Genomic DNA, 115,343 nt, shown 5'->3' on the forward strand with positions numbered 1-115,343 from the left:
CCGGCGCGCATGAGCGTTGTCCCTATTCCAATGCCACGCGCGGCAATGTCGACGTGATCCTGACGGTGGCCGGATGACGGCGTCACGCGCCCGCAAATCCTATGACGGCGTGGTTCTGGCGGTGCCGGTGACGGTACCCTATGAACGTTATTCGATCGAGAGCGCGCATTGGTGGCTGGGTCGGGCACTCAGGGCGCTGGCCGAAGGCGCGGGCATCAGCCATCGCGAGTTCGACGGCTTCGCTGTCGCAAGCTTCACCATGGGGCCGGATACGGCGATCGCGCTGACACAGCATTTCGGCCTGACGCCGCGCTGGCTCGATCACGTGCCGATGGGGGGTGCCGCCGGCATCGTCTCGATCCGGCGCGCGGCGCGGGCGGTGCAGGCGGGCGATGCCGACATCGTCGCCTGTGTTGCGGCCGATACCAATCAAGTCGATACTTTCCGAAAGACGCTCGCCAATTTCTCCCGCTTCGCCCAGGATGCCTCATATCCTTACGGTGCCGGCGGTCCCAATGCCAGTTTCGCGCTGATCGCTCGGGCCTACATGGATCGTTTTGGCGCCAAGCGCGAGGATTTCGGCAAGCTCTGCGTCGCGCAACGCGAGAATGCCCTCAACTATCCGCACGCGCTGATGAAGAAGCCGCTGACACTGGATCAATATCTGTCGGCGCGACCGATCGCCGAACCCTTCCACCTCTTCGACTGTGTTATGCCCTGCGCCGGTGCGGAGGCCTTCCTCGTCATGCGCGAGGAAACGGCATCATCGCTCGGCCTGCCTTTCGTGCGCGTCCTGTCTGCGATTGAACGGCACAATGCTTTCCCGGAAGACGCGGTGCAGTCCCGCGGCGGCTGGGCGATGGATCGCGGCGAGCTCTATGACATGGCCGGTATTGCACCCGACCATATTGATTTCATGCAAACCTATGACGACTATCCCGTTATCTCCATGATGCAGTTTGAGGATCTCGGCTTCTGCCAAAAGGGAGAGGGGCCGGATTTCGTACGCCAGCACACCTTCACGATCGATGGCTCCTTTCCGCACAATACATCGGGGGGGCAATTGTCAGTCGGACAGGCGGGAGCCGCCGGTGGGCACCTCGGCATCGTCGAGGCCATGCGCCAGCTTCTGGGCCTGGCCGGCGGCACACAGGTTGCCGATGCGAAGATCGGCCTGGTTTCCGGTTTCGGCATGATCAACTACGACCGCGGCCTGGCGTCAGCGGCGACGATCCTGGCGAGGCAATCGACATGATCGGGCCATTGTCGCCGCCATCCATACGCAGCCGCAAGGCGCAGGGGCTGACGCTCGCCGCGGCCATCGGTCGCTTTGCCCTGCAGTGCTGCGCCCAATGTGGGCGATATGCCTACCCGCCGCGCGATGCCTGCCCGCACTGCCTGTCTGCCGATCTGCCCTTTATCGATGCGCCGACCGGCGGCCTGTTGCTCTCGCAGACCTGTATCCGGGTCACGAGCGATCCCTATTATCGCGAGCATATGCCTTGGCGCGTCGGACTGGTGCAGCTCGATTGCGGACCCAGCGTCGTGACCCACCTGCATGGTGATTGTGCCGGCGCCGGCAGCCAAGTACGCCTGTCGCTACAGCTTGACAAAAGCGGCCAAGCCGTTTTTTTCGCCGGACCTACTTCCGCGATGCCGCCTATGGAAGACGATCGTCAGTGGCGTGAAATCGTCGCCCACCCCAAGCATCGGCGTGTGCTGATCACCGATGGTCGCAATCCGGTGGCTCTGGAATTGGCCGTAGCGCTGAGAAAAGCGGGGGTATCGACGATACATATCGGCGTCGCGGACGACCGGAAGCCCTTCGACGAGCAGCAGCAGTTTGAAGCGATCGACGGCGTCCAGATTGTTGATTTCGATCCTGCCGGCGAGGGATCGCTGAGGGAATTGGCGGCTGATCTCGGCGCCAAGATCGATATACTCATCAATTCCGCCGATCACGCCCAGCTTAAGCAACTGTTCGATGCGGCCGCTGGCGACACGACGCATGAGGTGAAGGATCTCACAGTCAAAGCGTTGATGGACTTTGCGCAGTCCTTCGGACCTGCAATGCGCGGGCGTGCGTCAAAGGGCGCTCCGGCCTGGATCAATTTGCTCTCGGTGGATGAGCGGCTTCTCGGCGTTCCGAAGGCGGTCGAACGCAAGGCTCGTCCATGAGTGCTGGCGTAGAATGCCTTATCGGCGGATCGGGCAGTCCTTTGCGCGTGCTGGCACTGGTTCAGGGACGCTCGACTGGATGAGGGCCGATCGCCACGCGCCGGGCCGCGGTGTCGTAAAAACTCGTCAAAAGCTCCAGCATTTCCGTGGCGTCGCCGAGCCCTTTTTCCGCATGATCCATCTTCTGGATCAGGGAAATCAGCAAATGCCGTCGCAGCGCGCGGTAGTCCTGGGTCAGCTTGTTGCCTTTGCGCGTCGGTACATACAGCGTATCCTTGCGCGACCGGCCCTTGACGCGCTCGATCAACTGCAAGGCCTGCAGTTTCTTGATCGCGTATTGGATATTGGCAGTGTCGTCACGGCCGAGCAGACGGGAAATTTCAGCAAGGCCCTTCGGCTTGTTGCGGTAGCGGATCGTATGAAGGACAGCCGTATCAAGGCCACTGAGGCTCGATCCGGCCAATTCGCTGCTACATTCGGACTGCCAGCGCACGAAGGCGGCTGAAATCCGCCACAGCGACCACTCGAATTCCGTCAGCGCGGCTTCCGACATCTCTGTCGTCGTCTCTCCGAGTGGATTTTCGAGTGCTGCAGGCGAATTCATTTGGCTCCCCAGATTGGATATGGCTACGATTAAAGCCTTAAATTCTCGTTTTGACGAGAGCAAAACGACGCATGACAACGAACATAACGAGGGAACAATGCGTATATTCTGGCAAAGCTTTATCGATGCCACGGCCAGCGCCGCCTATATGAAGCAGCTTTCGGACTATCTGAACGGGATCGCAGAACCCGGCACGACGGTCGACGTTTTCGGCATCAGCCCGCCGGACCGGCACTTCGGGCGATTGGCGGAATTCCGCTGCGCGGCAATCGCGATAGACAACGGGCTGGAGGCGGCAAGCCGGGGCTATGACGCTGTCGTTGTCGGCCATTTTCAAGACCCGGGACTTTACGAGCTCAAATCAGCGCTCACCATTCCGGTGATCGGCGCGGGCGAGGTCTCCATGCACTATGCCGCACGGCTCGGCCGGCGGATTGCACTCGTCACGCTCGACGATGTTTTCCTGGTCTGGCACTACGAACAGGCAGACCTTTATGGACTTGGCAGCCGTGTGAGGCATGTGGTCGGAATGAATTGCACGCCGGCCGATTTCAGTGCGGCTTTCGACGGCGATGACGAGGCGCGGCGGCGTATGCTCGCGGCCTTCAGCGCCTGCGCCGAACCCCTGGTTCGGGATGGCGCTGATATCGTGGTGCCAGCCGGCATCCTGCCCGGCCTGCTGGTCGGCGGAGAATATGGCTTCAAGGTGCTGCACGCGCCGGTGATCAACACCGCGGCGGTCACCCTAAAAAGCGCTGAAATGGACGTGCGCCTGCATAATATCGATGGCATCGAAGTGAGCCGCGGACCATTCTGCTCGCTCGCCACGCCTCAAGCAGTTGAGGATTTCCGCAACTTCGTAGCCAAAGGTAGGCAGGCGCCGCTGTTTCCGAGCGACGTTTGACTGGATCTCATGGTGCTGTCGCCACCCGGCATCTCGTGGACCACCACGATGTCATGCCCGAGGGCTGGCGTGTGCAATGCTCGACGCACCAACGTCCTGCGGCAGCCCGTTCGACTCGGTATTCATCTCTCGAAGTTGCGTGATGAACTGCTGCGGCCTCAGCCAGATGGCGGGTGTTTTGTAGCCCATGTGGCGGGCGATGTCGCCCACAAAGGCATTGCAATTGTAGAGCGATGCATCCCAGAGATGGGAAGTCGCTTGCTGCTTACGGATGAAGGCGACGACGTTGTCATATTCGACGTCCGTCAACAGCACGCGCCAGCTGGCCGACCTGTACTGTTCTTCCAGGTCGCCGTCGGTCGGTCCGGTCGTGGCCGGCACCGGCACGAAATGGCCGATCACATAGGGCGCCGCATCAGGTGAGGCCGGAGCGAGACCCGCGACTTCGGGGTTGATCATCCTTCCGTCCTTGTCCTCGGTTCCGAATACCACATAGGTATGGCCGTAGGTGAGCGCATAGCGCGAGCGGAATTCGATGAAGTGCTGGTTGGACGTGTTTTGAACGGGGGTAGTTGCCAAGCCACGACTATTGGAAGTGAAACGCGGCTGGGGACTTTTATCTTCCGTCTGGCACGAGGATAACGCAAATACCAAGAGAATAATAAGCGACAGACCGCCTCTTCCAAGCGTCATCACTGCGCTCCGTTTGCGAGCCCGACGAATACGGGACAGAAATATGATGATATGCCACTCTTGCGCCGCGAGTTAAAAACGGGAGAAGCTTGGCGAGGTTATGGTGGGGAAGAGCCAATCTGGCTCTTCCCCAATTTGTAGGCCAGTGTCTATTTGTAGACGGCTGCAGCCGGAGGCGGGGCCTTACCCTTACCTTTGCCGATCGACCCGCAAGCGCTCAGATTGGCAACGGCAACCATTGCAACGATCACGACTAGAATTCTGGTCATTAAGAAGTCCTCTCTCCTTAGACTGGCACACTTTATAGTAGGCGAATCAGATAGTAGCGGCGACTTATATAATAGACTAGTGCAGAAAGAACACAGATCGAACGGATTGTAGACGCCTCACTTTTCCCCAAAAAAACGAGATCAAATGACCAATACCCTCGTTCCTACGGGCGCGCGGCTATAAAGATCCATGATATTCGTATTCGTCAGACGGATGCAGCCGTTCGAGACCGCATGGCCAATCGACCACGGCGCATTCGTGCCATGCACCCGGAACATGGTGTCGCGCCCGTCCTGGTAAAGGTAGAGCGCGGCCGCCCCAAGGGGATTGAGCGGCCCGCCCGGAACGCCGTCGGCATACTGCATCAGCCGGGGTTTGCGCATCATCATGTCTTCGGTGGGCTTCCACGATGGCCACTCCGCCTTGTGGCCGATGGTGGCCTCGCCCTTGAAGCTCAAGCCTTCCTCCCCGACGGCCACGCCGTAGCGTGTCGCCCGGCCGTCGCCCTCGACGTAGTAGAGGTAGCGTTGCCCTGTGTCGACAACAATGGTTCCGGGTGGCTCACCTCCGTCATAGGCCACCTCCTGACGCTTGTACCGCGGATTGACGTCCGGATCCGACCCGAACGTGTACCACCCCACCGGCGGCCCATCCGAGTTTGTCGTACACCCCGATGCCACCAGCCCCAGACCACCCAGCACGAATCCCCGTCGTGTAATGCGGTATTTATTCATTTCCACCTGCCAAGCAATGGATTAGCCCTAGTTTCGTCTTTAACATCGCCGAGTATTCTAGCCAAGGCTCACATTCGCCGTATCTGATATAACCCCCAAAATGCCGGGAACACGCGCGCTGATCCTCTCGTTGTAGTAACCGATGAGCAACGCTTTGCATTGTGGGCTGGCAGCTGCAGAAGTCTGTGAGGTGAGGGTTTTGCCTATGACGAAACCTCTTGCATCGACCGTCCCGCTCTGCTCGATTAGAAATATATGAAATATAGGGGGGACAAAAATGGAGCTTGGCTTCAACGGAAAAGTCGCAATCGTGACGGGTGGTGGTTCAGGGATAGGCGCAGCTGTCTGCCGGCAGCTTGCCCAAGAGGGAGCATGTGTCGTCGTCGCCGATCTCGATGCCGATTCTGCGCACAGCGTTGCTGCCGATATCCGTTCGCAGGGGGGCAAAGCCCGTGGTTTTGCCGTCGATGTCAGTTGTGCGGAAGCCGTCGAGCAACTGGTCAACTTCGCTGTCCGGGAGTGTGGCGGCCTGAATCTGGCGGTCAACAATGCGGGGCTCGACGGCGTGCGGAAGGCGACGGCGGATTATCCGCTCGACGAGTGGCGCAAACTGATGAGCGTCAATCTCGACGGCGCCTTCTACTGCATGAAATACGAGATCGCAGCCATGTTGCCACAGGGCGGCGGCGCCATCGTCAACATGTCTTCCGTTCTCGGTTGCGTCGGATTGCCCTTTACGTCTGCCTATGCGGCAGCCAAGCACGGCGTCATCGGACTGACGAAGGTCACCGCGATCGAGTACGCGAAATTCGGTATCCGTATCAACGCCGTCGGCCCGGGCTGGATCGAAACACCGCTTCTGTCGGAACATCTGGAGGCAACGAGCAGTCGGCGCATGCAAGCACTCCAGCCAATGGGCAGGCGTGGAAAGCCGGAAGAAGTGGCCGCGCTCGTATGCTTTCTCTTGTCCGAACAGGCAAGCTTCATCACCGGAAGCTGCCATGCGGTAGACGGAGCCTACACCGCTCACTAGCGAACGCGTCTCGGGGTGCCTTGGACCATCACCTCCGCAGTGCAAAGTGGTGCAATCTGCAAACAACGATTTCGGTGGCCGCCGACGGGTAATGTCGGCGAGCCACCTCAGATCAGTGGCCCGCAAACACCAGGGTCTGCACTGGAAGCAGCAGCGCTTGTATGCGCAGAATCATGGCATGTACGAGGGCGACAGTGTCCACCACATGCAAGAATAGCCATCGCATCATCCCAATATTCTTATCGGCCAGCGCATCGTGATTGTTTGTGTAGGCATTGGCGATGCAACTGCTACCAGGCGGGATGTCGTCGAGTTCTCCCTCGAACAGCGGCTGCAGGAAGACCGTCAGCGTTCCCGGCTGCGCCATCTGCTGTACATCGACAAGCTGATCGGTCGGTCTTAGCTGTCCGGCAGCGATCACATCCTGAACCTCGGTTACGACCAGTGGAATGATTGTGAACGGTTTTCCGACGCACGTCGCTTCGGCAATCATTCCCCGTTTCATAACCTGCGCTTCGATTTGCCCGAATCCCGCAATCAGAGTGCCCTTGCCTGCCCCCGTGGGCACGAGAATCCCTGCGGGACGAATCATCGTATTCACGACATCGCCCGGACGCAGCGTAAACTGCTGGACCGTACCGGCGACGCCGGCGCGAACGATTGTCTTGTTCAATTCTACCTGCGCCTGTGCCAGCGCGGCTTCTGCGCTTGCTGTTTGCGCCGGCAACAGGTCATTGATCTTGGCTTCAAGCGTCTGCTTCTGAGCGAGTGCGGCATTCACAGAACCCTTGCGGCTATCGATGGTATTCGCCAGACGCTGGACTTCGCGGCGGGCAACGGCATCGTTTTTCAGGAGCTCTGACTTCATCTCGTATTCGTCGATTGCCACTTGAAGGGCACCCTGGGCCTGCTGGATTTGACCGTCTGCTGATGCCAATTCGGTCTGGGCCACCCTGGTCTGGGCTTCGAGCTCAGCAATCTGCCGACGTGCCGTCTCCAGGGCTGCTTTTTGCTGCGAGTCATCCAGCCGGAAAAGCGGTGCGCCGGCCGCGACCTTCTCATTGACCCCGACATAGACCTCGTCGACCCGTCCGATTGTTTCCGGCAGGATCGTCACCGTGCGGAACACTGCCGTCACACTCTTCGTCGAGGGATGGAAATAGAAGATCATCGTGATCAGCGAAACGGTGAGGATCAGACAGGCCGAGATCCCCCAGCGCAGTTCATACCACACGGTGTAAAGGTCGATTTCGTGACCGATCCGCTTTCCCTGCACATAACGTCGGTAAAGATAGTCTGGAAAGATGGTGAGGAGCGAGCAAAGCATCAACTCGAGCATGGTCAGGCTCCTTCACGATGAGTGTCGCTCTTCGAGTTCCCTTCGATGGGCTTTGGGGCGGCGTCGGCCATCAACGCCGGATCGCCACTCGTTTCAGGATCGCGGCCGGCAAGCTTGCCCAGCGATTGCGCGATCGAATAGAGCGGCGTCGAAAAGTCGGGAATATGGACGAAGGCGAGCAGCAGGGCCGCGATCCAGAAGAGATGGTTGTGGGTGAACAGCGAGATCAGCGCCAGCACGGCCACGATTTCCATCTGCACCTTGCTGGCGCGATGCGCCATGCGTTCCGGAAAGGCATGAAGCTGAAAGTAGAGATTGCCGACGGCGAGAATCATGGCGATCAGAAAAATGACCACGCCAATGGAAAGGTAGTCGGTGTGGCCCGGCGCGACGATGAAGACTGGCAGGTGGTCGACAGCGGCAGAATGTATATCTTGGGCCATCGAAGTCTCCTTTCTTTTGAGACCAAAACTTACGACGTGATGCATCCGCTTCGCGGCATACGAGGTCGACGATGGAGCGCAGGCTGGGCTTGAGATGGTCGACCGCGCAGCTCAAACTGCCCATAACTTCATTGCCCGACGCGTGGGGCCCCGACCATGAGGACCACGACGACACAGAGGCCGCGCAACCTCGACTTCGACAATCCGAACCGCAACCTCCTCTGCGGGTACGCTGGCCGTTGCGCTAAAGTCTTTCACTTCTTGGGCGCGCTTTTCGACGCTTCGAATGCATCCCTGTAGCCGCGTGCAATCGTCCGCACACCGCGCCCGATGTCCTCGTAGGCTTCGTCGGGCAGGTTCGCCAGGGACACACGCAACGACCAGTTAGGCGCTTCGAAGCCGCCGCCGTTCAAGAGCACGATGCCGTGAGCCTCGGCCAGCCGGAAAGCGAGATCCAGCGGGTGGATATTCTTCTTCAGATATTCAACCGCCTCGTCGCCGATATTTTTGCGAGCCCAGAACTCAAAATCGATCAGCCCGTAATAGGCATCGAAGTTGGCGTTCGGGTCGAGCTTAAGACCCATGCCGTCTATCAAGGTCAGGACGCGCCGATTGACGATCTCCTTGCAGGCAGCCTGATAACGCTTTTCCTCATCCATCATCTCGCAGAGGGAAAAGAGACTCATCATCACCTGCTGTGGGAGCGATAGTCCCGCCGTATGGTTGAGCGCGACGTCGCGACTGTCCGCGACGATACGATCGATGAATTTCAGTTTGCGCGGCTCGAGAGTGAGCGCGCCGTAACGCTTGTCCAGCGCTTTCAGATCGGCGCCGGTCAGCTTGGCGATCATCGTGTCGAAGATGTTTTCCTCGTGGATGGCGATGACACCGAGGCGCCATCCGGTAGCGCCGAAGTATTTCGAATAGGAGTAAACGCCGATCGTGTTCTGAGGGAGTTCACCAAGCAAGGAGCGGAAATCATCGACGAATGTGCCATACACGTCGTCCGTCAGCAGCATCAGATCCGGACGCTTGTTCTTCACCAAGCTCGTCAGTTTGCCGATGGTCTCCGCGCTCAGTGCCATGCCGGTGGGATTGCCGGGATTGACGACGAAGAATGCCTTGATCTTCGGATCTTCCAGTTTCTTGATCTCGTCGTCGGTGAACTGGAACCGGTTTTCTTGCGGCGCTTTGATATGAACGACCTTGAGGTCATAGTCCTCCAGATGCGTCATTTCGAGATAAGGCGTGAAGATGGGCGTTCCGAGTGCGATGGTGTCGCCAGGATGCAGCAGGCGATTGGCCTTCAGGGATTTGAAGATGTAGCACATCGCGGCGGTGCCGCCCTCGACCGCGTAGAGATCGAACTTGCCGGCCGGCCGCGGCTTGCCGCACATCGCCCATAATAGATACTCGTGCACAATCCGCTCATTGTGGACCAGCATTCTGTCGGGCACCGGATAGTTGTCGCCGATAATGGAATCGACGAGTTCATGGACGAATGCATCGGGGTCAAACCCAAATGTCTTGGTTGCAAACTGCAACATCGAGGACAGGAAGCCGGCACCTGGCATGTCGGCATGCTTTGCCAGCCACCCCTCTAGTCGCGCCGCAATACCTGTTGCCTGCGGCATTCCTGCCAGTCCGGCCGGATGCTCCCTCACCCGTTTGCACTCGGTGACGGCGAACTGCCCAAGCAGAAAAAAGCCCTCGCGCGGTGTGGTGGCTACCCAATTGGGATTGCCGCGACCGGCATTCAGGAACGCTGATTGCGTCGTCCTCGAGGTCTTCTTCGCCAGTTGGATCAACTCATCCTTGATCTCGAAAGGGCTAAGAGCCTCGAATTTGCGCAATGTAAGGGCATCAGCCATGATCTGCTCCTGTTGCAAGAATTGCGTGAAAGGCCAACCTTTCGCGGTTACGTCATCAACATCACGAGGACCATGCCCCAGGTCGTCAGCAATATGTTTCCGACGGCGTAGGTAACGGTGTAGCCGAGCCCGGGAATTTGGCTCATGGCGCGGTCGTTGATCATGCCAAGTGCGGCGGTGGTGGTGCGTGCGCCGGCGCAGCATCCCAGCAGAAGCGCTTCATCGAAGCGAAACAGGTATTTCCCGACATACATCGCCAGTATCAGCGGCAACGTCGTTACAAAGACACCCCAGAGAAACAGGCTGAATCCAAGCTCGCGCAGGCCCGCGACAAAGCCCGGCCCCGACGAGATGCCTACCACGGCGATGAACACGTTGAGGCCGACGGAATTCATGAACCACACGGTCGATGACGGAATCCGCCCGAAGGTAGGGTGTACCGAGCGGAGCCAACCGAAGAAGAGGCCGGCAGCCAATGAACCGCCGGACGTAGACAGCGTGAGAGGCACGCTCCCAACTCTGTAAACCACTGCGCCGAGAAGGGCGCCGAGCGCTATCGCCGCGCCGATAAAAGCCACATCCGCCACATCGGTGGCCCGGTCCGGACGACCCAACTTCTTGGTCGCGGCGGCTATGTCCTGGGTGCGTCCGACGAGATTGACGATATCGCCCCGTTGCAACTTAGTGTCTGGGAAAATCGGAATATCCGTCGCGGTCGCGCCTCGCGTGATCTTTCGCAGGAACACGCCGCGCGCGCCCTCGGATTTGGCCAGCTCGGCCAGTGTCATTCCGTCAACTTCCTTGCTGGTGATATAGACATCGACGCCTTCTATCGGCACCGCCAGCAGCTCGCGATCGTCGACTTCATCCGCCGCCGCGCCGATCAGATTGACCAGCACCTCGCGGCGGCCGGCCACCGCCACAACGTCGCCCGTCTGGATGACCGTATCGGCCGTTGCATCGATGATCTGTTTACCACGTCGAACACCCTGGACGAACACGCGCTGATCCGGAAGCAGCGCCTCGGCTTCCTGTGCCGTCTTGCCTATGGCTGGCGCCCCTTCCCGAATCCGGAATGCCCGCATCTCAAACCGGTGCCAAGCCGTCCCGGGACCACCCAATTCCTTCTTGCCCCCGTGCTTTTCCTCGTAGCGCTTGCACGCGGCCTTCAGATCGATACCGAGGAGCGCTGGCCCGACCATGGAAAGAATGATCGCGGATCCCATCGTGCCGAAGATGTAGGTCACGGCATAGGCAACCGGCATCGCGTTCAGAAGCGCCTTGGTGTCCTCGGCAGGCAGATTGAGGCGGTTAATCGCATCGGTCGCGAGCCCCATCGATGCCGAGATCGTTGTCGAGCCGGCGTAGAGCCCGGCTGCGGAGCCTACGCTGTAACCGGCCAACCTGGCGCCGATATAGGCAGCACCCAGACAGAACAAGCAGACCACGACGGCGAAGAGTGCCTGTGGAATTCCGTCCTGCGAGATGCCGCGCACGAATTGCGGCCCAACGCCGTAGCCTATGGCGAACAGGAACATCAGGAAAAAGGTCGGCTTGAGCGGCCCCGAAATCGTGATGCCGAGCTGTCCGATAATGACGGCGGCAATGAGCGTCGCGGTCACCGCGCCAAGGCCGAGGCCCTTGTAGGTAAACGAGCCGAAGTAGTATCCGAGCGCCAGCGACAGGAAAATGGCGATTTCCGGATAGCTCTGAAGCGTATGGACAAACCAATCGAACATGATGTCACCCGTTCGTGTGATAGAGATGATGCCGAAAACTGTAAGCGGTTTTCGGACGACATCACGCTCTACTTTTTGGTGTAGAGAGGGATTTCAGGTCGATCCGACCTGAGACCATCCGGCTCTACGCTATGGCGTATAGCTCACGCGGCGCGCTGCGCCGGCTTGCCGGTGCGTTTTGCGAGTGCTTCGGCACGTACCAGCTTCAGGCCTTCGGCGGCATCGTACCCATGGATTTCCTTCACATCGAGCTTGCGCATGAAGTCGATCGTCTCCCGAGTGATCACCTGGCCTGGCACCATGATCGGGAAACCTGGAGGGTAAGGAATGACGAAATTTGCGGAGACGAGATCAGGGCCTTCCTTCAGCCGCCGGTCGATCTCCGCATCGGCAAGCCGGATATACTCGCATCCGTCGGCACTGTAGGCGGAGTAGAAACCGCCGCGAATATCGCCTTCATTCGTCCGCTGGCCGGCATCCCTGCGGAAAGCATCGTGGAAATGCGAAAAGTTCGGCAGGTCCGGCACGTCCGTCATCAGGCTCTTCACGCGCTCCTCGAATTCCTTTCGGACGTTGGGACCGCTCTTGGCCAGGCGCCCATCGATTTCGGCACTGATTTCGACCAGGACGCGGATCAAATGAGCGACGTCGCTGCGCGTATTGTTGATGTTCGATTGCAGCAGGACGGAATTGCGGGACGTTTTGTTGAGTTGGATGTTGTAGCGGTCAGCGAGGAGTTTCTTGAATTGCGTGCCGTCAAATCCCGCTGTGCCGCAAACAAGCGTCATGCGCGTCGGGTCAAGGCAGAATTCATCTTCCTGCAAGCTGCGCCGCGCGGCAGCCCAGTTTGATTTTGGGTCGAGGTAGTCGGTAAATCCACTCTCGCGGTAAGACGCCGGCACCATCTTGTCGGCACCGAGAACGTGGAAATACTTGGAGATCAGCGGATGCCGGCTGACGGCTTGGCGGATTGCCAAGGCGATCTCGATCGCATTGTGCACAAGGCCATAGCCTTCCAGCTCCATCTGCCGGCGCGCCACGTCCAGACTGGCAATCAATTGCTGGTTCGGGCTGGTCGAGGCGTGGGTAAACACCGCCTCGTGGAATTGCGCTTCCACGCTACGGAACTCGACATCCTTTACCAGCAGCATCGAGCCTTGGCGCAGGGCAGACATCGACTTATGAGTGGAATTCGTCTGATAGACGCGCAGCTTGACCTTGCGCGGGTCGGGGATCAAACGCGTCTTCAGCAACATGTCGTCCGACGGAGTCGTACCGAGCTCTGCCTGTTGTTTCTCATAGTCGGCAACCGATTGGGGATCGCGGAGCCAGGCCTCGATATCGTTGGCGGCACCCATCGCCGTGCGCGGGCGCAAGAATGGGGAGAAACGTGCAAATCCGAACCACGCTTCATCCCACAGGAAAATCAGATCCGGCTTGATCGCCAGGCACTCCTCCATCACGCGCCGCGTATTGTAGATATGGCCGTCGAAGGTACAGTTGGTCAGATCAATCATTTTGGCGCGATGCAGTCTGCCATCCGCTTTCAGGTTCAACAGCGCCTCTTTGATGCTGCGAAGCGGTACCGCTCCGTACATCGAGTATTCCGTCATCGGGAACGCCTCGACATAAAGCGGCTGCGCGCCCGCCAGCACCATTCCATAGTGGTGGGACTTGTGGCAGTTGCGATCGACGATCGCGATATCGCCCGGCGCCAGCAGCGCCTGAACCGCCATCTTGTTTGATGTCGACGTTCCGTTGGTCACGAAGAAGACGTGGTCGGCGCCGAACGCCCGAGCAGCGAGCTCCTGTGCCGCCTTGATGTTGCCCGTCGGCTCCAACAGGCTATCGAGGCCCCCGGTGGTCGCACTACTCTCGGCCAGAAACAGCGTCGGACCGTAGAACTCGCCCATATCGCGAATCCAGTCGGACTTGAAAATCGACTTGCCTCTAGCAATCGGCAGGGCATGAAATGTGCCGACGGGCCGCTGTGCATATTTCTTCAGATTGTCGAAGAACGGCGTCTCGTACCGCCCTTGCACGCCTTCAAGGATCGCCAGATGAAGTTCGAGCAGTTCCTCGACGGAATAGAAGATTCGCCTGGCGACACCTGCATCGGCCTGGCCAGCCATTTCCTCGACCCGGCGATTCATAACCAGGTAGAGATCGAGCTCCGGACGCACCCGCTTGAGGATCTTGGCCAAGCCGAGGGCCGACGCGGTGTTCGCTTCCTTGGCGTCGAGAGACGCTAACTGGGACCGCAGCACCGGCGCATCGTGGCGCGAGCGCAGGGCAAATCCCTCGTTGATGACGACGGCTGCTATGTTGGCGTTGAGAATCGTCGCACAGAATGCATCCTCAAGGCTGCCGACGAAAACGGGCTCGTAAATGAACGTATCGAGTGGGCGCCGAAGCTTGCGCCATTCGGCGCAAAGCGCCGGCCAGCTCGACGCGGGTGCGCCCGTGACAATCAACGTCTCGAAATAGGGTCGGCGATGCTCCCGCCCACTCAGCGTCGATGGCACGATTTCCGAAACGCTGTCGCGAATATCCTCGCCGGCGTCCCAGTCGCTTGCATCGTGCCGGAACGACCGCGTCATCATGGCGCGTACGATGCGGTCTACAAGATGCACTGTGGCATGCGCATCGTCCGCAGCCGCGCGCTCCCGCAGCGCGGCCAGCAGTTGCAAACCTGGAAAGGCAAAATAGGCTTCTGTAATTGTCAGGTCCGCGACGACTTTCTCGAATTCGGCACGATCGAGCGAACCTGCAAGCCATGCATCGGCGGCATCGGCGAGGTCGCGCCATCGATCGGCCCGAGCATTCGGTCCTGCAAAGAATTGGTCAATCCGGCTGGCCTTATGCTTCGGTCGCTCGACATTTCGTCGCATAAATTCCTCCACCACCGAAAGATATTTTCGGTTGGAAAAATAGGCGATTGGCCGAAACTGCGCATTGACTGAAGTCAATGATGTCAGATTAAAGGGGAATGGTATTATGTTTTGATTTCATAAAATAGATTCGAGTTCTATTCGCTAAAAACGAAAATCGCGAATGAACACGCTGCCGTCTAATCCAGGCGTGATGACAACCCCCGATAGAGCCTCCTAAAGCGCCATTTGGGTATCAAAATAACGTGGATACTCCAGCTTCGCTTCGGCCTCGATTGACTGCGCCGACCTCATCCCATCGTTAGCACGAGACGCCCCCGTGAGATGGCTCCGGCCTCCATCAGCCGGTGCGCTTCGGCTGCATCTTGCAACGGCATGGTTCGGGCGACCTGCGGCTTGAGCATGCCTGCTTCGGCAAGATCCATCATCGTCTGCAACACCTCTTTGTCATCGCTGATCAAAGCGCGTGTCACCGTCACACCGAATTCGGCGCTGCGATCGGTGATGGGATCTGCCACCAGCCACACCAGATGCCCGCCGGGCTTCAGGACTTTGTAGGACCTTTCATGGACGTCGCCGCCCATCAGATCGAAAACGACATCCTGATCGCGCAGAAAAGAGAAATCCTCCTGGTCGTAGGCGACGACACGGTTGGCACCGAGACCGAGCACATATTCGCGGTTCGCGGCACGGCAGGTGGCGGTGACCTCAGCTCCGATGTGGTGGCAGAGTTGCACCAGCAATCCGCCCACTGCTCCGGCGCCGGCATGAACCAAAACTTTGTCGCCGGACTTGACCTCGGCGGTCCGCACGCAAATCCAGGCACTGCGGCCAGGATTCGAAAATGCCACCGCTTCCGGGAAATCGAGATTGCCCGGGATGCGCACGGCATTCTTCGCATCGGAGGCTATTTTCTCAGCATAGCAGCCCTGGGAGAAAACCCCAGCCACAACGCTCACTCGGTCGCCAATCGAGAATTCGGTTACATCGTCGCCGACTGCGATGACTTTGCCGGCGCCATCGCGGCCGGGAATGCTCGGCATGGGCAGCGTAAAATGGTTCTTGAGATGGCCGGCTCGAAGTTTCCAGTCGAAAGGGGCGACGCTCGCCGCCGCAAGCTTTACCAGGATCTGGCCAGGTCCAGCAGCTGGATCAGGAAGGTCGAGATATTGCATGACGTCGGCCGGACCATGCTCGCTGTACTGGATCGCCTTCATGTCCTCTCCTTAACGCCGCCGGATTTCGTGGTGCGGCAAGCATAAAGTTTATGCTTAAAATTAAATTGGCCGCAAGCCTAGTTGCGCCGCATCTGCAAGGTCGACATCAATAATATGGCACAAATCCGTATACTGATTCTCGCGATTTATTACCATTTTCGTTCATTATCTCGATTTTCCCGTTGAAAACGGCAAAAAACTGAATACGTTTTCTCTAGAGGTATGGAATGGACAAACCTAGCCAAAATCTGGTGGAAACGATTTATTCCGATCTGCGGCTCAGGCTACAGCGGAGCGAGGTGTCGCCATCGGATCGTCTGGTGGATACGGAGATCGCAGATTCCTACGGCATATCGCGCATGCCGGCACGCGAAGCATTGTTGCGGCTGGTGTCTGAAGGTTATCTCATCGGCACGACGCGTGGATTTGCCGTGCGGGAACTCTCGCTTGCGGACATTTCCGGCCTGTTCGAAGTGCGCCGCCAGCTCGAACCGAGGGCGGCGGCGAGTGCTGCACGCGACATGACGCCCGATGTCGAGGCGGCGCTGACAGATGCGATCAGCAGGATCGAACAGACGCTGAGTGATGGCAACATTCCGGGGCTGCTAGCCGCCAACGTCGATTTTCGCAATACGTGGCTGAGGGCTGTGACGAACCCGCATATGGCCGTGACCATCTCGCGATTCATGGATTATTTTCAGTCCGTCCGGCTCGGGACATTTGCGGATCCCGCCGTCGCATCCCGTTATATCGACGGGCTTTCGGCCATTCACAGGGCCTTTCTGGCTCACGATCCGCTCGCCGTTCATGACCGCATGACGCTTTTTATGTTTGCCGCGGAGGAGGCCTATCTCTCCGTGCGCCGGCGCCAATTGGAAGAGGCGGAGGCCATCCACCCCATCCGCAGAAGACGAAAATGAAGAGGGAAACATGATCAAGACGCATCCGCTGAAAGGCCCGAACCGGCTGAAGCTCGGCGTATTTTCCGCCAATGCCGATGGCGGGCTGGCGATCACCGATGTGCCGGAACGCTGGGCTGCCGGCTGGCAGGACAATGTGACTGCCGCGCAGATCGCCGACCGCGCCGGGCTGGAATTCTTTCTGCCGATTGCGCGCTGGCGTGGCTTTGGTGGCAAGAACCGGGTGCGCGAATGGTCGTTCGAGACCTTCACCTGGGCGGCGGCGCTGGCGGCAGCGACCGAGAAGATCGGTCTGTTCATGACGGTGCACGTGCCGTTGGTGCATCCGCTTTATGCCGCCAAGTCGTTGGCGACCGTCGATCACATCAGCCAGGGGAGGGCGGGCCTCAACATTGTCTGCGGCTGGAACCCGAAGGAATTCGGCATGTTCGGCGTTCCCTTGGTCGAAAAAGGTTATGACCAAGCGGCCGAATGGCTGGAGATCGTTGAAAAGGTCTACGCCTCCGACGAACCCGTCGACTATATCGGCACCTACTATACGCTGACGGAGGCTGTCAGCCGTCCGGCGAGCCTGCAGATCCCGAGGCCGGTGACGATGAACGCCGCGTTCGGCGGTCCAGGCCGGGATTTTGCGGCGGCGAGCTGCGACTATCTCTTCACCACCTTTACCGAGATCGCCGGCGCTGGAAAGCATGTCGCCGACATCCGCGAGCGGGCGGAGAAGAAGGGCCGGGATGTCGGTGTCTACACCGTCTGCCATGTCGTTTGCCGTGAGACGCAGCAGGAGGCGGAGGATTATTATACCCGCTACGCTGTCACAATGGCCGACCACGCCGCCGTCGACCAGCATATGGCCGGCAAGAAGGAATTCTCGCAGTCGCATGATCGCGACGCCTATGACCGCTACCGCCAGCGCTTCGCCGGCGGCGCCGGCAGCTATCCGCTGATCGGTACGCCGGAAAAAATCGTCGAAGACATGCTCGCCATATCGGATCAAGGCTATGCCGGCATCGCCCTATCCTTCGTCAACTACACACAAGAACTGCCCTATTTCTGCGATCGGGTCATCCCGCTTCTGAAAAAGGCAGGGCTTCGCGTCGAATGAAAGGGTGCAGCATGGATAGGATGCCGCACGACGACCTGGAGACGGTCCGTCTGGCTTTTCGGGAAGGGATGGCAAAGCTTGCCGCCGCCGTCAGCATTGTCACGACGAACGGACCGGGCGGGCTTGCGGGTTTCACCGCGTCCGCCGTCTGTAGTGTCACTGACACGCCGCCAACGCTGATCGTCTGCCTGAACCGGTCGAGCTCGGTTGCGGCCATATTCGATCGCAACCGCTCGCTTTGCGTCAACACGCTCGCCTCCGGCCGAGAGGCGCTGTCACGGCTGTTCGGCGGCTCGACACCACAACAAGAGCGTTTCGCCGCCGGCGAATGGCTACCCGGCAAAACCGGAGCGCCGCGTCTTACGGATGCGATCGTCTCCTTCGATTGCGACGTCGAAAGTTCGGTCGAAAGCGGCACGCACCGTGTGCTTTTCTGCCGGGTCATCGATATCGCCCACGGACAGGAAGACGATGAGGCGCTCGTCTATTTCAGACGGCGCTATCATCGCATCCGCTAGGCGCCTAAGCGCGCTCCGCCCAGATTTTAGCGAGTTCGACGAGTGTCTTGACGCCTTTCTCCATGTCCTGCCGGCTGACCCATTCGAGCGGCGAGTGGAAAGCGTGGCCGCCGGCGAAGATGTTGGCGCAGGGCAGGCCCATGAACGACAGCCGCGAACCATCGGTGCCGCCGCGGATACTGCCGCGCACCGGCGCCATGCCAGCGCGTCGGACAGCCTCGATGGCGTTGTCGGCGATCTCCGGATGGCGGTCGAGGATGGCCTTCATGTTGCGATACTGCTGCTTGACCTTGAAGGTGTAAGAGGAGCCGGGATATCCCGCCATCACGTCCCTAACGATCGCCTCGAGCATGGCCTCCTTGGTGGCGAGACCATCGTCGTTGAAGTCGCGCACGATAAAGCTGAGGGCTGCCTTTTCCATCGATCCGGTCACGCCCGTCGGGTGAACGAAACCCTCCCTGCCGTCCGTCGTCTCGGGCGCCACATCCTTTGGCAGGCGGCTGATGATCGCGCCGGCGATCTTGATGGCGTTTTCCATTTTCCCTTTGGCAAAACCGGGGTGGATGGCGACGCCTTGAATGGTGATCTCGACGCCGTCGGCGGAGAAGGTCTCATCCTCGATATGGCCGGCCGTTTCGCCGTCGACGGTGTAGGCGAACTCTGCGCCGAGCTTCGTCAGATCGACCTTGTCGACGCCACGCCCGATTTCCTCATCGGTCGTGAACAGGAGTTTGACTGTCCCGTGTTTGATCTCTGGATTGTCGACGAGGAATTGCGCTGCCGTCACGATCTCGGCAAGGCCGGCCTTGTCGTCGGCGCCGAGCAACGTCGTGCCGTCGGAGGTGATGATGTCGTTGCCGATCTGGTCGCGCAGCACCGGATTATCGCTGACGCGAATGATCTGCTGTTGATCGCCTGGAAGCTGAATGTCGCCACCACTGTAGTTTCGCACGATTTGCGGCTTGACGTTGGTTCCGGTGAAATCGGGCGCGGTATCCATGTGCGAACAGAAGCAGATGACTGGGACCGGCCTGTCCACATTGGAAGGAATGGTTGCGTAGACGTAGCCGTAGTCATCGAGATGCACATCGGAAAGGCCGATCGCCAGCAATTCTTCGACCAGAATACGGCCGAGATTCTTTTGCTTTTCCGTTGAGGGCTGTGTCGATGATTTGGGATCCGATTGGGTGTCGATAACGACATAGCGAAGGAAGCGATCGGTAACAGTATCGGTCATGAGCGTGGGGTCCAATATATGCCTATCAGCGATAACTCAGCTATAGCCCTCGCCGGTGTGATCGTGAATGCATTTTCGGTTTGCCGAGGCGTTTTGTCGGTGCGGCAATCCGGTCGGCTCCACCAAAATGGGTAGAACAATTACTCCATTTGGCCGATTGAGATAACCTGCGCTGGCACTAAGCTTAATGACAATTAAGGGATGCTGAATCCGATGCCGCCGGGCCGCGGTCAAGTCGCAGCGGGAGGAGTGTAACGCTACGCGATCTACGGGCTACTGAAGTCGGAACGGCGAATTCTTACGTTCCAAGCACCCGAGCAGAGTTTTCCGCATTCTTGACGTGCGTAACTAGGTGAACTCTGAGACGAAGATCGCTGCCTTTTGGGGGCGGTCCGAGAGGGAGGGACTTATGCCTGGCTCAATCACCGTCTGGGAAAAAGATCCTGCCGTGGGCGGGCTCACGACCGCCCCGATACCTGACGTCGGTAAACTGCCGTTGGCTTTTAATTTCCCTGCCGCCCCTCCTTATAGCAGCAACCCGGCAACCGCGGAATTCCGTTACTGGAATGCTGCGGCAACTTTAAGGAGAGCTGCGGACTTCTGGGCTGCGAGCATGCAGCCGCCGGTCGAGTGGAATGGCAGTGCGATACTCGACGTCTACCTCGATCGAGGGGTGGCTCTGCAATCCAAATATGACGGGCAGGCGTTGAATTTCTATCACGGCTCGCCTAACGGAAACCTGGCCGTCGTCGTCTATTCCGGCGCAAGTCCTGATCTGCTTTGTCACGAACTCGGTCACGCCGTTCTGGATGCCATCCGTCCTGATTTGTTCAACAGAGGTCTTTTGGAGACTGACGCCTTCCATGAATCCTTCGGGGACATGAGCGCCATACTCTGCGCATTGCAGATCCCCACGTTTTGCTCTGCTGTTATCGGAGAAACCGGCCAGAACTTCTGGAGTAGCTCGAGCCTGTCGCGAATAGCCCCGCAGTTCGGTGCCGCCCTGCGCATGGAGAACCCGAATCTGGCCGATGCCGATTGCCTGCGCAATGCGTGGAATGACCATCCCTATAGCAACCCTGCCGGGCTGACCGCTGCAGGCCCGCCTGGCACGGTCGCGGCCAATCCGCACTCCTTTTCCAGGGTGTTCACCGGCGCTTTCTTCGAGGTGCTCGCCGGTATGCTTGCACTCAAGACAGGCAACAATCCGCCTACACCTCAGGATTTGCAGCAGGTCAGCTGTGATATGCGAGACATTCTGGTCGAAGCTTTAGGGCAAGCGCCCCTTGTGCCTGGTTTCTATGCAAGCATCGCTGGAGCTATGGTGACGGCAAGCCTCGGTCCCGGTCCCGGCCGCGGTCCGGCTGTCCAACAAGTCTTCCAAAACGTATTCGTCCGCCGGAAGATTCTTCCGCCGCCTGCGATTGTCTAAGGAACGGCTTCGACCACGGCTTTGATACAAGCATAAATTGCTTCTTCGCCTGACGCATATGTTTCTTCACTGGTGGGGGTAAAGCATGGCATCCGTGAGCAAAAAATACTCAGCGCGTTCGCAACTGGCAGGATTGGCGCTCGGCATAGGTGCCGGGCTTGCATTGATGGGCACAGCAGAAGCACAAACCCCACAGTGCAACTTCCTGCTTAGACCGGACTATCTTCGCGCTGTGGTAAATCCTCCACCAACCGATCGGCAAGAGATCATGGATCTCTTACATCGCTACAATTGGGCGCTGGACGACGCGAGCGATCAAGGCGTGGACGCCATGCTGCTTGACAGCGTGTCTTATGAGTTGTGCGACGCGGGGCGCGTCCAACTAGAAAAGACCACCGGCAAGGCACAGCTGATCGAACATCTCAGGCAGATAAACTCTCTGATGGGAGAGACCAGTCGGAGACGACATATCGAAAGCAACACCCTTCTCCACCTGGTGGATAACGACACGGTCGAGGGCAAGTCGACTATTGCGGTAACCATACAATTCACCGGGATCGAGACACCCGTGCTCGACTATACCGCGACGCTCGTAACCATGTTCAAGAGAGATGCCGGCCTTTGGAAATTCGCGATGATCGTGTTGATCCCGGATGGACCAAAGATCGCTCTGAGGGCCCGTTGAAAGTGATTACGGTCCGCGGCCCGGGAAGCTCGGAGTAACTGATGCGGTCTGTTGCTTCTGCATCGCTCGTTTTGCTTGTCGTAACCCTACTGCTATCCGGCGCCGCCTTGTCTGCGTGGGTCGTCGTCGATGCGGGCCAAGTCCGTCGCCTCCGCACCGTCGTTGCCGATACATCTGAATGCATGGACAATGATCGTTGCGACAGGCTGACGGGCTGCGTCGCGCCTGTTCGTCCGCCGGGACCACTCGCAGAAGCGCTTCCTGACGATGCAGCACATCGCCGTTATGTCGACGATCTGAAGGCCTTCCAACGCTGCCGGCATCTGGCCCAGCTCCGGGTGAACATCGACCAGACCGAGATCAAGGTCGTGAGCGTCACCGCACCGGCGGCCGAGGCGATGTCCTTCGCGGAGATCGCCAACCGATGGAACGGCGACTTTCTCTGGGAGCCGGCCTCTGCGAGCACCGACACCATCACCAGATTCGGCGACGAGGCACGATCCGTTTTGGGCCCCATCCCGGATATCGATTGCAGCGAGGGTGAAGCAAAGGTTATACCCTTGGAAATCGACGGAGATATCGTCGACCTGAAACCAAACCCGAGTATCGTCGGAAGTCCTCTGCAATTCGAACATCGGGACACCGCCGGCAATGTCGTCAGGTGGAGCACCGAGATCGCCAGCTGCGACAAGCCTTCGCTCGCTGGAAACGTTACCTATTGCGGCATGAATTCACGCGTAAGCCGTAAGGCGACAGGAAGCGTGGAATGGGTCTCACTCTGCCGGAAATCCAGCCCGCATCTTGAAATCGATCCGGAACCTTACTGGCAGAAGGAAAATCCGACATTCGCTCGGCTCGGGATCATCGGCTTTAATCGGCAGAGTGGAGAAATCGTCTTCTTTGACGGAGGCAAGGATCGGCACGACTTCAACTGGACGCAGACATTCACGCCTCCAGGTGGCCGTTCCTATGCCGACGTCAATGGCCGCGCGGCAGCCGCCAGGCTTTACGACCCGACATTCCAAATCCAGTGTTCCGCATGCCACGACAACAAGAGCCCCTATGTCATCGACCCCCATATCGGCCAGGCAAGGATCGGATATCATGGCGGAGCAAAGGGCGAAAGGGCCGCTGCCTTCAGCCTCGGTGACTATATCCCGAAGACGACGCACGACGAACGATTGCCATTTCGTGTCATCGGTTCGGCGTATACCGCAACCTATGCCGCTGATCTCGCCCGCGCGAAAACGGTCCTGGATCCCTCAGGGAACTGCACGGAATGTCATACGCTGACGACGCAGGTTACCGGGCAACGCCTTGCGGCAGATGCCGCAGGCCGAGATCCAGTGGTCACGAACCCGAGCTGGGCACAGGTCGTTGGCGTTCGGGCCGAGCGGCAAAAACTTAGCGAAATCAATGCGCACCGGACGGAGTGGGCTCGCCGGTCGGGGCCAGGCAAGATCCATCCGTGGATGGTACCTCGCGATGGCGGCAACATTGCTGCACCAGGGGGGGAGATCGGCGAAGACGATTGGCGGCAATTGAGCAACTGCATTTGGGAGGCAGGAGGAGGAGAGTGTGGCTATCGTCCACTCTTCACGGCCTGCCCTGCCCCTGGCAGACAATCAGGCGGAGACGGTTCTCAACCCACTGACATCTCGTCCGAGGTGCTGCCGATGCCCGCGCAGGAAGCCGGCGCAGATCGTGTCCTTCGTCTGAATTGGCGCTACCTCAACGATTACGGCCGCGTCCCGCAGCGGGATGACGTTCGGTTCAACATCGCGATTAAATCAACCCCTATCCCGCCGTCGGGGAAAGCTCCCTTGGCAAGCGACTATCCGACAGCAATGGAAGCCAGAGACGATAAGTTCGATCCCGTCGTCGGCTCCGTTGGTACCTCCGGAGCAGCGATGTTCGTTGGCAACATGTCCTACTTTGGCCACAAGCAATTTACCGACCCGACGCCTGCCGCGACCCCGCGTGAATTCAGGGCAGACCTGCCGGCCATGTGCAACAGACGCTATCTTGCACGCATCCTGCCAAAACGGTTCTGTTTCGATCAAAGCGACATCAAATATGCGGACGAGAGCTATCTGCTTTATGCCGATATTCGGTGTGACCAGCCGTGACGTTTTTATATTCTAAATACCTTATGAACCTATGATTAAAAATGCTAAGCTCTGTATGGGGATACGCAAAGGCAAAGTGGTAAAGACATGCACCGTTTCGGTGGGGGGCGCATGGACGATGTAAGGAAATGGCTGAGCGAACTGAGGCTCGATCATCTCGCCAGTATATTCGCCAAGAACCAGATAGATTTCGAGAGCCTCCGTCTCCTTTCCGAAGAGGACCTGCAAGAGATGCAGATTCCTCTCGGCCCACGCCGAAAGATCCTGGCTGGTATCAAACTGCTGAACAGTGAACATGGTCACGCGCTGTCGTCGCAGACCATCGAACGCCGGCAGTTGACGATATTGTTCTGCGATCTCGTCGGGTCGACCGAATACGCAAACCAGCTCGATCCGGAGGATTTCACGAAGCTCACCCAAACCTATCTGGCGGCCTGCACGCGGGCTGTGAAAAGTCATAACGGCATCACTGCAAACTATATCGGCGACGCGTTCCAGGCCCTGTTCGGATATCCGATCGCCGAAGAAGACGACGGCGAACGAGCGCTACGGCTTGCCTTCGATATTTTGCGGATCGTCCCGCAGATCGAAGTGCCGCGTGGGCCGCCCTTGCGGGTCCGGATCGGCATAGCGAGCGGATTGGTGGTGGTCGGAGATTTCGTGGGAGCGCCCGCGGGCGTCTCGACCGTCGCCCTCGGTTCGATCCCGAATCTGGCCCAGAGGCTGCAAACGCTGGCTGAACCGCAGACGATACTGACCGATCTAAAGACCTATGAGAGTGCGGCAGGCGCATTCGAGTTTGCGGATCTTGGGCTGCAAACTCTCAAGGGCTTTTTCTCGCCGCTGCATATCTGGCGCGCCGAGAAGGCCAAAAACCTGGAAAATCGTTTTGCAAAGAGAACACGGTTGACGGAGCTTGTTGATCGCCAGGAGGAAATGAGGCGCGTCCTCAGGCTGTGGCGCGAGGTGATTTCCGAGAATCGCGGCCAAGCGCTCTTGATCACGGGTGAACCCGGAATTGGCAAATCGCGGCTGGTTTTCGAGGTTCAGCGACAGATCCCGCAATGCACGGTGCTGACGATTCAGTGTTCCAGCGCCTATTCAAACAGCGCGCTCTTCCCATTCCTTAGCCTGCTCAAGCGTTACGCCGGTATTAATGCCGACGATTCGCCGGACGTATCCTTGGATAAACTCGAGGCCGTGCTCGCTCTCAGCGAGGTTCCGATTTCCCAATCTCTGCCTATTTTCGCCGATCTGCTATCCATGGACCAGACACGTTATCCGGCTACCGATTTGACTGCAGTGCGCCAGCGCGACATATCGCACAAGTTCCTGACCGACTGGCTTCATCATGTTTCTCGGATCAGCCCGGTTCTGCTGTTGATCGAAGACGAGCATTGGATCGACCCTTCGTCGCGCGAAGTTGTCGGAATGCTCATTGGAGAGGCCGTCTCGTTTCCGATGCTGATCCTGATCACCTCACGCGAGAGATCGCTCAGCAACGGCACGGAACCAGAGACTTTGTCCAAGATAGGCTTGGAGAGGCTCAATCGCGATGAAGCCGAAATGCTCGTTCGCTATATTGACCAGGACAAAAACCTGTCCAACGAGACGAGCCTGTCGCTTTTGGCCAAGGCGGAAGGCGTTCCACTTTTTGTCGAGGAACTTACCCGTGCGGTGCTGGCGATGGACCCCTCCGCCGACAGCGAACTGCCGGATCCGCGGACATCGACACTCGCGGTGCCTAGCTCCCTTCAATCGTCACTGCTTTCGCGCCTCGACAAGATCGGCCCGGCGAAGGCAGTCGCCCAGATTGCGGCCGTGGTGGGACGTGAATTTGACGCAAAACTCGTCGCTCACCTTTGCGGTGTCACGCCACTCGCCCTCGATCCAACACTTCGGAGGCTCGTCGAATCGGATATAGTTATCCGACAGCCAGCAGCGGGCGGCCAGAACTACGCATTTGCGCACTCACTTTTGCAGGAATCTGCGCGCGACACCTTGTTGCGCGAACGATGCCGCGAGCTTCATGGTCAAGTCGCAGAGGCAATCGAGCTGGTCCATCCGAAGCTTGCGGCAGAACATCCCGAAGTCCTGGCGCAGCATTTTGCTGAAGCGGGGTTGTTCGAGCGAGCCGCCGATTGCTGGCTGGCCGCAGGGCTTAATGTCGGCAAGACATGGGCCAAGGTGGAGGCTGCGAACATGTTGGCGAACGGCCTCGAGTGCCTAGCCAAACTGCCGCCTTCGGCCGAGCGCGATCGCAAAGAGCTTCGTCTCGAACTGGAGCGCGGCGACGTGCTTTACGCCACGTTCGGTTATGTGACCGCCGGAGGTGGCGCAGCCTACCGCAATGTCCTGCGGCTCAGCGAAAAACTGGGGGATACCCAAGCGCCGATACGCGCGCTCGACGGCATCTTCGGAACGGCCTTCAACTCCGCCCGCTTTGCAGATGCACTCTGGGCAAGCGACCAGCTTATCGATATCGGCAGAAACCGGGACAGCCTGAAGGCAGCGGTTCTCGGAATGCAATTCAAGGGTATGAGCCTCTTTGCACAGGGCCAGTTCACCCAGGCCCGCGAATACCTCGAGGCAGCACTTCTCCACGTCGAACATGCCGATGAGATCGGCAGCGATTTCCCAAGCATGGCGATGTCCTATCTTGCATGGACTTTGCAACTGATCGGCCTGGATCAGGCAGCCATCGAATTATATCGCGACGCCGAAGCCGATGCGCGGCGGCATTCCGCCTATAGGCTTGCGGCCTATCTTGGCAACGGCTGTATTCTGCATGCATTTCGGGAAGACATTAATCCGCTGCGCCGCATGGTCGAAGAGCTAGCCGTTCTCGCCGAAGAGAACGGCTTTCGCATGTGGCAGAACATGGCTTCCTTTTTCCAGGGATGGCTAATGGTGCGACTGGACAACAACCTGTCCGGCCTCGCAAAGATGCGACATACGTGCGATAACCTCGGAGAGCAGCAGACCGACAAGTCCTGCTATCTCGGCTTGCTTGCCGATTGCTATCTGCAATCGGGGGATCTTGATGCCTGCTTCGCGACCCTAAACCAAGCCCTGGAACTGGTCGCCAATACCGGCGAGAACTATTTCACAGCCGAGCTGTTGCGCTTGAAAGGCGAAGCGTTATCACGCGCAAATTCAGCGCAGGACGAGGCGGAGAGCTGTTTGTCCAAAGCCATTGAATTCGCCCGCCGACAGGAAGCACATGCTTGGGAAATGAAGGCGGCGAAAACCCTCCATCGTATCCAGGGATCGAAAACGCAAAAGCCAGGTGCTTGAGGTTTATTGATCGTCCCTAAACAAGTGGGGGAGCACGGACTGGGGGCGCTTTTCGAAACGTCCGCGGCCTAGCTACATCCGCCAACCCCCATGGGCGTGCCCTCTTTTGGAGCAATGCGCGCCCATGGCGGAAATGGCAATGGAGATATGCTCAGTCTATCGTGGTCAGCGTCACCGACGTGCCGGTAGCGGCGACATTGAGCCCGAGCTGGCCCGTCACGCTGACCAACTGGAGATGGACGGAGCCGGAGCTACCCCCGAGAAGAATGTTGGCACCAACGCCCGCACCAAGGGTCGCCTCGGCGGTAACGCCCGTATAAAGGCCACTCAACGCTCCATGATGATAGCCGGCTGTCGGAGCAAAGACGAGCCAGACAAGCCGGCTGCGGGTCGTAAAGCCCAGATCGACGCCCAATTTTCTGATCGCACCGCTATAATGGTCTATGCGCTCCTTTCCGACGCTCGAGCGGAACACACAATCGACTTCCTTGGCCGATCCGAGCAGATAGCCGACACCGCCACCGACGTCGCAAATAAGATAGCCGATTTTCACGCCGTTGCGCTGGTCCGGTTCAACGTAGGCTGGCTGCAAATCGGCCGCGCGCGCCACCGCCGCGCCGGTGACGAGCAATGACGCCGCTGAAAATGCCGTGGTGAGTAATTTTTTCATCTTTTCTCTCCTTGTCAGAGTGTCGGGGTGTAGGGCACCCACTCTTCAAGCCATTAAAGTCGGCTCTCACTAACGTCTGTCATCGCAGAACGATCCCACAGAATTGAGGCGGCTATCATCGCTATCCCGACTAATATAAGCTCTCTCGCAGGAGACAACAGCCCGTCAATGCTTCACTTTTTCGATCAGCTTCATTACACCCCAACGTCCGACATCCGATCGAGCGTGAACCCCGGCCGCGGGTATCAGGATCGGGCTTTGTGATGCGCCATGCCTTTGCCATTGGTTGCGAAGGCGAAGACGTCGACGGGTTCGCCGAGGCCCTTGAGAGGGAAGGCGCCCAAGCTTTCCATCTCGATTTCACAGCCTGCCATTTCAACGAAGGCCTTGGACAACAACACCGGCCGCTTAACCTCCTTGGTCAGCGTCTCCAGGCGCGACGCGACATTGACGGCCGGCCCGATGACCGTGAAGTCGAGGCGGGTTCGCGATCCGATATTGCCATACATCACGTCACCGACATGCACGCCGACGCCGTAGCGCAGCACCTCGTGGCCATTGCGGCTGTTCTCTTCGTTCAGCACGCTGACCGCGGCCTCCGCTTCGCTGATCGCTTGCAGAAGATTGGCGCAAGCCATGGGGTTGCTCAGCGGAAAAATCGCCAGCAGTCCGTCACCCATGAATTTGAGGATCTCGCCGCCATGTTTCTCGATCGGCTCCGACATCGCGTCGAAATAGCCGTTTAGAAGCTCGATAACGTCGTCGCGCGGCCACATATCCGAAATCGTCGTGAAGTCGCGCAGATCGCAGATGAGGATCGCTGCGCCGACGGTGGTGCCGCTGCCGCGGGTGGTTGCACCGGCAAGGATCTGCTCGCTGGCATGCGGTCCCACATAGGTGCGCAGAAGCGTCCGCGCCAGGACGTTCTTCAGTCTGATCTCGCTCACCAGCGTCAGCGCTGGCAGGAGATCCTTCAGGAAGATGACATGCTCTTCGGTGAAACCGCCCGGCGCGTCGGCGGCAAAGGTGACGATGTGGCGCTTGCCGAGCGTGTGGTAGATCGGCCATGCGATATAGTCGGTCAATCCTTCGGCATGCATATCCTCATAGAGCGGGTAGGCCGGCCGATCGGCGGCATTCAGATCTTCAAGGTTCTGGCGGACCTCGTCGGCACCATTGAAGATCTCGTTGATCGGGCTTGCCAGAAACTGCGGCGTCGTCTCGACGCCATAGCTGAAGGTGCTGATATTGGCCTCCTCAAGGCCGACGCGCCAGAGGATGCGTGCGCCAAGCCACTGCGGATGAAGCGTTCTGAAATGCAACGTCGCCCTTGCAACGGGCACACCGGCTGCTCGCAATCTCACGCACAAGTCCACGAGAATATTGTCAATGAAGCGTTCGTTGCGGGTGTCATGCACCAGCCAATCGAGGATCTTGCTCCGTTTTGTCGGCCATATCCCGTCGCTTTCGCCATGCGAGCCGGCCGTCGCCTCCGGTGAAAATTGCATTGCCCATACCCCACGAATACTTAATCTTTTTGACGCGCGATGGTCCGCGCCGAAGCGTAAATATACGCCGATTGTCGTTTCTCTGGAACGACAATCGGCCTCGACGACCGATTTTGTAAACCGGCGCGCGAAGCTATGTGCCCTTCGCTCCGCGCGTTCAAAGGCAGATAGGATCGACCTTTGCCTTTGTTAAGAGTGAGGTGGTCGACCTATGTGGCCGCTTTTCGCAATTTAGGCCGCGCGGCCTCAGACTCTCCCGCAACGAGAGAGATAACGGATTTTTCAGAGAGCCTTTGTCTTTCTCTCCGAGGCAAGGAGCAGGTCAGCCCGAACGGGCGGCAGAATGAACCGCCGGTTCCTCCGGATGCATTGTCGTGGCTGTCCTTCCCAAAAGCTCCGAGCCCGTCAGCCTGATCTGGCCGCTAGTGACGATCTGGTCCAGAGGTACTGGGCGGCCCAGCAAATAACCCTGTGCTTCATCACAGCCTTCCGTGCTCAAAAGCGTAAGTTGGCCCTGCGTCTCGATGCCTTCGGCCAGTACTGGAATATCCAGGCTCTTGCCGAGAGCCAGCACAGCGCGAATGATCGCCTTGGCCTGCGGACTGGATTCGATTTCGCTCATGAAGGAGCGATCGAGCTTGATCTTGTCGAAGGGGAAGGATCGCAGCGTGTCGAGCGAGGAATACCCTGTACCGAAATCGTCAAGAGCAATGCTGACGCCGAGCGCCTTGATCCGGCGCAACATATGCAGCGAGCGCTCCCGATCGGCGAAGATGGTCGATTCCGTCAGTTCCAGTTCCAGTCGATCTGCTGGCAGTCCTGTTTCAATCAGGATTTCGAGGACGAGCTTCGGCAGATCGGTGTGCGCGAATTGAACCGGAGAAAGATTGACGGCAACCTTATAGGGAGGTTCCCATGACGCGGCCCTGGCGCAGGCGGTTCGCAGCACCCATTCCCCCATTTGCTGGATCAGGCCATTTTCCTCCGCCAGTGGGATGAACTCGGCAGGTGGAATGAATCCATGTTGCGCATGCTCCCAGCGAAGCAGGGCCTCATATCCGCAGACTTCGCCGGTCGAGATGGACGTCTGCACCTGGTAGTGAATATCCAACTGGTTGTTTTCGATTGCTTGCCGAAGCTCGCTTGCCAGCGTCCTGCGAGCTCTGACGGTTTCATCCATTGATTGCTCGTAGAAGCAAACCGCTCGCATGATGTCCGTCTTGGCGCGGTACATGGCGAGATCTGCGTTGTTGATCAACGCCTCTTTGCTGTCGGCATTATCGGGGTAGAGGGCAACGCCAAGGCTGGCTCCCGGGACAACCTCATAATCATCGATGCGAATGGGCTTGAAGAGAGCCGCTTCGAGACGCGCCAGAAAATCGGCAAGGCCCGCCTGGTGCTGCATGCGGTAAACGGCAGCAAATTCATCACCGCCGAGCCGGGCGGCGAACTCGCCATCACTGAGAAGATTGCTCATGCGCCGCGCGAGGATCTTCAGCACCTCGTCGCCGGCGGCATGGCCGCGAAGATCGTTGATCTCTTTGAAGCGGTCGAGATCAATGCCAATCAGAGCAACCTTGTCTCCCGTTTCTTCGGCAATACGAAGTTCATGATCGAGATAATCGTTGAAGCTCGCCCTGTTCGGGAGGCTGGTCAAGTTATCATTCATGGCCATGTGCCGAAGTCGTTCATACGATTCCGCGCGCATGCTGTTATCGATGAGATAGCTGGCAAGCCCTGCACCGACGATGATCAACGCAACCCCGGCGACGGCCAGTGCGAGCGCCTGCAGAGCGGCTGGATCCGAAAACGAACCGTCGATCAGCATTGGCGAAACGCGGAACGCCGTCATTCCAGTGAAATGCAGGCTGACGATCGCCAGAACGAGAACGCCCGTCGCAGTATATTTATCGATCCGAGAGACACGGCGCATCGCGAAATGCAGGGCCAAGCCAGAAAACACGACAGAGAGGAAGATCGACGCTACAAGGTAGGGCCTGTCCCACGAGACGATACCTTGCACGCGGTAGGCCATCATGCCGGTATAGTGCATCGCGACAATCGCAAGTCCGACGATACCGCCTCCTACGGCCGGTGCCAGCCGCGTGAGACCGCTTGCCGCCACGATAAGGCCCAGTTGAACACCGACCATGGCGATCAATAGCGACACAATGGTCATGACCGGATCGAAGCTTACAGGCACATCCGGATAATAGGCCAGCATCGCTATGAAGTGCGTGCACCAGATCGCGGAGCCAGCCGCGACCGTCGTCAGAAGATGCCATCCGATCCGCTGTGCACCTGTCGTGCTGGCCGCCCGGTCGAACAAGCGGATGATGACCCAGGAGCCCGCGATGCATACAACTGCTGCTACGAGCACCAGCCAGATATTATGTTTGCCGACTATACAGCCCAATACGGTCATCATCGTCTAATAGCTTTCAAGACGCAAAAGTGCGTTTAGCTTTATTCTCTAATTTCCGTTTCTTTAATTCTAGTGAAGACAGTCAGCAGTTAGGATGCCGCGGCGCCCTGCGCTCGGCTCGGCTCTGAATTGGCCTGGTTCGATTTTCACCGCCTGCCTTTTGGCGAACCGCTGGTCTCTCGGCGGAACGAAACGATATATGGTTGCTCGCCTCTACTGAGGCTTTATTTTTCCTCGCTGGCTGTCGGCTCCCGAACGGGATGCACAACGGTATCCTCTGGTCCCAGCACGCGCCCATCCTGGGAGCGAAGCTCCAGTTTTTGTACGGGAAGGCCCCGCATCCTGTCGACCAGAAGAACGTGAGCTTCGTCGGGCTCGAAGAAAAAGTCCTCGCCCCACTGCCTAATGGCGACCAGCAATGGAAAGAGACCGCGCCCCTTTTTTGTCAGCACGTATTCCTGATAGGGACTGCCGTCTGACGCTGGGACAGCGTCCATGATGCCATGAGCGATGAGGTTGCGCAGGCGGGCCGCAAGGATATTCTTCGCGAGCCCCAGGCTCTTCTGGAATTCTCCGAACCGCCGCAGGCCGTCGAAGGCATCGCGGACGATCAATAACGTCCACCCGTCACCGATCGCATCCAACGGTCTGGCAACGCCACAACTCGAATTCTTGTGGCTTATTCTTTTGACCATCGCGACCTCACTCCTTTGCTGCATGTCACCCACGTCGCCCGCCGAAACCGGCCGGGATCATTTCATCTCCACCATAGTGGTTGCAATTTGAAACTTCAATCGATATGAAGTAAGTGGTTTTAATTTGAAACCATACGCGAACCATACGCGAAAAGAGGAGATATCCATGGTTCAATCAGACGCGACCTTCGGCGGCACCTTCCCGTTTTCACCACATTTCACCGGCGCTCCCGGTTTCCGGATGCACTACGTCGATGAGGGGCCGCGTGAGGCCGAGGTCGTGTTATGCCTTCACGGCGAGCCCACTTGGGGATACCTCTTCCGGCATCTGACCTCGGCGCTGCGCAGCACTTATCGAGTGGTCGTTCCCGACCATATGGGTTTCGGCAAGAGCGAGACGCCGCAGGACCGCAGCTATTGGCTGCAGGATCACATCGACAATCTGGAGCGCTTTGTCCTTTCGCTCGATCTCAACGACATCACCCTCGTCATGCATGACTTCGGCGGTCCGATGGGCATGGGGCTTGCCGCCCGCCATCCCCATCGCATTCGTCGCGTGATTGCCACCAACGGACCAACGCCGTTCGGCCAAGCCGATCTTATCGAACGGGCGATGGCGAATGCCGCCGTCTCGCCCTGGTTCCAATGGATCGTGAAATCGGAAGCGGACGGCAGCCTTGAAGCAGTGCTCGGTCAACTCAACTTCAACATGCTGAGCACACTTAAGCTCAATGGTTTTGAGAACAACACGCTCATCACCGATACATGGCTCGCTGCTTATGCCGCGCCCTTCGCACGCCCGGCGGATTGTCTCGGTGCGATTGGCTGGGCCAAGGGCTTTGCTACGAACGCGCATAGATTTGAGATACCTGACGCGGCCGCCGACCGCGCGATCCGTGCCAGGCCCGCTCTTGCCATTTGGGGTGAGGCGGACCGCACGCTCCACGCGGAGCATTTCCTGCCGCTGTTTGCCGAGCTTTTCCCGGCCGCTCCGGTCCATCGCCTGGCGGGCGTCGGTCACTATTGCCTGGAGGATTCGCCGGAAGCGATCGCGGCTCTCATCACGGAATTTATCCGACGGACCTAGATCAGCGGCTTGCTGTTCGAAAGTCAAATTGCGTCTGCACCTTTGCTGGATCTATCGTCTTTTCGCGAAGAAGGGCGCGCATATGTTCGACTGACCGTAAATGTGACTATACCGGCATGCTGCTCAGGGCTATGTCGAAGGTAGATCCGGGCCGTTCTCCGTTTCGGCGGCGGCGATCCGAACGCAAGCAATAGAGCATCCCAAGGAGGCGATTCATGAACCCGTCCGAAACATCGCGGATCATCGCAAACGAGGCCAAAAAATGGCGCCGCGAGATTCACCAATATCCGGAACTGCTGTTTGACCTGCCGCGCACGTCGGCAATGGTGGCGGAGAAGTTGAAGGCCTTCGGCTGCGACGAGGTGGTGACCGGGATCGCCAAATCAGGCGTCGTGGCGGTGATTGCGGGCAACCGGGGCGACGGCAAGACGATTGCGCTTCGCTGCGACATGGATGCACTGCCGATGTCGGAACAGACGAACCTGCCCCATGCATCGAAAGTGCCGAACATGATGCATGCTTGCGGACATGACGGCCATACCGCCATTCTCCTTGGGGCCGCCAAGCGCTTTACCGCCGATCGCAATTTCGCCGGCAAGATCGTTCTGATCTTCCAACCGGCGGAGGAGGGCGGCGGCGGCGGGCGCGTGATGCTGGAAGAAGGACTGCTCGATCGCTTTGGCATCGATGAAGTCTATGGCATGCACAATCAGCCGGGGCTTGCCGTCGGTTCGTTCGCTATCCGCAGTGGCCCGATGATGGCAGCAGGCGATCGCTTCGTCATCACCATCAACGGGCGGGGCGGTCACGCGGCTTCGCCACATCTTGCCCGCGACCCGGTGCTTGTCGCTTCGCATGTCATCGTCGCGCTCCAGTCGATCACATCGCGCTTTACCGATCCGTTCGATCCGGTCGTCGTCTCCGTCACCTTCATCAGCGGCGGTGATCGGAAAGCGCTGAATGTCATCCCTCCCGCGGTTGAAATCGGCGGCACGATCCGGACGATGCTGCCGGCGACACGCCGGGCCGTCGAGCAACGGTTTCGCGACGTGGTCGTGGGGACGGCGAAGCTCTACGACGCGCAGGCCGAAATCGATTGGCGCCCTGGGTATCCGGTGACCGTCAACAATGCCGAGAAGACCTCGGTCGCGATCGCCGCCGCCGAGAGCATCGTCGGCGCGGAGCGCGTCGATGGCAACTGGCCGATGACGATGGGCTCGGAGGATTTTTCCTACATGCTCGAAAAGCGGCCTGGCGCGATTATCTGGCTCGGCAATGGCGACAGCGCCGATCTCCACAATCCGGCATACGATTTCAATGATAGTGCGATCGCCTACGGCATCGATTATTGGGCCGCCCTGGTTGCGCAACAACTGTCGTAGCTGAACGCGGAGAGCGGTAGCATTCGGCCACAGCAGATCGACGCCTGGAAAGTCAGCGCCCTATTTCCGGGCGGTCTCGATCTTGATCCAGTCCAGCTCCAACGTGTCCGAGGATGGAATATAGTCGCGATACTGGCCGATCTTAAACTTGGTCATCGGCGGAGATAGTGGGTCAGGATCGTAGCCAATCTTGCCCGTTATCCTGGCGATGAACCTGCCGTCCTGATGAATCTCGATGAATGCGTTGCCGTCACGACCGGCCTGCACACGATAGCGCATCTCGACCCATTCCCCCGCCGGCGTCGACAGGACGGGATTGCGCCCGTACTGCACCTTCAAATCAGGCGCGCAAGCCTTGCCGCCGCTATCCTCCGGCCGGATGGACTGGCAATAGTGCGGCGTGCCATTTTTCCAGACGAGATTGCTTCCTTTCGCGGGCGCTGACGCGATCAAGCACCGGCACATATCATCCTGAACCGTGACATGCAGGATGCCGTCGTCATAGCGCTGGGCAAGAAACGGGCTTGGCGACCAGCCCTCGAACTCCTGCTCATACCGACTGTTGATCGGCTCCTGTTTCCATTGCGCTGTTATCCAGCGAATGGAATCCCTATCGTTCAGAACCTCTTTGGGCATGCGAAACCGGAAGGAATAGACGAGCGGCACGTCGGACCTTCGAAAGAGCGGCTTTTGCAGGCGAAGCTCTTCACGCTGAATGCATTCATTCTCCTGGTGAGCTGCCTTGACCCGGTCCCAGGCAGCTTCGCTGCAATATGGATCTGGCTGGCCCGCCGTCGGCGCCCATATCGGCTTCGCTTTCGCGAAGAAATTCGTTCCGAGAAATTCCGGCCTGCTGAAGTCGGTCACCAAGTTGTGTTGCGCGCTCAGCATCTCCTTCGGCGCTCTGCAGGCGGGTTCGCACCTCTTGCCGCCGAGCGAGGATTCGTTGACGGTAATTCCAGCAATATGATCCTTCTTGTCGGCTGGATTGGCAGAAAATGTCACCGGCGTATTTTTGTTGTCGATCTGACAGGAACACCATTGATTCTGATCGAGCACCGGCGAGCTGAAATCGTCGTAGAGAAGCTCGGCCGCCGACGCGCTGGATGTGACTGCAACAAAAATCGAAAGAAACATAGCAACAGGCGTCAAACGCCGCATCTTCGTCCCCCACACGCACGCATTGCACCTTGGAAGAAGGTTTAAACACAGAATTTCGTCAATTGAAATGCAGCGAAAGGACGAAGACCCCGATGTCTTTGCGTTGTACCAGCGGACGTCGATCTTGCGGTTAAGCCAGTTTGCGATTCGGCTCTCGCATGAGACCGGCAGGTCGGTAGAGGTCGGGTAACAGCCGTTGAATTCGGTCTTCTTTGGGCGGATGCGCCTGTCTCCAGCCTTCGGGCGGCGAAATTATCGCTGCAGAAAGGAGCGACGAACAAGGGAGGCCACCGCGTCAACGCGATCGGCCTGGTCAACCAGGCGATCGTCGAGGTGCAGGCCGGCATGGCTGTCGCCAACTGACCGCGCTCCCCCGGAAAGCTCCTTCTTTATTGAGTTCAAGCTCCTAGTTATCGCACGTGGCAGCTGGTCGATCTGCCGGGCGCTTCCAGCTGCGCGTTGTCACCCTTGATCCAGAACACCACACTGCCATCAGTGTAGCGCGCGCCAGAACCGGAGAGCCCCTGCGGCAAGCGGAAGCTGCGCCCACCTGTCGTAATCAAAACCTCGTTCGGTGATTTCACGAAGCTTGCGGTTAAAGTCGTGCCGTCGTCGCAGCGATAGATCACTCCCGCGTGGTCCTGCGCGAAAGCAGGGGCCAGGCCCGCCAAAAGCACTGCGCCCGGCACTCCAAACACCGCCATACCGATCCTACTCACGTCTATCTCCTTGCGTCGGAAAGTTGCGTCGGAAAGCGCAGACATTAGCACAAGATGAGAACAGTAGCCTTGCCTCACGTCGCAGCGCGTTTTGCGCGTCGTCTCATTTCTCCTCGCGAACGACTATGGCCTGCGTTCGACGCGAAGCGCGGAGAGTTGCGGTATGGCGCCGGTGAGCTGGGCCACCCAGCGTGCCGCTTCGGCGTCGGGACGCGGCTCTGCCGGGCGATCGTCCGGAGGTGCGTTGGAGGTCCCAAGCGACCGCTCGCGCGCTTCCCCGGGGGTGAGGCCAAATTAGCGACGAAAGGGGCGAAGCCGGCTTAATTGGGCAGGTTTTTCGTGACCCCATTTCGGGACTGTTTCGCCAGTTGCTTCCAACGGTCGAAACCGGAGAGGCGCCGAGAAACCGAATATCCAGGGGAGCTTGATGTGAAATCGACGAGCTTAGGAGGAACCACCGCCTTTGCTCCAGAGACCCAGTTTTCCCAGCGCGGATACAAATTATCCGTCGAGGCTAAACGGCTGTTAAATCTAAGCTAAGCTGTCAAACGGAAGCAAATTGAGCTTTTATTTCCGTCACCCCTTATTCCCGCTAGGCGATCCATTTTCGATCGATGGAGTGTCTACTGACGGAGGCAATCTGCAGCGCGCAAAGCGCGGAATTGAGATCGATTTGACGAGAGTGAGACTACTACACTAATGCCCGAACGCAAAATGAAATAGGTGACATGATTGATCTTTTGGCGTCCGTGTCGCGCACAATGTCGACCTAACCGCCAGTCGGCAGAAGCTGAAGATGCGCTATCGTCTCAGAAGCCGCGCGGTCGTTCACGTAGCTATCCCCTCCCACATCCAAGCTTCGGCTCGCCTCTTGAAACAAAAGACACGGTGTCTTCGTCTGGCTCGTGCCGACGAGCGGGATCTCGGTCTCCAACATCTCCACGCACGATGGGCCGGCGTTCACCCACAGTCCCTCCTGGACCCGTATGTCTTTATCCCGCATGTCGCGCCGGCAGTCCGCGTGACCGCGCCAAAGCCATCAACATTGGGCCAATAGCGAACTCACCGCGATGCGCTCTTCGTGTCAGATCGCGCAGATAACCTCCGGCGGAGCTGATATGCTCTGCTCTCTGCAGCATGCAGGCGATGACGGTTGCTGCATTTTCGTGTCCCATAACCTGGCATGCCTCCTGGTAGGCGGATGGACTGATGCCGAGCATGGACCGGATGACGATTGCTGCCGTCATGAGGTCACGCCAGTTCTCAACTTTCCCACCTGAACCGTAGGACACGACATCCGGGCAGGCTTGGACGACGAGACCGAGCGGGAACGACTTCAGCGGCGTCGGTGTTGACGCTTGAACAGACGAATTTGCCATTCGTTCAGAGATTGCCAATCGAGGTCTGTCGTTTGTGCAGGCGGTAACGGGCGATACCTCTTCCTCACGACGGCATTCGCTGCTGGTTGGATCTGGCATCAAATCCCGACGCGGATTCGTGACGGTGCTTGGTTCAGATTCAAAAATGTTTTTAAGATCTGTATTCTGTATATGGCGCTCAGTTTGGGATTCTTTGGCGCTTTGTTTTTGTGTTTCTAGTTGTCTTTCCAACCGGATAAGCACTTCGCCGCGCAACATTTCCAGTTCCTCGAGAACTGCGTTCAGATCGCCAATATGCGGTGCGCGCGGTATGGTTCCCGCGATCGACTGGAAAGTTGATTGAATCATCAGCCAATCGCCGGTCGCATGTTCCTCAAGGGCGATATCGAGCAGCTTTGCAATGTCACGGCGGCAAATTGACAGGCGTTCTTTCGTGATACGCATACGTTCGCGTTCGGCCGCAATCCGGGCCGCCTGAGCGAAGATTTCATCTGCACGTGCGATAAGAGCCGCCACGCTGAAACCGAAGGCCTCATCGATCCCCCCTTTCCGATCCCGCCGGGCATATCGTTTGCCGTTTGGGCTGTCTTTTCGGATCAACAGTCCTGCGCTCACCAAGGCGGCGAGATGGCGTCTCAATGTCGCGGGAGCAATTCCATGCGCTCGCAGTGACAATTGTGCATTGGACGGAAAGACCACCAGGCCGTTTTCCTGCGACAAGGCATTCTCCGGGTAGAAGCTCAGCAGTGCGTTCAACACCGCAAGGGCACGGTCGGAAATTCCAAACACGGTTCTGGCTTCGCAAAGGGCGCGAAACAGTTTCCATTTATCGATGGATTTTCCGGGCTCGATATCCCTGGCGTCGTATTGGTTTACCAACATGCCAAGCGTCATCGCCCGCCGCCCAAAAGGCGTCGTTACGAAATTCGTGTTGTCCATATCTTCGCCTCTGATCTCGGGCAAAGCGAATACGGCCACCGAAACGACATTCGATGCATTGACAACTGATTCGGGGGGAGCTATTGATATCTTCGCTACAAGAATACAAAGGCTCTCGAATGGTTCGCCGTTGGGGGGCCTTTTCTTTTTGCCGTCGCTAACCTTTCTCTCTTCGTTTCACCATGGCTTCTCGGCGTTCAAACCGAGTTATTCCGCTGATCAGCGGATACCAAACAGATCGAAGGTCGCGGCAAAAAGAGCAATGATATCTTCGCTACAAGAATACAAAGGCTCTCGAATGGTTCGCCGTGAGGGCTTCTTCCGTTGATGCGTCTATTCCCAAAATCCGCGCTTAGCGCGGCGATAAAACCCTGTCAGCTGACAGGGTTTATAAATCATCCTGTCCGTCGGTTGCGTCAAACTTCGCGATCAGCGTCGGTAGCTCGCCCTCGATGAAGGCTGCAAAGCGCGCACCTCGTTCAGACTCTGGCACGAGCCGCAGCTCTTTCTTCGAAATCTGAAGCCTTGCCAGGGGTTCGCCGCGCCGATCGCGAATATCACGACCGGGTAGTCGCGCCGCCGCAGGGGTCTTTAGCACCCCCATGGCCTGGCTGAATCGCTCATTGGACATCAATTGCAAAACCCTGTCAGCTGACAGGGTTTCTCTGATGGCGGCCAGTGCATCGGGTTTCGCTTTTAACGATCCGCCGAATTCAACCCATCGCGGTCGCCCGATTTTCGGGGCCCGACCAATCGCCTGAATGACGTCGATGGGGACAACACGATAAACCGAGCGCATACGCGCAAGCTCTGCGTCGTCGATCCCGAGCGCCGCATAAATGTCTCTTGGCCGAATGCCGGCTTCGTCCATGCGCCATGCAAAAAGCGCTCGTTCGATCCAGCTCAAATCCTGACGGGCAGCGTTCTCGATACCCTGGACAACAACAAGGTCTCGATCTGACATCTCCAAAATTAACGCCTTGATGGGGCGCTGAAGCTCACGTGCGGCACGCAAACGGCGATGCCCGTAAATCACCTGATATCGACCCGTCAACGTCGGATGAACGCGAACCTGTATTGGGATCTTTTGCCCCTCTTCTTCGATGCTTTTCTTGAATTCCGCAAAGGACGCGTCGTTGTCATCAGGGAGCCGGTCGGGAAAAGGGGATGGGTCGATCAAACTGGCGTCGATCTCCGTCGAGCCACCTGATCCTGCTTCCAGCATGGCAAGAAGGCGATCGCGCTCGCCCCTAAGGTCACTGATGGCCTTATGGGTGGCACCAATGACGCCGGCGCCCACGCGTGCAGGCCCCGAGGGGGGCGCCTGTTGCTCGGTGTTCTTCTTCGCATCAGCGTTGATATCGGCTGCAAGCAGTCCGAAGCTTGCAGCGAGCGATGATCTTTTCGGGGGCTTCGTCATCGACGCCCCCAACTGCTTTTGATTAAGTCCACAATTGCGTCGTTTACGGCATCCATGGCATCGCGCGCACGGCGATGCGTATCACGGCCGACTTGGCCCATTTCCAGTTCGTATAGGCTGCGCTTGGCAAGCCCCGCGGCCTCGATTGCAGTACTTTCGATCGCCGTCGGCAATATAACGTCATCCCCGAAAAGATGGCGAAGCATGGCTACGACCTGAGACTGCGGCTGGTCGTTCGGATCATGACGGGTGATGAGATATCGGAAAAAATCGTGCTTCAGCACGGCACCGCTCTCACTCAGTACCTGAATGAGGTCTCCCATCATCAGAAGGAACTGGCTCATCGAGGACACATCCAGCATCGCCGGGTGCACTGTTACGATCATCCCTGTTGAGGCATGAATGGCGCCAAGCGTGAGAAAGCCGAGGGAAGGGGGAGTGTCCAGAATCACTATGTCGTAACGATCCCTGACCTCGTCCAATGCGAGCTTCAGGCGCTCGAAGAACATCCCTTCGCGGCTACCCAATCGTTGGGCGAGAATGCGAGGTGTCTCGTGCTCGTATTCCATTACCTCGAGGTTGCCCGGAATGAGATCAATGCCATCGAAATAGGTTTGATGGATGATCTCCTTCATCGGCCGACGTTCGTCGTCATATCGCAAAGCGGCATAGATGGTTTCGTTCGCTTGCACATCGATCTCAGGCTGGAAACCGAACATCGCCGAGAGCGAGGCCTGCGGATCGAGATCGATCGCAAGAACACGATAGCCATGCAGTGCGAGATATTGTGCAAGGTGGACGCTGGTTGTGGTCTTGGCGCTGCCACCCTTGAAGTTCGCAACCGCGAGCACCTGAAGATGCTCCCTGTCTTGCCGATAGGGGAGAAATCGCAACGCGTCCGAGGGCTTCTGCTCTGCGAACATAGCCCGTAGTTCATTGATCTGCTGCAGCGTATAGGCGCGATGATTGTTTTCAAGCCGGCTTGGGACCGGTCCACGGCCTTCATTAGACAATAGCTTTAGCGTCGAATCGGGAATGGAGGTCAATTTGGAGACCTCATTCGTCATAAAGTGACGCAGGCTCTTTTTTGCCTTCGGCGGATACATACGTGTCCGCAACGCCTGGAGCTGGTTCGAAAGCATACCGGCGTGCCGGACGATCTTGGTCGCAGCATCCTCGGAAAAACTATTTTCCTGCTCGGTTTGTTCTGTTAGCGCCATCTGTCCCTCTTGGCGGTCTACACTCGTTCTATCGACCACCGCCCGCTAACAAAGGACATGATTCTGTGTTTACGTCCAGCAAAATAAGGTTAGTGCCATCTTAACGCCATCTCTCGACAAAAAAATGAACGGCAAATTCCTCCATGTTTCCCGAGAGTTAGCCATGCTACTGCTTGAAACTCCAGTCAGCATTAGAGCTTCAGTGTAGATAGAAGCGGTTATATTCGGGCGGCCAAATTATCCTTCGAGCACTTCAATTGTGCCATGAGTCGCGACTCGCTTCCCCTGTCGACAGCCGCGCCAATTTCCTGGTGACCGTGTGTCTCACGACCTGTGTCGTGCTGCATTTCCAGTTCGAGAAATCGCCAGGAGCTATGATCTGCGAGCCTTCAACGCGTTCAGAAATTCCAAAAGTACGACTGCGTGGTTGTGGACCGGATCCTTTGCGCCGTAAACCAGTGTTACAGGCCCGTCGTCAAAATGGAGGAGCGTCTGCACAGCCGGATTCGACACCAGTTCTTGCCGGTAACTTTCCCGAAAGTCCGCGAACCGTTCCGGCCTATGGTCAAACCACTTCCGTAGCTCCGGCGACGGAGCCACATCCTTGATCCAGTCGGTTAGCTTCGCGTCTTTTTTGGCTAGACCGCGTGGCCATAGCCGATCGACGAGCACCCTTTTGCCGTCCTCGATTGCAGGTTCGTCATATACCCGTTTCAGCTTCAAGAGCGGAGGAGCCATCGAAAAGCCCTTACTGTCTCAGAACATGTCTGTCGACCATGTAAGCCACGACTATACGGCCGCAGTCGTCGCTGAATATATCAGACTGCCACAAAAAGAGGACTGTCGTTGCTGCGGCTCCAAACATCGAAGAACCGTGGCGGAGGCGGCAAATCCGGCAAAGCAGTCAGCCAGTCTATGCGGTGTGCCGTTGGGTTTGACCGACAGAGCCCCCGCCGTGCCGACCGCCTGGTCGGTTACCAATTGCCGTAGCGCCCGATACCATCTTCGAAGGTTCTTCCCTGAAGCGCATCTTCGTCCGTCAGCGTATAGTCGCCGACGATACGCCGCGTGTCGCGGACGTCCGGGTTAATGGAGACGATACTCCCTCGCGCGACAATATTACCCTCGCCTCGTTCAAGGCAGATCGGTAACGTCGAGAGACTGAGCCGCCGTTTCAGTGCAGGTTCTGGAGTGTCGCCAGCAAGGAGAATGATCGATGGCAGCCTACGCAAATAATACAGACAGCCAGCCCAAAATAGCCGTGATCGGCCTCGGCTCCATGGGCATGGGCATGGCGCTATCGCTGCGACGGGCCGGGCTGGAGGTGACCGGTTTTGATGTCTCTGCGGCATCGATGGATCGATTTCTGCGGGAGGGCGGCAGATGCGGCTCAACCCCGGCCGAGGCCGCCGAGGGGGCAGACATTGTCGTTTCCGTGGTCGTCAATGCTGCGCAAACCGAGGCGGTGCTTTTCGGTGAGGACGGCGTCGCGGCAGCGATGTCTCCGGGCGGCGTGTTCATCTCCTCTGCGACCATGGATCCGGCCATCGCCCGGACACTGGCTGAACGGCTGGAAAAGTCCGGTCGGCACTATCTTGACGCGCCGATCTCGGGGGGCGCTGCAAGGGCCGGGAGCGGCGAATTGACAGTCATGGCCTCGGGTTCAAGCATGGCTTTCGAAAAGGCGCGGCCCGCTCTCGATGCCATGGCGTCGAAAGTCTACGAACTCGGATCGGCCGCCGGCACGGGGGCCGCGTTCAAGATGATCAACCAGCTTTTGGCCGGCGTCCACATCGCTGCCGCTTGCGAGGCGATCAGCCTTGCCGCCAAGCAAGGCCTCGATCTGAACATGGTCTATGAGGTCATCACGGCATCCGCAGGCAATTCCTGGATGTTCGAAAACCGCATTCCACATGTATTGTCAGGCGATTACAGCCCGCTCAGCGCCATCGAGATCTTCGTCAAGGATCTGGGGATCGTCCAGGATATGGCGCGAGCGGAACGATATCCGGCTCCGATTGCGGCGGCGGCGCTGCAAATGTATCTGGCGGCCGCCGGCGCCGGCATGGGGCGGGATGATGACGCCTCTGTCGCACGTATCTATGCGCAGCTTTCCGGGGCGATCCTTCCGGCAAAGCAGGATCGCAAACTCTGACACCTTCGCAGGCAAGGCAGTGGCGGCAGATGGCGACCCGGTTGGGCCCCTGAGGTGGATTTCGTCGACGGCGACTGGCGCCGCGGTGTGGTCCCCGCGGCCCTCGAAGCGAGGCTGGTCGAGGATCGTGCTCATGCAATCCAGGCTGTCATCGTCGTTCATAACGAGACGTCGACGGGTGCGACCAGCCGTGTCGCCGAGGTTGAAAAGGGGAATGTCGACATCACCGTGAGCTGCTCGCAGAAGGGGCTGATGCTTCCACCGGCCTTGGCTTCACGGCGGTCATGACGTCCCTCAGGGACCTCAGCAATACCCACGAAAAGGTGGCGATGGCCGGAAGCTATCGTCCCCGACATCCCGGTAAGTTCAATCGCCACCATAGAAGCTCGGTCTCATCGTGGATTGCCATTGGGTCGAACCGCCGCCACGATGCCGGCGGCTTTGGAGGCTCTTACCACCAGTGACGCGAACGGTCGTTTTCAGCGGAGGCTCGGCCTATCAGGTAGCCGAGCCCGAAGATGATCGCGCCTAGTCCCAAGACCAATGCGGAGGTTGTTTGAGGGTGGTCTTTGGCGCCTGTTGCCACGGCTTGTGCCTCACGCTTTGCGACCGACGTTGCCGACTTCACTGCTTTCCTGACCCCTTCGGGCTGCTCGGCCGGCGTCCCGGTAAAACCGGCATTCAGTTCGTTTGCCATCGTGCTCTCCTTTTGCAGAAGGGGTAACTGCGGAAAAGCTGAACTGTTCCCCAGACTGCGGGGCGGTGCACGACAGGTGGGCGGAGCGTGATGAATGCAGGTCCCTTCCGGTTTCGCATTTCCCTAGGCTTGTCGAGCTTAATCAAAAGCTCAAGCAGGACCTCTTCATTTGATGCGCCCGGCGCTGCGGCAAAAGAAGTGCTGCTAATGGGCGGAGCCGCGGTCAAACTTGTGTCAGCCCAGCTTTGCCAGACGACGGACGCTTGTAAGAGATTCAATGAGTAGTCGCTCGTTTGCCAGAATCCCTCGCAAATGCGTTTTTGCCAAACGTTCGAGCAATGCTTCCCCTTCAGGCGTGAGACCAACGAGCACGCTTCGCTTGTCCTCGGATGATGGAATGCGTAATGCAAGCCCCGCCGTCGTAAGCCGGTCCACGAGTTGAACCGCGCCATGATGCTGAACAAGCATTTGATCGGCGAGCTCGCGCACCATAATCCGGCCCTCTGGCGCGACCTTGATGACCAACAGTGCCTGGTATTGCTGGGACGTCACGCCGGCTTCAGAAACCGCGGCCTCGCTGAACGAGAGAAACCGCCGCATGGCGAGGCGCACGCCCGCAAGACCTTCGTAAACGCCAGGATCGAGCGCCTCGTCGGTCGACGGTTCAGATTTGTCCGCGCGCTTTAGCCGCTTTCCAGAGGACATTCCAAAATTTCCTTTATTTATATCACGGCATGATATATTTTGCGGCATTCGACACTAGGGAAGGTTGGCGGTCTGGGACGCCCGGATACCGCCAATCGCCGCAGTCGTGAAGCATATCCTAAATCCTGGCGGCTGAAAGGGTCAGCACTTGGACGATCTCAATGTCAATATCGACGGATTAATCGTCTTGGATCGCGACATGCGTTTCTTTGGATCGATCGCCGGCGCGTTGACCGTTCCCGCTGGTCGCCGCCTCGCCGGGCGAGGCACCTGCAGATTGGGTGGTCATGCTGCTCAAAATTGCTGAAAGAGATGGGCGCTCCATCTACGTTTACGACGAAGATGGTCCTGACCAATGGACGGTGACGCTAACTCGTACCGGACTTAAGGTCTTGCCAGCATCTTGAGATACACCCCGTTTATTGATCATAACCGGTAGAGTTTGCTGAGGATGTGGAAGAACATCGGTAATGCCGGCAACAATCCACCTCCGATCGATTGGCGATCGGGAACAATAACCCTGGTGCGTCGATTGTATGGGATACATGCTGCCGATTTTCTTGGGCCGCTCAGCTCTCAAATACTGAAGTCTCGCGATTGCGTGAATGCATTCAGAAATGCATTTCTGATGTTTCCTGTCATGGCAGTTTCAGCATACGCCCAAACGCCGCGGGCAACTCCAGTGACAGATCGTGCAGTCGATTGCACTGAGGTCGTGGAGAAAGTCCTGGCGAAGACAAGGGGCCGGCTATTGTCCTTTCGTCCAGGCGAGGAAAAGTGCACCGTCGTCATCCTCTTGCGAAAAGAAGGCAAGCGCCCGGAGAAATTCGTCTTGGAAATCGATCGTGACATGTCTGCTGATAGTGCGGAAGAGCTTTTCAAATGAACCGTTGTGAAGACCGCACAAGGGTCGGCCGTCGTGCAGCATCGCACGTGAAGGCGAAGTTAACCGATAACTGTGCGTGGAATTCATTGAAATCGTTCGAGGATGGGCAGGAACAGGAATTGTTCCTGGTGACAAGCGGATGGTAGCATCGTAACGCAAACGACTGTCTGCCTTGTTCCTCGGAGCCGCTTTTTTAATGACCTATGTCGTTCTTGTTCTTTTTGGACTTACCTATCTCGGGATGGCGCTGGGGCGGGTCCCCGGACTGCGTATCGACCGAGCCGGTATCGCGCTGATCGTCGCCGTCGTACTGGTAGCAGCCGGCGCGGTTCCGCGCGACGCAATGGACGAGGCCATTCACTTCCCGACACTGCTGCTGCTCGGCGGGCTTATGATCCTATCGGCAAGAGTTGGCGCCAGCGGCTTTTACGGCGAGGTCGCGACGTGGATTGCGCGCCAGGCCGGACGGCCGCGCCTCCTCCTCGCCTCGACGATTGCGATCGGCGGCATCCTCTCCGCCTTTCTCGTCAATGACATCGTCGTCTTCGCAATGACACCGCCGCTTTGCGCCGGCCTCGCTGCCCGCAATCTCGATCCTCGCCCCTACCTGCTTGGTCTAGCCGCAGCGAGCAATGCCGGCTCGGCAGCCACCTTGATCGGCAATCCCCAAAATATTCTCATCGGGCAGGCAGGTGCGCTGAGTTTCTGGGGTTACTTCGCCGATGCGGCTATACCGTCGCTTGCCGCACTCGTCATCAGCTATGGATGCGTGGCCTACGTTTGGCGGGCGAGCCTCAAAACACCATCCAAAGACGCTCCGTCCGAGGCAATCACCTTCGACCGTTTTCAGGTGGGCATATGCGCTGCGGCATTGGTCTTGTTGCTCATCCTGTTTGCCTCCCCTCTGCCACGGGAGATTTCCGCCCTTCTGGTCGCCGCTTCCCTGATTATCAGCCGCACGCTCCCGAGCAGGCAGCTCCTCGATGAAATCGACGTGCCTTTGCTCATCCTGTTTGCGGCGCTGTTCGTTATCAACGACGCATTTGCCCGAACCGGAGTTCCGGAGGAGGCCGTGCGTACATTGGCGACCTACAATTTGCTGCCCGATCGTGTCTCTTCACTGGTGCCGATTTCGCTGCTCCTCAGCAATACGATTGGCAATGTTCCCGCCGTCGTGATGATCCTCAAGGTCTGGCACGGAATTCCGGAAGGGATCCTGGTGGGTCTTGCCGTCCTTTCCACGCTCGCCGGCAACCTGCTCCTCGTCGGAAGCCTCGCCAACCTGATCGTTGCCGAACGGGCAGCAATCCAGGGCGTGCGTCTGACGTTTCGCGATCATGCCAAGGCCGGGGTGCCGATCACGATCCTCTCCATGCTCGTCGCAGGCTTCTGGCTTTGGATCGGCGGGTACATGGCGCTCTAGCCACGTGGACAAAGCGGATACGTGTCGGCACCGAAGACGTGGACAAAGGTTTCCGCTTTCCATGAGCTGGGTAGGCTAGCCGGACACCGCGCACGAAGGCAGGCTCAAGCGTGGTGAAGCTCGGTTCCCTGGATGGCGGAAAGCTTCCAGTCCGAGCCTGGTTTGCGCACGAAGGTCCAAATCTCGGTGGTTTCCGAGGCATTGCGATCGTCACCCTCGACCAGCCGGCCCGTCGTGCGATCGACAAGCGCGTCGACGCTCGAATAGCGCATCGCCAGGGTAGCATATTCGGCATTGTCCTCGCGCCAGGCTTCGGCGATGTCGCCCTGCAGCAGGCGAACATTGGTGACGCTGTTGCGAACACCTTTGGTCGCGTTCTCGCCAAGCTCCTCGGCCAGATAGGACATCGCCTCCGGCGTGGTCAGCTGGCGCAGGGTGCCATAATCCTCGGAACCGTAAGCCGACTGGATTTCCGTCAGAAGGTGCTCGAAACGGTCGAGATCGGCTTGCGATAGCCCAATCTCGTCGTTGGCCTGGCGCTTTTTCTGTGCGGCGGCTGCCGTTCCGCCGCCGATTGCCGGGATGGAAAAGGAGGGACGCTGCGACGCGTTCATATTGTGCGACGCATCCGGTCCTGACGCTGCGTAGTTGGTTTGTTGGCGGCTTGTGAAAAATCGCATGGCGAAGCGGATCGCCAAGAAGATCAGAACGACCTGCAGCAGCAGGCCAAGGAAACCGAACCCGCCGCCGAAACCGTGACCGATCAGCATGCCCAGGAGGCCACCGGCGATCAATCCGCCGATCATCGATCCGCCGAAACCACCCAGCAAGCCGGGACGCGGCTGCGCATTGATCGGCGGCTGTGTCGCAACCTGCGGCCGCGGCGTCATCGTCCGTTCAATCGGCGCGGCCTGCGTCGGAGCCGTCCGCGTTATGGCAGGAGTGTCGAAGGTACGCGTTCCGCGGCTGCCGAATCCACCGAAACCGCCGGCGCGACGTGCGTCGGCATCGTCAAAGCTCGCAAGGCACGAGACGGCGGCGAGGAGGACGATGGCTGCAATCTGAGCGAAACGCGGAACTGCACGGAACATTGGATCTCCTGTCCTTGGGCAGAAAGATAATCTGCAGGATATATAGGGACCCCATTTTACGATTGTAAGTCGGCGGCAAGCCGCCTGTCTGAAAGTGGCCGGAGCAAGTTTGTACCCACCGAACGTCGCGCGCCTCTGGCGAGTTCAAGCTTTTTGGATTGTACGTTTGCGCAACTGGCATATCGTTATGCGATGGAGCATATCGAAATATTTCAGCGCCTCGGGGTGGCGCTTGCGATCGGCCTTCTCGTCGGCGTAGAGCGAGGCTGGCGGGAGCGCGACACTCGGGCTGGTGGAAGGACTGCTGGAATCCGCACTTTTGGCCTCACCGGCTTTCTCGGCGGAATCGCCGGGATCCTTCAATCCATGGTCGGTCCCTTGCTGCCGGCGACGATCGCGGCGGTGCTCGGTCTCATCTATATTGCCGGCAAGTGGCAACAGACGACGGAAGACGAAGATTACAGCATCACCTCGGTTGTCGCCGCTCTCGTCGTTTTTGGACTCGGCGTTCTGGCTGCCCTTGGTGACATTATCACTGCAGCAGCCGGTGGCGTCGTAACGACCGCAATTCTTGCGGCCCGCCATAGCCTTCATGGCTTTCTTAGAGCGTTGACATGGCCGGAACTACGTTCTTCCTTGATATTGCTTGCAATGACCGCCGTTGCGCTGCCGCTTTTGCCCGACAAAGCGCTGGACCCTTGGGGAGCGCTCAATCCTTTCTCTTTGTGGTTGCTCACCATCACCATCGCCGCTTTTTCTTTTGCCGGTTATGTTGCCATCAAGGTGGCCGGCACAGGCCGCGGTATTCTACTGGCTGGCGCGGCGGGAGGACTGGTATCCTCGACCGCGCTGACACTCTCCTTCGCCCGTTATTCCAAGCAGACGTCTGAGGGCTCGACCTATCTGGCCGCCGGGGCGGCGGTTGCCGGCGCCTTGTCCTGCGCTCGCGTCTTCGTTATCGGCGGCGTCTCGTCGCTCGACTTGCTCGTGCCGCTCGCGTTCTGCCTGATCCCGGCAATCGTCGGCTTTCTGGCTGCCAGCTTCTTCTGCGTATGGCGCGGCGGTGGAGCGACGAATGTGCCGGAAATTAAGCTGAAGAATCCGTTCGAATTGCGCATGGCGCTTTCCTTCGCCGCGCTACTCGGGTTGATCAGTCTGATGTCAAAGATGGTCATCGACTATATCGGTGCGTCGGCGCTTTTCGTCGTTGCGGCAGTCTCCGGACTTGTCGATGTGGACGCCATCACGCTTTCGACCGCGCGACTGACAGACACCGCAATCGACGCAAAGACCGCAGCCGGCGTCATCCTCATTGCGGTTATCGTCAATGTGGTAACGAAGGTGGTTCTCGCCTTTACCGCCGGCAGGCGGGACTACGGCCAGGCCTTGGCGCTGGCGTCGGGCGTTGCTATCGCGATGGGGGCCGTCGGCTATTTCGCGCTACGCAGCTTCGTGCCCGACTAAATCCAACGGATAAGCGCCAAGCCATCCGGAAGGCGGAAATACTGGCGCTGCGACGTCCCAAATGCCTGTAACATCACGTATCGTCTATCAGACAAGACACGGATGTCGCGGCAAAATTCGCGCTTTCAGAGCGGGATCGCAATCCCGGCCGATCTTAGTCCTGCAAGAAAGTGATCCTGGTCTGATGGGCGCTGCAGGCGGAGCGCGACTTCCTTGCGAATATTGGTCAACAAAGCCGGTGCGTTTGCCTTAAGCCAGGTCTCTTCCTTGTGGGCATCATCGAGCTTGCCCTGAGCCCCGAATACTGCGAGCAGGACGAGATGGTGCATGGGGTTGTATTTGAGATCCGCCATGCGAGCCCATAGCTCGGCAGCCTGGTAGTCGCCCCGCATATAGGCACACAGTGCCATGCCCACCTCGTAATATCCTACCGGGCCTGGGTTTCTGTTGATTGCGCTCGACATCAGTTCACAACCCGTTTCCCACTTCCCGGAGAGGGCAAGCCGAAACCCGTATTCACCGGAGACCTCGGTGTCGTTGGGATTGACGGCGTAAGCAGCTGCCCCCGCCTTCAAGGCCACATCGACATCGCCTTTGAAAAAACTCGCAAGCATGAGCGCCTGCAGGGCCCGCGCATTCTGAGGGTCCAGATCCACGGCGCGCTCGGCGGTTTCGACGGCAAGCATCAACGGTCTGGCCGATTGTGGCATATCCGACCGGTATTGGAACCTGACCTCGTCCAGATAGGTAAGGGAAAGCAACGCCCATGGGGTCGAATAGGTTGGCAGACGCTCGGTCGTGCGTTTGAGACAGTCTTGGACCGCAGCATGGTTTTGCGGATTGAGATCAACCCGGTAGCTGTAATAGGACAGAGTGCAGGCGTAGGCATCCCAATCGTCGGGTGGAGACTGGGCCGCGCGTCCAGCGTCGGCCTGGAAGATGATGCCATAGGGTTGAGCAAGGGCTGTCGCAACACGCTGAGCGATATCGGCTTCGACCTCCAAAACATCCTGAACTCGAAGGTCCCGGTCGTAGTTGTTCGCCCAAATCACCGATCCATCGGCACGATGGACCAGTCTGGTGGTGAGCCGAAGTTTGTCTCCGCCGATGCGCACGCCCCCCTGCAATGCGAAGCGTGGTTCCTCTTGCTTGTCCAGTCCGGAAGACGGCCCTTTCATAACGACGGCGATTTCCTTGAATTTCGCCAGTTCGCCAATGACCTCGTCGGTCAGTCCGCGAGCGATGCCCGAAGACCCTCCGTCCTTGGAAATTTCTTCGAACGGTTCGACGAGAACCTTGGGGGTGGCCAAACCATCAAAAGGGGGGACGAACTTCGGAGCCAACAGCAACGGGGAGAGGAAGGCGGTGACTGCAATCACTGCAAGGGCGATAGCAGCCGGGAGCGCATACCACGTCCATGAGAGGCGCGATGAACCATCTTGATGTTCCGGGGCCTGCATGGGCTCCGGTGGTTCGGATGCGCTCTCAACGGCGTCCTTGGCGGCTGGTGGATCGAGAGACCTTTCAGCGCTGGCGTAGCGAAAACAGGGTACATAGGCACCTTTCGGAATCGTAATGACGATATGATCCGCTTGTCCGGCGACCAGATAGTAACGTTCGAGCCCACGGCGTATGCGGCCTGCCTCTATTCTGACGACCGGGTCGTTCTGTGCGTCGAAGGACGAATCCCGCGCGAAGACCTCCTGTGCAATCGTGTAGGCTTTGAGGTAGTCTGCACGTCCCGCGAGCGTCTCTTCAACAACATATTGCAGGAATCTGCGACCCCGCTCAGGTGCAAGAAATTCGTCACTTGCAAGAATCCGCTCCAGCTGCCCTCTGATTTCCAGGATATCGGGTGGGGACGCGCTGTCTCCGCCGCTTGCCCGCGCACTTTGCATTGTGTCCCCCCGCGGCCATGCCAGCCGTCTTATCCCCTCGTATGTTCGTGTATCTTACGCCTCTAATTTAAGTCGTGCCAATATAATGTCTCAATCTGATTAACGCGCGCACGAAGAGCGAGGCGGGGATGATGTCGAGAGAGGATAATTCAGCGCATGTGTCCGCCCTCGAAATTGTGGAGGAACGCTTCCCCGATGAGGTCACGCGGGTACAACATCTTTTCAATATTGACGAAACCTTTCGCAGCATGTGCGAGGATCTGGCCGCAGCCGTCGAGACGCTCGCTCATGTCGACCGATTGCCGGATAGCGTGCGGGAGGCACGGCGACAGGAATACGCCGATCTCGTCGAGGCGCTTGTCAGCGAAATACGTGATGCGATCCGTCGCTCGAACGTCGTGGTCTTAAGACGGCCGGTCAACCAGCCGAAGTCATAAGGCTGCAGCCGCATTGATCGTGTCAGGGATGACCACATCCGGAAAGAACTCAAAAGCGGGATGATCAAGAGCGCCTGATCGCAGTAGGTCTCAAGCGGAGACTGCAGCGGGCCTATCGTCGGAAGGTGGAGCCGGGTTCGCCCACGCCGCGAGCAGGTCATAGAACACGCCGAGAACGACCGGTCCGAGAAACAAGCCAACCAGGCCATGCGCGAAAGCTCCTCCGATAACGCCCAGGAGGATTACTGGCATGGGGGTGGACAGGCCGCGCGAGATCAAGATTGGCTTTAGGAAATTATCAAGAACGGCGATCGGCACCGAAAGGAGCGTGAACAACAACGCATCCGAGAAGGACCATGTGAACCAAGCCCAAACGACCAAGGGCAGCAACACGAGGCCCGGCCCGATTTGTATGATACACAAGATAAAGACAATGAAGGTCAGCGCTCCGCGTGCAGGGACGTCGAACAGTACAAATTCCAGCCCGCAGAGCAGCGTCTGCAACAATGCTATGCCAATGACGCCGCGGGAAACATTGCGGACCGTCATGCCTGCAAGATCGACAAAGTCGGCACCTCTTTTCCCCCCAACCCGCATTGCGACAACGTTGACTGCCTTCGTGAGTCGGCGCTTTGCGACGAGGAAGAAGCCGCACAGCAACACTGACGCGATGAAGCTGAGGACGCTTGATCCGAAGGCAGCCGTTTTCTCGAGGATGACACCGGCCATGTCCCGTATCGGCTCCTGGAATTGCTTCAGCATCGCTGCGAAATTGGTTGCCGCGTAGTTCCACGCTTCGTAAATCCGCTCGCCGAAGGGAGCCCATTCTTTTATGCGTTGAGGAGCCGCCGGCACCGCGATCGTTCCCTCTTTCAAGCCCGTTAAGAACGCCTGGGTAGCATCGGCAAAGCTGAACACTATGGCCGCCAGCGGCGCTATGATTACAACCAGACACGCGACCACAATCAAAGTCGCAGCAACTATGCCGCGGCCGCCCACCAGCTTCCTGAGCAGTTCAAAAACCGGGAAAAGAGCGACCGCCAGTATCGCGGCCCAAGCGATGATAGAGATGAAGGGCGCAACGACGGTGAAGGACCAATAAGCGAAGAGGCCAATGACGCCAAATCGGATGAAATCGCTTATACGTGCGTCAGTCGAGGCGTGGCTAGCCGGGTGTCCGTCGGCGGCCTTGTCTTTGTAGCCATCGTCATGCATTGGCCCCATCCCGCTACTTTCCCCTTGAGACGCCGCTGAAACCGATTGCGTGTGCGGGGACTTTGACGTTCGCCTTGAAAGTTCGCACGGTTTACCAGGCTAGATCGGGCACGACATGGCGAAGGCTCTCGTCCTCGATATAGTCCGATGGTCGCTTCTGCCGCTTGCCCAAATCCGGCTTGTCGAATTTGATCCGCTCGTAGGGGATCGACTTGAGAAAATGCGAGATGCAATTGATACGCGCCCGCATTTTGTCGTCCGATGGGACGATCCACCATGGAGCATGCTCGGTGTCGGTCATTCGGATCATCTCGTCGTAGGCGCGTGTGTAATCCCACCAACGGCGGTAGGACTCCAGGTCCATCGGACTGAGTTTCCATTGCCGCACCGGGTCGTCGATTCTTCTGCGGAAACGGCGTTCCTGTTCCTCTTCGCTGACGGTGAGAAAATACTTAAGCAGAACGATGCCGCTTTCGACGATGGCGGCCTCGAAACGGGGAGCGAGTTCGAGGAAGCGACGGGCCTTCTTTTCCGGACAGAAGCCCATGACGCGATCGACACCCGGGCGGTTGTACCAACTGCGGTCGAAGATAACGACCTCTCCCGCTGCTGGAAGATGGGCGATATAGCGTTGCATGTAGATCTGCGACTTTTCCCGATCGTTAGGCGCAGGTAGCGCGACCACTCGAAACACCCGCGGACTGACGCGTTCCGTGATGCGCTTGATCATGCCACCCTTGCCGGCGGCGTCGCGGCCTTCGAATATGATGACGATGCGGGCGCCGGAGCTTTTGACCCACGCTTGCAGGTGGGCGAGTTCGACCTGTAACTTGCCGATCTCCTTTTCATATTTTTTGGTCTTCTTCTTCTTGCTTTCGCGGCTGTCTGCTTCTTCTGCGTGATCTGCATCATGCGCCTTGTTCATGACTTCCCTCCTTGGGTGACAACGTCAGTCCTTCCTCTCCGTCACGAGCAGGCATCTCGTCGCGCTCCTTCTGAAGACGGAAGGTCCGGATTGCGTACTCCTTGTCGTCAAAGAAATTTTCCGCTCCGATGTTCTCGGCAACGCCCGCGCGCTCAAGCAGCGCTTTGGCCTCAGCGTTCAGCTCCGCCACTCCAAAGACGATGCCCCGCTCCCGCAAGGCCGAGTGCACGGCATCAAGTGCCAATGCCCCTGTGCTGTCGAGATGCACGATCGCGCTGCCATCGAGAACAAGGCAGCGAGTGTTCGCGGGGAGGTTCTGTGCAATGTCGCGTAGCCGCGTCCGCACATAATCGGCGTTGTAGAACAGGACACTCCCCTGGATGAGGCATATTGCTACGCCTTCGATCCCAGCAGCATCCGGAAACCGCCGCATATCGTAAAAGCCATCACGGCCAGGAATGCGCCCGACGAGCGCATCGCGGGGATACATCGTCTTGCGCAGGAGATAGATCAATGTCGCGACTATGGCGACGACCACGCCATTCAAGACTCCGAAGCTGATAGCGCCCCACATGGAGATCAACGCGAAGACGAACTCCATTCGGCTAATTTGCCAAATCTTTCGGAGTTCGCGAACATCGATCAGGCCGATCGCAGCGGTCGCCAATATAGCGGCAAGAGCGGGAATGGGCAGGATGCGCAAGGCGCTATGCAGGAAGACCAGTGCCGCAATCAGCGTTGCCGCGGAGACCAAACCGGCTACCTGCGAGCGGCCGCCGATCGATAAATTGATGGCTGTTCTCGAATCCGACATGCTGATCGGAAAAGCCCCGAAGAGGCCCGGAGCAATGTTGGCGGCGCCCAAGCCGATCAGCTCCTGGTTGGCGTCAACTTCCTCGCCGGTACGCGTTCCAAAGCTGCGAGCAGTGACGATACCCGCACCAAAACTGACGAGGAAGACTGCGGCCGATCCCAGCGCGATCTTATCGAGCGGCATCTGCGAGATCGCAGGCAAGGAAAGCGATGGAAGCCCGCGCGGAATATCGCCGATCACGGCAATCCCTCGCCCCTGAAAATCAAAGAGGGCAGAAAGCAGACAGGATACGACAACCACGAGCACGGGCCCTGGTATCCGAAAATGCATGATCTTTGCGACCCAGAGCAGGCAGAACATCGCAAGACCGAATAGCAACGATGGCCAGTGGATCAATGCGCTCTTACGAAGTATCTCGAGAGCCGGTGCCAGCAGCCCGTCCGATTCGATGCGCACGCCTGTGAAGCGGCTGATCTGGCCCACAAGGATCGAAAGCGATACGCCGGCGAAGAAGCCGACCAGAATTGGTCGGGAGAGAAAATTCGCCAAAACGCCGAGGCGCAGGAGCCGAGCGGCAAAGCAGAAACATCCAACGCCCAGCGCAAGAGCGGCAGCGATTGCCACTCGATCAACCGGGGCGCCGGCTGGCAAAGTCGCGACCACCGCGCTCATCGCGGCGGCAAGCACGGTCATTGTTGCAGCATCCGGTCCGACGACCAATAGCCGCGAGGGACCGAAAAGAGCATAGGCAATGGGACCGACTATGCTTGCGTAGATCCCCGTTTCCGGTGGGAGCCCTGCGATAGCGGGATAGGCTATGGCACTGGGCAGTCCGACCGCCGCGATCGACAGTCCGGCAGAGATATCGCTGCGCAGCCATTCGAAGCGAAACCCTTGCAGGCCTCGCAATAGGGGCACACGAAAACTGACCGCCATCTAGAGCCCCCTTTCGCGAGGGGGATTGGTCAAAACGGCCGGCTCCGCCGCCATAGCAGCGATCAGCCTCTGGAAGGTTCGAGGAACACGTAGTTCATCCAACTGCTCATCCTCGTCGTGGTCGGTGGCTACGATCTTAATGCGATGGCCGACGCAGCGTGCGTAGCATCGCGTAACATCCCCCGTGCCGCCATCTGGCGACCGGGTGCCGCTTGCTGGCAAGCCGACCCAGATGCTGGCCGGAGCTGTTTTAGCCGGTGGTGTACGCTTGCAGCCTTTGGATCACCGAAGGTCATCCTTGTTCCACTCGGAATGGGATCACAGCGGCGTGGTGATCACCATTGATCTTGTTGGGGCATGATGACCGAACCGATGAGGACGACCGCGTGGCGAGAAAGTCCGTCCGCAAGGAAAAACGTATGCCTTGGCCAAGGCATGCGGGAAGGTAAGCCTTTACCGACAATAGGCAGCATGGAAGCGCGCGACATGCAAAGGGATGGCCACCCGTCGCCGATCCTTGCCACAGACAAGCGGCTCTTCTGACGGGACGGGCAGGTCTAGGCGGTGACTGGCCGTTGCGATAACGGTCCTAAAGTCCGCTCTGCGGACCGGCACGTTGCTCTTCTTGCTTCACTAAGGCGACAGCATCGGTTCGGCCGCAGAACACCTTCGTCAGCGGCGTCACCTTCGCGAAAAGAGACGCTTCCAGGCCCGCGGACTCGCCCGCCGCACCGCACCGCCGTAACTTCGTGTATGATACATTCAAAATACAACCACATGTAATATGATGATCGCGATCGGCAGTTCGAGCCGATGTATTTGGCGGGAACTGCGATGCGGTCGCCTGCAAGCCAGTCGGATATGGCAAGTGGCTTTTGTCGCGGTTTGGAGCCTGTTTCTCCACACACAGCCGATGCAAATCTGAAAGCGATGCAGGATCCAAAAGGAACTCCATCAAGCCGCTTTGCTGCGGGCGCAATCGGCGATTTGGGATCAGTCGCTATGGGGAGGCATCACTATGGGGATGAAATTGCGAGAGTTTATCGTCGGCCTGTCGGCCATGTCATTCCTTGTGATGCAGGATCACCTTCCAGCCTATTCGCAAACATCCGCAAACAACCCGCCCAACCCGCCGGCGGCGCAAGCGGATGAAGAAGCGCCTGCGCAACTTTCTGACGACGAACTGGAAGTCCTCGTCGCACGTATCGCACTCTATCCGGACGAACTCGTAGCGGCGATCTCCGCAGCGTCGCTTTTCCCGCTTCAAATAGTCGAGGCTGGCCGCTTCCTGGAAGCAAGGAAAAAAAACGCGGATCTCAAACCGAAAAGTGATTGGGACGGCAGCGTTATCTCGCTGCTGAACTATCCCGACATCGTCAAGATGATGAGTGAAGACCTGGAATGGACGCAGGCGTTTGGCGATGCCCTGACGAACCAGCAGAAGGATGTGCTGATCGCTATCCAGCAGTTGCGCGACGAGGCCGTTGCCAAAGGCGTCATCAAGAGCGATGAAAAGATCACTGTTGTCACGGAAAACGACAACGTCATCATTCAGCCGACCAATCCTGAAAAGATCTACGTTCCCCAGTATCCGCCGGAAATGCTTTATGAGCCCGGCTATGCGGCGCAGCCCATTTCCTATTATCCGGATCCTTACCCGAACTATTATTATCCGGGTGCGACGTTCTTCGCAGCGGCGTTGACCGGCGTTGCGTGGGCTGCAGCCGTCAACTGGGATAACTGGGGAGTATGGGGCGGCAACTGGCGCGGGGACGTCGATGTCGACTGCAACAATTGCTTCAACAACAGGAATTTCAACGGCAAGGTCAAATGGAACGACATCGACTGGAAGAATGTGGATCGCAGCAAACTGAACATTGACCGGGATCAACTTGCAAAAATAGACAGGTCGACGATCAGAAATAATCTCCAGTCCGAAGGCCGCAACGACTTGCGCAATCGGGCACAGAATCTCAATCGAGAACGCGCTGGTCCCGCAGCTGATCGCGTCAACCGCGCAGCGGACGTGCGTAGGGATACAATGCAAGGTCTGAAGCAGCGGCCGGCGGCACGACCCGCAGAGGGCGCCAACCGACAGGCCATTGCCGATCGAGCGCAGAACCGGCCGCAGCAGGCACAAGGCGCCAACCGCGTTAAACAAGCGGCAGCCGCTCGTCCGAACAAGCAGAAGCTGGCCTCCAGACCTGATGCCAGAGGTCGGCAGCCTTCGGCGCTTGGCAATGTCTCACCGGGCCGCCGGGAGCAGATAGCGTCCCAGCGCGGCCGTCAGAGCATGGGGGCCGCCAATCGCTCGGCCCCGAGATCAATGAACCGCGGTGGCGGCGGCCCTAGACCATCGGCGCATCGCGGCGGCGGACATCGTCCGATGCCGAGCGGAGGCAGGGGCGGCGGCAGAGGCGGCGGCGGCGGCAGAGGTGGTGGCCGCAGGTAGAGGGATGTTTTTTGGAGGAGGCATGCGATGAGAACCACGCGCGGAATGCAGCTAGCCGCATTGATCATCGGGGCTTCAGTCTTCGCCCTCTCGAGCTGGCAGGTCGGCGAGGCACAGAACCGGCAAAGACTCGCGAGCTTCGCGTCAGACAGCAAGCCGCCAGAGTTCGACCAGCCGGCGCAGGCCGTCGATCGCTTCAAGGCGATCTTGGCTTCCGGTGATGTCGATGGTCTGGCGCAATTGCTGGGACTCAGCGCGGCGAAATTGAGGGCGAGTAACGAAGCCATGACCGCGTTTGGTCTTATCAAGGAGGGTGCGGCGAGGCAGATTGCCCTGCAAGATATCTGGGATCGCAGGATCATTCTTGTCGGAGACAAGCTATGGCCGCTGCCGTTTCCCCTGGTCAAACGGGAAGACGGGAAATGGGCTTTCGATACGCGAGCCGGTCTCGAAGAGATTCTCAATCGGCGCATCGGTGAAAACGAGCTGCAAACCATTCAGACGATGCACGACTACGTCCAAGCCCAGCACGTTTACGCAAGCGAAGACAGAAATGGCGACGGCATACATGAGTATGCCCAGGTGTTGATAAGCGGCAAAGGCAAAAAAAACGGGCTCTATTGGCCAGCCGAGACCGAAGAGGACGAAAGTCCCGCCAGCAGCTTGATCGAAAATGCGGCGTTCGGAAAGGCCCTCAAGGGCGAAGGTTACTTCGGCTACCGGTACCGCATCCTCACCGGCCAGGGCCCCAATGTTTTCGGAGGTCGGCACAGCTATGTGGTCAACGGCCACATGACCGATGGCTTTGCGCTTATTGCCTGGCCGGTCAAATATCGTGAAACAGGCGTACAGACCTTCATCATCAGCGACCAGAGCGTGATCTACGAACGCGACCTGGGAGAGAATACGCCTGCGCTCGCCGAATCCATCAAGGAATTTAATCCAGACCACAACTGGTCTGTTGTTGCCGAGTGAGGTCTGTCACATCCTCAAGAGCCAAGACATCGTCGACCTTGGGCAGGCGGGACTGAATCAACAGATTGTCTGTCGTTGTCGCAAGAGCCCGGTTCGAATATCGTGGATCTCCGGTGACTTCCCGTCCCAGCCAACGTGGCAACACTGGCCTATCCGTCTCGCTCAACATTTCGATTTCGGCGATTGTCAACCCGGCATGCGCACCGTGGAAGACGTCGATTTCCCAGACGAATCCGCCTATGGGCACCTTATAGCGGGACTTCTCGATGACCGTTCCGACGACGCGTTCAAGCAGTTCCTCCGCCTCGCGACGCGGAATGCGGTATTCGAATTCGTCGCGAACCATCCCTTGTCGCCCGAACTTGACTGTCAGGAAAGCGGAGCGCCCGTCGACCACGCGGATGCGAACCGATTTGTCGGCGTCGGATAGGAGATATCCCTGCCGCAATTCACTGGGCCCAAGCGCTTTGCCGCGCCACTTGTCGTTTCGGACAAGAAATTTCCGCTCGATCTCTCTTGTCCTCATGAGTTGTCCCAATCTCTCATACTATCGGTTTTCAGAGCGGCAACACTTACGCGAATCCCGCTATTTCAAACCAACCGAGAAAGCTGAGCATCAGGCGCCCGCTTTGCGTAGGCGTTGAGACTTAGGCAGATATCAGACGACGGGCGCCTCCCAATTCAGGAAGAAGCCAATATCGCCCGGCACTCCATTTGGGAAATTGATGACCGCCGCGGTCAGGCCGTAACCCTGCGGACGGGCCACCTCATTGAAAAGATCGTACAAATCTTTTGCTTTGCCTTGGAGGGTCGACGGCCAGTCGGGGTTGTGGCTGTTGATGGCGCGGCCGCTATCGGTGCAAAAGTCGGATGGAAAGCTGTAGATCAGGGCTTCGACCTTTCCATCGGCCACAGCCTTCATGACCACCCGGCGAATGATCTCCCGCTCTTTGTCGCTAATGTGTTTTCGAAAGAAGTCTTCGATAAACTCCGCATGTTTTTCGGCTTCACGTGATCTGATCTTCTCGTCACGTTGCATCTCTACGAGCTGCAACTCAAGCGCTCGCTTGCGCAATTCTTCCGCGCTGATCATCGAAGGACGAGGATCGGATTTGTCCTCTCCGGCCATGATGTTACCCTCCACTTGTTTAGAGGATAATAGAACAGGCAAACTGAACATCGTAGTAAAATACGGTAGATGGCTGGTAAGTTACAGTAGGATACCCTCGATGGTGGGTCCCGGCGTCAGCGCCGGGGCCATCAGATGCGGATTGCGCCCTTGCCTACCCATGCGCATCAACTTGCCGGCAATCATGAACAGTGTTCACTGAAGCACGTTCGGCAAACTTGAGCGTGAGGGTTTCAACGTCTCATGCTCAAGTTGCCAACCGACAGAAACTACTGAATGTAAGCGGCCACCGTCATCTCAATCAAATGAGAAGCAGTTCGTTCGTCGTGTCATCCTGGTAGGTCGAGGCGAACAGGGAACCGAAGTCCGGAAGCTGTGGTGGCTGTGCCTTCATCGTTGTCTCAAACTGGCTCTCCGTCAGCGACCCCGAACCTGTCGTATCCAGACTATCGAACAGATTTGTGGCTCGCTCCTCGCTCACGTCGGACGGACGCGCGGCGACAAATTCCGCTTGGCTGACGTTGCCGTCGCCATCCGTATCCATCGCGGAGAACATGCTGGAGATCTGGTCGTCGTTCGGCGGCTCTCCAGAAGGCGGCGCCGGCGGCTGTCCACCCGACTGCATGGCGCTTGCCAACTGATCTTCCGTCAGCGATCCGCTATTGCTGGTGTCAAAGCTTTCAAACAGCGTAGCAGCCTGATCTTCGCTCACATCGGATGGCCTAGCGGCGATGAATTCCTGCTCGCTGATGCTGCCATCGTTATTCGTGTCCATCGCACTGATCATGTTGCGCTGACCATCATCCTGACTGTCGCCGTTAGAAGACTGCTGAGCAGCCGATGTGCTGCTGGCGGACATGCAAGGAAACGCCCGGCAGGCTTATGCCGGGCGTTGTTGCCTTTTTTCAACGCATAGACGCGAGCGTAGCCATATTGGCAACACGGAGCTTCGGCCAGCAGTCCAGCAGGCGCTGAGATCTGAACTTCGCTCATAAAATCGGTTGGATATCCGCGAGCAGACCAAAGTCTCGCCGAACAGTTCAATGCGATCGCGATACAAGGAACTATCCTTCGGTAGTGCCCGCCCTCATCCTTGAACCAATCGATTGCAACCGCACTCTCCTCCTAGGCTTCTGAACGAGTGTAAACCCGACGGGTGGACGATGGAATGACGTTGCTCTGAAATGGAGCGAGCTCTTCATCGGACGATGATTTGAAAAAAACACGGATGAAGTTTATCTGAGTTTTGGCTTGCAGGCCATAACACGGACTGATACAGTCCGTGTTATGGCGCATTTGACCGCAAGCGTGGAATATGGATTGCATTGTTTGCTCTGGTTGGCCGGTTCGACCGCGCCGTTGAGCAGTCGCGACCTGGCTGAATTCCAGGGCATCTCGCCGAGCTTCGTAGCAAAGATCTTCCCGAAGCTCGAGAAGGCCGGGATCGTACGGGCGTCGGAAGGGGTGCGCGGCGGATATCTGCTCGCCAGAATGCCCGAGGATATCAGCATTCTGGAAGTCGTCGATGCGATCGAGGGTAAGAAGCCGCTATTCGATTGCCAGGACATTCGTGGTCGTTGCGCCGTATTCGGTGACCGGCCGCCCGGTTGGGCGACGGCAGGCGCGTGCGCGATCCATGCGGTGATGCTGCGTGCCGAGAAGGCTATGCGTGACTCGTTGGCCAGCCAGACGCTGGGAGATGTGGCGCACATCCTCGACCGAAAGGCGCCACCTGATTTTTCGAACGACGTTCGCGATTGGCTTGGCGACCGGATCAAGTCTCGTGCCCGCAAGCCGTCAAGGCGCGAACTGTCGTCTTGAAGACAGCCGAAGACAGACAAACCTCAGAAGACCAATCTTTTCCAGCCTCAGCCGGACGGCTGAAACGTGTCACGTCCGGCGGGAAAAAGGGGGGATGGCAATGAAACGAGAAATCATCATCGCCGGTGCGGGATTTTCTGATTTGCCGGCCGGGATAAGGGCTATTGGCAGCAGGAATAATGGTAGAGTCGCAGCAAGGCTTTTGATGGTTCCTGGCTTGCCGACTGCGGAGGCAAGCTCATGACCGCGCTCACCTCCGACACAGATCGCCCACTCGTTCTCATCGTCGATGACGACGACGATGTGCGGGATTCGCTTCAGGAGCTCATGTTGTCCGTGGGTCTCGACGTCTGCTGTTTCGCCTCGCCGCGCGAACTGCTGGAATCGGAGCTTCCCGAGCGACCCGGCTGCCTGGTGCTTGACGTCCGCATGCCCGGATCAAGCGGCCTCGACCTCCAGCATCAACTCGCTTCAAGGGGCAACCCAAAGCCCATAATCTTCCTCACCGGCCATGGAGATATTCCCATGACGGTCCAGGCGATGAAAGCTGGAGCTATTGATTTCCTCACAAAACCGTTTCGAGACCAGACCCTGCTTGATGCGGTGATAGCTGGTATCGAGCGCGATGTCGCGCAGCGGGCACAAGCCGAGACGATCATGCAGCATGTCGGGCGGTTCACGTCGCTGACGCCACGCGAACGGCAGGTCCTGCGCGAAGTTGCGCACGGCCGCCTCAACAAGCAGATCGCCTTCGAACTCGGCATCAGCGAGATCACCGTCAAGCTTCACCGCAGCAATGTGATGCGCAAGATGCAGACAATTTCCGTCGGCGAGCTTATCCGCGCCTGGGACACCCTGCCTGTCGATCTTCGCGAGAAGTATCAACCCTAAACCTTGGTATGGTTACAATGTGGAGCGGATTCAGCGAAACCTTAAGATGGCGGCCTAGGAAGCCGCGGCAGCAACAAAGGCTATTTATTTGTTCGGTGCGCCTGTCATTGCAGTCGTTGAAGACGACGACGCCATGCGAGAAGCCCTCTCCGATCTCCTTCAGGTTCTCGGCCTGCCGTGCTGTACCTTCGATCGTGCTGAATCCTTCCTGGCGGCCCATGAAAAATTGGCCTTCGGCTGCCTTATCAGCGATGTCCGGCTACCCGGTATCAGCGGGCTGGATCTGCTGCAGCGCCTCAAAGAGATGGGCTCGACCATGCCCGTGATCATCACCACGTCTTATACGGATACAAGCATTCGATCCCGCGCCTTGGAAGGCGGTGCATATGTCTATTTGACCAAGCCATTTGCCGACGAAGTCCTTCTAAAGCATCTGAACTCGGCGCTGCGCTCGAAAATTCCGCCTGGCGAGGTGAACAGACAGGAGGATGCGCCCGATGGCTGAAATGGCGGCAAGACGGGTTCCGGTTTACGAGAGCGATGCTGCTTCGAACATGGAACCAAGCATGGAACTGGCCGATCTTGCGTCGGAAAGCGTGGTGGTCTTCGACCTCGTCGGTACCATTCGATACTGGAATCCGGCGTCCGAAAGGCTTTACGGCTGGCCAGCCATCGGTTCGATCGGACGCAGCATTACAGACATGTCTTCTAACGCAGAGTTGCACGTCGGGCAGTGGCGCACGCTTTTGCAGGAAGGCACCTGGGCGGGCCAGGTCGAACGGCGCACGTCGTGGGGAGGCCACGTCATTGCGGCCGTGAGGCAGACCGTGAGGTGTAACGCCGAAGGCCGGCCCTGCGACATAGTCGAGTACGGGCGAAATGCCAACAAAGAGCCGGATCAGTCTTCCGTGGCCGATGTCGGCCTGCACCGCCTCGCCGCTAGCTGGGAACTTAACACCTCACGCGTCCGCCCGCTTCTCGAGACGATCGGGGACCTGATCAGCCGGGGCTTGGTCGCCGATCTGGCGCAGCGACCGGATTGGACCGATGAACTTTTGGAAGGCACGCGCATCGTCAATGTCAATGAACGGGCCGCGCATCTTGTGGGCGCCTATGCCGGCCGCGCCGGGATGATCGGCCAGTCCGTCGGCGCCTTCTGGCCACGCGTCGGCCGTGGCGTGCTTGCCGAACTTATCGCGGTCGTGGCAACGGGCCGCTCATGCGGCGCCACCTGCATGCGCAAACTTGCCTCCGATGGAATACTGCGCGATCCCGTCGTAACCGCTTGGCGATCCGAGGCGCAGAGGTGCCGAGATACGGTGTTCGTGGCCGTCAATGGTGCGGCTGACGACGACCGCTCCTTCTGGTATCTGCGCGCCAGCGAGGAGCGCTATCGCAAATTGATCCACCACTTGCCGACCGCCTTGCTGCAGGTCGATGCCAGTCGCATGGGACAGGTGTTTGGAGAACTGAAAGCCGGCGGCGTCAACGATCTGGACGTCTATCTGGACGATCACCCGGAACTGATCGACTTTGCCAATGGCGCCGTTCGCGTGACCGACGCCAACCAGAAAGCGGTGGCACTCTTCAACGGAACGACGCCCGCCGACTTCGTCAGGCCTGTCGGCTTCCTGTTCGCGGCATCTCCCGAAACGGCCCGAAGGGTCATGGTCGCGCGCTTCGAAGGAAGACGTAGTTACTCAGAAGTCATGAAGGTTCGAACCTTCGACGGCCAGGCCGTAGACGTGCAGCTGTCGGTGACCTATCCGGCATCGCCGGAAGGGCTTGATGTTACACTCATCGGCCTGGAAGATATCACCGAACGGCTTCGAACGGAGCGACGGCTTCGCCAGCTCGAGACCGACTTCACACATGCCGCGCGAATATCCATCCTCGGCGAGCTCGCAACGTCCATCGCGCATGAGGTCAACCAGCCTCTGTCTGCGATCGTGACCAATGGCGAGACCAGCCTCCGATGGTTGTCACGCAACGATCCGAACATAGTAAAGGTCTGCCAGCTCACGACGCGGATAGTGTCGAGCGCGCGTCGCGCGAGCGATATCGTCAAGCGCATTCGGGGGATGGCGGCGAAGCAAGAACCGGTGTGGGCTCCGCTCGACCTGAACGAGGTGGTCGACGAGGCGCTATTGTTCGTCCGCCACGACATCGAGGCCAGATCGATCTATCTGTCGGCGAGGCTTGCCGCTGACCTTCCCAAAGTCTTGGGAGATCGGATCCAGCTGCAGCAGGTAATCGTCAATCTCCTCGTCAACGGCATCCAGGCCATTGCGCAGGGAGACGGTTCGTTGCGGCGGATCGATCTTAGCACCAGCAGCGAGGATGGCGATACGGTCGTATTCTCCATTCACGACAGCGGCTGTGGGATCGCTGCTGGCGACCTTGATCGCATCTTCGATTACTTCTTTACGACGAAGGATGGAGGCGTCGGCATCGGACTGGCCGTATGCCAGTCGATCGCCTTGGCGCATGGCGGGAGCATCCGGGTGTCGAATCATCCGAATGGCGGCGCGCAGTTCCGGTTCTCGCTGCCGACGCAGTCTGCCCGGCAGTCTTTGCCTGAGCTCGCCAACGACCCGGCGGAATATACGCCTCAAATGCGAGCGTCGGCAGCTGCCATTGACTTTGAAACCGTTCGCGCTGATCGCTTGTTCCAAGATCGCGGCGCCACAAGCCAAATATGTGAGGCCGGCGGGAGGCAGTCCGATGAGATGCGGGCTGGACTGCCTCCCGCCTGATTGTCCGAAGACGCCGACCCCGTTCCACGAAAGATGCCCGACCAGCAAAGGGCGGGTGGTCGGCTGGCCGCCAGCGCCATTCGATGCCGGTCAGCGGGCGGCAAACACGTTGCGCAGATAGCCAATTGCCTGGCCGACTGCCGCACGCACGGCCGGAGTTTGCGCGATCGGATTCAACATCATGAAGTCGTGGATCGTGCCGTTGTACCGGAGCGAAGTGACGCGGATACCGGCCTGTGCCAACTTGCGCCCGTAGGCTTCGCCTTCATCGCGCAGAACGTCGTTCTCATCGACGAGCAGAAGCGTTTGCGGAAGGCCGCTCAATTGTTCGAGAGAGGCATTCAGCGGTGAGGCATGGATATCGCCGCGCTTCGAGACATCCGGCAGATACTGGTCCCAGAACCAGGACATCGCCTTCTTCGTAAGCCACGGGCCATCGGCAAACTCTGTGTAGGAACCGGTCGACATCGACGCGTCGGTAACGGGATAGAAGAGCAACTGGGCGACGATCTTAGGTCCGCTGCGCTCTTTCGCCATGAGTGCAACAACGGCGGCCATGTTGCCGCCGACGCTGTCTCCGGCAATCACCAGCCGGTTGGGGTCGGCGCCAAATTCGGCCGGGTGTTCGGCAACATATTTTGCGACGGCATAGCTCTGCTCGATTGCCGTCGGATAGCGGCTTTCAGGAGAGCGCTCGTAATCGACGAAAACGATGACGGCATTGGCGCCGACCGCCAGCTCGCGGATCAGCCGGTCATGTGTCTCTTTGTCTCCGATCACCCAGCCGCCGCCATGGACATAGACCACGACCGGCAATATGCCCTCGGCCACGGCAGGCCGCACCACACGGATCTTCGTACGCCCGTCGGGCCCGACATTCAGGACGCGATCCTGGCTGGCGACGTCGAGCAAGGGAACTTTCACCGATTTCTGCACGTCAGAGAGAACAGCACGCGCAGCGTCGGGGGTAAGCGTGTGGAGCGGCTGCGCGCCCACGAGGCTATCGACAAATCCCTGGGTCGCAGGTTCGAGAATCTTGGGGTCAGAGGACATAGCGTTTTCCTTTGGATAGATCGCCATTGGTTGAGAGCGTCCCGACTTGCGCAGTCGCTCCGGGCCGCCATGTGCCCACACTTGGCACTCGTTGGCTATCTGCACGCACGACGAGCCCAGCCCATGCTGGTAGTCGCGAACCCGGGCTCGTTTTGACCAGGATTGCCAATCGACTGATGTAGGCGGCCTACACTTTGGCATGATGTGGCCAATGCTTCCGTTCGATAGGCTCGCGCGCCGGGCTGGCGCATTCTCTGCGGCATTGGTCATGACCACCGCAAGAGCAACGCAATTTAAAACGTAAGACCGCAAATCGGGAGATTGAACATGAAAATCGTTATTATTGGCGGGACAGGCCTTATCGGATCAAAGACGGCGGAGAGGCTGCGCAAGAAGGGTCACGAAGTGATCGCGGCCTCCCCGAATACGGGGGTTAACACCATCACCGGCGAAGGGCTGGCCCAGGCCCTTGCCGGAGCGCAGGTCGTGCTTGATCTGGCGAATTCGCCATCTTTCGAGGACAAGGCCGTTCTGGAGTTTTTCGAAACTTCCGGCCGAAATCTGCTCGCTGCGGAAGCGGCCGCCGGCGTGAAGCACCACATCGCGCTCTCGGTCGTGGGGACCGAACGTCTACCGCGCAGCGGCTATCTGCGCGCCAAGATGGCCCAGGAGAATCTGATCAGGAAGTCCGCAATCCCCTACACCATCGTTCACTCTACGCAGTTCTTCGAGTTCTTGAGTGGCATCGCTCAGTCGGCAACGGTTGGTGACACCGTGCACCTGCCAGCCGTCAATTTTCAGCCCATCGCCTCGGACGACGTCGCCGATGTCATGGCCGACGTGGCGCTGGCTCCGCCGGCGAACGGTATCATCTATATCGCCGGGCCTGAACGGGCGCGCTTCACTGACATGGTCGCGCGGTTCCTGAAAGCGAGCAACGATCCGCGTAAGGTCGTTGCCGATCCTCACGCCCTCTATTTTGGCACGGAGTTGGACGACGGCTCGCTCGTCCCAGGTGAAGGGGACAACCCGCGCATAGGCGCCATCGGCTTCGACGATTGGTTCAGCCGATCTGCTCGCAAGAACTGACAACGAGGAGCGCCGAGGCCTGGTTCGCCACCAGGCTGGGCCTTCTCATCCGTTCTCACATTGGAGATTTCACATGATTAGGACATTCCTCGCTGCGATGGCACTGGTCGCCGCTTCCGTCACGGGGGTAGCGGCCCACGACGACTCCGTCAAACTCGTCTACGATCAGGCGCTGCCGAACGTGCCCGGCAAGAGCATGAAAGTCGTGCTCGTCGAATATGAGCCGGGTGGTTCTTCGCCTGCTCATACTCATCCGAACTCCGCCTTCATCTACGCCACGGTTCTTGAGGGAGCGGTTCGAAGCAAGGTCAATGACGGGCCGGTAAAAACCTATCGTGCCGGCGAAAGCTTTTCGGAGTTTCCGGGCGATCATCACGGCGTCAGTGAAAATGCCAGCAAGACGAAGCGTGCTCGCCTGCTTGCCGTGTTCGTTGTCGACACGAATGAGACCAACCTGACGACCTACGAGAAATGAGTTCAGCGCAAGGAGGCGATTGCTCCGCATAGTTCAGCCGCTGCGCGGCGGCCTTTCTTTTCGGGCATGTGCGGGTGACTTTGCCTGAATGTTCATGTGGTTATTCGGTTTCAACACTGTTTCGGGCGCTGCCAATGCCAAGTTGGGCATGGAGAAGGCAGCGCTCAGCTGACACTTGCTGGCCAGATCGACGTGGCGCCCGACTGCGGCGCCACTTCGATCGAGTTCTTCTGTCGCCGAGAGCTACATCGAAGTTGCGAATGTTTCTTTTTACAGCACCGATCCAGGCCGTGCGGTTCCGGACGCTTTCCACATTTGGCGAGCGTTTGAACCGGCTGCTTGTCACGACTGGCCTGGGCACCGAATTCCCCGTCGAAGCCTCGAATGAAACGTTGATTGCCGCTGCTCTGGAGGGCGCTATGCGCATCGGACAACTAGACTCAATGACATCGGCTCGCCTGATGGTGATCGATGTCAACGCCACGCTGCAAGCTGCGGCCGTCTCGCTTTCCAACCCTGGAATAGGCTTGGCCGTGGTGAGCACCGAGAATGGGAAGGCGACAGGCGTACTCAGTAAATCCGACCTCATCCGCCACCTTACGTATCGGGAACCGGCAGAGGCCTCGGTCGTAACGCTCATGAGTCGGAATATCATCTCCTGCGATCCCAGCGACGACCTCTGTGCCGTCTGGCGGGTCATGGTGGCGCAGCGGCTCAAAAACATGCCGGTGCTTGGCCCTGATTCAAAGCCTCTTGGCGTTCTTGATATCCGCGACGCGATGAAGGTGCTCTTTGAACAGGAACAACTCCAGGAGCACATGCTCGCGGACTACGTAGCGGGAGTTGGCTACAGATAGCCGAGCCCTGAGTTGAGCTGCGCACTGAAACAGAGATCTCGGGCGAAGACTAGCTCGGGCTGCGCGCATCCCACCAAGCCGCCCGGCTCGCAAATACTGAAACTGTTCCAAATGTCGGGTCAAAATCGGCCTGTCATGTGCGCCACGAGATGATCATCATGCTGCAGACAAATCTTGAAGGACTCGCGAACGCTCCTCTTGCCTGGCTGATCGTCCTCGAGCTGGCTGGAATAGTCGTATGGCATTTGATCCCGCGCTGGCGCGTGAACCTCCGGCTTGTCGTCGAGATTGCGTTCTTTGCTGCGATGACCGCCGTTCTCATCAACAGCGACATCTCGCCCATCCGCTTTCAAGGCTACGGACTTGAAGACGTCCGCGCCTTTATCGTCATCATGGCGAAATTGCTGTGGTGGCTTCATCTCGCATGGGCCATCATTGGCTTCGTGCGCATCTACCTGGTTCTGGAAGGGAAGCCGAACGAGGCCCGCCTTCTGCAGGACATCGTCGTCGGGCTCGTATATCTTTGCGTTACCCTTTCGGCTCTGGCCTTCGTGTTTGGCGTTCCGATCGGAACGCTGGTCGCCACGTCAGGCGTTATCGCAATCGTCCTCGGTTTGGCGCTGCAAAACACGCTCGGTGACGTCTTCTCGGGCATCGCTCTTACTCTCGGGCGCAGCTACTCCCTGGGTGATTGGATTCTTCTTGCTGATGGAACGGAGGGACGCGTTATCGCCAGCAACTGGCGCTCAACACAGGTTCTTACTGGAGCGAACAACGTCGTCGTTCTGCCCAATAGCGCCCTCGCCAAAGTCGGCCTGACGAACGTCAGCCAGCCCAATGAAACGCACCTCCTCAAAATGACGGTGCGCGTCGCACCCACGCGCATGCCTTCGATCATCGAGGACGTTATGCAGGCGGTTTTGGCGGGCTGTAATTCGATCGTCAGGGAGCCTCCTCCACAGGTGGCATTGAAGAGCTTGGACGCCGCTGCCCTCGAAATCGAACTGCAGTTCCAGGTAACGAACCCATCGCTGCGGACGATAGCCCGAAACGAGGTGATCGATCTGTTTTATCGCCATTGCAAATCCGCAGGATTGCTGCTGGCGGCGCCGCCGTCGGCGATCGCACTTGTGAACGGACTTCCGACGGAGGAGGACGCCAAGCCGCCTGAAATAACACCGCTTGGCCTCATTGAAGCGATTCCGATTTTCTCCGGTCTGACGAGGTCCGAAAAGGAACGCCTGGCGCAATCGAGTGCGGTCCGCGAATTTCAGAAGAACGATATCATTGTGCTTGAGGGGCAAATGCTTCCCTCGATGATGATTATTCGCGCGGGCATTGTCGCAATGCGGTATGGCGAGGTGGAGCGGCGACGGCTTTCGCCGGGGGACTTCTTCGGCGAAACCGGCTTGCTTGCCGGGATGGGTGAAGTTTGCACACTGCAGGCTCTCACCCGTGTGACCGTCTACGAGATCGATCAGCAGAGCTTCGCGCCGCTGCTCGAGGCACGCCCGGCCATCGCAGAGGAGATAGCCGCGAGACTCTCCGCCCGGGCCGAGTACATCCGAAATCTATCCCTTCCGATAACAGCGCAGGCGCGGGGTCAAATCGCTTTCCTGAAGGCGATACGGACGATCTTCGGCGGCCGACATTGATCAAGCGTGCGCATGAAGAACCCAGCAAGGTCGAGACCAACGCACGACTTTCGTCATCTGTTGCGTCTGACTTTGGTGTTATGCGTGTTCTTCAGCCGCTCCATATTCCCAGCCAATGTTACAGCTGTAACTCTCCAATGTGTGATCGCAACTTGCCTGTAACGTGATCGGCTTAGCCATAGCGACAACACTATCCTGCCCCACGTCGTAGTGGCGATAGGGCTGAACGAATTCTGGCTCGTTGCCTGATGAGCACCTCCAATTTCACCATTCCCGAACAGAAAAATCAAACCGGCGCCACACAGAACAACAGTTCTGCTTTGAATCGCAGATGGAGACTAGAATGCATCAGATCGTACCTGAATCATTGATTCATGACGCAGGGAAAGGGCTTCGCATCTGTGTTGCCGGCGCCGGCGCAATCGGCATCACACTCGCGACACGGATGTCAATGAGCGGGCATCATGTCAGTGTTCTTGCTCGAGGCGAAAGCCTTGCCGTTATCAAGAAAAATGGCCTGTCTCTTACGGATGCCGAAGGAGAACATCGGGCTCAAGTCACGGTAGGCACCGCCGACGAGCTTCCGAACGCCGATGTGCTTTTTCTTTGCGCCAAGGCGCAAGACCTTGAATCAATGGCCGAAGCCGTACAGCCCCTCATTCATTCCGAGACACTCATCGTTCCGTTCGTGAACGGCATTCCTTGGTGGTATTTCCAAGGGATGGAAGGGCGTCACGCCGGCCGCACAGTTCTGGCTGTCGACCCTCGTCAGCGCCTCAAGCGATTGCTTCCGGGTCAGCGTGTGATTGGCGCCGTTACGACAATCACCGCGGAAAGACTTGCGCCCGGTGTTGCCCGTACCAGAAACCCTCTCCGTTGCGTCATCGGAGAGATAGATCATCGTCGCAGCGATAGAACGGACTGGCTTGCGGCTTTGTTGGCTGACAGCGGCATCGCTACGCGCGTCGCCGAGAGAATACGTGACGCGCTATGGACGAAGGTTATTGCCAACTTGTGCAGCAATCCGCTTTCGGTTGTCACCGGCGCCACTTTACGAGACGTTTGCGGTGATCCGTCTTTGTCCATCGTAAGCCGACAGCTGGTCGATGAAGGCTTGTTGGTCGCGGCTTCGTTTGGCGCGCGATTGGAGCTCGATCCCAGCTCGCTTCTCGCGATGGGCGCCAGCATGGGCGATTTTAAGACGTCGATGCTTCAGGACTACGAAAAGGGCCTGCCACTTGAATTGGCGGCAATTTGCGAAGCCGTTATGGAGTTGGGTGAGCTTGAAGGCATTTCAATGCCTTTTACGCGAACGATAACAATCCTCTCGCAGTTCAAAAGCAACATGCGCCAAAGGGCTCCTTACGTCGAATTGGACAGGACCAACGCGGCATAGTCACGCTTCAGACACGCATATTGATATCACTCGACGGCGGGCAGAAGCCGGAATAGACGCGGGTGCTTGCGACATCCGGCTAACCCGGTCGAAGCCGTCGCGAATTGACCCGAACCGACGACTGCGGTCGCGGGTGGCATCTTTCCATAGGTTTTGGTTGCCGGGATTCGTCCCGTCAAACAGGTTTTGCAATTGTCGAATAGAGCGCAGTTGCGAGCCACCTTCTGCTCCTGGAAGCACGCACAGGGTTTGGTTGGCCTCGATCGGCGCAAGCCCTGTGCGATGCCTGCCATTGTCGATGGGATTCTGCGGCTCGAAACGCCATTAGAGGGCAGACCATATACGTTTCAGCCAGCAAGGTCGGGCGAGATCTGCTTGCTCGGCACCAACTGTTTGCTGCTCCGCGTCGTCGGCATATAGCGCCGACAGCTCTGGATACATTGACGTCCCAGCCAGAGCCAGCCCATCGAAAATGATGCGCAATATCAATGATGTCGCTCTATCTTGTGGTTGCGCAAGGTCAACTGGCCGAGTTGCGGCTGGCGAATCCACTGGATTCAGAGGCAACAACAAAGAACCATTGACGGCCACGAGGCGTGGGTAAAGCATTCGCTTTACGTCATCACGATCAGTGCTCACATTTTCACTGGACATTCCGGACCTCCGATTTAACAAACCGGAGAATTACCTTCGAAAATTACGCAATCATCACAATAAACAGACATTATATTTTAGATGAAACGAAAGAAGTGCCCCAATATTTTCGACGCAATATAGAGATATTGGCGCTACAAGCGTAACCGGACAGGCGGCTTTTGAAACAGCATTAGAACATCCAGCGACAATACTTGGGTAGCCTTTAAAGGAGGTACTCATGGAGAATTCTGTCAACGCCACTCGGCCGTTCAACGCTTTACCAATTGCAGTTGCCAAAAACAGATCATTGAAGTCGCGCAGCCAGGTCTCCCCGACGACCCTTCGTCGAATTGTGGAATATTTCTTCCGCTCTCAACCGGCGCGAATTGATGAACTAACGCCACACCTTCAGTACGACATAGGCCTCAGGGACTTTTATAATGTAAAAGGCGGAGCGTCGTCGCGCGCAGGCGAGGATTACTCCCCCGATTACCGATAGTCGGGTGCAAGCCGCAAACGCCGCATTTCCCCGCCCATCGCAATCAAGGCGTAACCAGGATTCCAAATCCCTCGCCGGATCATGGCTGGGGGCGGCTCGATTTGGAAATAAGCGGCTCCCATGCCGTGTCGACAGAGCTCAGGACGCGTCGTAGATTTCATCAAAACGGTAAAAAATCCAGATGGCATAGGCAGCACACCATCGTTGCAAGCCTATTGCTGAGACGGAACGACCGAGCGTTCTTCAATACCCGCAGGGAACTCCAGCCTGTCACCGTTCTTGTAAAGATAGAGTCCAATCCCGAGCGCCAGGGCGGCGATGAACAGGAGATAATATGCAGGTGCCATCGGATTGAGCGGCAGCAGCAAGGCCACAGTGACGGGCGTCAGACCGCCGAAGACCGCGTAGGATAAATTATAGGAAAAAGAAACACCCGTGAAACGCACACACGCGGGAAAGGCCCGCACCATTGCGTAGGGGACGGCTCCTGCGACACCAACGGAAAGTCCCATAAATGCGTAGAGAGCAAGAGCAATCGGCAGTGATGCGGCTGCGAAACTATAGAAGGTGAATGTAGCGGCGCCAAAGAATATGCTTCCCGCCACAAAAAATCCTCTTGAGCCTATCCTGTCCACAATCGCACCCGCAGCAGCAGAGCCGAAGATAAGAAACAGCGTGCCGAAACCGGTCGCGAGAAGAGATTGTTGTGCTGTGTATCCGTAGAGCTGCTGCAGGAAGGTCGCGGTCATCAACGTTGTGACGACAACACCGGCAGAAAGGAACCATGTCAACAACATAGAGATGACAACGCTGTGCGGGTAGTCACGCAAAACAACCTTGAGCGGAAGCTCCGGAACAAGACGATGACGCCTCTCCATTTCGGTGAACACCGGCGTTTCCCGCAGCCAGCGACGCAGATACACCGCAATCAGCCCAAAAATGCCACCGATAAAGAAGGGAATGCGCCACGCGAAGGCGGCAACATCGGCCGGCGTGAAGACCTCATTGATTAGGGCGGCAACTAAGACTCCAAGCAGAATTCCCAAAGTAAGGCCGGCACAGAGAACGCCGCAGCCAAAGCCGACCTGGCGAGAGGGAACGTGTTCCGCGACGAAAGTCCACGCGCCCGGAACTTCCCCCCCGATGGCCGCTCCCTGCAGAATACGCGTGATCACAAGCAGCACTGGCGCAGCCACTCCGATCGATGCGTATACCGGCAGAGACGCCATTCCGAGCGTCGCGAGCGCCATCAGCAATATTGAAAATGCGAAGATGCGCTTGCGTCCGAAGAGATCACCGAAATGGGCGAGCACGATCCCACCGAGCGGCCGCACGAGATACCCCGTACCGAAGATCCCAAAGACCTGAATCGTCAACAGCCACTCGGGCATTCCAGGCGGAAAAAAGAGCTTGCCGATCACGACGGCGAAGAAGACAAAAATAATGAAATCGTAAAACTCCAGCGCGCCGCCCAGAGCCGCTAGTCCTAGGAGCCGATAATCCTGCGGGCTCAAGGGCCGAGGCTTCACCGAGACGCCCGCAGAATTGCTTCTTCCCTTTAACACACGCACAAACCAATCCCCTGAAATCCTGGACATTTCGCCGGTTGTCGTCTTCTCATGACGCTACAATCGGCAGGTATCGTGCGAAAGCTACTCCCTCGCTTCAAACGAGCAGAATTCCGTTACAAATGAAATGGCGGGGACATTTTGGAGGCTCGTAGCTGAGAGGCCGCGATATCGCGTCAGCCTCCAACAGCCTTGCTTCCGACCCGGCCTCGTTGTGCGTCGGCACCGGTATCGATTTTTCTGCGAATGGCGTCCGCGAGACTCTTGGAGTTGAGCGGCTTTTTCAGAGCCCCCAATCGTTTGAGGTTTTGCTCGCTCAACGGCCCGGTCCGATACTGATCGCTGATGAGGAGATAGGGAATGTCGCTCAAATCCTCGTCCAGTTGTGACAGAGTCACCGTATCCTTAAGCGAGGCAACGTCGAGAACAACCAGGTCGGGCCGTCGTTCATTCGATTGCAGCCAATTCAAGATCCCGCTTAGCTCAACAAACCCCACGGGCTCGTACCCGAGAGCAGCGAGTTTCTCCTCGTGCATCATCAGGAGTTTCTGCTCCTTCTCGAGAATGACGACGGTCTGACCGTTGCCATAGGGCACCTTTTCTTCGTGAAAGAATTGTCGCAAGGGTACGGGAGCTTGGTGGCATACCGGAAAGAACAGATCGAAGCGCGTTCCTCGCCCAACTGCACTGTCGACGTTGATATGCCCCGCAAGCGCCGCCACGTTTCCGTGGACGGCCGCAAGGCCGAGGCCGGTTCCGCCGGCATGGGATTTCGTCGAAAAGAACGGTTCAAAGATATGAGGCAAAATGGAATCCGGTATGCCTTCGCCTTGGTCCGTGACGCTGAGGCGAATATAGCTGCCGGATGGTAATACACCGTGTGAAAGTGGTCGGGTGGATCGGGTTACGACAGGCGACACCTCGATGTCGATTTTTCCACCATCGGGCGACGCCTCCGAGGCATTTTTGCAGAGGTTCATAAGGATCTGCTGGATCTCTATCGGATTGCCGAGGACAACGGCCGGCCGGTCAGCGAAGCGGGGCGATAGTTCGAGCGATTCCGGAAGGGATACTTTCAAAAGGTGTAGAATGTCCGATACGGCTTCAACCATATCAAAAGGCCTGCTGCTGCGTTCACGCTTGCGGCTCAATGTCAGTATCTGGTCGATGATCAGCCTCGCCCGCTCACCGGCCGAGACGATCTCGTTAACGTAGTGCCTCGTCGGGGAAGGCCGTCGCAGGATCTGCAATGCCATCTCGCCATACCCAAGCATAGAGCTAAGTATGTTATTGAATTCGTGGGCGATTCCACCGGCTAAGGTCCCAACGGCCTGGAGCCTCTCCGCATGCTCCAGGCGATGCTCGAGGATGTCTCTTTCGTGTCGTTTGCGAACTCGGTCGACACACTGAATGACGAGATCGATGGCGTGCTGCAACAATTCCACCTCATCACTGCCCGCTTTCGGCCGAGACTCCTTATATTCGAAGATAATCATCGCGGCATAACGTGCAGAAATCTGCATGCCGACCGCAACCCCCGCGCTCAGGGCGTTTCGCGTAAACGCAAGCTCGTTGTGGCTTTGCAAGTTCTGATAGAAAAAGCGTTGTCGAGGTGTCTGTTGCGCAGCAGCATTGCGTCGCAGATCGTCCAGGAAGTCCGACATGAGCGTCTTCGAAAGGGCAGTTCCGCTACTGTGATTCTCATAGACTTCCTGTACCAGGCCCGTTTCGACATTGGAGATGATCAGTTCATGGTGCGTGGCGTCGAAAAAAACTGCGAGAAGGTTCAGCGTGTCGTGGATAGCCGCTACGCAATCGGGCGAGGATTCATTGTCGAACCTCTTTTTTATCTGGCTCATGACATCCTCGAAATTGAGCCGGCGTGTCAAACGGTCGGTTTGCAGACGAAGACGATACACAAGAAACAGAATGTAAATGCAGAGGATGATCGAAATTGTTCCGAGGAAAATTCTGCTCCACATGGCGCGCAGATTGAGCGCGCTATAAGCCCCTAGATACTCCATTTGCAGATCTTGAGCGCGCTGGGGAGCGTCCGATGTTTGAATATCGGCAACGATGTTATTCACCGACGGCAAGGTCATCAGAATCATGTGGCCATGCACTGCCAATGTCGCCAGTTGCGAGACGAGGACGTTATCGGTCGAATTTGCCCACGATGTCGAATGGAGCAGGATGTTGATGCGTCGCGCAAGATCCGCGTCAGGATAGCCGGAAAAACGCAACATCAAATTACCCAATTCATCGAAATTCGCAGGCAATCCCTGCAAGTCGGACGAAGGGCGCTCATTTAGGTCGGTGAGAATTTTACTGAAGATGCTGAGAGAGTTATGCAGAAGTGCGTTCTTCGTCTTAAATTGCTCGACGAGTGTCTCGTTTCTGTCGATCGATGCGGACAGTTGCTCAAGAAGTGCAGCCAGCTTCTCGTTGTCGTTAAGGTTTGTTTTCCTAAAAAGCGATTTCAATTGCCCAAGCATATCGTGGAGACCGCCCATAGAGGCGTCGAGCGGATCATAGTTGTTGAGCAACCCGGCCCGTGTCTGCAAGACGTCCCGTTGAAGCGCCGAATTGTTCAAGTCGATCAGACGAAAGGCGGCAAGTACGGCTTCGTGCGTTTCTTTGTCGGGACCACGACCGGCTGCCAAAATTGCAAATAGGATTGCACAGAGTATCGCAACGACGGTGGCCCAAGGCTTCCCAGCGATCCTTTGGAGGTGATGCTTTGCGACTGCGACCATCCATACGTGCCTTATGTCTACGCTTCGCAATGGGATTGGCGACCATTGCCAGTAAGCCTGCGAGATCCGTCTATATAGTGGCTGGGAGAGCGGGACCGTAGGGGCTAGAGCTTATTGGGCTGTTCATAGAGTTACCGAGATAAAACAGGACCAGAATACACATGGCTCACCGAATGCCGGCACAAACTGGTTCCAACATCGCGTTCGCGCTCATTGTGGGCCAGATGGTGAAGGGGCATCAAGCAAGCGACCGTTGTATTCGCCTGTCAGAGTTTTCAAAAATGCGACGATCGCGTCGACGTCATCCTGCGACAGGACCTGACCAAGTTGCGTGCGAGACATAATCGCCACAGCTTCCGGCAAGGACGCAACACGTCCGTCGTGGAAATAGGGAGATGTCATTTCGACATTCCTCAGACTTGGAACCCGGAAGACGCCCTTGTCTTTGTCGTCGTGCGTTATGGTCCATCGGCCGAGATCGCCGTCATTATCAGAGGACGGGTTGGGCCCGAAGTCGCCAAAAATCCCAAATTTCTCGAACAGATTCCCACCAACATTAGAACCTTGGTGACATGACACGCATCCGTAGCTCTTAAAAAGCTCGTAACCCTTTTTCTCTTGCGAGGATATCACGTCACTTTCGCCGCGCAGATATTGATCAAATCGCGAATTGGGTGTCGTAAGCGAGCGTTCGAACGTCACAAGGGCGTCGAGCACGTCGTTTCTTTCAACATCGCGATTATAGATCTGTTGGAATTCCGCGCCATAGACGTTGGACGCCTGCAATTTGGCAACCAATGGTCCCCACTGACTTGCCATTAGGTTCGGATCGAGAAGCACTGCGTCGTTCTGTGCTGCAAGCGATGTGAAGTTACCTCGCCAGCCGAGACGATAATTGTTTGCGACATTGAAAATGGAGGGTGCGTTGAACCGATGCATCTTGCCATCGTACCCAACAGTGCGTTTCAGATTGACAGTGCCGCCGGCGTTAAGATCATGGCAGGATGAACATGCCAATTTTCCCTTTCCCGAAAGGATCGGATCATTGAATAGTTGCTTGCCCAGTGCGACCTTCGCTGGATCAAGATCTGGCACAGCCTCAAGGGGCGTGATCGGCTCCCGCTGACTGCGACCGCTTGCCAACGCCATGGTCGTAGCTGCGGCTACGCTCAGCACTATGAGCAACCATACCGCTGAAAAAGCCGACAGGCGCTTCGCGGCAGCTTTGGCAACCATGAAGCTCGATCGGACCACCGTCATTAGGAGGCATTTCTTCTGCTGTGTTCAACGTCCACCTCAGCATCGAAGAAATAGCCAACGCCACGCTCTGTTTTGATGAGGGTAGGATTGGACGCATCGCGTTCGAGTTTGCGCCGAAGCCGGAGAATCAGAACGTCGATGCTGCGATCAAACACTTCCTCCTCGTGCACTCGGCTGGTGGCGATGAGTTGTTCGCGTGACAGGATCTGTCGGGGAGCATTAAGGAAAGCCACCAGAAGATTGAATTCACCCGCCGTCAGTTTGATTTCTTCCTTTGTCTCTGAAATCAGCCTGCGCAGTTTCAGATTGAGGCGCCAGCCATTGAACAAATAGGACTTTCGGTCTTGCGCAATCGGCTTGACAGGCCTTTCCCGCAACGCCGCTCGCACGCGAGCCAATAATTCGCGCATACCGAACGGTTTGACGATGTAGTCCGTCGCCCCAAGTTCCAAGCCGACGACCTTGTCTGCCTCCTCCAGCCGATCGCCGCTGATGATGATGATCGGCGCATCGGACTTGGTCGCGAGATTGCGAACGATTTCCAGCCCGTCTTCATGGCCCAGATTCAGGTCGACAATGACCAGATCAATGATCTCGGTTGAAAGGACGCGCGTCATCTGATGGCTGTCGCTGACGGCACTGACTTTAAGCGCATGTTGCGAGAGATAATCGATTAAGAGCTGACGAATGGTGCTGTCATCGTCAATCACCAGGACATGTTTCAAGCGTCCACCTTCGTAAGTCATAAGCGCGAGATCGCGCATAACGTCGATTGAATTCCGTCGCCTACTGGCGTCCAATTTCAGACTTGTTTCGAAAAACGAGGCGATGGTTACAAATGTAACAGACAGCGCCTCACAATCAAAATCGCAGGCGACGCTTTGAGAAGCACGCTTCGTCGGTTCATCGGAAGGTCGGCAAACAAGCATCTGCTTGTTTTGTCCGGAACCTGCGTGCCGAAAAGGGATTAACCGTTCGGTTCGCGAGGAACTTCGCTGGCTAAGTTCCGACTGCAGACGTTCATGTCATTTGTGTTCAAATTCCCGCGAAGCTGCGGATTACATCTGAAACCATGTCACGCCACTCTGACATGGGCATGAAATCGCCCGTGCCCAGTAAATAGGGGCCGCAAACAACGTCGCGGTTTCTGAGTTCGATGAGGATCTGGCGTGGCGCTCACGGGTTTTGAGTCTCCCGTCGGTTGTCCGCACTGGCTGCTCGATCTCCGACCCCTAACCGGCACTTGGCAGGAACTTATCATGACGCCACCAACGCCGGCCCTGCGGACTTAGGGTTCCTCAAGAAAACGGAGCATGACATGACCACAATTTCCCGCCGCAGTCTCTTGGTCGCCGCTGCCGGTGCAACCGCCTTTGCGGCTTCGCGTGCGGCGATTGCGCAGCAGTCCTACAACAATGCGAACGCCGCTGGTGCTGGCGCCCCCTTCGTGCTGCCGCCACTCCCCTACGCGGTCAACGCGCTCGAGCCACATATCGACGCGCAGACCATGGAGCTCCACCATGACAAGCACCACGCTTCCTATGTCAACAATCTGAACGAGATCGCGAAGATGACGCCGCAGATAGCCGAGCAACCGATGGAGTACGTGCTTGCCCATCTCAACCATGTGCCGGAGCACGTGCGCACCACGGTCCGCAACAATCTGGGCGGCCACGTCAACCATTCGATGTATTGGCTCGTCATGAGCGGCAACGGAGGCAAGCCCGACGGCGAGGTATTGCAGGCCATCAACCGCGATTTGGGCGGGTTGGAGAAGTTCCAGACCGATTTCAACGCCGCTGGCGGCGGTGTCTTTGGATCGGGCTGGGTTTTCGTAACGGTCAGCGCCAAAGGCACGTTGGCGATCGAAGCGCGCTCCAACCAGGACACGCCGCTGATGGATGGCAAGCGCGTGCTGTTCGGCAACGATGTGTGGGAGCATTCCTATTATCTTCGATACCAGAACCGCCGCCCCGACTATCTGAAGGCATGGTGGAACCTCGTAAACTGGCAAAAGATCGCCGAACGCTATGCCGCCGCCAAGCATGGAACGTTGGCAATCTGAGCGAAATTGCCGGCCTTCGGCTCGATCAGAACTCCGTGACGGCGGTCTGCCTGACATGGGCAAACCTTCACAACGATCAACGGTCGCGCGTTTGGTGGCTCCATGGCCCCCAATAGGCGCGTGGACAACAATGGCCATGCTGGATGAAGACGCAAAGCATCACGACGAATGAGCACGACATCAGACATGAGCTGGTCGCCCATCTGGGGCGGTTGTGGCGATACGGCCTCGTGCTCTCGCGACGACGGGATGTGGCCGAGGATCTTGTCCAGGCGACATGCCTTCGGGCACTTGAACACACCAAACAATATCAGCCAGGAACAAGGCTCGATCGATGGCTCCTGTCCATCCTGCATTCAATCTGGATCAATGAGGTTCGGTCCCGCCGGATTCGGATGGGTCAAGGCTTCGTCGAGGCGAGTTCCTCGCTCGTGCTAGATGGGGCACGTGACATCGAGACCCGCACATTGGCTAATCAGATCTTGCGCCGGGTCGATGCCCTGCCTGAGGCGCAGCGCACGGTCGTGTTCCTGACCTATGTGGAAGGGCTCTCCTATCGTGAGGTTGCGGATCTGCTTGCTATCCCGATCGGAACAGTCATGAGCCGTCTCGCCAGCGCGCGGGTCAGACTTGCCAGTGAAGATCATTCGAACGCGGCAGTGCGGGTTGGGACAAGAACACGCGATGTCTAGGCTGGGTAAAACGCGTCTTATCCTCATTGGCCTCCTCGTTGGCCTCCGATCGCACACTAGCCGTGAGCAGCGGGTGGTCCCTGCTGGCATTGCATCTAGCTGGGGGCGAAGCGAACCCGGCCTGGAGCCATAATTTCTCTGCCGGCGAGCAAGTTCTGGCTCGCTCCAACTCTACTCGGTATTCGCAATAGGAAAACACATGGCCAACACAGATATTGCGCGCCAAGAGGCTTCCAACTCCGAAAATCTCGGGACCCTCGACGCGCTTTCGGAATTCTTCTGGACGACCGAGCCGACAAACAGCCGCCTCGCACTGGTTCTTGCAGAAATCGAAGGACCGTCGCAGGTCTCGGATTGGGAGAACGCATTGAAAGCGGTTCGAGCCCGGTATCCGCTTCTTTCGGCCTCCATAACGAAGAGCCCTGGAAGACGGCCTTATTTTCGCTGGATGAACGATGAATCACCTCCTTTGCGCCTCCTGCAGGTAAAGGCGGAGATGTCACCGGAAGAGATGATCTCACAGGAGCTCGACCAATCCTTCGGTTTGGGGGGCGGACCGCTTGGTCGCGTGGTCCTAGCCTACCAACGGGAACGCTGCACAGTGGCCTTTGTAGGACATCATGCAGCGTTTGACGGTCGCACGAACGTTGGAATCCTTCGGGACCTCGTTGCCGCCGCTTCCGGTGAAGCACTAGCCGGGCCGCATCCCCTTTTGACGTCCAAAAATGAACTTCTCGGTCTTCCTGCACCGGACCCGGGCTATCACAAGCCTCTGATTGATGCATGGACACGATCGTCTCCACCTTCGTCTTTGCCTCCCGCCCGCGTGACCAACCGTCGTGTGCCAAAAGAAGAACTCGATGTGATCCGGGAGCGGGCGCGATTGGAGGGCACAACAGTTCATGCCGCTTTGGTAACGGCAGCTCTCATTGTCGGCCGTCGCAATGCGATAAATTGGCGCGAGCGAACAGTGATTTGCCTGTCACCGATGGATCTTCGCCCGCTGCTTGGCTTATCAGACGTTGCTGGAGTCCTAACGACGATCCACCCCACCATTCTGGGCCCGAGCAACCCGATTGCTTTCTGGGACTTTGCTCGCAATCTCAAACGCTCGATGCAGACTTCGTATACGCTCGAGGCCGCACGGCGGGGGGCGCTTGCAATAAAACAGGTGGTTTCGGCCGAGGCGGACCCCTACGATCCCACAACAGTCGATCCCGGCGGCTTTTTCGATCACGACATCATGGTTAGCAATTACGGGGATGGCGCGCTCAGGACACAGTACGGCCGGCTGCGACTGACCTCGCTCTATCCCGCGCATATTAGCGGCAGTCGACCAGACACGCAGACGCTGTCTGCAATCACAATGGACGGGATATTGCATATCAATCATGCCAGTCGGGCGCCAATCGCGCATCTGCTCGATGACGTGCACAATGTTCTTGTGTTGAATTCGAAATAGCATTCGGATCCGGATCACGGGCGACGCGACGCACCATGGCGAGATCGCCGTGGTGCGCAGAAACCGATGTGACTAGCCTCACATGAAATGCCGCCGCCTTTCCCAAAGCCGCCGCCGTGATGTCACGAGTCCTTCACGGCTGGCCTGGCTGGTCGGCGTAGTGGTTGATTGATGCGGGCATCGATCATGCCCATCCCCTTGCTGCGCTGAGTGGATCGGAGGACTTCGCGATGCGCGCCTCCATATATCGCCCCGCAACCGGCGGGCAATGCGTGCCCCTGGCCGGGGCCATGACGATCGACATGGCGGACGTTAGCAGCGCAAACTTTGACCTGCGGTCTTCCATCTCGCTCAGAATTGCCATCGCGATCTATCGAATTCACATGGGCGACGACGACCAAGCGTTTGACTTCGCCCCTAACGTACCCTCTCAGAAATTTGTCGTAATTTTTGAAGACGACGCATCCATTTGAAAAGCCCTGCGGGCCGAGCATGTAACTGTGCGCAAGGAAACCGTCGCGGCCATAGACGTCGCCGCTGCCTGCCGGGATCAGGCGCAGCGCTTGCACGCCGTGAAAAAGTTGGTCGCGCAACACGAGATCATAGACATTTGGTGGTGTGGGCCCGCGATTTTTTTCGTGCACCTTATCGGGATCGTCCAACATATCGCCGAGCCCCGAATGGGCTTCCAATCGCTCGCCATTTGGCATGTAGACGATATGGGCGGCAATATCGTAAACGGCAGTCAATTTAGCGGTACGGAATATCGGTTTGAGGCCATGTCGTTGAGCTCCACGAATGACCTGGTCCTCAAGTTCGCCATTAGGAATGGCGGCTCTCCATCTGCCTTGAATTGGCGAAATTGGCATGGGACGCAAGGAAATCTCTGGATCGATAGTTGGGCTGTAGGGTTCTGCGGAAGCGATGAGACTTGGCGTGTCCGGCGCTTCCTTTGTCACGGGAGGCGCTGCAAGACAGACGTCCGGCGTAACAGCTGAGACGAGTGCACCAAGGCCTAACGCGATGGCACCCCTGACGGTATAGGAAAGAATCCCCCGACCTATGTGACCATCAGCGACCAGGGCTGAAGCGTGTGTCGTAGTGATCCTGCGTGTCGTCGACCGCGCTGTGCGGAATAATCCGATGTCCGCTGCCTGGCCTGAAAAATCTGTCTGCCTTGCATGCTCGCCGAATTGTAGGTCCATCCCCAATCTCCCTTTCAGGCGAGCAAATTGGTGACGGTGCGCTACCGGTTTATTTCATCGTTCCCAAAAGACGTTACGCGCGTAACAGACGGATTGGCGCGTCATGATGCGTAGGCCGCAAGCGTTGCAATTGTAGCAATTTCGCGTCGCCCTGAAACAAAGCCGTAGCCTTGGCTTCCGATAGTCCGTGCTCATTGCTGTAGTGAATTTGGCCCTGGTGAACGGGGCTATTTGCCACAACACACGGCGTCGGCAGGTTGGATTACAGGATTCAAATGATCAGGTTCGGGTTCGCCATCATATGTGTCGCCGCACTTGCAGGCTGCGTTCAGCTCGATTCGAGTTCTGGAGCGCGCACCGTGGCAAGCTACCGATGTGTACCGTCCGATGTGGCCTCTGGCTTTCAGGGCGGCGCGTCGAGCAGCGGCCATCAGGCCCGCCTGCTGACGGTCAATTACGATGCGCTCGGCCAGCACGCCCTGCTCAGGATCGCGGGCGGTGAAACCAACACACTCAATCTGGTGCCGGGCGTGAAGGACCGCCTCTACGCAAACTCGAAATACGCGTGGCAAAACAACGGACATGCGAACCTTCTCACGGACATTGCGGAGGTTCAGGTCTATCGCTGCACTCGCGCCGCGGCTGAACGGGGCGTGGCGGCGTGGCCGAAACTGGGGGCAGTGCCATGGCTCTGACATTAAGTATCCTGCGCTGTCCCGATGGAGTTCCGCCGGAAACGCGGCACGTGAGCGGTGGCGAATTTACCATCGGCCGAGGGACCGAATGCAACTGGGTCCTGCCAGATCCGCAGCGCGTGCTGTCCAAGCGGCATTGCGCCGTGGCCTTCGATGGCAAGGTCTGGTGGGTGACGGACACCAGCACCAATGGCACTTTTCTCAATCAAGAGACTGACCGGCTCAACGTCGATACGCCGCGGGTGCTCAGGGACGGCGACCGGCTTGTGTTCGGCGCGTATGAGATCGAAGCGGTTTTCGATCGTCAGCCATCGGAAGCGAGCCTCGAAAGCCCGATCCAGGACGGCAACCCCGGCTATCTCGCCAGCGACCGGCTGACGCGAGACCCTTTCCCCGCGATGGGGACAGATCCGATGGCCGTCGCCCTCAAATCCGATGACCTGTCGCTGAATGCCGGGCCAGACGGCTGGTCGGTTGACAAGTTTATCGGCTCGCCTCAGGCGATTTCCGATAACGTGCCGGTAATCCAAGAGAATTTCCGCGCCCCTCGCACCTCCTTCGAACTGCTGCCGGAGGATTGGGACTCACCGGGACCGAACGACGCCGTGCCGGAATCAGCCGAATCAGCGCTGCCGGTGGCCGCGGAACCCGCCGCATTTCCACAGGTATCCGTACCGTCTGTTGTCTCGGACCTAGCACCGCAAGCGGCCGGCTTCGCGGCTCAGAATGGAGCCTCGATGGATGCGCTGGCTGCCTTCATCGCAGGGGCGGGGCTGCAGGGCACAATGCAGGGCGAGCCTATGGAATTGCTGCGCGGAATGGGCGAGGCATTCCGCGCAATGGTGACCGGCCTTCGCCGTATGATGATCGCCCGGGCAGCGATCAAGGGCGAATTCCGCATTGAACAGACTGTCATCCGCCCCGTCGGCAACAACCCGCTGAAATTCTCCGCGAGCGACGAGGATGCATTGGCGGCGCTGCTCGCAGTCGGTGGCCGCCGCGACATGACTGCGAAGGATGCAATAGCCGATGCATTGCGGGACATGCGCCTGCATGAGCTGGCGATGTCATCGGCAATGCAGCAAGCGGTGCAGCATCTGATCGCCGAACTTGATCCGGCGCGTGTGAAGCGGGGGATCGAACACGAAACGTTGGACATTATGCCGGGACGGTACAAGGCACGCAGCTGGGATGCCTATGAAGCCCTGCATGGCAGCATCCTGCAGGCGCTTGCCGACGACTTTGACAGCGCGTTCGGCAAGTCCTTCGCCCGGGCCTATGAGCAGGCGATGACCGAGATTGCGGACCAGCTTGATGAATAGCGCTGCACCGTGGCCGACTGAATGCAATTTCCCAGTGATGAGACAGGCGGCGATGGATATCCGCATGCCACAGGCGCAGCGGGCGGCGCAGGATAGGTTTTTGAGGAGAACGACGTGACGTGGAGCAGTCGGATCGCATGGCAGGAAGGGATGTTCCTTCGTGCCCAGCATTTCCAGCAGCAGGACCGCTGGGTCGAGGGCCAAATCCGGGGCAGTGTCGGCGCGTTGCGGCCCCATCCCTGGGGCCTGACAGACATGACCATCTCGCGCGACCTCCTGGCGACCGGGCGGTTCGCGGTTGCTTCTGCGGCCGGCGTCTTCGAAGACGGCACACCATTCGCCATTCCCGGCGACGCAGATCTTCCACCTCCGCTGGTGGTGGCCGATACGGCGAGGAATGTGCTTGTCTACCTCGCGGTCCAGGTCCGCCAAAAGGGTTCGCTCGAGATCGGATCCATGAATGAGGAGGGCCGCTATCGCTTGCATCCGTTCGAAGCGTACGACACTCACTCGGGCACGCCGCAGCCCGCGGAATTGCAGATCGGGCAGCTGAGGCTGCGCTACGTGCTCGAGACCGACGATCGTGACGGGTATATCTGCCTGCCGCTGGCGCGCATCACCGAGGTCACGCCGGACCGGCGCGTCGTGCTTGACGAGCGCTGGATTGCGCCAGCCCTGACCTGCTCGGCGGTGGCACCGCTGGCCGCGCTGCTGGTGGAGCTCGCCGGCATGTTGAACCAGCGCGGCGAGGCAATCGCGGCGCGAGTGACCGCAGTCGGGACCAAGAGCAATACCGAGGTCGCCGACTTCCTGCTGCTGCAATCGGTCAATCGCTGGCAAGCCCTGGTCAGTCACCTGGCGGATTCCGGGAACATTCATCCCGAAACCCTCTATCGCACGCTGATTCAGATGGCCGGTGAGTTTGCTACCTTCACCGATGCGCGGCGCCGCCCCAACAGCTATCCGGCCTATCGGCATGAGGATCTGCAGCGCAGCTTCACGCCGGTTGTGGCCGATGTCCGCCGTTCGCTGTCGGCCGTCCTCGAACAGACGGCCATCCGCATTCCGCTGCAGGAGCGCCAGCACGGCGTGCGCGTCGGCCCGATCGTAGACCGGACGCTTCTTAACGGAACCAGCTTCGTGCTCGTGGTGCAGGCCGATATGGCGGCGGAGGCGCTGCGGCGCACCTTCCCGGGCAAGGCGAAGGTCGGAGCGGTCGAGCATATCCGCGAGCTCGTCAACGTAGCGCTGCCCGGTATCGACCTGCAGCCACTGCCGGTGGCCCCGCGGCAGATGCCGTTCATCGCTGGCGCGCAGTATTTCGAGCTGGATCGCAACAGCCCGCATTGGCAGCAGATGCAGTCGTCCGGCGGCTTCGCCATCCATGTGTCGGGAGATTTCCCCAACTTGGCGCTGGATCTTTGGTCCATCCGCAGCTGAGAGAGTCCTGAATGAGCGACAATCCATTTGCCGAACCGGGAGACGACGAAAGCACGATCATCCGCCCGATCCCCGGGGGGCGTGCCGCCGGCCCGCCCACTACCGCGCCTCCGCCTGCCCCAGCCGAGGCCGACGCCGGTGTGCCCGTGGGGCCCGAGACCCGGATCGAATTCGCCGAACTGCCGTCCATCGGGGCATCGCCGATCGTGGCGGCCGCGGCGCCGCTGTTGTCGCTGGTGGCACGGCTGCGCAACGCCTTTTCGGTTCCGGACCCAGCCAGCCTGCGGGAGAGCGCGATCGAGGAGATGCGCCGTTTCGAGAAGGCCTTGCGCGACCAGAGCCTGCCCATGGAGCAGATTCGCCTGTCGCACTATGCGCTCTGTGCCAGCCTGGACGACGTGGTGCAAAACACCCCCTGGGGAAGCCGCGGCCCGTGGGCGGACGCGTCGCTGGTCTCGACCTTCCATCAGGAAGTGCGTAGTGGCGAACGCTTCTTCGATCTGCTGGAGCAACTGCGCCAGAATCTCGGGACCTTCCTGCCCGTGGTTGAGCTCATGTATCTTTGCATGTCGCTCGGGATGCAAGGCCGCTACCGGCTGTCGGCGCGCGGCCCCGCTGAACTCGACCGGGTTCGGGAGGAAACCTATGTCGCGATCATGCGGCAGAGACGGCCGGTCGAACGTGGCTTGTCGATCCACTGGAGGGGCATCACGGCGCCTTACCGCCAGATGCGGAGTTTCCCGGTTTGGCTCGCGGCGTTGCTTGCAATCGGCTTGCTGGTGCTGATCTACGCACTGCTCGCCTACAGTATCAACAGGGCGTCGGACCGGCTATTCGATGCGGCCCGTTCGCTTCCCCCGACACAGATGCCGACTATTGTCCGCACTACCCCGCCCAAGCCCGTGCCGCCCGCTCCGCGCGTGCCGGGAGAACTCGACAAGCTGGCGGGCTTCCTTGATCCCGAAGTGAAGCAGGGCCTCGTGACCATAGCCGGTACGGATGCGGTGCCGATCGTGCGAATCCTCAACCTCGGCATGTTCCGTTCGGGCAGCGCTGTCGTCGAACCAAGATTCTTGCCCGTCCTGGCACGGATTGGTGCGGCATTGCGCACGGAACCCGGCCAGGTGGACGTTGTCGGCTATACCGACAACCAGCCGATCCACACGGTGAAGTTCCCGTCGAACTTCCAGCTGTCAAAGGCTCGCGCCCAGGCAGCCGCGGCGGTGATCGCGAATGCGATCGACGAGCCGGCCAGGCTGTCGACGCAGGGGCGGGCCGATGAAGACCCCATCGCCTCCAACGACACGCCGGACGGGCGCCAGCAGAACCGGCGCATTGAAGTTGTCCTGCATAGGAAAAGTACCGACTGATGGAAAACCTCCAATACCTTGCCGCCTACTTCGTCAATCGCTGGACGTACAGTTTCGCCGGCGTCGGTATGGCCAGCATGTTGGTCTGGTATTTGGCGCCGCTGATCCCGGGCTTCGACAGCTATCTCGCCCGCACCTTGCTGGTCCTGGCCATGGTCGTGATCTGGGCCGGTGTGAATGGCTCGATCAGTTGGGTCCGCCGCCGCCGCGAAAACACGCTAGCAGCCGGCCTGACCGAAGAATCGACCTTGGATGAGCGGGACGTGCGGGCGGCAACGGCCGAGGAGGTCGCACGTCTGCGTGAGCGGGTGCGCACCGCCCTTCGCCGTCTGCGGAAGGGCGGCCGGCGAGGCTATCTCTACGAGCAGCCCTGGTACGTGCTGATCGGACCACCTGGCTCGGGCAAGACGACCGCACTTCTGAATGCCGGGCTGAATTTCCCGATGGGTCAACTGGATGGAGAGGAGACGGCGGTGGGCGGGGTCGGCGGCACCCGACTGTGCGATTGGTGGTTCGCCGACGAGGCAGTGTTGATTGACACGGCCGGGCGTTACACGACACAGGACTCCGATACCCTCGTCGACCGCGCCGGGTGGGAAGGCTTTCTTGATCTATTGCGGCGCACGCGCAAACGCCAGCCGCTCAACGGCGCCATCGTCGTCGTCTCGCTTACCGACATTGCGGCCGCCGATCCGGCGACGCGGGCCGCCCATGCCCGCACAGTGCGCCGGCGCGTCACCGAGCTTTCCGACCGGCTCCGCCTGCGCGTACCGGTCTATATGGTTTTCAGCAAGGCGGACCAGTTGGTCGGCTTCAATGAATATTTCGACGACCTTGATGCGGAGGGCCGTGGTCAGGTTTGGGGCATGACCTTTCCGCTGGCGAAGGGAGCAGAGACCTTCACCGACGAATTCCGCCTGTTGCTGGACCGCCTGGACGAACGGATGTTCGAGCGACTGCAGGCCGAACGCGCGCCCGATCGGCGCGCACTGCTTGGCGGCTTCCCGCTGCAACTCGCCAGTCTCCAGGAGCCTCTGGCCGACTTCCTGGGACAGGCCTTTGGTGGTACCCGCCTTGATCCGGCTCCATTCCTGCGTGGCGTCTACATCACCTCCGCGACGCAGGAGGGAACCCCAATCGATCGGCTGACCGGCATGTTGTCACGGTCCTTCGGAATCGATCAGAAGCGCGCTCCCAGCCTGCGGCCGGTGGCAGGGCGAAGCTATTTCCTGAAGCGTATGCTGGGCGAGGTCATCCTCGGTGAATCGCTGCTCGTCTCCGCGAATTCCAAGCGGATGCGGCGGTGGCGCTTGCTACGTATCGCGAGCTTCAGTGCAATCGCGGCCGTGACGCTTGCGATATCGCTCGGGCTCTGGCGTGCGGAGGCAAGCAACCGCCTGGCCGTCGAGCGGGCCGACGAAGCGATCGCCGGTTATCGCCAGCAGCTGGCCGGGGCGAATCTCGATCCCGTATCGGATGACGACTTGCCCCACATCGTGCCGCTGCTCGATGCCGCGCAGGCGCTGCCGCGTGAACCGGAGAACTGGCTTGCCGGCGTCTTTGGCTTATCGCAGTCCGAGAAGCTGGAGGCCGTTGAACGGTCAATCTATCACAACGCGTTGGAGCGGATCCTGCTGCCGCGTCTGATCTGGCGGGTCGAGCAGCAGATGCGCAGCCAGCTCGACAACCCTGATTTTCTCTTTGAAGCAACGCGGACCTATCTCATGCTCGGCGGCGCGGGGCCACTGGATCCCGCCCTGGTGCGCGACTGGATGGTGCTCGACTGGCAGGCTCGATTCCCCGGCGTCCTGAACGCTCAGCTGCGGGAGCATTTGCTCGCGCACCTGAACGCGCTGCTTTCGGACCCGCTGCCGCCGGTGACCTTGGATGGGACGCTGGTGCAGACCGCGCGCGCGTCCTTCAGCCGCGTATCGCTCGCTGCCCGGGTGTACGGCCGAATTCGCCCCGCCGCCTCGGCGAAGTCCGTCCCAGACTGGATACCAGCCGCCGAGCTCGGTTCCGCCGGCTCTTCGCTTTTTACCCGCGTCTCCGGCAAGTCGCTTTCCGAGGGAATACCGGGGTTTTTTACTGTCGCGGGTTTCCAGAAAGTGCTGCTGCCCAACCTGGTTGGGGCGACGCAGGCTGCGGCCAGCGAAAGCTGGATTTTCGGGCAGACGCCGGAGACACCGTCGGTTGGAGCGGATAGCCAGACGCTTGAGCGCGAGGTCGTCGCACTCTATGCCGCCGATTTCCAGAAGCAGTGGGACGACATGCTCAATGATCTCGCACTGGCGCCGTTCGAGGACCGTCCGGCGGCGATCCAGGGTCTCTATGTGCTGTCGGCGCCGCAATCGCCAATGCGCGACCTGCTAAAATCGATCGCATCGGAACTGACCTTCATGCCGACTGCAAAGCCGACCGGGGATGGCACTCCCGCGACGCCTGCAGGAGACAGCGGTGCAGCCGCCGCCGCGACGGCACAACAGAAATCCCTCGCCGCCGCGATCGGCAGCGCCGTCGCACCCGATGCCTCCTCGATGCCGGCGATTGTTGATCTGGATCAGCACTTTCGGCCGCTTCGAGACTTTGTGGGCGATGGCCAGGCAGAGCCGATCACCGGCGTGTTCCGGCTGATCAACACGCTGCAGCAGGAACTTGCCCAACTCGGCCCCGATGCATCGAATGTGCCGGCTACGCTGCAGGGTAGCGGCGATCCAGTGCAGCTTCTGCTAGCGGAGTCGGAGCGCCAGCCCCCGCCGCTGGCGCGCTGGTTGCAGCAGATTGCGGCCTCCGGCCGGAGCATGATCACAGGCAGCGTCCAGCATGCAGCTGCTGCGGCGTTTTCCGGTACTGACGGCCCCAAAAAGCTGTGCGAAGCCGTGGTGCCCCACCATTTCCCGTTCTCCTTTTCCAACGAGGATGCGCCGTTGGACGACTTCGCCCGGTTGTTCGGGCCAGGCGGCGTGCTCGACACTTATTTCCAAAGCCAGATCAAACCCTTCGCGAACATGAACGCCGCCGTCTGGCAGCTACAGCCACTTGGCGGTGTGGCCCCTCCCGTGAGCCAAGCCACCTTGGCCCTGTTCCAACGCGCCGCCGCCATCCGGGACGCATTCTTCCCGGCCGGCGGGGCGGCGCAGATCCGTTTCGACATCACGCCGCAGCCTCCGCGCGATGGCGAGGAACCGGCGACGCTTACTCTGGGCGGCAGGACAATCAGCACTGCGGATGGTGCTAGCGGCCAGGCATCCTTGACCTGGCCGGGCGCGGATGGACTTAACCCGGCGCGCGTGACGTTCGGGCAAGCCGGCGACGTCGTAGCCGCGGACGCCAGTGGATCCATCGGCGCCAGCGGTCCCTGGGCGCTGTTTCGGCTGCTGCAGCAGGCGCGGATATCGCCGTCCGGTCGGCCTCAGGAATTCTCCGTTACCTTTCGGTCCGGCATTCACGAAGCGAGGTTCACCTTGCGCGCCGGATCGTCCCGCAATCCGTTCGGCCGTAACCTTCTGAAGGATTTTCGATGCCCGGTGCTGCAATGAATGCACGGCAGGCCTCAGGCCCCTCGATAGGCTTCTTCGGCAAACTCCCGTCCCGGGGCGACTTCCTCCATGCGGGTTTGTCGTCGGACTTTATTCAGGCCTGGGACCGATGGCTGCAACGCGTTCTGACCGATGGTCCGCGGATGCTCGGCGAGACCTGGCCCGAAGTGTGGCGGGTGGCGCCCGTCTGGCGTTTCGCCTTGCCGGGCGGGCAGTGCGGCCGGCAGCCCGTGTTGGGGCTGTGGATGCCAAGCGTCGACCGTGTCGGGCGGCCCTTTCCCCTGACATTCGCCGCAGAAGGTGCGGATCACGGCGATGCCTTCCTCGAGGCGGCCGAGCAGATCGGTCGGAATGCGATTGCCTCTGATCTGGCGCCTGAGGCGATGATGTCGCGACTACGCGATGCTTCGCCACCGGAACCGATGCTGGGCACCGCCGCCGGGCAGGCGCGCTGGTGGAGCGCAGGAGGCCCGTTCGTCGCGTCCACAGAATTGCTGCTGGATGGCCTGCCGGACAGCGTTGGATTTAACCGGATGCTGGGGCGGTGAGCGAGGGGCTTCGCCATTGGGCTGCGTCACATCCCGGCGCTGTCCGGATGCAGAATCAGGATTCCTACATTTGCCGCCCGAACCTCGGCCTGTTCTCGGTCGCCGACGGCGCAGGCGGTCACAGTGACGGTGAGGTCGCCTCCGCCCAAGTGGTGAAACTACTGGAGGAAATGTCGGAGACGATCCCGCCGTCCGAGCGGTTGGCGGAGGTTCGTGTCCGCTTGCACGCCGCGCACAATTTGCTCCTTGAAAAGGGGCGGGCCCGGATCCCGCAGGTGACGCTGGCGACCACGGTTATCGTGCTGATGGTGCATGGGGACCATTTCGCTTTCCTGTGGGCGGGTGACTCGCGCGGCTATCTGCTGCGCGACGGGATGCTGCATCGCCTGACCTCCGATCACAGCCTCGTCCAGGAATTGGTGGATTCGGGGACGATCACGACAGCCGAGGCCGAGACCCATCCCCATAGCAACGTGATCACCAGAGCCGTCGGCGCCGGCGGAGCCGAACTCTTGATCGACAAGGTTCGCGGTATCGCACAGCCGGGAGACCGGCTTCTGCTGTGCAGCGACGGCTTGTACAAGGCCCTGAGTTCAGACGAGATGGTCGAGATTATGGCTCAGGACGGCGATGTCGCTGAAATGCTCGTCGCGGCGGCGCTGGCCCGCCATGCGCGGGACAATATCACCGCCGTTGTGACGGCGTTCCGAGGTTGAGAAATCCAGCAGCTCGTCGGATTGGGGGCTCTTCGGCGCTCAGAATCTCGCGCCGAGCAGCTTGAGAACCAGCTGCTCTGTCGGGGTCTGGTGGAAAATTGTGCCGACAAGGGGCCTTAGGTACCGGCCACGATGACCAGCGGTGGTGATCTGCGCTGATCGAGGGGATCGTTATCTCTTAAACTTAATATGGCCCAGCATATAGTTATACATCTGCATCGTTGTGCCCATTCTTAATATCGTTGGCTTGGCAGGTTCATGTACAGGTCGATGACGAATTCCTGAAACGCTAGATCACTTTTGAAGCCGAGCGGATAAAAGCCCTCAAAGCTATTCGGAAAATCCGATCTGTTAACGAAATTATCTGCTGCCGTGGCGAAGTTAGTTATTTTTGGCATTAGATCGCCACTCGACGTTTGCTCATCTCTATATCTGCAGCGATAACGTCAACCCCGCAGCCGAACGGCCATCGATGGCACCGCACCGACAGCCGCAGGGGAAATAGCGCCACTATGGTCAGCTAAGTTGTGCCGTCTCCAGATCATAGGTGACGTTGAAGGGCTGGCCCTCGGTGGCGTCATCCTTCATCTGCTTGGTCTTGAACAGCACCTTGGTAAAGTTCAGGGAAATCGTCTCGATCGGGCGGTCCGCGCCGCTCGCATGAGAATAGCCGCTGATCATGGCGTTGGTCAGTTCCAGTGACAGAAAGACGTCCTGCTTGCTCTTGTCGGTGCGCGTGAACTCGACCTTCACCGTCTTGCCGTGACCGCCAAGTGCCTCCTGCATCAGTTTGCCCGTGGAAATGTCGTTCTCTTTGGTGACCACCACCTCGCTGATCGAAGGGGCCGTCGATTCGCGCTCCGCCGCAGAACCGACCGCGGTGTGAATTCCGCGTCCGACGCCCCATTGAAACGAGTTCAGTTCGATCCACTTGGTGTGGCCGGTCTCGGTGACGTCCCCGTCAATGCCGTCATACTTCATATAAATAGCCATGGAACACGCTAACCTTTCGTTCTATTGCAGGTGGGATAGGAAGGAGCCGGTATCGTCGATCTCGACGGTGGCCTGCTCCGCCGGCTTTCCTTCCGCCATACGCGCGAGGAATTGGGCCGACAGGTCCGGCAGCAGGGTTTTCGTCAGCAGACTTTCGATGCCTCGGGCGCCGGCGCTGGCATCGGTGCAGCGGGTAACGATCGAATTGATCAGCTCCGGGCTGTAACGCAGGCTCGTGCCGAATTTCCGTTCGACGCGAGTTGCGATCCGATCGAGTTGCAGTGTCGCAACCTGGCGCAGGGTATCCTGGCTGAGCGGCAAATAGGGCACGACCGTCACTCGTCCGAGGAAGGCGGGTTTGAACGTCTTGGCCAATTCCTCCCGCAGGGCCACCGCCAGGCCCTCGGCGTCCGGAGCCGTCTCGGGATCCGCGAATAGCCGGGAGATCAAGTCGGTTCCTGCATTCGACGTCATGATGATGATCGTATTCTTGAAGTCGATGTCGCGGCCTTCGCTGTCCTTCATCGTGCCCTTGTCGAAAGCCTGGAAGAAGATGTCGTGGACGCTTGGATGCGCCTTTTCCATCTCGTCCAGCAGGACGACGGAATAGGGACGGCGACGGACTGCCTCCGTGAGGATTCCGCCTTCTCCGTATCCGACATAGCCGGGAGGACTGCCCATCAGCAGGCTGACTTTGTGTTCCTCCTTGAACTCGCTCATATTGATGACGGTGAGGTTCTGCTCCCCGCCATAGAGGAGTTCGGAAAGGGTGAGGGCCGTCTCGGTCTTGCCGACTCCAGAGGTTCCGACCATCAGGAAGACACCGATCGGCTTGCGCGGATCGGTCAGGCCGGCCCGGGAGGTGCGAACCGACTGCGCGATCGCCTCGAGGGCATGGGGTTGACCGATGATCCGCCGCTCCATGGCCCGGCGCAGGTCGAGAACGGTACGGATCTCGTCGCTCCGCATCCGGCCGGCCGGAATTCCGGTCCAGCTTTCGACGATTTCCGCCACCGCCTGGGCATCCACCACGGGGAACACCAGCGGCTGCTCGCTCTGCAGGGTGTTGAGTTCGGCGGTCAGCGCGGCCAGGTCCCGCTGCAATGCCGCCGGTTCCGGCGACATCTCAAGGCGCGCCCGCGTTTCCCCGATCGCTTGGGCAAGGCGGCGCTCTTCGTTCCAACGCCCCTGCAACTCCTGCAGTCTCTCCTCCAACTGTGCGGATTCGACTTCCAGTGCTGCAATCCGCGCCTGGTGATCGGCCCCGGACAGCAGCTCCCTGCGCAATACGCGCAGCTCAGTCGCGATCAGATTGATCCGGCGCCGCACATCCTCGACGGCGGGAGACGGCGAGGCTTGGCTCATCGCCACGCGGGCACAGGCGGTATCGATCAGGCTAACGGCCTTGTCCGGAAGCTGTCGGCTCGGGATGAACCGGGCCGACAGCTTGACTGCAGCCTCAACCGCCTCGTCGAGTATATGGATGCCGTGATGCTCCTCGAGGGTGGAGAGCAGGCCGCGCACCATGGCTATGGCCATGTCTTCGGACGGCTCCTCTACCTTCACCGTCTGGAACCGCCGGGTCAGCGCCGCATCTTTTTCGAAGAACTTTTTGTATTCGGCCCAAGTCGTCGCCGCGATCATGCGGAGTTCGCCGCGCGCCAGCGGCGGTTTTAGAAGATTGGCCGCATCCCCCTGGCCGGCACCGTTGCCGGCGCCGATCAGGTTGTGGGCCTCGTCGACGAAGAGGATGACGGGGGTGGGGCTGGCCTGGCATTCCTCGATCACCGAGCGCAGCCGGTTCTCGAACTCGCCCTTAATCCCCGCTCCTGCCTGAAGAAGGCCGAGATCAAGGGTGCGAATGGCGACATTGGCGATTGCCTGCGGCACATCGCCGGCGGCAATGCGCAGCGCAAGGCCTTCGACCACCGCGGTCTTGCCGACACCCGCCTCGCCAGTCAGGATTGGGTTGTTCTGACGGCGCCGCGTCAGGATGTCGATGATCTGGCGGATCTCGCTGTCTCGACCCAGGATCGGGTCGATGCGGCCGGCGCGCGCCTGAGCGGTAAGATCGGTGGTGTAGCGATCAAGCGCCGTACCGCCGCCCGCAGACGTCGGCGGCCGATCGGAACTTGTGCTCACGCCTCCCTCACTTTCGGCGGGAGCCTCTGCGCCGCCAGCGACGATCTTGGCGAGGTCCCGACGGAGGATATCCGGGACGATCCGCCGCAAATGAGGTGCCGCCTCATGCAGGCGTGCACTGATCGCGCTGTCGGCGAGCGCCGCGGTGATCAGATGGCCGGATCGGATGAGGCGGACGCTATCCTCGATGGACGCAAGCAACCAAGCGTCCTTGACCAGGCCGACTAGGTCCGGGGAAAGGCTCGGGGCTCGACCGTTCCCCGTTGTCATCCGGTCCAGCGCCGCGGTCAGTTCGGTCGAGAGGCGGTCCACCGGAATCTCGAAATGGCGTGCAATGAGCTCGGCATCCGATCGCGGATGCTCGAGCAGCTGAAGCAGCCAGTGCTCGATTTCGACATTGTAGTGAGTGCGGGACAACGTCGTTCCGGCCGCCGCCTCCAGCGCTCGGCGGCTGGTTTCGTTCAATCGATTGACCAGCAGCTTCAAGTCGATGGTTGGCATCATGGATCCTCTGAGTTGGCCGCCTTCACCTATGAACACTTATGGTTCGCCAATCCTTTTGTCCAGTTTAGTTTGGTTACGAGTGTAACGTGTTCGAGTAGTTTTGAAATTATTGCGTAACATCATTGATAGAAAAGTGATGCAATACTTTCAATGCAGCTTTCGAAATAGGTAAACGATGGAAACGTTGGCGACAAATCGGCCGAATTTACTTGATTTCGAGGAGATTTTGCGGCCTATTTCAGATAGTTCTACTGTGGGAAACAATCCGAGACTGGATGTGACACCGCAGTCGCTTTATTTTCGCTTGCGCGATGCGCGTTCTGAGGCGCGCGCCGCAGAGCGCATCATCGACAATGATCCCGGCGCCGAGGTGGGCGCGTCGCGCCATTGGATCACGGTCCGTGATCTTGCCGTCGAGGCGCTTGTCACGACGGCGAAGGATATCGAAATCGCGGCGTGGCTGACCGAAAGTCTTGTGCGCAGCGACGGGCTCGCCGGCCTCCAGGCCGGGTCGCAGGTGTTGAGCGGATTGGTGTCCCGCTACTGGGAAGACGGACTTTTTCCACTGCCGGACGAAGACGGTATCGAGGGGCGGGTCGCGCCGATTGCCGGACTGAATGGGCAGGGCGGAGAAGGGACCCTGCTGCAGCCGCTGCGCAAGTTGGTTCTATACGAACGAGCCGACGGCACGCCGGTGACCTACTGGCAGTTCGAGCAGGCGGAGGAGGCAGAGACGCTGGATGCGGCGCGCAAGGCCCAACGGATCGCGTCCGGGACGCTGGCCTTGCCCGACCTGGAAGCCGAGGCGCAGACGATCGGTCGCACCCGTCTCACGGAGATACTTCGCAGTGTCATTGCGGTGAGCAATGCCTGGCGTAGCCTGGACGAGGTGCTGGTCGCAGCCGCTCAAGAGGCGGCCCCTCCCACCAGGCGCGTCCATGAGTTTCTGGAGAAGCTTCGGCGCACCCTCGAACGCTATGCACCTATGCCTGCCGAGGCACCGCATCAGCCGGAACCGGTGCCTACGCAAGCCGCTATCGGGCATGCGCCGGTGTCAACTCCCGTGGTTGCGAACCACAGTCCGACCCGCGAAGACATGCTGCAGGAGATCTCCCGGCTCGCAGCGCAATTCAGGATCGCCGAGCCGCACTCTCCCCTCAGCTACACATTAGACGATGCCGTTCGCAGGGCGCGCCTCGGATTGCCGGAATTGCTCAAGGAAATGATGCCGGACCTACAGGCGAGGTCCGCGATCCTTTCGGGTCTCGGCATCAAGCCACCGTCGGACTGAGGCGCGCAGTAGCGCCCTTTGCCGAACCCATGATCACGCTTCGGCCGGTCTCGGCCGTCTGCACAGTTGCAATCTGCGCCGTCGTCCGGCGCCCCCTTGTCCCAGGAGAGGTCCCCAATGAACGCCAGCATCCATGAAAAGCTTAGCCGCGTGCGTCGGCCGCGAGTCCACATCACCTATGAAGTCGAGACAGAGGGAGCGCAGATCGTCCGTGAGCTGCCCTTCGTCGTCGGGGTCGTCGGTGATTTCTCCGGCGATCCGGCTCAACCCTTGCGGCCCCTTGCGGAACGCAAGTTCATCCAGATCGACCGAGACAATTTCGACGAGGTGATGCAGCGGCTAACGCCGGGACTGCATCTCAAGGTCGACAACAAGCTCAGCGAGGACGGCGGCTTCATGGCGGTGGATCTCCGCTTTAACGGCATAGAGGATTTCGAGCCGGGCCGGGTGCTGGATCAGATCCCCGCGCTGAAGTCGCTGCTTGAGACGCGCAACAGGCTGCGTGACCTGATGAGCAAGGCGGACCGCTCCGAGGAGTTGGAAATGCTGCTGGAGCAGGTCCTGAAAAACAAAGATGACCTCGAGGAGATCTCGGGTCAGCTCGGCATCAAGAAGGAAGGCTGAACCATGAACGACAAGGCTCTCCCCACAGACGCTTCAGCGCCGGCGTCAACCCGCACCGAGACGCTTGGCCTGCTCGATCAGGTCGTGTCCGCCACCAAGCAGACCGAGCCCGATCGTGCCCAGGATCTTGTCCGCACCCTCGTCGAGCAGGCCCGCACGGGCACGGTCATGTTCGATCGCAACCTGACGCGGACGATTGAAAGGGCGATCACCATCATCGACCAGAAACTATCGGACCAGCTGAACGCCGTCATCCATGATCCGAAGTTCCTGAAGCTGGAAGGTAGCTGGCGCGGCCTCCACTATCTGATCATGAACAGCGAAACCAGCGCGATGCTGAAGATCAGGCTGATGAACATCTCCAAGCGCGAGCTGCACCGCGACCTGACGCGGGCCGTCGAATTCGATCAAAGCCAGCTATTCCGAAAAATCTACGAAAACGAATTTGGCACGCCAGGCGGGGAGCCCTACGGCGCCCTGATCGGTGACTACGAGTGGACAAACCATCCTGACGACATCGAGACGCTGCGGCTCATTTCCAACGTCAGCGCCGCGGCGTTCGCACCGTTCATCTCGGCCGCCGGCGCAGGGATGATGGGTTTCGAGCAGTGGACCGAGCTGTCGCGGCCGCGCGATTTGGCCAAGATCTTCGATACGGCCGAATATCTGAAATGGCGCGGCTTCCGCGACAGCGAGGACAGCCGGTTCGTCTCGCTGGTGATGCCCCGCGTCGTGGCGCGGCTCCCTTATGGCGCCCGCACCAAGCCGATCGACGAGTTTTCGTATGAGGAAGCCCCCGTCGATGCCGCCGGCGCTCCCCTGCCGATGGGTCATGAACAGTATTGCTGGATGAATGCAGCCTTTGTCATGGGCACGCGGCTGACGGAGGCCTTCGCGCGCTACGGCTTTTGCACCGCGATCCGCGGCGCCGAAAATGGAGGGAAGGTAGACAACCTGCCGCAACACATTTTCATGTCCGATGACGGCGACATGGACGCGAAGTGCCCTACCGAGATCGGCATCACCGATCGGCGGGAATACGAATTGTCCAATCTCGGCTTCCTGCCGCTCTGCCACTACAAGAACCACGACTATGCCGTGTTCTTCGGAGCCCAGACGATACAGAAGGCGAAGGAATACGACAGGCCCGACGCGACGGCAAACGCCCGGATCTCGACACGCCTGCCCTACATCATGGCCACCGGACGCTTTGCGCATTACTTGAAGATCATGGCGCGCGACAAGATCGGCAGCTTCATGGAAGCTGAAGACTGCGAGGCTTGGCTGAATCGCTGGATCACAAACTACGTCAACACCAACGAAAATGCAGGCGCCGACAGCAAGGCCCGTTATCCGCTTCGGGAAGCGCGTGTCGAGGTGAAGGAAATCCCTGGCCGGCCGGGTGCCTACAACGCGATCGCCTATATGCGTCCCTGGCTGCAAATGGAAGAACTGACGGCCAGCATGCGCATGGTGGCTCGTATTCCCGAGCGGGTCTAATATGACGGCGGCGCTGCAACTTGAGGAAGTGGGGCGGGATGCGCCCCCCTTGCGGCTACATGTCCTCGCCGGTCGGAAAGGCGACAGGGGGAGTGAGGCGATTGCCGACCGGCTCACGCACTTCCTGCGCCAGGAGAGTGGCGCGCTTGCGGGATGGTTCGGCCTCCCGCTCGCCAGAGAACTGCAGCGCAATCCGGATCGTCTGCGTGGCTTGCTGGATCAGGATATTGCGGCGATCGATGAGCTGCTCTCGGCGCAGCTCGATGAGATCCTGCACCATCCGCGGTTTCAACGCCTGGAGGGATCTTGGCGGGGGCTGGCCTGGATGATCGACGGATTCGATCCTGGAGCGCGCCTCAAGACCAAGCTTCTGCCGGCGTCATGGCAGGACCTCGACCGCGACTTCGCCAGAATGAGCGAATTCGATCAGTCCGCTTTGTTTCGTTTGATCTATGAGAATGAGTTCGGCATGGCCGGCGGCGAGCCGTTAGGACTGCTGGTCGTTGATCACGAGCTCCGGCATGTGCCGGAGCGATCGCGGCCAGGCGCAGCCGCACCGGTGGACGACATATCGGTGCTGTCGGCCCTGGCCTCGGTCGGGGCTGCGGCCTTCGTGCCCATCGTGCTGGCGGCGTCACCGGCCTTGCTCGGTGTCGATCAGTTCGAAGATCTCGCATTGTCCAGTGATGTGGCAGCTTCATTCCGGGACGATGATCACCTGCGCTGGCGTCAGCTGGCAACGCGGGAGGATACGCGGTTTGTCTGCGTCACTCTGCCCCGCGCGCTGGCGCGGCCCCGCTGGCGGTCGGAGCCGGCGCGCGCGGACGGGTTCCGCTATGAGGAATATGCACCCCAAAGCTGCCATCGCACCTGGTCGGTCGCCTGCTATGCCTTTGCCGCGGCGGTCGGTCGCGCGCAATCACTGCATAACTGGCCAGCCGATATCCGCGGTGTCAGCGCCGACCGCATCGGCGGCGGGCTGGTGCTGGACCTGCCTGCCGAAGCCTTCGTGCTTGGGCCGGAGACGGTGTGGAACCGTCCTTCGCTTGACCTTGCACTGACCGACCGGCAGGAACGGGACTTGGTGGGAGTCGGCATGATGCCACTCAACACGCTACCCTATGGCGATGCGGCATTTGCGGCCGTGCACAGCCTGCAGACCAGGCCGACAAACCCGCCCGGGAGGGACCCGACGCCGGCGATTGCCAACAGGGGGTTGTCGGCGCAGATCAACGCGATGCTCTGCGTCTCGCGCTTCGCCCACTACATCAAGATCATGGGGCGCGAGATGACGGGCTCCTCCCTGACCGCGGCTGAGATCGAGCGCCGCCTGCAGATCTGGCTCTCGGGCTACACCAATGCCAGCCCTAATGCCGGACCCGACAGTCGGGCGCAGCATCCTTTGATATCGAGCCAGATCAGGGTGCACGAGCTCGATGGCCGGCCGGGTTCCTTTGGCTGCATTGTCCACCTGCAGCCCTATCACCAGCTCGACGACGTTTCGATGATCTTCCGACTGGTCACGGGCCTCTCTTTCGAAAAGGCAATCCGCTGACGCGATGAGCGTCAGTTGCACCACAGGCAAAACCCTACCCGTTCCAGGAGAATTCGATGCTGACCAAAGCCGGAGACTTGTTTCGCCAGGGCGATCTCGCCGGGGCCATTGAAGCCGCCAATGCCGCCGTCCGGGGCACCCCGGCGGACAGCGGGGGGCGTGTGCTGCTGGCCGAGCTGTTGCTATTTGCTGGAAACTATGAGCGTGCGGACTCCGTGCTGGACGCGGGGGCGACGATCGATCCGTCGGCAGCGTTGGTGATCAGCGAGTTCCGCCAGCTGCTGCGCGGGGAGATGGCCCGCCGCCAGGTCATGAGCGAAGGCCGCATGCCGGAGTTCCTGGGACAGCCGACCGCGACCCAGACGCATCTGCTGAAGGCGGTGCTGATGCTGCGCGCTGGAGACGCCGCTGGTGCCGCCGAAGCAGTGCGGGCCGCCGAAGAGGCGCGGCCGGTTGTTGCTGGCCGCAGGGACGGGATCGATTTCGCCGACTTCCGCGATGCCGACGATCTGTCGACCGGGAATTTCGAAGTCCTGAGTGCCACCGGCAAGTATTTCTGGATCCCGACCGAACGTGTGGAGAGCATCGAGTTCCACCCGCCGAAGCGGCCGCGGGACCTGTTCTGGCGTCGCTGCACCATGGTGGTCCGCGATGGGCCGGACGGGGATGTCTATCTGCCTGCGCTCTATCAGGCGCGCCTTCATGGCGCAGCCGCTCCCAATGACGCCCTGCGCCTCGGGCGCGAGACCGAATGGACCGAGACCGAGCCGGTCTGCGGCATAGGTCAACGCATATACTTGGCCGGGGACGAGGGGTTGCCGATGCAGGGACTGACCTCGCTGGAGTTCGCATGAGCCAGACGCCCGTCACGTCGCGCCAAAAGGTCAGGCGCCCTGCGCAGGCGCCGCTTCTGGACCGCCTGATCGATGAGGAGCCTGCGCGGGGTGGAGACCAGCCGGTGTCTGCGACCGAAACGCTGGAGCGGCTGCGGCGGTCGGTTCACCGCGACCTCGAAGGCTTGCTCAACGCCCGCCGGCCGTGGCGGTCCGTGCCCGATGGCCTCCCAGAGCTTCGTCTGTCGCCGCTCGGCTATGGCATCCCGGATTTCACCGCCGGCGCGTTCAACGACCGCCGTCAGCGCGAAGCACTCCGCAGCGAAATCGAGGAGGCCATCCTGCACTTCGAACCGCGGCTCAGCCAGATCCAGGTGCAGCTGATTGACGATGGCGATCTGCTGCGCACAACGCTGCGCCTTCGGATCGACGCGCTCCTGCGCGTCGATCCTGCGCCGGAGCCAATCATCTTCGATACGATAGTCGATGCGACGACCGCGGACGTGACCTTGCGCCCGCTGAACGAGGCTTAGCCGATGTCGGATACCTTTCTCCCATATTACAACCGCGAGCTCGCTGCACTGCGCAAGCTGGCTGGGGATTTTGCCGAAACGCATCAGAAGGTCGCGGGACGTTTGCGGCTGACCCCGGACGCCGTCGACGACCCACACGTCGAGCGGCTGCTCGAAGGCGTGGCATTCCTCGCGGCTCGGGCGCAGCAGCGACTTGACGACGAATTCCCCGAGATCACCGACGCGCTACTGGGAACATTGTTTCCGCATTATCTCGCACCCGTTCCATCCGCCGCCATTGTCCAGTTCGGCTGCCAGCCGGACCTGCGCGTGCCTGCGGTCGTGCCCGCAGGGACGACGTTGAACACGGATGCCATCCAGGGCATGCCCTGCCGCTTTCGGACCACCTACGACACGACGTTGTGGCCGGTGGAGATCGAAAGCGTGAGGCTGACGGGTTTGCCGCTGACAGCGCCAGCGCATCCTGACGTGCAGAAGGCGCGAAGCAGCCTGCGCATCGTGCTGCGGACCAGCGATCCCGAAGCGACATTTGCCGAGCTGGGGCTGGACCAGCTCCGCTGCTTCCTGCGCGGCGCGTTCGAGCAGAGCATGCCTCTTTACGAGCTGCTGGGCGGTCATGTCGTCGGCATCGCCCTGGCAGAGAACCCCAACGATCCCAGCCCAACCATGCTGCCCGCCAGCGCCATCCGACCCGTCGGTTTCGCGCCGGAAGAAGCTCTGTACCCCTGGTCGGCACGGTCCTTTTCGGGCTTCCGCCTGTTGACCGAATATTTTGCCCTGCCAGAGAAATTCCTCTTCGTCGACCTCTGCGGCCTCGACGCGCGGACCCTGATCCATGAACAGAACCGGCTCGAGATCTTCGTATATTTCGATCAGTCCGTGCCTCATCTCGAACGCAGGCTACAGTCGGACTGCCTGGCCCTCGGCTGTACTCCCATGGTCAATCTGTTTGCACAGCAATGCGAGCCGATACTGCTGACCTACCGCGAGACCGAATACCATGTTGCGCCGGACAACCGTCGTCCCAGAGCCCTCGAAATCTGGAGCATCGAGCGCGTGCGCGAACTGCGTGGCGACGGTACATCGCGTCCGTGGCACCCGTTCTACCGACATCCGGCCGAGGTGCCCGCGGAGCAGGAACCGAACGGCTTCTTCAACGTCATCCGGCGCCCGAGCTCCGGGGCAATGACTGGCACCGATGTTTTCCTTGCGCCGTTCGACCCGGGCCTCTCGATCGATCAGCCCGCCGACACGGTGTTGTCAGTCGATGCGTTGTGCACGAACCGGGATCTTCCCGGCGAACTGCCTTTCGGCGGTGGACAGCCGCGGCTGCATCTGACGGAAGGAGTAAGCGCTGTGCGAAGCGTGACTTGCTTGACGGCGCCGACTCCTTCGCTGCGGGCGCCGTTGCGTGAACACCGAAACTGGCGACTGATTTCGCATCTGTCGCTCGGCCATCTTTCGATCGTCGGCGGTCCGGCCGCAGCCGACAGTCTGCGCGAGGTGCTGAAGCTTTACGACTTGCGCGATACGGCCGAGACCCGCACCCTCATCACTGGCCTGACCGGCGTGCGTTCGACGCCCGGAACCGCGCGCGTACCGGGCTCGCGACCCGGCGGGTTCTGCCGAGGCATCGACGTCACGCTCGAATTCGACGCCCGGATCTGGGAAACCTCCGGCTTGTTTCTCCTGGCGACCGTCCTGGAGCGGTTCCTGGCTCTCCATGCAACGGTCAATTCCTTCGTGCGTACGTCCGCGGTGTTGCAGGGCCGAGCGGGTTCAGTCGCAAAATTCCCACCCCGGGCTGGGGCCCGTGTGTTGGCATGATGACCGCATCCGCCATACCAGGCCAGACAAGCGATCTGGATCTATCCCATTCCTCAGTTGAGGCGACTGTGGAAATCGCAGAGCAGGACAGAGCCGATGCGCGCGCGCGGCCGCGCAGTCGGTCCCTGTTGCAGACCCTGGTCGAAGACCCGGCCCGGTTCAATTTCGATGCCGCCGTTGCGATCCTCATGCGGGCCACAGGCCAGGCCGACCCCGGCGAGGCAGTACGCTTCCATGCGGCCGCCGGCCTCGGCTTCGTCGCCTCCGACATGATGGCGGTCGAGCAAGTGGAGAGCCGCTTCAGGGCAACGACGGGCCTGATCGGTCTGACCGGGCCGTCCGGCGTTCTGCCGCGCCCCTATACTGACACGGTCAATAGCCAGCAGAGGCAACGCACCCCCGCCCTGGCTGAATTCCTCGATGTCCTCGCCCAGCGGCCCATCGCGCAATTTGCACAGGCCGGCATCAAATATCAGCCGCATCGGGTAGCAACCGCCGCCTCTTTAGCGGACCGGTCGTCAGCTGCCACGCCCGCAGACGGGTTGCGCGACATCCAGCTTGCGCTCACCGGCTACGGAACGCCGCATCTGGCATCCCGGCTGGCAGTCGGCTCGGAACCGCTGATGTTTTATGCCGGCCTGTTTTCGGCATGGCCGCGATCGGCGGACTCTCTCGCGGCGATTGTTTCCGACTGGCTCGGGCGGACCGTGGAGGTCGAACAATTCGCGGGTGCTTGGCTTCCCCTCGGCCGGGACGAGGTCTCGGTCCTCCCGTCCGGGAATAGCCCAGGCCAATTCTGCCGCCTCGGGGTCGACGCCGCGATCGGCAGCCGTGCTTGGGACGTCCAGGCCCGGATTATCCTGCACATTGGCCCGCTGGATCTGCCCGGATTCGAGGCGATGCTGCCGGACCGCGACCTTCTGCGTCGCGTCACGTCGCTGGTCCGGGCCTATTTGGGGTTTGAAACCGATTTCGCTGTCAATCCAATTTTGGCGGCCGCCTCGGTCCCCGCCCTCGAAATCAAGACGGCAACACCACCGCGGCTCGGTTGGAACAGCTGGCTGCCGACAACCGGGCTCCGTCAGCATGACGCACCAGAGGCGCTGTTCGAGGCAGGCCTGATAGAACACTTGGGAGAAAGATCATGACTTGGAATAGCGGCTATGTCACCGACATCATCTACACCACAGGGTATTACGACCAGCAGGCACCCTCCCAGATTGCTCTGTCATGCCTGCTCGGAAACGTGGCCCCCAGCTTTGCCCGCCGGTCGGAGCAACTGACCTACCTGGAACTCGGCTGCGGCCGTGGACGTGGGGCGTTGTGCCTGGCCGCCAGCAATCCGGAATGGCGGGTCGTCGCCATCGACTTCATGCCCGCGCATATCGAGGAGGCGCGTGAATTGGCGGCCGAGGCTGGGATCGACAATATCGAATTCATCGAAGCCGATTTCGCCACTCTCGACCCGCGCGAGCTGCCAGAGGTCGATGTCGCCAGCGCTCATGGGGTGTGGAGCTGGGTGTCTGACGATGTCCGCGCCGGCATCGTGCGCATCCTCGGTAGCCGTCTGCGTCCGGGCGGCGCTTTCCATCTGAGCTACAACTCATTGCCGGGATGGCAGGGAGCCATCGGGCTCCAGCGCCTGATCCACACGGCGGGACGGCGCATTAGCGGTCGTAGTGATCGCAAGGCGGAGGCAGCCCTGGAGCTGGTGCAGGCGCTCGGTGCGGCAGATGCTTTCCATCTTGGTCAGAGCGATCTGGTTCAGATGTTGAGGAAGGATTTATCGAGCATGCCACGGGAGTATGTGGCGCACGAATACATGAACGATGACTGGCGGCCTTGCTTCCAGGCTGATGTCGCTGCGGCGCTTGCGGACGCCAAGCTCGAATACGTGGCGTCGGGGGAGATTCTCGAGAATTTTCCGCAGCTGATGCTGACCGACGAACAGCGCGCCGTCTGGGACCGGATCGACGATCCCGCTCTGCGCGAGTTGGCGAAGGATTTCTGCCTGCCCCGCGGCCTGCGCCACGACATCTATGTGCGGGGACCGCGGCGCATCAGCGATGCTGCCCGGGACGCTGCGCTCGCCGATCTGTATCTGACTTTGACGCGACGGCCCGAGGATTTCATCTACGAACTCAATCTCCCGGCCGGACACGGCGCCCTTGAGCGGAGCTTCTACGAGCCGGTGGTGGCCGCGTTGGGGCAGGGGCCGCAGCGGATCGGTGATCTGATGTCGCTCGCCGGTCGCGGCGGACGGCGTGACAACCCGGCCGAGCTTGCCGGCATGCTGGTCGGCACCTCGCAAGCCATCGTTATGGCGCGTCGGGACGCCGACACCGGCGAGGCGGCAACGCGCCTCAACAATCACATCGCAATGCGAGTGCTGCGCGGAGATCCTTCACATGGCGCCTTGGCGAGCTTGCGGCTCGGCAGCGGCCTGCGTTGCAGCGGCGATCACTACGTCACGGCTTCGATGATGCACAGGCTCGGCGCTGATTCGTCGGTGGATCGTTGGGCCGACACGATCGGACTGAAGGCCGAGGGTGCGGGGCGTGAAAAGTTCCTGAAGGCGGCGGAGGAGACACGCCTTCGGCAGCTGCGCGTGTGGAAGCATGCAGGAATCATCTGAGATGCGGGCGAAACGGAGAACGTGACTATGCAGAATTTGTCATTCCCTGGTTTCCTGGCCGCGGCGGTATGCGCCCTGGCCCTATCCCTGACCCCGCAGCCCGCTTCGGCGGATGCCGACAAAGCGGCGCTGGTGATCGGCAACGGCACCTATGCCGGCGGACACCCGCTCGCCGCCTGCGACCAATCGGCCCGTGACGTCGGTGGATGGCTGCAACGCCAAGGGTTCGAGGTGGTGCAGGTGCTCGATGCCTCGTCTGTGGACATGCGAAAAGCGATCGGTGATTTCGTGGCACAGGTGTCGGGTACGCCACAGAGAGCGACGATCATCTATGTCTGTAGCTATGCCGCCGTCGCAAACCAGCGCTTGTTCATGCTGCCGGTGGATTCGGATCCCGGCCAGCCTACGCGCCTCGAGACGCAAGGCGTCATCCTCAAGGCCTTGTTGAACACCCTTGCCGGCAGCAACGGCGTGCTCTTCGCCGACCTTGGCCTACAGCCAGACAAGAACGCCGCCGACGCAATCAATCTCATCCAAACGGGGTTACCCGCGGGCGTGCATCTTGCAGTCGTTGCTGGTAACGACGATAGCGTCGGGGCGCTGGGCCACAACCTTCCCGACCTGCTGTCCGGTTCGGGGCAGGACTGGGCCAGATTGTCAGCGGCATTTCAGGCGCAGTATGGCTTCGTACGAGGGAACGGGCTGGCCGTCTTCGCGCCGCTTTCCGGGCCGATACCGCCGACGCTCTATGCGAGCGACGGATCGGCGTCCGTGGCCCCGTCCACCGGGGAGGAGAAGTCCGCGCCGACGACCGCCGGCCAGGTCGTTCCGCTCGATGCGTCGCCTAAGATCTCCGATCCTGCGAAGAGCGGGCCAGACCGGCTCGCGATCGCGACCAAAGACGGCACGACCAAGGATGCGGTTTCCACCCCGGAGGCAGCGGCGCCTCGCGTCACGACCACTCAACGCGCAACCCGGCCGGATCGGAAGGCTAGCCGTATCCAGACCGCCCTGGCTGACGCTGGCTTTTACAAAGGACCCATCAACGGGCGCCTCGACGCGCGAACAAAGCACGCCATTCGCCTTTTTCAAAGAAGGATCGGCGATGCGCCAAGTGGCGTGCTGACACAGATCCAAATCGCAAAACTGCTGAACATCAGGCGATAAGCAGATGACTTTTCGGGCAAAATTCAATCTCGTGATGCTGGTAGCCTTCCTCGTGGGATTGGGCCTGGCCGGAGTATTCCTCAACACCGTCAGCGAGCGTGGGGCAAAGCGGGCGGTATTGGCGGAGGCCGCTGCGGTCATGGGTGCGGCAGACGCCACCATCCATTATACCGACCAGCAGGTATCGCCATTGCTGAACAGGCAGATGAAGGCTCAGTTCCTGCCGCAGAGCATTCCGTTCTACGCCGCGCAGCAGACCTTCCAGCTCATGGCAAGCGCCTTCCCGGACTATGCCTTTCGCCAGCCAACGACCAATCCCACCAACCCGGCCGACCGGCCCGTGCCGTGGGAGGCCGATATCATCAAGAAGCTGGTCGAGCAGCCAAACTTGGACCAGCTGGTGGTGGAACGAACGACGAGCACCGGCAAGGTCCTGTCCTATGCGCGCCCGGTTCGGGTCAATAGCGACACCTGCCTCGCCTGTCACTCGACCCCCGAAGCCGCGCCTGCCTCCATGGTCGATATCTACGGCCGGGAAAACGGATTCGGCTGGAAGGTGGGCGACACCGTCGGGGCACAGATTGTCTCGATTCCCGAACGCGTTCCCTTGGCGAGTGCACGGTCGAACCTCTATCTCCTCATGGGTGGGCTGACGATCATTTTCGTCTTGATGCTTTTCCTGCTCAACCTGTTATTGCACTTTTTCATCGTCGTGCCGGTGCGCCGGATCTCCAAGCTGGCGGATGAGGTCAGCCTGGGCAATATGGAGGTTCCCGAATTTCAGCTTTCGTCCCGGGACGAGATCGGGTCGCTGGCGGTGTCCTTCAACCGCATGCGCCGCAGCCTGGTCGCAGCGATGGGGATGCTGAATGAGCGATGAGCCCGTCTCTCAATCCCTGCCTGCCTTCGTCGGACGATTCCGCATTGACGCCGTGCTCGGCCGCGGGGCGATGGGTGTTGTCTACAAGGCCTACGATCCGCAGATCGAGCGGCCGGTTGCGATCAAGCTGGTGCGGGCCGATCTTCTCGAAAGCGAGGATCGGGATGAATATCTGCGGCGCTTCAACAACGAAGCCAGGATCGCCGGCCGCTGCCTGCATGCAAACATCGTCGCAATTTATGATTTCGCCTTGCACGAAGGCAATCCGTTCCTCGTCCTTGAGTATGTCGAAGGGGTCAGTCTCAGCCAGGCGTTCAAGCGCGGCACGCAGGCGAGCGTTTCGGAGGTAACTCATATTGCCTTGCAGGTGCTTGATGCCCTCAGCTACGCGCACGCCTTCGGCATCATCCATCGAGACATCAAGCCCGCGAATATCCTGCTGACGGCCAACGGCCGGCTGAAAGTCACCGATTTCGGCATTTCGCGGCTCACAAGCACTGGGTTTACTCAGGGCGCGATGATGGTTGGGACGCCAAGCTATATGTCGCCCGAACAATGTTTCGGCGGGCCTGTCGATCAGCGCTGCGACCTCTTTTCGCTGGGGTGCGTCATCTACGAGCTATTGGCTGGCGAGCGCGCGTTCAGCAGCCTCAACCATGCGGACGTAATCTACAAGCTCGTCAACCTCCCACATCCGTCGTTGCGGGATAAGCGGCCGGACGTGCCGCGAGAAATCGCTGGTATTGTGGACCGGGCGCTGGCGAAGCGAGCCGATGACCGCTTTGCCAGCGCCGAAGACATGGCCACCGCGTTTCGGGGCCTGTCCGAGACCAAGACCGAGACCGATCCGGTCAACCGCCTGACGAGAGAGGCGGAAGAACACGAGACGATCGTCGTGTCGTCCTCCAGGGGGCAAATATCGCCCCCTCCCGACACTTCGCTGCGGTCGCTCGGTGATTTCGAGGGCCTCGACGAATCCTCTGTTGCCACGATCGAGCGGAGCCTTGCTCGCCACATCGGTCCAATGGCGCGGTTCCATCTGCGCCGCGCCATGCTGGATGCCCATTCTCCCGATGAGCTCTGCCGGCTCCTGGGCCAGTTGGTTCCGCAGGAGGATCTGCGGGACCAGTTTGTCGATGACGCGATCAAGATCATCACCGCACGCCAGGATCAAAGCATAGGCGCCGCAAAGGCGGCGGAGCAAGGATCAGGTGCTTCGATCTCGCGGCCGATTCCGGGTCAGCCGCGCCCCGCGGCGGAGGCGATCGAAAGCATTACGCGCGCCCTGACGCATACGATGGGTCCTATGGCGCGCCATCTGGTGAGGCGCGCGTTGGAGCGCTCTACAACGCTGGATGAACTGCAAGCGCTTTGTTTGGAGGTGATCGACAACGTCGATGAACGCCGACGGTTTCAAAACCTGCTTGCGGATCGAGGTTATCCCGGGTCGCTGCCGGTGTCGGTCCGAGATCTGTCCGGTGACCAGATGTGAGCCTTTACGGCGGAGGCCAAAGTTGCGGGCTTCATTCGGAAGTTCCTCGCTCAACCGGACAGACCGGGATTTTGACGCCTCTGTTGCTTCTGTAACATTTCTCCAGCCGCTTGAAATCTGCTCGTAGCGGGGCGGCCGTTATTTGCTGGGCATGAGAGACGGAAGCGGGCCTTATGGCACGGCCGGCCAGCTTTCCGCCTGTATGGAATTGCGAGGACCATCCAATGTCATCTGGTGCGCAGAATGAACCGATGCTACTGCTGACGTCGCCGCTCGGCGACGATACATTGCCGGTCCAGGTCGGGACGTTGCACGCTGTCGAGCTCCATGCGGTCGAGGAGGTCAGCAGCCCCTTCGAAGCGACGCTGACGGTCGTCTCCAGCGAGCGCAGCATCGATCCGCAGGAGTTGCTCTATCAATCGGTTGGGCTGACAATCCGCAGGCCCCCCCGCGAGGATCGGTATATCAACGGCGTGGTCCGGAGGATGGAAGCCATTGGGCAGGCGCGGCGGGATCGATGGATGTATCGGCTCCAGGTCGTTCCCCGGCTCTGGTTCCTCGGCCAGGCAGAAGACGGCCGCATCTTCCAAAACATGAATGCGCAGGAAATCCTCCAGAAGATCTTCAATGAACATGGCGTCCGGCCCGTCGATTTCCGGATCTACCGCAACAGCCCTGTCCGCGAATACACGACACAGTACAACGAGACCGATTTGGCCTTTGTCCAGCGGCTGATGCAGGAGAGTGGCTGGTTCTACTTCTTCGAGCACACCAAGACGGCGCACACGCTTGTCGTCACCGACGGTAATGAGGCGTTCAAACCCGTTTCGGCACCGCCTCATTGGGTGATCCACGAAGGCAATAATGTCGACGTGTTCGACCAGTGGGACGAGAGCCACGCGACAGCCCATGGCGAGGTCTGGTTGCAGGACTACGATCCAACCAAACCGACCACACCCGTGGAGGGCAAGGAGGACACGACCTTGACGACCGCCGGCGCTTCTCAGCGGGACGTCTACAATTGGCCGGCGCTCACGATGGACAAACAGATTGCGGCCGACCGGGCAAAGTTTCGCATTCAGCATGCCGAGGTGGTCTCGGCGCTGTGTCAGGGCCATGGCTATGACCATGAATTCGCGCCGGGGCGCCGTTTCACCCTGGCGCGGAATCCTTTCACCGGCGCGGAAGGAATTGAATATGCCGTGCGATCGGTCAGTCACGACGCCGCTGACGACACCTGGATCGCTGGCGCCAGCAAGGGGCACTACGAAAACAGTTTCAGCTGCTTCCTGCAGAAGACTCCGTGGCGCGACGACGCCCGCAACACCCGCCCGGTCATGGCCGGCATCTTCCCAGCGATCGTCCTGGGCGACGGTGGCGAAGAGATCCATGCCGACGCGCTCGGGCGAATCAAGGTCCGCCTGATGTTCGACCACCGTAAGGAGACGGTGGCTGGTATGGCGATCTGGGTGAGGGTGATCCAGCCCTGGGCAGGCAACAGTTGGGGCTGGCAGCACCTGCCCCGCGTCGGTACCGAGGTCGCGGTTGCTTTCATGAGCGGCGATCCTGACAATCCGGTCGTGGTCGGCGGGGTCTACAACGAGGTCATGCAGCCGGTATTCCCGGTTCCCTCCGAACAGACCAAAAGCGGCATTCGCAGCCGTTCGACCCTGCGTGGCGGCACGCAGGACTATTCCGAATTCTCGATTGACGACAAGAAAGGGCAGGAACTTGTGCTGCTCCACGCCCAGAAGGACCACAAGATCGAGGTCGAACACGATCAGGATGCGACGATTGGGAACGACCGCAAGGTGGTCACCCATCGCAACGATAGTCTGGAGAGCGAGACGGGCGAGATCACAATCACCGCAGCTACGTCGATTACGCTTCGGGTCGGTGCGAGCATGATCAAGTTGACGCCGGCTTCGATCGCCATCACTGCTCCGGCGTTGACGTTCACCAGCGAGGCGGCCATGGAATTTGCTGCCGGTGCGGCCGTGAATTTCACGGTCGGTGCGGCATTCGTGGTTGAGGCGACAGCAAACGTCACACTCCTGACCCCGACGTTTTTTGCGCTACCGCCCATTCCACCAGTTGCTTGACGTGAACTTGCCGCACCGGTCTCGTCTTTAGGGGTCGCCCTCCGGCAACCCCAATTCGCGAGTAGCGCGGTTCACTGTGACGTGTCGACGAGAAACGGATATCTGGCAAGCTCGATTGGGTGAAGCGATCGAGCCTGCGAGGCACTTGGTCGTGTGCGGGACGGGCAGCAGGTTTGCGGTTGTTTAGGAAAATCTGCCCCCGCAGACTTCACCAAGGTCGAAAAGGGGCGCCCAAGTTGAGTGGAGCCAACTGAGGTGGAGCGCTATTAGTATGTGGGGCCGGCCAAAGCTCATGCCAAGTCCACGGTCCGCGTGTCACTTCGTCCGCCAAGGCGAGCCTTATAGCATCCAAATCATGATTTTGATTTCCTTGGATGCGTTCCAGGGCCACCACCCTCCCGACATGGGTCTTTCCCCACTCCGCCACAAAGTCGCCCCTGATATTGAAGCAGA

Annotated in this window: 95 protein-coding genes and 2 pseudogenes (2 of these 97 only partly in view); 55 read left to right on the top strand and 42 right to left on the bottom strand. The window is 59.2% G+C overall.

Annotation, left to right across the window (positions count from 1 at the left end; all coding sequences use genetic code 11):
- The 3 genes in view from FHT86_RS13455 to FHT86_RS13465 are tightly spaced (each overlapping or abutting the next) and all read left to right on the top strand, a layout consistent with a single transcriptional unit that may run on beyond the window.
- On the top strand, positions 1–77 hold the 3' portion of the coding sequence (locus tag FHT86_RS13455; protein ID WP_133707311.1) for an organic hydroperoxide resistance protein. 352 nt of this gene lie to the left of the window's left edge; the window shows 77 of its 429 coding nt (coding positions 353–429); its start codon lies off the left edge, out of view; the stop codon is at positions 75–77.
- Positions 74–1,255, top strand: a complete 1,182-nt coding sequence (locus FHT86_RS13460) for a thiolase family protein (RefSeq protein ID WP_133707312.1) — start codon at positions 74–76, stop codon at positions 1,253–1,255. Before FHT86_RS13455 ends, FHT86_RS13460 begins: the two co-directional genes overlap by 4 nt.
- Entirely contained in the window at positions 1,252–2,178 is a 927-nt protein-coding gene (locus FHT86_RS13465; protein ID WP_133707313.1) for a zinc ribbon domain-containing protein, read from the top strand. The genes FHT86_RS13460 and FHT86_RS13465 overlap by 4 nt, the downstream gene beginning before the upstream one ends.
- Before the next feature lie 61 nt (positions 2,179–2,239).
- On the opposite strand, the gene FHT86_RS13470 is transcribed toward FHT86_RS13465, so the two are convergent.
- Complete coding sequence (locus FHT86_RS13470) at positions 2,240–2,782, bottom strand: winged helix DNA-binding protein (protein WP_133707314.1); 543 nt, start codon at positions 2,780–2,782, stop codon at positions 2,240–2,242.
- A 97-nt stretch (positions 2,783–2,879) separates the two neighbouring features.
- Between FHT86_RS13470 and FHT86_RS13475 the strand changes: the two genes are divergently transcribed.
- Positions 2,880–3,686 (top strand): aspartate/glutamate racemase family protein, encoded by an 807-nt coding sequence (locus FHT86_RS13475; RefSeq protein ID WP_133707315.1) that lies wholly within the window; start codon positions 2,880–2,882, stop codon positions 3,684–3,686.
- A 117-nt stretch (positions 3,687–3,803) separates the two neighbouring features.
- On the opposite strand, the pseudogene FHT86_RS13480 reads toward FHT86_RS13475, so the two are convergent.
- The 3 genes and pseudogenes from FHT86_RS13480 to FHT86_RS13490 form a co-directional block, all read right to left on the bottom strand.
- A pseudogene (locus tag FHT86_RS13480) lies at positions 3,804–4,379 on the bottom strand (hypothetical protein); the annotation flags it as partial.
- A 149-nt stretch (positions 4,380–4,528) separates the two neighbouring features.
- Positions 4,529–4,648 carry an ABC transporter gene (locus FHT86_RS13485; RefSeq protein ID WP_133707316.1) on the bottom strand — a complete coding sequence of 40 codons (120 nt, stop codon included), beginning with the start codon at positions 4,646–4,648 and terminating at the stop codon, positions 4,529–4,531.
- A 141-nt stretch (positions 4,649–4,789) separates the two neighbouring features.
- The gene (locus FHT86_RS13490; RefSeq protein ID WP_133707317.1) at positions 4,790–5,383 is read right to left on the bottom strand and encodes a L,D-transpeptidase; all 594 of its coding nucleotides are present in this window, start codon (positions 5,381–5,383) and stop codon (positions 4,790–4,792) included.
- A 277-nt stretch (positions 5,384–5,660) separates the two neighbouring features.
- Here FHT86_RS13490 and FHT86_RS13495 point away from each other — a divergent pair, with 277 nt between their 5' ends.
- On the top strand, positions 5,661–6,416 hold the full coding sequence (locus tag FHT86_RS13495; protein WP_133707318.1) for an SDR family NAD(P)-dependent oxidoreductase: 756 nt from the start codon (positions 5,661–5,663) through the stop codon (positions 6,414–6,416).
- 112 nt (positions 6,417–6,528) lie between these two features.
- On the opposite strand, the gene FHT86_RS13500 is transcribed toward FHT86_RS13495, so the two are convergent.
- The 6 genes from FHT86_RS13500 to FHT86_RS13525 all read right to left on the bottom strand — a co-directional run bounded on the left by FHT86_RS13500 (position 6,529) and on the right by FHT86_RS13525 (position 15,916).
- The gene (locus FHT86_RS13500) at positions 6,529–7,755 is read right to left on the bottom strand and encodes an HlyD family secretion protein (protein WP_133707319.1); all 1,227 of its coding nucleotides are present in this window, start codon (positions 7,753–7,755) and stop codon (positions 6,529–6,531) included.
- Positions 7,756–7,757: 2 nt separating this feature from the next.
- Positions 7,758–8,198, bottom strand: coding sequence for a hypothetical protein (locus FHT86_RS13505; RefSeq protein ID WP_133707320.1), 441 nt, complete (start codon positions 8,196–8,198; stop codon positions 7,758–7,760).
- A gap of 254 nt (positions 8,199–8,452) precedes the next feature.
- A complete protein-coding gene (aspD, locus tag FHT86_RS13510) occupies positions 8,453–10,069 on the bottom strand; it encodes an aspartate 4-decarboxylase (protein ID WP_133707321.1) in 1,617 nt (538 codons plus the stop codon).
- 47 nt (positions 10,070–10,116) lie between these two features.
- A complete protein-coding gene (aspT, locus tag FHT86_RS13515; RefSeq protein ID WP_133707322.1) occupies positions 10,117–11,808 on the bottom strand; it encodes an aspartate-alanine antiporter in 1,692 nt (563 codons plus the stop codon).
- A 143-nt stretch (positions 11,809–11,951) separates the two neighbouring features.
- Positions 11,952–14,699 carry a decarboxylase gene (locus FHT86_RS13520; protein ID WP_133707323.1) on the bottom strand — a complete coding sequence of 916 codons (2,748 nt, stop codon included), beginning with the start codon at positions 14,697–14,699 and terminating at the stop codon, positions 11,952–11,954.
- A gap of 290 nt (positions 14,700–14,989) precedes the next feature.
- Positions 14,990–15,916, bottom strand: coding sequence for an NADP-dependent oxidoreductase (locus FHT86_RS13525; protein WP_133707324.1), 927 nt, complete (start codon positions 15,914–15,916; stop codon positions 14,990–14,992).
- 227 nt (positions 15,917–16,143) lie between these two features.
- On the opposite strand from FHT86_RS13525, the gene FHT86_RS13530 reads away from it, so the two are divergent.
- From FHT86_RS13530 to FHT86_RS13540, 3 genes are read left to right on the top strand one after another with little or no spacing between them, the layout of a single operon-like run.
- On the top strand, positions 16,144–16,836 hold the full coding sequence (locus FHT86_RS13530; protein WP_133707325.1) for a GntR family transcriptional regulator: 693 nt from the start codon (positions 16,144–16,146) through the stop codon (positions 16,834–16,836).
- Between the two features lie 10 nt (positions 16,837–16,846).
- The gene (locus tag FHT86_RS13535; RefSeq protein ID WP_133707326.1) at positions 16,847–17,941 is read left to right on the top strand and encodes an LLM class flavin-dependent oxidoreductase; all 1,095 of its coding nucleotides are present in this window, start codon (positions 16,847–16,849) and stop codon (positions 17,939–17,941) included.
- Between the two features lie 11 nt (positions 17,942–17,952).
- Positions 17,953–18,459 (top strand): flavin reductase, encoded by a 507-nt coding sequence (locus FHT86_RS13540; RefSeq protein WP_208116651.1) that lies wholly within the window; start codon positions 17,953–17,955, stop codon positions 18,457–18,459.
- A gap of 4 nt (positions 18,460–18,463) precedes the next feature.
- Here the strand turns inward: FHT86_RS13540 and pepT are convergent, their stop codons facing one another.
- Positions 18,464–19,696: a peptidase T gene (gene pepT, locus FHT86_RS13545; RefSeq protein ID WP_133707327.1), complete on the bottom strand. Its 1,233-nt coding sequence runs from the start codon at positions 19,694–19,696 to the stop codon at positions 18,464–18,466.
- A 409-nt stretch (positions 19,697–20,105) separates the two neighbouring features.
- Between pepT and FHT86_RS13550 the strand changes: the two genes are divergently transcribed.
- The 4 genes from FHT86_RS13550 (at position 20,106) to FHT86_RS13565 (ending at position 27,239) form a co-directional block, all read left to right on the top strand.
- A complete protein-coding gene (locus tag FHT86_RS13550; protein WP_133707328.1) occupies positions 20,106–21,128 on the top strand; it encodes a hypothetical protein in 1,023 nt (340 codons plus the stop codon).
- 85 nt (positions 21,129–21,213) lie between these two features.
- A complete protein-coding gene (locus FHT86_RS13555) occupies positions 21,214–21,813 on the top strand; it encodes a nuclear transport factor 2 family protein (protein WP_133707329.1) in 600 nt (199 codons plus the stop codon).
- A gap of 41 nt (positions 21,814–21,854) precedes the next feature.
- Positions 21,855–23,942, top strand: a complete 2,088-nt coding sequence (locus FHT86_RS13560; RefSeq protein ID WP_133707330.1) for a hypothetical protein — start codon at positions 21,855–21,857, stop codon at positions 23,940–23,942.
- A 111-nt stretch (positions 23,943–24,053) separates the two neighbouring features.
- Entirely contained in the window at positions 24,054–27,239 is a 3,186-nt protein-coding gene (locus tag FHT86_RS13565; RefSeq protein ID WP_133707331.1) for an adenylate/guanylate cyclase domain-containing protein, read from the top strand.
- A gap of 151 nt (positions 27,240–27,390) precedes the next feature.
- Here FHT86_RS13565 and FHT86_RS13570 read toward each other — a convergent pair whose 3' ends face one another.
- The 4 genes from FHT86_RS13570 to FHT86_RS13585 all read right to left on the bottom strand — a co-directional run bounded on the left by FHT86_RS13570 (position 27,391) and on the right by FHT86_RS13585 (position 32,537).
- Entirely contained in the window at positions 27,391–27,909 is a 519-nt protein-coding gene (locus FHT86_RS13570; protein WP_133707332.1) for a DUF992 domain-containing protein, read from the bottom strand.
- 245 nt (positions 27,910–28,154) lie between these two features.
- The gene (locus FHT86_RS13575; RefSeq protein ID WP_133707333.1) at positions 28,155–29,417 is read right to left on the bottom strand and encodes an adenylate/guanylate cyclase domain-containing protein; all 1,263 of its coding nucleotides are present in this window, start codon (positions 29,415–29,417) and stop codon (positions 28,155–28,157) included.
- A 322-nt stretch (positions 29,418–29,739) separates the two neighbouring features.
- Positions 29,740–31,845, bottom strand: coding sequence for a bifunctional diguanylate cyclase/phosphodiesterase (locus tag FHT86_RS13580; protein ID WP_133707334.1), 2,106 nt, complete (start codon positions 31,843–31,845; stop codon positions 29,740–29,742).
- A 221-nt stretch (positions 31,846–32,066) separates the two neighbouring features.
- Positions 32,067–32,537 carry a winged helix-turn-helix transcriptional regulator gene (locus FHT86_RS13585; RefSeq protein ID WP_133707335.1) on the bottom strand — a complete coding sequence of 157 codons (471 nt, stop codon included), beginning with the start codon at positions 32,535–32,537 and terminating at the stop codon, positions 32,067–32,069.
- A 166-nt stretch (positions 32,538–32,703) separates the two neighbouring features.
- On the opposite strand from FHT86_RS13585, the gene FHT86_RS13590 reads away from it, so the two are divergent.
- The gene (locus FHT86_RS13590) at positions 32,704–33,624 is read left to right on the top strand and encodes an alpha/beta fold hydrolase (RefSeq protein WP_133707336.1); all 921 of its coding nucleotides are present in this window, start codon (positions 32,704–32,706) and stop codon (positions 33,622–33,624) included.
- A 215-nt stretch (positions 33,625–33,839) separates the two neighbouring features.
- The gene (locus FHT86_RS13595) at positions 33,840–35,006 is read left to right on the top strand and encodes a M20 aminoacylase family protein (RefSeq protein WP_133707337.1); all 1,167 of its coding nucleotides are present in this window, start codon (positions 33,840–33,842) and stop codon (positions 35,004–35,006) included.
- Positions 35,007–35,066: 60 nt separating this feature from the next.
- Here the strand turns inward: FHT86_RS13595 and FHT86_RS13600 are convergent, their stop codons facing one another.
- The 7 genes from FHT86_RS13600 to FHT86_RS13630 all read right to left on the bottom strand — a co-directional run bounded on the left by FHT86_RS13600 (position 35,067) and on the right by FHT86_RS13630 (position 43,076).
- Complete coding sequence (locus tag FHT86_RS13600) at positions 35,067–36,167, bottom strand: heparin lyase I family protein (protein ID WP_133707338.1); 1,101 nt, start codon at positions 36,165–36,167, stop codon at positions 35,067–35,069.
- Positions 36,168–36,577: 410 nt separating this feature from the next.
- On the bottom strand, positions 36,578–36,886 hold the full coding sequence (locus tag FHT86_RS13605) for an MliC family protein (RefSeq protein ID WP_208116652.1): 309 nt from the start codon (positions 36,884–36,886) through the stop codon (positions 36,578–36,580).
- Positions 36,887–37,878: 992 nt separating this feature from the next.
- Positions 37,879–39,204 carry a plasmid replication protein RepC gene (gene repC, locus FHT86_RS13610; RefSeq protein ID WP_133707339.1) on the bottom strand — a complete coding sequence of 442 codons (1,326 nt, stop codon included), beginning with the start codon at positions 39,202–39,204 and terminating at the stop codon, positions 37,879–37,881.
- A 388-nt stretch (positions 39,205–39,592) separates the two neighbouring features.
- Positions 39,593–40,624, bottom strand: a complete 1,032-nt coding sequence (gene repB, locus FHT86_RS13615) for a plasmid partitioning protein RepB (protein ID WP_133707340.1) — start codon at positions 40,622–40,624, stop codon at positions 39,593–39,595.
- Positions 40,621–41,844, bottom strand: a complete 1,224-nt coding sequence (gene repA, locus FHT86_RS13620; RefSeq protein WP_133707341.1) for a plasmid partitioning protein RepA — start codon at positions 41,842–41,844, stop codon at positions 40,621–40,623. The genes repB and repA overlap by 4 nt, the downstream gene beginning before the upstream one ends.
- A gap of 372 nt (positions 41,845–42,216) precedes the next feature.
- Positions 42,217–42,582 carry a DUF488 domain-containing protein gene (locus FHT86_RS13625; RefSeq protein ID WP_133707342.1) on the bottom strand — a complete coding sequence of 122 codons (366 nt, stop codon included), beginning with the start codon at positions 42,580–42,582 and terminating at the stop codon, positions 42,217–42,219.
- Between the two features lie 236 nt (positions 42,583–42,818).
- The gene (locus tag FHT86_RS13630; RefSeq protein WP_208116653.1) at positions 42,819–43,076 is read right to left on the bottom strand and encodes an FAD-dependent oxidoreductase; all 258 of its coding nucleotides are present in this window, start codon (positions 43,074–43,076) and stop codon (positions 42,819–42,821) included.
- Between FHT86_RS13630 and ltnD the strand changes: the two genes are divergently transcribed.
- Both ltnD and FHT86_RS13640 read left to right on the top strand, forming a co-directional pair.
- Positions 43,061–43,999, top strand: a complete 939-nt coding sequence (gene ltnD, locus FHT86_RS13635; protein ID WP_133707343.1) for an L-threonate dehydrogenase — start codon at positions 43,061–43,063, stop codon at positions 43,997–43,999. The genes FHT86_RS13630 and ltnD overlap by 16 nt on opposite strands.
- A 54-nt stretch (positions 44,000–44,053) precedes the next feature.
- On the top strand, positions 44,054–44,287 hold the full coding sequence (locus FHT86_RS13640) for a hypothetical protein (RefSeq protein ID WP_409527587.1): 234 nt from the start codon (positions 44,054–44,056) through the stop codon (positions 44,285–44,287).
- Between the two features lie 163 nt (positions 44,288–44,450).
- Here FHT86_RS13640 and FHT86_RS13645 read toward each other — a convergent pair whose 3' ends face one another.
- Entirely contained in the window at positions 44,451–44,696 is a 246-nt protein-coding gene (locus FHT86_RS13645) for a hypothetical protein (RefSeq protein WP_133707344.1), read from the bottom strand.
- A gap of 234 nt (positions 44,697–44,930) precedes the next feature.
- Positions 44,931–45,401 (bottom strand): MarR family winged helix-turn-helix transcriptional regulator, encoded by a 471-nt coding sequence (locus tag FHT86_RS13650; RefSeq protein ID WP_133707345.1) that lies wholly within the window; start codon positions 45,399–45,401, stop codon positions 44,931–44,933.
- A gap of 148 nt (positions 45,402–45,549) precedes the next feature.
- Between FHT86_RS13650 and FHT86_RS13655 the strand changes: the two genes are divergently transcribed.
- From FHT86_RS13655 to FHT86_RS13665, 3 genes are all read left to right on the top strand, one after another.
- On the top strand, positions 45,550–45,708 hold the full coding sequence (locus FHT86_RS13655) for a hypothetical protein (RefSeq protein ID WP_166656816.1): 159 nt from the start codon (positions 45,550–45,552) through the stop codon (positions 45,706–45,708).
- A gap of 144 nt (positions 45,709–45,852) precedes the next feature.
- A complete protein-coding gene (locus FHT86_RS13660; RefSeq protein WP_133707346.1) occupies positions 45,853–46,287 on the top strand; it encodes a hypothetical protein in 435 nt (144 codons plus the stop codon).
- Positions 46,288–46,483: 196 nt separating this feature from the next.
- Complete coding sequence (locus tag FHT86_RS13665; protein WP_133707347.1) at positions 46,484–47,710, top strand: SLC13 family permease; 1,227 nt, start codon at positions 46,484–46,486, stop codon at positions 47,708–47,710.
- A 104-nt stretch (positions 47,711–47,814) separates the two neighbouring features.
- On the opposite strand, the gene FHT86_RS13670 is transcribed toward FHT86_RS13665, so the two are convergent.
- A complete protein-coding gene (locus FHT86_RS13670; RefSeq protein WP_133707348.1) occupies positions 47,815–48,801 on the bottom strand; it encodes a Tim44 domain-containing protein in 987 nt (328 codons plus the stop codon).
- A 192-nt stretch (positions 48,802–48,993) separates the two neighbouring features.
- On the opposite strand from FHT86_RS13670, the gene FHT86_RS13675 reads away from it, so the two are divergent.
- Complete coding sequence (locus FHT86_RS13675) at positions 48,994–50,265, top strand: MgtC/SapB family protein (protein ID WP_133707349.1); 1,272 nt, start codon at positions 48,994–48,996, stop codon at positions 50,263–50,265.
- A 125-nt stretch (positions 50,266–50,390) separates the two neighbouring features.
- Here the strand turns inward: FHT86_RS13675 and FHT86_RS13680 are convergent, their stop codons facing one another.
- Positions 50,391–52,163, bottom strand: coding sequence for a hypothetical protein (locus FHT86_RS13680; RefSeq protein WP_133707350.1), 1,773 nt, complete (start codon positions 52,161–52,163; stop codon positions 50,391–50,393).
- Between the two features lie 128 nt (positions 52,164–52,291).
- Between FHT86_RS13680 and FHT86_RS13685 the strand changes: the two genes are divergently transcribed.
- Positions 52,292–52,600, top strand: a complete 309-nt coding sequence (locus FHT86_RS13685) for a hypothetical protein (protein ID WP_133707351.1) — start codon at positions 52,292–52,294, stop codon at positions 52,598–52,600.
- Between the two features lie 90 nt (positions 52,601–52,690).
- Here the strand turns inward: FHT86_RS13685 and FHT86_RS13690 are convergent, their stop codons facing one another.
- From FHT86_RS13690 to FHT86_RS13700, 3 genes are all read right to left on the bottom strand, one after another.
- Entirely contained in the window at positions 52,691–53,815 is a 1,125-nt protein-coding gene (locus FHT86_RS13690; RefSeq protein WP_133707352.1) for an AI-2E family transporter, read from the bottom strand.
- Positions 53,816–53,906: 91 nt separating this feature from the next.
- Complete coding sequence (gene ppk2 / locus FHT86_RS13695) at positions 53,907–54,740, bottom strand: polyphosphate kinase 2 (RefSeq protein ID WP_133707353.1); 834 nt, start codon at positions 54,738–54,740, stop codon at positions 53,907–53,909.
- A complete protein-coding gene (locus tag FHT86_RS13700) occupies positions 54,724–56,490 on the bottom strand; it encodes a SulP family inorganic anion transporter (RefSeq protein ID WP_133707354.1) in 1,767 nt (588 codons plus the stop codon). Before FHT86_RS13700 ends, ppk2 begins: the two co-directional genes overlap by 17 nt.
- Before the next feature lie 1,018 nt (positions 56,491–57,508).
- Here FHT86_RS13700 and FHT86_RS13705 point away from each other — a divergent pair.
- Together FHT86_RS13705 and FHT86_RS13710 are read left to right on the top strand one after the other, a co-directional pair.
- Positions 57,509–58,942: a DUF3300 domain-containing protein gene (locus tag FHT86_RS13705; protein ID WP_409527588.1), complete on the top strand. Its 1,434-nt coding sequence runs from the start codon at positions 57,509–57,511 to the stop codon at positions 58,940–58,942.
- Between the two features lie 45 nt (positions 58,943–58,987).
- Entirely contained in the window at positions 58,988–59,917 is a 930-nt protein-coding gene (locus FHT86_RS13710) for a DUF2950 family protein (protein ID WP_409527595.1), read from the top strand.
- On the opposite strand, the gene FHT86_RS13715 is transcribed toward FHT86_RS13710, so the two are convergent.
- The 3 genes from FHT86_RS13715 to FHT86_RS13725 form a co-directional block, all read right to left on the bottom strand.
- Entirely contained in the window at positions 59,880–60,443 is a 564-nt protein-coding gene (locus FHT86_RS13715) for a CYTH domain-containing protein (RefSeq protein ID WP_133707356.1), read from the bottom strand. The two genes, FHT86_RS13710 and FHT86_RS13715, sit on opposite strands and share 38 nt — an antisense overlap.
- 132 nt (positions 60,444–60,575) lie before the next feature.
- Positions 60,576–61,046, bottom strand: coding sequence for a hypothetical protein (locus FHT86_RS13720; RefSeq protein ID WP_133707357.1), 471 nt, complete (start codon positions 61,044–61,046; stop codon positions 60,576–60,578).
- A gap of 301 nt (positions 61,047–61,347) precedes the next feature.
- Positions 61,348–61,905, bottom strand: a complete 558-nt coding sequence (locus tag FHT86_RS13725) for an EF-hand domain-containing protein (protein WP_133707358.1) — start codon at positions 61,903–61,905, stop codon at positions 61,348–61,350.
- A 428-nt stretch (positions 61,906–62,333) separates the two neighbouring features.
- Here FHT86_RS13725 and FHT86_RS13730 point away from each other — a divergent pair, with 428 nt between their 5' ends.
- From FHT86_RS13730 to FHT86_RS13745, 4 genes are all read left to right on the top strand, one after another.
- Positions 62,334–62,867: an Rrf2 family transcriptional regulator gene (locus FHT86_RS13730; RefSeq protein WP_133707359.1), complete on the top strand. Its 534-nt coding sequence runs from the start codon at positions 62,334–62,336 to the stop codon at positions 62,865–62,867.
- A 240-nt stretch (positions 62,868–63,107) separates the two neighbouring features.
- A complete protein-coding gene (locus FHT86_RS13735) occupies positions 63,108–63,758 on the top strand; it encodes a response regulator transcription factor (RefSeq protein ID WP_133707360.1) in 651 nt (216 codons plus the stop codon).
- 88 nt (positions 63,759–63,846) lie between these two features.
- Positions 63,847–64,263, top strand: a complete 417-nt coding sequence (locus tag FHT86_RS13740) for a response regulator transcription factor (protein ID WP_208116654.1) — start codon at positions 63,847–63,849, stop codon at positions 64,261–64,263.
- Complete coding sequence (locus FHT86_RS13745) at positions 64,256–66,514, top strand: ATP-binding protein (RefSeq protein WP_208116655.1); 2,259 nt, start codon at positions 64,256–64,258, stop codon at positions 66,512–66,514. Before FHT86_RS13740 ends, FHT86_RS13745 begins: the two co-directional genes overlap by 8 nt.
- Before the next feature lie 90 nt (positions 66,515–66,604).
- Here FHT86_RS13745 and FHT86_RS13750 read toward each other — a convergent pair whose 3' ends face one another.
- Positions 66,605–67,567, bottom strand: a complete 963-nt coding sequence (locus FHT86_RS13750; RefSeq protein ID WP_246779504.1) for an alpha/beta hydrolase — start codon at positions 67,565–67,567, stop codon at positions 66,605–66,607.
- A gap of 327 nt (positions 67,568–67,894) precedes the next feature.
- Here FHT86_RS13750 and FHT86_RS13755 point away from each other — a divergent pair, with 327 nt between their 5' ends.
- The 5 genes from FHT86_RS13755 to FHT86_RS13775 all read left to right on the top strand — a co-directional run bounded on the left by FHT86_RS13755 (position 67,895) and on the right by FHT86_RS13775 (position 73,039).
- Positions 67,895–68,656: an SDR family oxidoreductase gene (locus FHT86_RS13755; RefSeq protein WP_133707362.1), complete on the top strand. Its 762-nt coding sequence runs from the start codon at positions 67,895–67,897 to the stop codon at positions 68,654–68,656.
- A gap of 73 nt (positions 68,657–68,729) precedes the next feature.
- Positions 68,730–69,131: a cupin domain-containing protein gene (locus FHT86_RS13760; RefSeq protein ID WP_133707363.1), complete on the top strand. Its 402-nt coding sequence runs from the start codon at positions 68,730–68,732 to the stop codon at positions 69,129–69,131.
- Positions 69,132–69,391: 260 nt separating this feature from the next.
- Positions 69,392–69,988 carry a CBS domain-containing protein gene (locus tag FHT86_RS13765; RefSeq protein WP_246779505.1) on the top strand — a complete coding sequence of 199 codons (597 nt, stop codon included), beginning with the start codon at positions 69,392–69,394 and terminating at the stop codon, positions 69,986–69,988.
- A 158-nt stretch (positions 69,989–70,146) separates the two neighbouring features.
- Entirely contained in the window at positions 70,147–71,643 is a 1,497-nt protein-coding gene (locus FHT86_RS13770; RefSeq protein WP_133707364.1) for a cyclic nucleotide-binding domain-containing protein, read from the top strand.
- A gap of 343 nt (positions 71,644–71,986) precedes the next feature.
- On the top strand, positions 71,987–73,039 hold the full coding sequence (locus FHT86_RS13775) for a ketopantoate reductase family protein (protein WP_133707365.1): 1,053 nt from the start codon (positions 71,987–71,989) through the stop codon (positions 73,037–73,039).
- Between the two features lie 324 nt (positions 73,040–73,363).
- Here FHT86_RS13775 and FHT86_RS13780 read toward each other — a convergent pair whose 3' ends face one another.
- From FHT86_RS13780 to FHT86_RS13800, 5 genes are all read right to left on the bottom strand, one after another.
- Entirely contained in the window at positions 73,364–73,693 is a 330-nt protein-coding gene (locus tag FHT86_RS13780; RefSeq protein WP_133707366.1) for a hypothetical protein, read from the bottom strand.
- 693 nt (positions 73,694–74,386) lie between these two features.
- Positions 74,387–75,772 (bottom strand): MFS transporter, encoded by a 1,386-nt coding sequence (locus FHT86_RS13785; RefSeq protein WP_133707367.1) that lies wholly within the window; start codon positions 75,770–75,772, stop codon positions 74,387–74,389.
- Between the two features lie 146 nt (positions 75,773–75,918).
- Positions 75,919–78,498, bottom strand: coding sequence for a two-component system VirA-like sensor kinase (locus tag FHT86_RS13790; RefSeq protein WP_133707368.1), 2,580 nt, complete (start codon positions 78,496–78,498; stop codon positions 75,919–75,921).
- Positions 78,499–78,708: 210 nt separating this feature from the next.
- Positions 78,709–79,734, bottom strand: a complete 1,026-nt coding sequence (locus FHT86_RS13795; RefSeq protein ID WP_246779506.1) for a cytochrome-c peroxidase — start codon at positions 79,732–79,734, stop codon at positions 78,709–78,711.
- Positions 79,735–79,757: 23 nt separating this feature from the next.
- Positions 79,758–80,483 (bottom strand): response regulator, encoded by a 726-nt coding sequence (locus FHT86_RS13800; RefSeq protein ID WP_281413680.1) that lies wholly within the window; start codon positions 80,481–80,483, stop codon positions 79,758–79,760.
- A gap of 593 nt (positions 80,484–81,076) precedes the next feature.
- Here FHT86_RS13800 and FHT86_RS13805 point away from each other — a divergent pair.
- From FHT86_RS13805 to FHT86_RS13815, 3 genes are all read left to right on the top strand, one after another.
- Positions 81,077–81,823: a superoxide dismutase gene (locus tag FHT86_RS13805; protein WP_133707370.1), complete on the top strand. Its 747-nt coding sequence runs from the start codon at positions 81,077–81,079 to the stop codon at positions 81,821–81,823.
- 143 nt (positions 81,824–81,966) lie between these two features.
- Positions 81,967–82,515, top strand: coding sequence for an RNA polymerase sigma factor (locus tag FHT86_RS13810; RefSeq protein ID WP_133707371.1), 549 nt, complete (start codon positions 81,967–81,969; stop codon positions 82,513–82,515).
- A gap of 199 nt (positions 82,516–82,714) precedes the next feature.
- Positions 82,715–83,977, top strand: coding sequence for a hypothetical protein (locus FHT86_RS13815; protein WP_133707372.1), 1,263 nt, complete (start codon positions 82,715–82,717; stop codon positions 83,975–83,977).
- A gap of 374 nt (positions 83,978–84,351) precedes the next feature.
- Here FHT86_RS13815 and FHT86_RS38035 read toward each other — a convergent pair.
- Positions 84,352–84,720 (bottom strand): annotated as a pseudogene (locus tag FHT86_RS38035) (DUF2778 domain-containing protein); the annotation flags it as partial.
- 737 nt (positions 84,721–85,457) lie between these two features.
- Between FHT86_RS38035 and FHT86_RS13825 the strand changes: the two are divergent.
- The 7 genes from FHT86_RS13825 to FHT86_RS13855 all read left to right on the top strand — a co-directional run bounded on the left by FHT86_RS13825 (position 85,458) and on the right by FHT86_RS13855 (position 94,812).
- On the top strand, positions 85,458–85,877 hold the full coding sequence (locus FHT86_RS13825; protein ID WP_133707374.1) for a hypothetical protein: 420 nt from the start codon (positions 85,458–85,460) through the stop codon (positions 85,875–85,877).
- Positions 85,868–87,199, top strand: a complete 1,332-nt coding sequence (gene tagH, locus FHT86_RS13830) for a type VI secretion system-associated FHA domain protein TagH (protein WP_133707375.1) — start codon at positions 85,868–85,870, stop codon at positions 87,197–87,199. The genes FHT86_RS13825 and tagH overlap by 10 nt, the downstream gene beginning before the upstream one ends.
- 114 nt (positions 87,200–87,313) lie before the next feature.
- Positions 87,314–88,639, top strand: coding sequence for a type VI secretion system baseplate subunit TssK (gene tssK / locus FHT86_RS13835; RefSeq protein WP_133707376.1), 1,326 nt, complete (start codon positions 87,314–87,316; stop codon positions 88,637–88,639).
- 11 nt (positions 88,640–88,650) lie between these two features.
- Positions 88,651–90,009 carry a type VI secretion system protein TssL, long form gene (gene tssL / locus FHT86_RS13840; protein ID WP_133707377.1) on the top strand — a complete coding sequence of 453 codons (1,359 nt, stop codon included), beginning with the start codon at positions 88,651–88,653 and terminating at the stop codon, positions 90,007–90,009.
- Between the two features lie 68 nt (positions 90,010–90,077).
- Entirely contained in the window at positions 90,078–93,548 is a 3,471-nt protein-coding gene (gene tssM / locus FHT86_RS13845; protein ID WP_166656817.1) for a type VI secretion system membrane subunit TssM, read from the top strand.
- Positions 93,530–94,096, top strand: coding sequence for a type VI secretion system-associated protein TagF (gene tagF, locus FHT86_RS13850; protein WP_133707379.1), 567 nt, complete (start codon positions 93,530–93,532; stop codon positions 94,094–94,096). Before tssM ends, tagF begins: the two co-directional genes overlap by 19 nt.
- Positions 94,097–94,143: 47 nt before the next feature.
- Positions 94,144–94,812, top strand: coding sequence for a PP2C family protein-serine/threonine phosphatase (locus FHT86_RS13855; RefSeq protein ID WP_133707380.1), 669 nt, complete (start codon positions 94,144–94,146; stop codon positions 94,810–94,812).
- 516 nt (positions 94,813–95,328) lie between these two features.
- Here FHT86_RS13855 and FHT86_RS13860 read toward each other — a convergent pair.
- Both FHT86_RS13860 and tssH read right to left on the bottom strand, forming a co-directional pair.
- Positions 95,329–95,805 (bottom strand): type VI secretion system tube protein Hcp, encoded by a 477-nt coding sequence (locus FHT86_RS13860; protein ID WP_133707381.1) that lies wholly within the window; start codon positions 95,803–95,805, stop codon positions 95,329–95,331.
- A gap of 21 nt (positions 95,806–95,826) precedes the next feature.
- A complete protein-coding gene (tssH, locus tag FHT86_RS13865) occupies positions 95,827–98,448 on the bottom strand; it encodes a type VI secretion system ATPase TssH (protein WP_133707382.1) in 2,622 nt (873 codons plus the stop codon).
- A 178-nt stretch (positions 98,449–98,626) separates the two neighbouring features.
- On the opposite strand from tssH, the gene tssA reads away from it, so the two are divergent.
- From tssA to FHT86_RS13930, 13 genes are all read left to right on the top strand, one after another.
- On the top strand, positions 98,627–99,742 hold the full coding sequence (tssA, locus tag FHT86_RS13870; RefSeq protein WP_133707383.1) for a type VI secretion system protein TssA: 1,116 nt from the start codon (positions 98,627–98,629) through the stop codon (positions 99,740–99,742).
- 117 nt (positions 99,743–99,859) lie between these two features.
- On the top strand, positions 99,860–100,366 hold the full coding sequence (tssB, locus tag FHT86_RS13875; protein WP_133707384.1) for a type VI secretion system contractile sheath small subunit: 507 nt from the start codon (positions 99,860–99,862) through the stop codon (positions 100,364–100,366).
- A 3-nt stretch (positions 100,367–100,369) separates the two neighbouring features.
- Entirely contained in the window at positions 100,370–101,866 is a 1,497-nt protein-coding gene (tssC, locus tag FHT86_RS13880; protein WP_133707385.1) for a type VI secretion system contractile sheath large subunit, read from the top strand.
- 1 nt (position 101,867) lies between these two features.
- Entirely contained in the window at positions 101,868–103,421 is a 1,554-nt protein-coding gene (gene tssC, locus FHT86_RS13885; protein WP_133707386.1) for a type VI secretion system contractile sheath large subunit, read from the top strand.
- Between the two features lie 56 nt (positions 103,422–103,477).
- Positions 103,478–104,275, top strand: coding sequence for a type VI secretion system accessory protein TagJ (locus tag FHT86_RS13890; protein WP_133707387.1), 798 nt, complete (start codon positions 103,478–103,480; stop codon positions 104,273–104,275).
- Positions 104,272–104,787, top strand: coding sequence for a type VI secretion system baseplate subunit TssE (tssE, locus tag FHT86_RS13895; protein WP_133707388.1), 516 nt, complete (start codon positions 104,272–104,274; stop codon positions 104,785–104,787). The genes FHT86_RS13890 and tssE overlap by 4 nt, the downstream gene beginning before the upstream one ends.
- A gap of 3 nt (positions 104,788–104,790) precedes the next feature.
- Positions 104,791–106,614, top strand: a complete 1,824-nt coding sequence (gene tssF, locus FHT86_RS13900; protein WP_133707389.1) for a type VI secretion system baseplate subunit TssF — start codon at positions 104,791–104,793, stop codon at positions 106,612–106,614.
- A 68-nt stretch (positions 106,615–106,682) separates the two neighbouring features.
- Positions 106,683–107,762: a type VI secretion system baseplate subunit TssG gene (gene tssG, locus FHT86_RS13905; protein WP_166656819.1), complete on the top strand. Its 1,080-nt coding sequence runs from the start codon at positions 106,683–106,685 to the stop codon at positions 107,760–107,762.
- On the top strand, positions 107,759–109,249 hold the full coding sequence (locus FHT86_RS13910) for a class I SAM-dependent methyltransferase (RefSeq protein WP_133707391.1): 1,491 nt from the start codon (positions 107,759–107,761) through the stop codon (positions 109,247–109,249). Before tssG ends, FHT86_RS13910 begins: the two co-directional genes overlap by 4 nt.
- A 27-nt stretch (positions 109,250–109,276) precedes the next feature.
- The gene (locus FHT86_RS13915) at positions 109,277–110,416 is read left to right on the top strand and encodes a caspase family protein (RefSeq protein ID WP_133707392.1); all 1,140 of its coding nucleotides are present in this window, start codon (positions 109,277–109,279) and stop codon (positions 110,414–110,416) included.
- 4 nt (positions 110,417–110,420) lie between these two features.
- On the top strand, positions 110,421–111,296 hold the full coding sequence (locus FHT86_RS13920) for a DUF3365 domain-containing protein (protein WP_133707393.1): 876 nt from the start codon (positions 110,421–110,423) through the stop codon (positions 111,294–111,296).
- Complete coding sequence (locus tag FHT86_RS13925) at positions 111,286–112,788, top strand: serine/threonine-protein kinase (protein WP_133707394.1); 1,503 nt, start codon at positions 111,286–111,288, stop codon at positions 112,786–112,788. The genes FHT86_RS13920 and FHT86_RS13925 overlap by 11 nt, the downstream gene beginning before the upstream one ends.
- Before the next feature lie 224 nt (positions 112,789–113,012).
- Positions 113,013–114,890 (top strand): type VI secretion system Vgr family protein, encoded by a 1,878-nt coding sequence (locus FHT86_RS13930; protein ID WP_166656820.1) that lies wholly within the window; start codon positions 113,013–113,015, stop codon positions 114,888–114,890.
- A gap of 208 nt (positions 114,891–115,098) precedes the next feature.
- Here FHT86_RS13930 and FHT86_RS13935 read toward each other — a convergent pair whose 3' ends face one another.
- On the bottom strand, positions 115,099–115,343 hold the 3' portion of the coding sequence (locus tag FHT86_RS13935) for a hypothetical protein (RefSeq protein WP_133707396.1). It continues 499 nt past the right edge of the window; only the last 245 of its 744 coding nucleotides appear in the window; the start codon falls outside the window, past its right edge; the stop codon is at positions 115,099–115,101.

The sequence above is a fragment of the Rhizobium sp. BK313 genome (assembly GCF_014193655.1).
GTDB lineage: Bacteria > Pseudomonadota > Alphaproteobacteria > Rhizobiales > Rhizobiaceae > Rhizobium.

What these genes read in the sequence shown, in the direction of transcription:
- tagF (WP_133707379.1), top strand. Translation starts at nt 93,530, where the DNA reads ATGCCCGGTGCTGCAATGAATGCACGGCAGGCCTCAGGCCCCTCGATA.
- FHT86_RS13710 (WP_409527595.1), top strand. Translation starts at nt 58,988, where the DNA reads ATGCAGCTAGCCGCATTGATCATCGGGGCTTCAGTCTTCGCCCTCTCG.
- FHT86_RS13675 (WP_133707349.1), top strand. Translation starts at nt 48,994, where the DNA reads ATGGAGCATATCGAAATATTTCAGCGCCTCGGGGTGGCGCTTGCGATC.
- FHT86_RS13575 (WP_133707333.1), bottom strand. Translation starts at nt 29,417, where the DNA reads ATGCAATTTTCACCGGAGGCGACGGCCGGCTCGCATGGCGAAAGCGAC.
- tssC (WP_133707385.1), top strand. Translation starts at nt 100,370, where the DNA reads ATGAACGACAAGGCTCTCCCCACAGACGCTTCAGCGCCGGCGTCAACC.
- FHT86_RS13495 (WP_133707318.1), top strand. Translation starts at nt 5,661, where the DNA reads ATGGAGCTTGGCTTCAACGGAAAAGTCGCAATCGTGACGGGTGGTGGT.
- FHT86_RS13810 (WP_133707371.1), top strand. Translation starts at nt 81,967, where the DNA reads ATGAAGACGCAAAGCATCACGACGAATGAGCACGACATCAGACATGAG.
- FHT86_RS13485 (WP_133707316.1), bottom strand. Translation starts at nt 4,648, where the DNA reads ATGACCAGAATTCTAGTCGTGATCGTTGCAATGGTTGCCGTTGCCAAT.
- FHT86_RS13815 (WP_133707372.1), top strand. Translation starts at nt 82,715, where the DNA reads ATGGCCAACACAGATATTGCGCGCCAAGAGGCTTCCAACTCCGAAAAT.
- FHT86_RS13930 (WP_166656820.1), top strand. Translation starts at nt 113,013, where the DNA reads ATGTCATCTGGTGCGCAGAATGAACCGATGCTACTGCTGACGTCGCCG.
- FHT86_RS13720 (WP_133707357.1), bottom strand. Translation starts at nt 61,046, where the DNA reads ATGGCCGGAGAGGACAAATCCGATCCTCGTCCTTCGATGATCAGCGCG.
- repC (WP_133707339.1), bottom strand. Translation starts at nt 39,204, where the DNA reads ATGGACAACACGAATTTCGTAACGACGCCTTTTGGGCGGCGGGCGATG.
- FHT86_RS13650 (WP_133707345.1), bottom strand. Translation starts at nt 45,401, where the DNA reads ATGTCCTCTGGAAAGCGGCTAAAGCGCGCGGACAAATCTGAACCGTCG.
- FHT86_RS13670 (WP_133707348.1), bottom strand. Translation starts at nt 48,801, where the DNA reads ATGTTCCGTGCAGTTCCGCGTTTCGCTCAGATTGCAGCCATCGTCCTC.
- FHT86_RS13585 (WP_133707335.1), bottom strand. Translation starts at nt 32,537, where the DNA reads ATGGTCAAAAGAATAAGCCACAAGAATTCGAGTTGTGGCGTTGCCAGA.
- FHT86_RS13780 (WP_133707366.1), bottom strand. Translation starts at nt 73,693, where the DNA reads ATGTCCAGTGAAAATGTGAGCACTGATCGTGATGACGTAAAGCGAATG.
- ltnD (WP_133707343.1), top strand. Translation starts at nt 43,061, where the DNA reads ATGGCAGCCTACGCAAATAATACAGACAGCCAGCCCAAAATAGCCGTG.
- FHT86_RS13730 (WP_133707359.1), top strand. Translation starts at nt 62,334, where the DNA reads ATGGCGCATTTGACCGCAAGCGTGGAATATGGATTGCATTGTTTGCTC.
- repA (WP_133707341.1), bottom strand. Translation starts at nt 41,844, where the DNA reads ATGGCGCTAACAGAACAAACCGAGCAGGAAAATAGTTTTTCCGAGGAT.
- FHT86_RS13790 (WP_133707368.1), bottom strand. Translation starts at nt 78,498, where the DNA reads ATGGTCGCAGTCGCAAAGCATCACCTCCAAAGGATCGCTGGGAAGCCT.
- tssC (WP_133707386.1), top strand. Translation starts at nt 101,868, where the DNA reads ATGACGGCGGCGCTGCAACTTGAGGAAGTGGGGCGGGATGCGCCCCCC.
- FHT86_RS13825 (WP_133707374.1), top strand. Translation starts at nt 85,458, where the DNA reads ATGATCAGGTTCGGGTTCGCCATCATATGTGTCGCCGCACTTGCAGGC.
- FHT86_RS13805 (WP_133707370.1), top strand. Translation starts at nt 81,077, where the DNA reads ATGACCACAATTTCCCGCCGCAGTCTCTTGGTCGCCGCTGCCGGTGCA.
- FHT86_RS13595 (WP_133707337.1), top strand. Translation starts at nt 33,840, where the DNA reads ATGAACCCGTCCGAAACATCGCGGATCATCGCAAACGAGGCCAAAAAA.
- aspD (WP_133707321.1), bottom strand. Translation starts at nt 10,069, where the DNA reads ATGGCTGATGCCCTTACATTGCGCAAATTCGAGGCTCTTAGCCCTTTC.
- FHT86_RS13745 (WP_208116655.1), top strand. Translation starts at nt 64,256, where the DNA reads ATGGCTGAAATGGCGGCAAGACGGGTTCCGGTTTACGAGAGCGATGCT.
- FHT86_RS13470 (WP_133707314.1), bottom strand. Translation starts at nt 2,782, where the DNA reads ATGAATTCGCCTGCAGCACTCGAAAATCCACTCGGAGAGACGACGACA.
- FHT86_RS13580 (WP_133707334.1), bottom strand. Translation starts at nt 31,845, where the DNA reads ATGATGACCGTATTGGGCTGTATAGTCGGCAAACATAATATCTGGCTG.
- tssB (WP_133707384.1), top strand. Translation starts at nt 99,860, where the DNA reads ATGAACGCCAGCATCCATGAAAAGCTTAGCCGCGTGCGTCGGCCGCGA.
- FHT86_RS13570 (WP_133707332.1), bottom strand. Translation starts at nt 27,909, where the DNA reads ATGAAAAAATTACTCACCACGGCATTTTCAGCGGCGTCATTGCTCGTC.
- FHT86_RS13565 (WP_133707331.1), top strand. Translation starts at nt 24,054, where the DNA reads ATGGACGATGTAAGGAAATGGCTGAGCGAACTGAGGCTCGATCATCTC.
- tssF (WP_133707389.1), top strand. Translation starts at nt 104,791, where the DNA reads ATGTCGGATACCTTTCTCCCATATTACAACCGCGAGCTCGCTGCACTG.
- FHT86_RS13705 (WP_409527588.1), top strand. Translation starts at nt 57,509, where the DNA reads ATGGGGATGAAATTGCGAGAGTTTATCGTCGGCCTGTCGGCCATGTCA.
- FHT86_RS13490 (WP_133707317.1), bottom strand. Translation starts at nt 5,383, where the DNA reads ATGAATAAATACCGCATTACACGACGGGGATTCGTGCTGGGTGGTCTG.
- FHT86_RS13540 (WP_208116651.1), top strand. Translation starts at nt 17,953, where the DNA reads ATGGATAGGATGCCGCACGACGACCTGGAGACGGTCCGTCTGGCTTTT.
- FHT86_RS13460 (WP_133707312.1), top strand. Translation starts at nt 74, where the DNA reads ATGACGGCGTCACGCGCCCGCAAATCCTATGACGGCGTGGTTCTGGCG.
- FHT86_RS13690 (WP_133707352.1), bottom strand. Translation starts at nt 53,815, where the DNA reads ATGCATGACGATGGCTACAAAGACAAGGCCGCCGACGGACACCCGGCT.
- FHT86_RS13920 (WP_133707393.1), top strand. Translation starts at nt 110,421, where the DNA reads ATGACTTTTCGGGCAAAATTCAATCTCGTGATGCTGGTAGCCTTCCTC.
- FHT86_RS13770 (WP_133707364.1), top strand. Translation starts at nt 70,147, where the DNA reads ATGCTGCAGACAAATCTTGAAGGACTCGCGAACGCTCCTCTTGCCTGG.
- FHT86_RS13530 (WP_133707325.1), top strand. Translation starts at nt 16,144, where the DNA reads ATGGACAAACCTAGCCAAAATCTGGTGGAAACGATTTATTCCGATCTG.
- FHT86_RS13890 (WP_133707387.1), top strand. Translation starts at nt 103,478, where the DNA reads ATGCTGACCAAAGCCGGAGACTTGTTTCGCCAGGGCGATCTCGCCGGG.
- FHT86_RS13665 (WP_133707347.1), top strand. Translation starts at nt 46,484, where the DNA reads ATGACCTATGTCGTTCTTGTTCTTTTTGGACTTACCTATCTCGGGATG.
- FHT86_RS13525 (WP_133707324.1), bottom strand. Translation starts at nt 15,916, where the DNA reads ATGAAGGCGATCCAGTACAGCGAGCATGGTCCGGCCGACGTCATGCAA.
- pepT (WP_133707327.1), bottom strand. Translation starts at nt 19,696, where the DNA reads ATGACCGATACTGTTACCGATCGCTTCCTTCGCTATGTCGTTATCGAC.
- FHT86_RS13855 (WP_133707380.1), top strand. Translation starts at nt 94,144, where the DNA reads ATGCAGAATCAGGATTCCTACATTTGCCGCCCGAACCTCGGCCTGTTC.
- FHT86_RS13465 (WP_133707313.1), top strand. Translation starts at nt 1,252, where the DNA reads ATGATCGGGCCATTGTCGCCGCCATCCATACGCAGCCGCAAGGCGCAG.
- FHT86_RS13700 (WP_133707354.1), bottom strand. Translation starts at nt 56,490, where the DNA reads ATGGCGGTCAGTTTTCGTGTGCCCCTATTGCGAGGCCTGCAAGGGTTT.
- FHT86_RS13725 (WP_133707358.1), bottom strand. Translation starts at nt 61,905, where the DNA reads ATGTCCGCCAGCAGCACATCGGCTGCTCAGCAGTCTTCTAACGGCGAC.
- tssH (WP_133707382.1), bottom strand. Translation starts at nt 98,448, where the DNA reads ATGCCAACCATCGACTTGAAGCTGCTGGTCAATCGATTGAACGAAACC.
- FHT86_RS13550 (WP_133707328.1), top strand. Translation starts at nt 20,106, where the DNA reads ATGCCTGGCTCAATCACCGTCTGGGAAAAAGATCCTGCCGTGGGCGGG.
- FHT86_RS13775 (WP_133707365.1), top strand. Translation starts at nt 71,987, where the DNA reads ATGCATCAGATCGTACCTGAATCATTGATTCATGACGCAGGGAAAGGG.
- tssM (WP_166656817.1), top strand. Translation starts at nt 90,078, where the DNA reads ATGGCCAGCATGTTGGTCTGGTATTTGGCGCCGCTGATCCCGGGCTTC.
- FHT86_RS13685 (WP_133707351.1), top strand. Translation starts at nt 52,292, where the DNA reads ATGATGTCGAGAGAGGATAATTCAGCGCATGTGTCCGCCCTCGAAATT.
- tssA (WP_133707383.1), top strand. Translation starts at nt 98,627, where the DNA reads ATGGAAACGTTGGCGACAAATCGGCCGAATTTACTTGATTTCGAGGAG.
- FHT86_RS13760 (WP_133707363.1), top strand. Translation starts at nt 68,730, where the DNA reads ATGATTAGGACATTCCTCGCTGCGATGGCACTGGTCGCCGCTTCCGTC.
- repB (WP_133707340.1), bottom strand. Translation starts at nt 40,624, where the DNA reads ATGACGAAGCCCCCGAAAAGATCATCGCTCGCTGCAAGCTTCGGACTG.
- FHT86_RS13555 (WP_133707329.1), top strand. Translation starts at nt 21,214, where the DNA reads ATGGCATCCGTGAGCAAAAAATACTCAGCGCGTTCGCAACTGGCAGGA.
- FHT86_RS13765 (WP_246779505.1), top strand. Translation starts at nt 69,392, where the DNA reads ATGTTTCTTTTTACAGCACCGATCCAGGCCGTGCGGTTCCGGACGCTT.
- aspT (WP_133707322.1), bottom strand. Translation starts at nt 11,808, where the DNA reads ATGTTCGATTGGTTTGTCCATACGCTTCAGAGCTATCCGGAAATCGCC.
- FHT86_RS13910 (WP_133707391.1), top strand. Translation starts at nt 107,759, where the DNA reads ATGACTTGGAATAGCGGCTATGTCACCGACATCATCTACACCACAGGG.
- FHT86_RS13915 (WP_133707392.1), top strand. Translation starts at nt 109,277, where the DNA reads ATGCAGAATTTGTCATTCCCTGGTTTCCTGGCCGCGGCGGTATGCGCC.
- tagH (WP_133707375.1), top strand. Translation starts at nt 85,868, where the DNA reads ATGGCTCTGACATTAAGTATCCTGCGCTGTCCCGATGGAGTTCCGCCG.
- FHT86_RS13590 (WP_133707336.1), top strand. Translation starts at nt 32,704, where the DNA reads ATGGTTCAATCAGACGCGACCTTCGGCGGCACCTTCCCGTTTTCACCA.
- FHT86_RS13750 (WP_246779504.1), bottom strand. Translation starts at nt 67,567, where the DNA reads ATGTCCTCTGACCCCAAGATTCTCGAACCTGCGACCCAGGGATTTGTC.
- FHT86_RS13475 (WP_133707315.1), top strand. Translation starts at nt 2,880, where the DNA reads ATGCGTATATTCTGGCAAAGCTTTATCGATGCCACGGCCAGCGCCGCC.
- tssE (WP_133707388.1), top strand. Translation starts at nt 104,272, where the DNA reads ATGAGCCAGACGCCCGTCACGTCGCGCCAAAAGGTCAGGCGCCCTGCG.
- FHT86_RS13625 (WP_133707342.1), bottom strand. Translation starts at nt 42,582, where the DNA reads ATGGCTCCTCCGCTCTTGAAGCTGAAACGGGTATATGACGAACCTGCA.
- FHT86_RS13645 (WP_133707344.1), bottom strand. Translation starts at nt 44,696, where the DNA reads ATGGCAAACGAACTGAATGCCGGTTTTACCGGGACGCCGGCCGAGCAG.
- FHT86_RS13680 (WP_133707350.1), bottom strand. Translation starts at nt 52,163, where the DNA reads ATGCAAAGTGCGCGGGCAAGCGGCGGAGACAGCGCGTCCCCACCCGAT.
- FHT86_RS13860 (WP_133707381.1), bottom strand. Translation starts at nt 95,805, where the DNA reads ATGGCTATTTATATGAAGTATGACGGCATTGACGGGGACGTCACCGAG.
- FHT86_RS13535 (WP_133707326.1), top strand. Translation starts at nt 16,847, where the DNA reads ATGATCAAGACGCATCCGCTGAAAGGCCCGAACCGGCTGAAGCTCGGC.
- FHT86_RS13560 (WP_133707330.1), top strand. Translation starts at nt 21,855, where the DNA reads ATGCGGTCTGTTGCTTCTGCATCGCTCGTTTTGCTTGTCGTAACCCTA.
- FHT86_RS13600 (WP_133707338.1), bottom strand. Translation starts at nt 36,167, where the DNA reads ATGCGGCGTTTGACGCCTGTTGCTATGTTTCTTTCGATTTTTGTTGCA.
- FHT86_RS13505 (WP_133707320.1), bottom strand. Translation starts at nt 8,198, where the DNA reads ATGGCCCAAGATATACATTCTGCCGCTGTCGACCACCTGCCAGTCTTC.
- FHT86_RS13785 (WP_133707367.1), bottom strand. Translation starts at nt 75,772, where the DNA reads ATGTCCAGGATTTCAGGGGATTGGTTTGTGCGTGTGTTAAAGGGAAGA.
- FHT86_RS13520 (WP_133707323.1), bottom strand. Translation starts at nt 14,699, where the DNA reads ATGCGACGAAATGTCGAGCGACCGAAGCATAAGGCCAGCCGGATTGAC.
- FHT86_RS13755 (WP_133707362.1), top strand. Translation starts at nt 67,895, where the DNA reads ATGAAAATCGTTATTATTGGCGGGACAGGCCTTATCGGATCAAAGACG.
- FHT86_RS13715 (WP_133707356.1), bottom strand. Translation starts at nt 60,443, where the DNA reads ATGAGGACAAGAGAGATCGAGCGGAAATTTCTTGTCCGAAACGACAAG.
- tssL (WP_133707377.1), top strand. Translation starts at nt 88,651, where the DNA reads ATGAGCGACAATCCATTTGCCGAACCGGGAGACGACGAAAGCACGATC.
- FHT86_RS13925 (WP_133707394.1), top strand. Translation starts at nt 111,286, where the DNA reads ATGAGCGATGAGCCCGTCTCTCAATCCCTGCCTGCCTTCGTCGGACGA.
- FHT86_RS13735 (WP_133707360.1), top strand. Translation starts at nt 63,108, where the DNA reads ATGACCGCGCTCACCTCCGACACAGATCGCCCACTCGTTCTCATCGTC.
- FHT86_RS13795 (WP_246779506.1), bottom strand. Translation starts at nt 79,734, where the DNA reads ATGGTTGCCAAAGCTGCCGCGAAGCGCCTGTCGGCTTTTTCAGCGGTA.
- FHT86_RS13660 (WP_133707346.1), top strand. Translation starts at nt 45,853, where the DNA reads ATGTGGAAGAACATCGGTAATGCCGGCAACAATCCACCTCCGATCGAT.
- ppk2 (WP_133707353.1), bottom strand. Translation starts at nt 54,740, where the DNA reads ATGAACAAGGCGCATGATGCAGATCACGCAGAAGAAGCAGACAGCCGC.
- FHT86_RS13500 (WP_133707319.1), bottom strand. Translation starts at nt 7,755, where the DNA reads ATGCTCGAGTTGATGCTTTGCTCGCTCCTCACCATCTTTCCAGACTAT.